General features: G+C 67.3%; 123 protein-coding genes, 5 tRNA genes and 1 pseudogene (1 of these 129 running past the window's edge). 66 read left to right on the top strand and 63 right to left on the bottom strand.

Annotated features, from left to right (window positions below; genetic code table 11):
* Window positions 1-329, top strand: the final stretch of a protein-coding gene (locus DQW50_RS00625) for a hypothetical protein (RefSeq protein ID WP_112077396.1). 352 nt of this gene lie to the left of the window's left edge; only the last 329 of its 681 coding nucleotides appear in the window; its start codon lies beyond the left edge, outside the window; the stop codon is at window positions 327-329.
* A 47-nt stretch (window positions 330-376) separates the two neighbouring features.
* Here the strand turns inward: DQW50_RS00625 and DQW50_RS00620 are convergent, their stop codons facing one another.
* Window positions 377-2,221, bottom strand: coding sequence for an SLC13 family permease (locus DQW50_RS00620; RefSeq protein ID WP_112077395.1), 1,845 nt, complete (start codon window positions 2,219-2,221; stop codon window positions 377-379).
* Between the two features lie 887 nt (window positions 2,222-3,108).
* Entirely contained in the window at window positions 3,109-3,393 is a 285-nt protein-coding gene (eif1A, locus tag DQW50_RS00615) for a translation initiation factor eIF-1A (protein ID WP_066417331.1), read from the bottom strand.
* A 366-nt stretch (window positions 3,394-3,759) separates the two neighbouring features.
* On the opposite strand from eif1A, the gene DQW50_RS18580 reads away from it, so the two are divergent.
* Window positions 3,760-3,885 carry a hypothetical protein gene (locus DQW50_RS18580; protein ID WP_255417604.1) on the top strand — a complete coding sequence of 42 codons (126 nt, stop codon included), beginning with the start codon at window positions 3,760-3,762 and terminating at the stop codon, window positions 3,883-3,885.
* A gap of 97 nt (window positions 3,886-3,982) precedes the next feature.
* Window positions 3,983-4,468 (top strand): Lrp/AsnC family transcriptional regulator, encoded by a 486-nt coding sequence (locus DQW50_RS00610; protein ID WP_112077394.1) that lies wholly within the window; start codon window positions 3,983-3,985, stop codon window positions 4,466-4,468.
* On the opposite strand, the gene DQW50_RS00605 is transcribed toward DQW50_RS00610, so the two are convergent.
* Entirely contained in the window at window positions 4,447-5,481 is a 1,035-nt protein-coding gene (locus DQW50_RS00605; RefSeq protein WP_112077393.1) for an amidohydrolase family protein, read from the bottom strand. The genes DQW50_RS00610 and DQW50_RS00605 overlap by 22 nt on opposite strands.
* A gap of 319 nt (window positions 5,482-5,800) precedes the next feature.
* On the opposite strand from DQW50_RS00605, the gene DQW50_RS00600 reads away from it, so the two are divergent.
* The 3 genes from DQW50_RS00600 (at window position 5,801) to DQW50_RS00590 (ending at window position 11,149) form a co-directional block, all read left to right on the top strand.
* Complete coding sequence (locus DQW50_RS00600) at window positions 5,801-7,285, top strand: proton-conducting transporter membrane subunit (RefSeq protein WP_112077392.1); 1,485 nt, start codon at window positions 5,801-5,803, stop codon at window positions 7,283-7,285.
* Entirely contained in the window at window positions 7,275-9,776 is a 2,502-nt protein-coding gene (locus tag DQW50_RS00595; RefSeq protein WP_112077391.1) for a DUF2309 domain-containing protein, read from the top strand. The genes DQW50_RS00600 and DQW50_RS00595 overlap by 11 nt, the downstream gene beginning before the upstream one ends.
* A 110-nt stretch (window positions 9,777-9,886) precedes the next feature.
* Window positions 9,887-11,149, top strand: a complete 1,263-nt coding sequence (locus DQW50_RS00590) for a PQQ-binding-like beta-propeller repeat protein (RefSeq protein WP_112077603.1) — start codon at window positions 9,887-9,889, stop codon at window positions 11,147-11,149.
* A gap of 354 nt (window positions 11,150-11,503) precedes the next feature.
* Here the strand turns inward: DQW50_RS00590 and ndk are convergent, their stop codons facing one another.
* From ndk to DQW50_RS17755, 10 genes are all read right to left on the bottom strand, one after another.
* Window positions 11,504-11,983 (bottom strand): nucleoside-diphosphate kinase, encoded by a 480-nt coding sequence (gene ndk, locus DQW50_RS00585; RefSeq protein WP_112077390.1) that lies wholly within the window; start codon window positions 11,981-11,983, stop codon window positions 11,504-11,506.
* Entirely contained in the window at window positions 11,984-12,172 is a 189-nt protein-coding gene (locus DQW50_RS00580; protein WP_112077389.1) for a 50S ribosomal protein L24e, read from the bottom strand.
* 3 nt (window positions 12,173-12,175) lie between these two features.
* The gene (locus DQW50_RS00575; protein ID WP_112077388.1) at window positions 12,176-12,400 is read right to left on the bottom strand and encodes a 30S ribosomal protein S28e; all 225 of its coding nucleotides are present in this window, start codon (window positions 12,398-12,400) and stop codon (window positions 12,176-12,178) included.
* Window positions 12,401-12,406: 6 nt separating this feature from the next.
* Entirely contained in the window at window positions 12,407-12,769 is a 363-nt protein-coding gene (gene rpl7ae / locus DQW50_RS00570; protein ID WP_112077387.1) for a 50S ribosomal protein L7Ae, read from the bottom strand.
* 230 nt (window positions 12,770-12,999) lie between these two features.
* Entirely contained in the window at window positions 13,000-13,734 is a 735-nt protein-coding gene (locus tag DQW50_RS18310; RefSeq protein WP_241964288.1) for an ABC transporter ATP-binding protein, read from the bottom strand.
* A complete protein-coding gene (locus DQW50_RS18305) occupies window positions 13,731-14,477 on the bottom strand; it encodes an ABC transporter ATP-binding protein (RefSeq protein ID WP_241964287.1) in 747 nt (248 codons plus the stop codon). The genes DQW50_RS18310 and DQW50_RS18305 overlap by 4 nt, the downstream gene beginning before the upstream one ends.
* On the bottom strand, window positions 14,474-15,505 hold the full coding sequence (locus DQW50_RS00560) for a branched-chain amino acid ABC transporter permease (protein WP_112077602.1): 1,032 nt from the start codon (window positions 15,503-15,505) through the stop codon (window positions 14,474-14,476). The genes DQW50_RS18305 and DQW50_RS00560 overlap by 4 nt, the downstream gene beginning before the upstream one ends.
* A complete protein-coding gene (locus DQW50_RS00555) occupies window positions 15,502-16,395 on the bottom strand; it encodes a branched-chain amino acid ABC transporter permease (protein ID WP_112077386.1) in 894 nt (297 codons plus the stop codon). The genes DQW50_RS00560 and DQW50_RS00555 overlap by 4 nt, the downstream gene beginning before the upstream one ends.
* Before the next feature lie 10 nt (window positions 16,396-16,405).
* Window positions 16,406-17,551: an amino acid ABC transporter substrate-binding protein gene (locus DQW50_RS00550; RefSeq protein ID WP_157964827.1), complete on the bottom strand. Its 1,146-nt coding sequence runs from the start codon at window positions 17,549-17,551 to the stop codon at window positions 16,406-16,408.
* The gene (locus DQW50_RS17755) at window positions 17,548-17,679 is read right to left on the bottom strand and encodes a twin-arginine translocation signal domain-containing protein (RefSeq protein ID WP_157964826.1); all 132 of its coding nucleotides are present in this window, start codon (window positions 17,677-17,679) and stop codon (window positions 17,548-17,550) included. Before DQW50_RS17755 ends, DQW50_RS00550 begins: the two co-directional genes overlap by 4 nt.
* Before the next feature lie 154 nt (window positions 17,680-17,833).
* On the opposite strand from DQW50_RS17755, the gene DQW50_RS00545 reads away from it, so the two are divergent.
* Window positions 17,834-19,225: a bifunctional UDP-sugar hydrolase/5'-nucleotidase gene (locus DQW50_RS00545; RefSeq protein ID WP_112077384.1), complete on the top strand. Its 1,392-nt coding sequence runs from the start codon at window positions 17,834-17,836 to the stop codon at window positions 19,223-19,225.
* 27 nt (window positions 19,226-19,252) lie between these two features.
* On the opposite strand, the gene DQW50_RS00540 is transcribed toward DQW50_RS00545, so the two are convergent.
* The 3 genes from DQW50_RS00540 to DQW50_RS00530 all read right to left on the bottom strand — a co-directional run bounded on the left by DQW50_RS00540 (window position 19,253) and on the right by DQW50_RS00530 (window position 21,783).
* Window positions 19,253-20,146 carry a bifunctional methylenetetrahydrofolate dehydrogenase/methenyltetrahydrofolate cyclohydrolase gene (locus DQW50_RS00540; protein WP_112077383.1) on the bottom strand — a complete coding sequence of 298 codons (894 nt, stop codon included), beginning with the start codon at window positions 20,144-20,146 and terminating at the stop codon, window positions 19,253-19,255.
* A gap of 143 nt (window positions 20,147-20,289) precedes the next feature.
* A complete protein-coding gene (locus DQW50_RS00535) occupies window positions 20,290-21,069 on the bottom strand; it encodes an aldo/keto reductase (RefSeq protein ID WP_112077382.1) in 780 nt (259 codons plus the stop codon).
* 39 nt (window positions 21,070-21,108) lie between these two features.
* Window positions 21,109-21,783, bottom strand: coding sequence for an HAD family hydrolase (locus tag DQW50_RS00530; RefSeq protein WP_112077601.1), 675 nt, complete (start codon window positions 21,781-21,783; stop codon window positions 21,109-21,111).
* Between the two features lie 136 nt (window positions 21,784-21,919).
* Here DQW50_RS00530 and DQW50_RS00525 point away from each other — a divergent pair, with 136 nt between their 5' ends.
* Window positions 21,920-23,059 (top strand): CBS domain-containing protein, encoded by a 1,140-nt coding sequence (locus DQW50_RS00525; RefSeq protein WP_112077381.1) that lies wholly within the window; start codon window positions 21,920-21,922, stop codon window positions 23,057-23,059.
* 89 nt (window positions 23,060-23,148) lie between these two features.
* Here the strand turns inward: DQW50_RS00525 and radB are convergent, their stop codons facing one another.
* Both radB and DQW50_RS00515 read right to left on the bottom strand, forming a co-directional pair.
* A complete protein-coding gene (gene radB / locus DQW50_RS00520; protein ID WP_255417602.1) occupies window positions 23,149-23,955 on the bottom strand; it encodes a DNA repair and recombination protein RadB in 807 nt (268 codons plus the stop codon).
* Between the two features lie 41 nt (window positions 23,956-23,996).
* Window positions 23,997-25,352, bottom strand: coding sequence for a sodium-dependent transporter (locus DQW50_RS00515; protein WP_112077379.1), 1,356 nt, complete (start codon window positions 25,350-25,352; stop codon window positions 23,997-23,999).
* 273 nt (window positions 25,353-25,625) lie between these two features.
* On the opposite strand from DQW50_RS00515, the gene DQW50_RS00510 reads away from it, so the two are divergent.
* Window positions 25,626-27,011 carry an NAD(P)/FAD-dependent oxidoreductase gene (locus DQW50_RS00510; protein ID WP_112077378.1) on the top strand — a complete coding sequence of 462 codons (1,386 nt, stop codon included), beginning with the start codon at window positions 25,626-25,628 and terminating at the stop codon, window positions 27,009-27,011.
* 41 nt (window positions 27,012-27,052) lie between these two features.
* On the opposite strand, the gene DQW50_RS00505 is transcribed toward DQW50_RS00510, so the two are convergent.
* Entirely contained in the window at window positions 27,053-28,099 is a 1,047-nt protein-coding gene (locus DQW50_RS00505) for an AI-2E family transporter (protein WP_112077600.1), read from the bottom strand.
* Window positions 28,100-28,314: 215 nt separating this feature from the next.
* On the bottom strand, window positions 28,315-28,695 hold the full coding sequence (locus DQW50_RS00500; protein ID WP_112077377.1) for a RidA family protein: 381 nt from the start codon (window positions 28,693-28,695) through the stop codon (window positions 28,315-28,317).
* Window positions 28,696-29,278: 583 nt separating this feature from the next.
* Between DQW50_RS00500 and DQW50_RS00495 the strand changes: the two genes are divergently transcribed.
* Window positions 29,279-29,761: a type IV pilin gene (locus DQW50_RS00495; protein WP_112077376.1), complete on the top strand. Its 483-nt coding sequence runs from the start codon at window positions 29,279-29,281 to the stop codon at window positions 29,759-29,761.
* Between the two features lie 13 nt (window positions 29,762-29,774).
* On the opposite strand, the gene DQW50_RS00490 is transcribed toward DQW50_RS00495, so the two are convergent.
* From DQW50_RS00490 to DQW50_RS00475, 5 genes and pseudogenes are all read right to left on the bottom strand, one after another.
* Complete coding sequence (locus DQW50_RS00490) at window positions 29,775-29,936, bottom strand: hypothetical protein (protein ID WP_241964286.1); 162 nt, start codon at window positions 29,934-29,936, stop codon at window positions 29,775-29,777.
* A gap of 348 nt (window positions 29,937-30,284) precedes the next feature.
* Window positions 30,285-30,434: a hypothetical protein gene (locus DQW50_RS17750; protein ID WP_157964825.1), complete on the bottom strand. Its 150-nt coding sequence runs from the start codon at window positions 30,432-30,434 to the stop codon at window positions 30,285-30,287.
* 521 nt (window positions 30,435-30,955) lie between these two features.
* Window positions 30,956-31,219, bottom strand: a pseudogene (locus DQW50_RS18755) (hypothetical protein).
* A 137-nt stretch (window positions 31,220-31,356) separates the two neighbouring features.
* Complete coding sequence (locus DQW50_RS00480) at window positions 31,357-32,418, bottom strand: site-specific integrase (RefSeq protein WP_112077374.1); 1,062 nt, start codon at window positions 32,416-32,418, stop codon at window positions 31,357-31,359.
* A gap of 102 nt (window positions 32,419-32,520) precedes the next feature.
* The gene (locus DQW50_RS00475) at window positions 32,521-32,778 is read right to left on the bottom strand and encodes a hypothetical protein (RefSeq protein WP_112077373.1); all 258 of its coding nucleotides are present in this window, start codon (window positions 32,776-32,778) and stop codon (window positions 32,521-32,523) included.
* A 381-nt stretch (window positions 32,779-33,159) separates the two neighbouring features.
* Between DQW50_RS00475 and DQW50_RS00470 the strand changes: the two genes are divergently transcribed.
* Window positions 33,160-33,411, top strand: a complete 252-nt coding sequence (locus DQW50_RS00470; protein ID WP_112077372.1) for a MarR family transcriptional regulator — start codon at window positions 33,160-33,162, stop codon at window positions 33,409-33,411.
* A gap of 14 nt (window positions 33,412-33,425) precedes the next feature.
* Here DQW50_RS00470 and DQW50_RS00465 read toward each other — a convergent pair whose 3' ends face one another.
* Window positions 33,426-34,211, bottom strand: coding sequence for a hypothetical protein (locus DQW50_RS00465; RefSeq protein ID WP_112077371.1), 786 nt, complete (start codon window positions 34,209-34,211; stop codon window positions 33,426-33,428).
* Between the two features lie 161 nt (window positions 34,212-34,372).
* Here DQW50_RS00465 and DQW50_RS00460 point away from each other — a divergent pair, with 161 nt between their 5' ends.
* Window positions 34,373-34,837 (top strand): type IV pilin, encoded by a 465-nt coding sequence (locus tag DQW50_RS00460; RefSeq protein WP_112077370.1) that lies wholly within the window; start codon window positions 34,373-34,375, stop codon window positions 34,835-34,837.
* Window positions 34,838-34,864: 27 nt separating this feature from the next.
* On the opposite strand, the gene DQW50_RS00455 is transcribed toward DQW50_RS00460, so the two are convergent.
* Together DQW50_RS00455 and DQW50_RS00450 are read right to left on the bottom strand one after the other, a co-directional pair.
* Window positions 34,865-35,122: a hypothetical protein gene (locus DQW50_RS00455; RefSeq protein WP_112077369.1), complete on the bottom strand. Its 258-nt coding sequence runs from the start codon at window positions 35,120-35,122 to the stop codon at window positions 34,865-34,867.
* Between the two features lie 239 nt (window positions 35,123-35,361).
* Complete coding sequence (locus DQW50_RS00450) at window positions 35,362-35,571, bottom strand: hypothetical protein (protein WP_112077368.1); 210 nt, start codon at window positions 35,569-35,571, stop codon at window positions 35,362-35,364.
* A 113-nt stretch (window positions 35,572-35,684) separates the two neighbouring features.
* Here DQW50_RS00450 and DQW50_RS00445 point away from each other — a divergent pair, with 113 nt between their 5' ends.
* From DQW50_RS00445 to DQW50_RS00405, 9 genes are all read left to right on the top strand, one after another.
* Window positions 35,685-36,092 carry a hypothetical protein gene (locus DQW50_RS00445; protein WP_112077367.1) on the top strand — a complete coding sequence of 136 codons (408 nt, stop codon included), beginning with the start codon at window positions 35,685-35,687 and terminating at the stop codon, window positions 36,090-36,092.
* Window positions 36,089-36,346, top strand: a complete 258-nt coding sequence (locus DQW50_RS00440; protein ID WP_112077366.1) for a DUF378 domain-containing protein — start codon at window positions 36,089-36,091, stop codon at window positions 36,344-36,346. The genes DQW50_RS00445 and DQW50_RS00440 overlap by 4 nt, the downstream gene beginning before the upstream one ends.
* Window positions 36,346-36,891, top strand: a complete 546-nt coding sequence (locus DQW50_RS00435; RefSeq protein WP_112077365.1) for a hypothetical protein — start codon at window positions 36,346-36,348, stop codon at window positions 36,889-36,891. Before DQW50_RS00440 ends, DQW50_RS00435 begins: the two co-directional genes overlap by 1 nt.
* A gap of 51 nt (window positions 36,892-36,942) precedes the next feature.
* Complete coding sequence (locus tag DQW50_RS00430) at window positions 36,943-38,493, top strand: hypothetical protein (protein ID WP_112077364.1); 1,551 nt, start codon at window positions 36,943-36,945, stop codon at window positions 38,491-38,493.
* Window positions 38,494-38,673 carry a hypothetical protein gene (locus DQW50_RS00425; protein WP_112077363.1) on the top strand — a complete coding sequence of 60 codons (180 nt, stop codon included), beginning with the start codon at window positions 38,494-38,496 and terminating at the stop codon, window positions 38,671-38,673.
* Window positions 38,673-39,239, top strand: coding sequence for a hypothetical protein (locus DQW50_RS00420; RefSeq protein WP_112077362.1), 567 nt, complete (start codon window positions 38,673-38,675; stop codon window positions 39,237-39,239). Before DQW50_RS00425 ends, DQW50_RS00420 begins: the two co-directional genes overlap by 1 nt.
* Entirely contained in the window at window positions 39,236-40,015 is a 780-nt protein-coding gene (locus DQW50_RS00415; RefSeq protein ID WP_241964285.1) for a hypothetical protein, read from the top strand. Before DQW50_RS00420 ends, DQW50_RS00415 begins: the two co-directional genes overlap by 4 nt.
* The gene (locus DQW50_RS00410; protein WP_112077361.1) at window positions 40,015-41,124 is read left to right on the top strand and encodes a hypothetical protein; all 1,110 of its coding nucleotides are present in this window, start codon (window positions 40,015-40,017) and stop codon (window positions 41,122-41,124) included. Before DQW50_RS00415 ends, DQW50_RS00410 begins: the two co-directional genes overlap by 1 nt.
* 162 nt (window positions 41,125-41,286) lie before the next feature.
* Window positions 41,287-41,724 (top strand): hypothetical protein, encoded by a 438-nt coding sequence (locus DQW50_RS00405; protein ID WP_112077360.1) that lies wholly within the window; start codon window positions 41,287-41,289, stop codon window positions 41,722-41,724.
* Between the two features lie 66 nt (window positions 41,725-41,790).
* Here the strand turns inward: DQW50_RS00405 and DQW50_RS00400 are convergent, their stop codons facing one another.
* The 8 genes from DQW50_RS00400 to cmk form a co-directional block, all read right to left on the bottom strand.
* Complete coding sequence (locus tag DQW50_RS00400; protein ID WP_112077359.1) at window positions 41,791-44,724, bottom strand: class I SAM-dependent DNA methyltransferase; 2,934 nt, start codon at window positions 44,722-44,724, stop codon at window positions 41,791-41,793.
* Between the two features lie 292 nt (window positions 44,725-45,016).
* Window positions 45,017-46,633 carry a hypothetical protein gene (locus DQW50_RS00395; protein ID WP_112077358.1) on the bottom strand — a complete coding sequence of 539 codons (1,617 nt, stop codon included), beginning with the start codon at window positions 46,631-46,633 and terminating at the stop codon, window positions 45,017-45,019.
* 106 nt (window positions 46,634-46,739) lie between these two features.
* Window positions 46,740-47,045, bottom strand: a complete 306-nt coding sequence (locus tag DQW50_RS00390) for a hypothetical protein (RefSeq protein ID WP_112077598.1) — start codon at window positions 47,043-47,045, stop codon at window positions 46,740-46,742.
* 112 nt (window positions 47,046-47,157) lie between these two features.
* Entirely contained in the window at window positions 47,158-47,400 is a 243-nt protein-coding gene (locus DQW50_RS00385) for a hypothetical protein (RefSeq protein ID WP_241964284.1), read from the bottom strand.
* A 103-nt stretch (window positions 47,401-47,503) separates the two neighbouring features.
* A tRNA-Pro gene (locus DQW50_RS00380) sits at window positions 47,504-47,574 on the bottom strand.
* A gap of 46 nt (window positions 47,575-47,620) precedes the next feature.
* Window positions 47,621-48,760, bottom strand: a complete 1,140-nt coding sequence (locus DQW50_RS00375) for a succinylglutamate desuccinylase/aspartoacylase family protein (RefSeq protein ID WP_112077357.1) — start codon at window positions 48,758-48,760, stop codon at window positions 47,621-47,623.
* A gap of 22 nt (window positions 48,761-48,782) precedes the next feature.
* Window positions 48,783-49,886, bottom strand: coding sequence for an RNA-guided pseudouridylation complex pseudouridine synthase subunit Cbf5 (locus tag DQW50_RS00370; protein WP_112077356.1), 1,104 nt, complete (start codon window positions 49,884-49,886; stop codon window positions 48,783-48,785).
* Between the two features lie 36 nt (window positions 49,887-49,922).
* A complete protein-coding gene (cmk, locus tag DQW50_RS00365) occupies window positions 49,923-50,501 on the bottom strand; it encodes a (d)CMP kinase (protein WP_112077355.1) in 579 nt (192 codons plus the stop codon).
* A gap of 341 nt (window positions 50,502-50,842) precedes the next feature.
* Between cmk and DQW50_RS00360 the strand changes: the two genes are divergently transcribed.
* Window positions 50,843-52,189: an RNA-guided endonuclease TnpB family protein gene (locus tag DQW50_RS00360; protein WP_112077354.1), complete on the top strand. Its 1,347-nt coding sequence runs from the start codon at window positions 50,843-50,845 to the stop codon at window positions 52,187-52,189.
* Between the two features lie 47 nt (window positions 52,190-52,236).
* Here the strand turns inward: DQW50_RS00360 and DQW50_RS00355 are convergent, their stop codons facing one another.
* Window positions 52,237-52,647, bottom strand: a complete 411-nt coding sequence (locus DQW50_RS00355; RefSeq protein ID WP_112077353.1) for a hypothetical protein — start codon at window positions 52,645-52,647, stop codon at window positions 52,237-52,239.
* Window positions 52,637-53,677: a zinc-binding dehydrogenase gene (locus DQW50_RS00350; RefSeq protein ID WP_112077352.1), complete on the bottom strand. Its 1,041-nt coding sequence runs from the start codon at window positions 53,675-53,677 to the stop codon at window positions 52,637-52,639. The genes DQW50_RS00355 and DQW50_RS00350 overlap by 11 nt, the downstream gene beginning before the upstream one ends.
* Before the next feature lie 310 nt (window positions 53,678-53,987).
* On the opposite strand from DQW50_RS00350, the gene DQW50_RS00345 reads away from it, so the two are divergent.
* The 13 genes from DQW50_RS00345 (at window position 53,988) to rpsB (ending at window position 60,261) form a co-directional block, all read left to right on the top strand.
* Window positions 53,988-54,073: transfer RNA gene (locus DQW50_RS00345), tRNA-Ser, on the top strand.
* Window positions 54,074-54,129: 56 nt separating this feature from the next.
* On the top strand, window positions 54,130-54,651 hold the full coding sequence (locus DQW50_RS00340; RefSeq protein WP_112077351.1) for a 30S ribosomal protein S13: 522 nt from the start codon (window positions 54,130-54,132) through the stop codon (window positions 54,649-54,651).
* Window positions 54,648-55,175, top strand: a complete 528-nt coding sequence (locus DQW50_RS00335) for a 30S ribosomal protein S4 (RefSeq protein WP_112077350.1) — start codon at window positions 54,648-54,650, stop codon at window positions 55,173-55,175. Before DQW50_RS00340 ends, DQW50_RS00335 begins: the two co-directional genes overlap by 4 nt.
* 6 nt (window positions 55,176-55,181) lie before the next feature.
* Complete coding sequence (locus DQW50_RS00330; protein WP_066417396.1) at window positions 55,182-55,571, top strand: 30S ribosomal protein S11; 390 nt, start codon at window positions 55,182-55,184, stop codon at window positions 55,569-55,571.
* 1 nt (window position 55,572) lies between these two features.
* Window positions 55,573-56,325: a DNA-directed RNA polymerase subunit D gene (locus tag DQW50_RS00325; RefSeq protein WP_112077349.1), complete on the top strand. Its 753-nt coding sequence runs from the start codon at window positions 55,573-55,575 to the stop codon at window positions 56,323-56,325.
* A gap of 154 nt (window positions 56,326-56,479) precedes the next feature.
* A tRNA-Leu gene (locus DQW50_RS00320) sits at window positions 56,480-56,564 on the top strand.
* A gap of 38 nt (window positions 56,565-56,602) precedes the next feature.
* Complete coding sequence (locus tag DQW50_RS00315) at window positions 56,603-56,956, top strand: 50S ribosomal protein L18e (RefSeq protein WP_112077348.1); 354 nt, start codon at window positions 56,603-56,605, stop codon at window positions 56,954-56,956.
* On the top strand, window positions 56,953-57,402 hold the full coding sequence (locus DQW50_RS00310; protein WP_112077347.1) for a 50S ribosomal protein L13: 450 nt from the start codon (window positions 56,953-56,955) through the stop codon (window positions 57,400-57,402). Before DQW50_RS00315 ends, DQW50_RS00310 begins: the two co-directional genes overlap by 4 nt.
* On the top strand, window positions 57,396-57,794 hold the full coding sequence (locus DQW50_RS00305; RefSeq protein ID WP_112077346.1) for a 30S ribosomal protein S9: 399 nt from the start codon (window positions 57,396-57,398) through the stop codon (window positions 57,792-57,794). The genes DQW50_RS00310 and DQW50_RS00305 overlap by 7 nt, the downstream gene beginning before the upstream one ends.
* 12 nt (window positions 57,795-57,806) lie before the next feature.
* Window positions 57,807-58,001 (top strand): DNA-directed RNA polymerase subunit N, encoded by a 195-nt coding sequence (locus tag DQW50_RS00300; RefSeq protein WP_112077345.1) that lies wholly within the window; start codon window positions 57,807-57,809, stop codon window positions 57,999-58,001.
* A gap of 2 nt (window positions 58,002-58,003) precedes the next feature.
* The gene (locus DQW50_RS00295; RefSeq protein ID WP_112077344.1) at window positions 58,004-58,186 is read left to right on the top strand and encodes a DNA-directed RNA polymerase subunit K; all 183 of its coding nucleotides are present in this window, start codon (window positions 58,004-58,006) and stop codon (window positions 58,184-58,186) included.
* Window positions 58,183-59,385, top strand: coding sequence for a phosphopyruvate hydratase (gene eno / locus DQW50_RS00290; RefSeq protein WP_112077343.1), 1,203 nt, complete (start codon window positions 58,183-58,185; stop codon window positions 59,383-59,385). The genes DQW50_RS00295 and eno overlap by 4 nt, the downstream gene beginning before the upstream one ends.
* A gap of 15 nt (window positions 59,386-59,400) precedes the next feature.
* Window positions 59,401-60,261, top strand: a complete 861-nt coding sequence (gene rpsB / locus DQW50_RS00285; protein WP_112077342.1) for a 30S ribosomal protein S2 — start codon at window positions 59,401-59,403, stop codon at window positions 60,259-60,261.
* A 69-nt stretch (window positions 60,262-60,330) separates the two neighbouring features.
* Here the strand turns inward: rpsB and DQW50_RS00280 are convergent, their stop codons facing one another.
* Entirely contained in the window at window positions 60,331-60,894 is a 564-nt protein-coding gene (locus DQW50_RS00280) for a mechanosensitive ion channel domain-containing protein (protein WP_112077341.1), read from the bottom strand.
* Window positions 60,895-60,975: 81 nt separating this feature from the next.
* Between DQW50_RS00280 and mvk the strand changes: the two genes are divergently transcribed.
* The 4 genes from mvk (at window position 60,976) to DQW50_RS00260 (ending at window position 64,211) form a co-directional block, all read left to right on the top strand.
* On the top strand, window positions 60,976-61,992 hold the full coding sequence (gene mvk / locus DQW50_RS00275) for a mevalonate kinase (protein WP_112077340.1): 1,017 nt from the start codon (window positions 60,976-60,978) through the stop codon (window positions 61,990-61,992).
* Window positions 61,989-62,756 (top strand): isopentenyl phosphate kinase, encoded by a 768-nt coding sequence (locus tag DQW50_RS00270; protein WP_112077339.1) that lies wholly within the window; start codon window positions 61,989-61,991, stop codon window positions 62,754-62,756. Before mvk ends, DQW50_RS00270 begins: the two co-directional genes overlap by 4 nt.
* Window positions 62,757-62,823: 67 nt before the next feature.
* Complete coding sequence (locus DQW50_RS00265) at window positions 62,824-63,861, top strand: Mrp/NBP35 family ATP-binding protein (RefSeq protein WP_112077338.1); 1,038 nt, start codon at window positions 62,824-62,826, stop codon at window positions 63,859-63,861.
* On the top strand, window positions 63,858-64,211 hold the full coding sequence (locus DQW50_RS00260; RefSeq protein ID WP_112077337.1) for a hypothetical protein: 354 nt from the start codon (window positions 63,858-63,860) through the stop codon (window positions 64,209-64,211). The genes DQW50_RS00265 and DQW50_RS00260 overlap by 4 nt, the downstream gene beginning before the upstream one ends.
* A gap of 22 nt (window positions 64,212-64,233) precedes the next feature.
* On the opposite strand, the gene DQW50_RS00255 is transcribed toward DQW50_RS00260, so the two are convergent.
* The 3 genes from DQW50_RS00255 to DQW50_RS00245 form a co-directional block, all read right to left on the bottom strand.
* Window positions 64,234-64,307, bottom strand: a tRNA-Thr gene (locus DQW50_RS00255).
* A gap of 69 nt (window positions 64,308-64,376) precedes the next feature.
* Window positions 64,377-64,982 (bottom strand): N-acetyltransferase, encoded by a 606-nt coding sequence (locus DQW50_RS00250; protein ID WP_112077336.1) that lies wholly within the window; start codon window positions 64,980-64,982, stop codon window positions 64,377-64,379.
* A 125-nt stretch (window positions 64,983-65,107) separates the two neighbouring features.
* A complete protein-coding gene (locus DQW50_RS00245) occupies window positions 65,108-65,725 on the bottom strand; it encodes a CBS domain-containing protein (RefSeq protein ID WP_112077335.1) in 618 nt (205 codons plus the stop codon).
* Between the two features lie 139 nt (window positions 65,726-65,864).
* Between DQW50_RS00245 and udk the strand changes: the two genes are divergently transcribed.
* A complete protein-coding gene (gene udk / locus DQW50_RS00240) occupies window positions 65,865-66,563 on the top strand; it encodes a uridine kinase (RefSeq protein ID WP_112077334.1) in 699 nt (232 codons plus the stop codon).
* A 53-nt stretch (window positions 66,564-66,616) separates the two neighbouring features.
* Here the strand turns inward: udk and DQW50_RS00235 are convergent, their stop codons facing one another.
* The gene (locus DQW50_RS00235) at window positions 66,617-67,030 is read right to left on the bottom strand and encodes an Lrp/AsnC family transcriptional regulator (RefSeq protein WP_112077333.1); all 414 of its coding nucleotides are present in this window, start codon (window positions 67,028-67,030) and stop codon (window positions 66,617-66,619) included.
* A gap of 265 nt (window positions 67,031-67,295) precedes the next feature.
* Here DQW50_RS00235 and carA point away from each other — a divergent pair, with 265 nt between their 5' ends.
* The gene (carA, locus tag DQW50_RS00230) at window positions 67,296-68,357 is read left to right on the top strand and encodes a glutamine-hydrolyzing carbamoyl-phosphate synthase small subunit (RefSeq protein WP_112077332.1); all 1,062 of its coding nucleotides are present in this window, start codon (window positions 67,296-67,298) and stop codon (window positions 68,355-68,357) included.
* A 241-nt stretch (window positions 68,358-68,598) separates the two neighbouring features.
* On the top strand, window positions 68,599-69,492 hold the full coding sequence (gene surE / locus DQW50_RS00225) for a 5'/3'-nucleotidase SurE (protein ID WP_112077331.1): 894 nt from the start codon (window positions 68,599-68,601) through the stop codon (window positions 69,490-69,492).
* A 15-nt stretch (window positions 69,493-69,507) separates the two neighbouring features.
* Here surE and DQW50_RS00220 read toward each other — a convergent pair whose 3' ends face one another.
* Window positions 69,508-69,738, bottom strand: coding sequence for a hypothetical protein (locus DQW50_RS00220; protein WP_198664557.1), 231 nt, complete (start codon window positions 69,736-69,738; stop codon window positions 69,508-69,510).
* Between the two features lie 395 nt (window positions 69,739-70,133).
* Between DQW50_RS00220 and DQW50_RS00215 the strand changes: the two genes are divergently transcribed.
* From DQW50_RS00215 to DQW50_RS00200, 4 genes are all read left to right on the top strand, one after another.
* A complete protein-coding gene (locus tag DQW50_RS00215; protein ID WP_112077329.1) occupies window positions 70,134-71,906 on the top strand; it encodes a glutamate--tRNA ligase in 1,773 nt (590 codons plus the stop codon).
* Window positions 71,907-71,975: 69 nt separating this feature from the next.
* Complete coding sequence (locus DQW50_RS00210) at window positions 71,976-72,305, top strand: ferredoxin family protein (RefSeq protein WP_112077328.1); 330 nt, start codon at window positions 71,976-71,978, stop codon at window positions 72,303-72,305.
* Window positions 72,306-72,407: 102 nt separating this feature from the next.
* The gene (gene glmU / locus DQW50_RS00205) at window positions 72,408-73,592 is read left to right on the top strand and encodes a bifunctional sugar-1-phosphate nucleotidylyltransferase/acetyltransferase (protein ID WP_112077327.1); all 1,185 of its coding nucleotides are present in this window, start codon (window positions 72,408-72,410) and stop codon (window positions 73,590-73,592) included.
* 25 nt (window positions 73,593-73,617) lie between these two features.
* Window positions 73,618-74,112 (top strand): metal-dependent hydrolase, encoded by a 495-nt coding sequence (locus DQW50_RS00200; RefSeq protein WP_112077326.1) that lies wholly within the window; start codon window positions 73,618-73,620, stop codon window positions 74,110-74,112.
* A 97-nt stretch (window positions 74,113-74,209) separates the two neighbouring features.
* Here DQW50_RS00200 and DQW50_RS00195 read toward each other — a convergent pair.
* Window positions 74,210-74,284: transfer RNA gene (locus tag DQW50_RS00195), tRNA-Val, on the bottom strand.
* Window positions 74,285-74,445: 161 nt separating this feature from the next.
* On the opposite strand from DQW50_RS00195, the gene DQW50_RS00190 reads away from it, so the two are divergent.
* Window positions 74,446-75,567, top strand: coding sequence for a Xaa-Pro peptidase family protein (locus DQW50_RS00190; RefSeq protein WP_112077325.1), 1,122 nt, complete (start codon window positions 74,446-74,448; stop codon window positions 75,565-75,567).
* Window positions 75,568-75,686: 119 nt separating this feature from the next.
* Complete coding sequence (locus DQW50_RS00185; RefSeq protein WP_112077324.1) at window positions 75,687-76,565, top strand: hypothetical protein; 879 nt, start codon at window positions 75,687-75,689, stop codon at window positions 76,563-76,565.
* 91 nt (window positions 76,566-76,656) lie between these two features.
* Here the strand turns inward: DQW50_RS00185 and DQW50_RS00180 are convergent, their stop codons facing one another.
* Together DQW50_RS00180 and DQW50_RS00175 are read right to left on the bottom strand one after the other, a co-directional pair.
* Window positions 76,657-76,860, bottom strand: a complete 204-nt coding sequence (locus DQW50_RS00180; protein ID WP_112077323.1) for a hypothetical protein — start codon at window positions 76,858-76,860, stop codon at window positions 76,657-76,659.
* Between the two features lie 91 nt (window positions 76,861-76,951).
* Window positions 76,952-77,395 carry an ABC transporter permease gene (locus DQW50_RS00175; protein ID WP_241964283.1) on the bottom strand — a complete coding sequence of 148 codons (444 nt, stop codon included), beginning with the start codon at window positions 77,393-77,395 and terminating at the stop codon, window positions 76,952-76,954.
* An 83-nt stretch (window positions 77,396-77,478) separates the two neighbouring features.
* On the opposite strand from DQW50_RS00175, the gene DQW50_RS00170 reads away from it, so the two are divergent.
* The 3 genes from DQW50_RS00170 (at window position 77,479) to DQW50_RS00160 (ending at window position 80,978) form a co-directional block, all read left to right on the top strand.
* Window positions 77,479-78,648, top strand: coding sequence for a pyridoxal phosphate-dependent aminotransferase (locus DQW50_RS00170; RefSeq protein WP_112077322.1), 1,170 nt, complete (start codon window positions 77,479-77,481; stop codon window positions 78,646-78,648).
* 239 nt (window positions 78,649-78,887) lie between these two features.
* Window positions 78,888-79,337: an SRPBCC family protein gene (locus DQW50_RS00165; RefSeq protein WP_112077321.1), complete on the top strand. Its 450-nt coding sequence runs from the start codon at window positions 78,888-78,890 to the stop codon at window positions 79,335-79,337.
* Between the two features lie 264 nt (window positions 79,338-79,601).
* A complete protein-coding gene (locus DQW50_RS00160; protein ID WP_112077320.1) occupies window positions 79,602-80,978 on the top strand; it encodes an FAD-binding oxidoreductase in 1,377 nt (458 codons plus the stop codon).
* Window positions 80,979-81,022: 44 nt separating this feature from the next.
* Here the strand turns inward: DQW50_RS00160 and DQW50_RS00155 are convergent, their stop codons facing one another.
* The 5 genes from DQW50_RS00155 to DQW50_RS00135 all read right to left on the bottom strand — a co-directional run bounded on the left by DQW50_RS00155 (window position 81,023) and on the right by DQW50_RS00135 (window position 84,034).
* Window positions 81,023-81,742: a DUF4382 domain-containing protein gene (locus DQW50_RS00155; protein ID WP_112077319.1), complete on the bottom strand. Its 720-nt coding sequence runs from the start codon at window positions 81,740-81,742 to the stop codon at window positions 81,023-81,025.
* Window position 81,743: 1 nt separating this feature from the next.
* Entirely contained in the window at window positions 81,744-82,037 is a 294-nt protein-coding gene (locus tag DQW50_RS00150; RefSeq protein WP_112077318.1) for a hypothetical protein, read from the bottom strand.
* 182 nt (window positions 82,038-82,219) lie between these two features.
* Window positions 82,220-82,951 carry a hypothetical protein gene (locus tag DQW50_RS00145; RefSeq protein WP_241964282.1) on the bottom strand — a complete coding sequence of 244 codons (732 nt, stop codon included), beginning with the start codon at window positions 82,949-82,951 and terminating at the stop codon, window positions 82,220-82,222.
* A 162-nt stretch (window positions 82,952-83,113) separates the two neighbouring features.
* Entirely contained in the window at window positions 83,114-83,602 is a 489-nt protein-coding gene (locus DQW50_RS00140; RefSeq protein WP_112077317.1) for a hypothetical protein, read from the bottom strand.
* Window positions 83,603-83,683: 81 nt separating this feature from the next.
* Window positions 83,684-84,034 (bottom strand): 4a-hydroxytetrahydrobiopterin dehydratase, encoded by a 351-nt coding sequence (locus tag DQW50_RS00135; RefSeq protein ID WP_112077316.1) that lies wholly within the window; start codon window positions 84,032-84,034, stop codon window positions 83,684-83,686.
* Window positions 84,035-84,156: 122 nt separating this feature from the next.
* On the opposite strand from DQW50_RS00135, the gene DQW50_RS00130 reads away from it, so the two are divergent.
* Window positions 84,157-84,984 (top strand): BtpA/SgcQ family protein, encoded by an 828-nt coding sequence (locus DQW50_RS00130; RefSeq protein ID WP_112077315.1) that lies wholly within the window; start codon window positions 84,157-84,159, stop codon window positions 84,982-84,984.
* Between the two features lie 611 nt (window positions 84,985-85,595).
* On the opposite strand, the gene DQW50_RS00125 is transcribed toward DQW50_RS00130, so the two are convergent.
* The 5 genes from DQW50_RS00125 to DQW50_RS00105 are packed head-to-tail and all read right to left on the bottom strand — an operon-like array spanning window position 85,596 to window position 88,378.
* On the bottom strand, window positions 85,596-86,627 hold the full coding sequence (locus tag DQW50_RS00125) for a carbohydrate kinase family protein (protein WP_112077314.1): 1,032 nt from the start codon (window positions 86,625-86,627) through the stop codon (window positions 85,596-85,598).
* Window positions 86,624-87,079, bottom strand: a complete 456-nt coding sequence (locus DQW50_RS00120) for a nucleoside deaminase (protein WP_112077313.1) — start codon at window positions 87,077-87,079, stop codon at window positions 86,624-86,626. The genes DQW50_RS00125 and DQW50_RS00120 overlap by 4 nt, the downstream gene beginning before the upstream one ends.
* A gap of 24 nt (window positions 87,080-87,103) precedes the next feature.
* Window positions 87,104-87,427 (bottom strand): hypothetical protein, encoded by a 324-nt coding sequence (locus DQW50_RS00115; protein ID WP_112077312.1) that lies wholly within the window; start codon window positions 87,425-87,427, stop codon window positions 87,104-87,106.
* 3 nt (window positions 87,428-87,430) lie between these two features.
* Window positions 87,431-88,189, bottom strand: coding sequence for a hypothetical protein (locus DQW50_RS00110; protein ID WP_112077311.1), 759 nt, complete (start codon window positions 88,187-88,189; stop codon window positions 87,431-87,433).
* 3 nt (window positions 88,190-88,192) lie between these two features.
* Window positions 88,193-88,378 carry a zf-TFIIB domain-containing protein gene (locus DQW50_RS00105; protein ID WP_112077595.1) on the bottom strand — a complete coding sequence of 62 codons (186 nt, stop codon included), beginning with the start codon at window positions 88,376-88,378 and terminating at the stop codon, window positions 88,193-88,195.
* Between the two features lie 126 nt (window positions 88,379-88,504).
* On the opposite strand from DQW50_RS00105, the gene DQW50_RS00100 reads away from it, so the two are divergent.
* From DQW50_RS00100 to DQW50_RS00090, 3 genes are all read left to right on the top strand, one after another.
* Window positions 88,505-88,741, top strand: coding sequence for a hypothetical protein (locus DQW50_RS00100; RefSeq protein WP_112077310.1), 237 nt, complete (start codon window positions 88,505-88,507; stop codon window positions 88,739-88,741).
* Window positions 88,742-88,859: 118 nt separating this feature from the next.
* Entirely contained in the window at window positions 88,860-89,810 is a 951-nt protein-coding gene (locus DQW50_RS00095) for a permease (RefSeq protein WP_112077309.1), read from the top strand.
* 434 nt (window positions 89,811-90,244) lie between these two features.
* Complete coding sequence (locus tag DQW50_RS00090; protein WP_112077308.1) at window positions 90,245-91,186, top strand: carbohydrate kinase family protein; 942 nt, start codon at window positions 90,245-90,247, stop codon at window positions 91,184-91,186.
* Window positions 91,187-91,288: 102 nt separating this feature from the next.
* On the opposite strand, the gene DQW50_RS00085 is transcribed toward DQW50_RS00090, so the two are convergent.
* Window positions 91,289-91,666, bottom strand: a complete 378-nt coding sequence (locus tag DQW50_RS00085; RefSeq protein ID WP_112077307.1) for a YccF domain-containing protein — start codon at window positions 91,664-91,666, stop codon at window positions 91,289-91,291.
* Between the two features lie 533 nt (window positions 91,667-92,199).
* On the opposite strand from DQW50_RS00085, the gene DQW50_RS00080 reads away from it, so the two are divergent.
* From DQW50_RS00080 to DQW50_RS00070, 3 genes are read left to right on the top strand one after another with little or no spacing between them, the layout of a single operon-like run.
* Entirely contained in the window at window positions 92,200-93,060 is an 861-nt protein-coding gene (locus DQW50_RS00080; RefSeq protein WP_112077306.1) for a PHP domain-containing protein, read from the top strand.
* A gap of 48 nt (window positions 93,061-93,108) precedes the next feature.
* Window positions 93,109-94,395 (top strand): gephyrin-like molybdotransferase Glp, encoded by a 1,287-nt coding sequence (gene glp / locus DQW50_RS00075; RefSeq protein WP_112077305.1) that lies wholly within the window; start codon window positions 93,109-93,111, stop codon window positions 94,393-94,395.
* Window positions 94,392-96,344 carry a molybdopterin biosynthesis protein gene (locus DQW50_RS00070; protein ID WP_112077304.1) on the top strand — a complete coding sequence of 651 codons (1,953 nt, stop codon included), beginning with the start codon at window positions 94,392-94,394 and terminating at the stop codon, window positions 96,342-96,344. The genes glp and DQW50_RS00070 overlap by 4 nt, the downstream gene beginning before the upstream one ends.
* Window positions 96,345-96,439: 95 nt before the next feature.
* On the opposite strand, the gene DQW50_RS00065 is transcribed toward DQW50_RS00070, so the two are convergent.
* Together DQW50_RS00065 and idi are read right to left on the bottom strand one after the other, a co-directional pair.
* Entirely contained in the window at window positions 96,440-97,195 is a 756-nt protein-coding gene (locus DQW50_RS00065) for a DUF2064 domain-containing protein (protein WP_112077303.1), read from the bottom strand.
* A gap of 29 nt (window positions 97,196-97,224) precedes the next feature.
* A complete protein-coding gene (idi, locus tag DQW50_RS00060; RefSeq protein ID WP_112077302.1) occupies window positions 97,225-97,821 on the bottom strand; it encodes an isopentenyl-diphosphate Delta-isomerase in 597 nt (198 codons plus the stop codon).
* A 107-nt stretch (window positions 97,822-97,928) separates the two neighbouring features.
* On the opposite strand from idi, the gene DQW50_RS00055 reads away from it, so the two are divergent.
* Window positions 97,929-99,347 carry an ATP-binding protein gene (locus tag DQW50_RS00055; RefSeq protein WP_112077301.1) on the top strand — a complete coding sequence of 473 codons (1,419 nt, stop codon included), beginning with the start codon at window positions 97,929-97,931 and terminating at the stop codon, window positions 99,345-99,347.
* Window positions 99,348-99,362: 15 nt separating this feature from the next.
* Here DQW50_RS00055 and DQW50_RS00050 read toward each other — a convergent pair whose 3' ends face one another.
* Window positions 99,363-99,977, bottom strand: coding sequence for a class I SAM-dependent methyltransferase (locus DQW50_RS00050; RefSeq protein ID WP_112077300.1), 615 nt, complete (start codon window positions 99,975-99,977; stop codon window positions 99,363-99,365).
* A gap of 108 nt (window positions 99,978-100,085) precedes the next feature.
* Here DQW50_RS00050 and DQW50_RS00045 point away from each other — a divergent pair, with 108 nt between their 5' ends.
* Both DQW50_RS00045 and DQW50_RS00040 read left to right on the top strand, forming a co-directional pair.
* Window positions 100,086-100,793: a GNAT family N-acetyltransferase gene (locus tag DQW50_RS00045; protein ID WP_112077299.1), complete on the top strand. Its 708-nt coding sequence runs from the start codon at window positions 100,086-100,088 to the stop codon at window positions 100,791-100,793.
* A 5-nt stretch (window positions 100,794-100,798) separates the two neighbouring features.
* A complete protein-coding gene (locus DQW50_RS00040; RefSeq protein ID WP_112077298.1) occupies window positions 100,799-102,322 on the top strand; it encodes an FAD-dependent oxidoreductase in 1,524 nt (507 codons plus the stop codon).
* 33 nt (window positions 102,323-102,355) lie between these two features.
* Here the strand turns inward: DQW50_RS00040 and DQW50_RS00035 are convergent, their stop codons facing one another.
* A complete protein-coding gene (locus tag DQW50_RS00035; RefSeq protein ID WP_112077297.1) occupies window positions 102,356-102,952 on the bottom strand; it encodes a DUF6149 family protein in 597 nt (198 codons plus the stop codon).
* Window positions 102,953-103,115: 163 nt separating this feature from the next.
* Here DQW50_RS00035 and DQW50_RS00030 point away from each other — a divergent pair, with 163 nt between their 5' ends.
* From DQW50_RS00030 to DQW50_RS00010, 5 genes are all read left to right on the top strand, one after another.
* On the top strand, window positions 103,116-104,354 hold the full coding sequence (locus DQW50_RS00030) for an NAD(P)/FAD-dependent oxidoreductase (RefSeq protein ID WP_112077296.1): 1,239 nt from the start codon (window positions 103,116-103,118) through the stop codon (window positions 104,352-104,354).
* A gap of 144 nt (window positions 104,355-104,498) precedes the next feature.
* Window positions 104,499-106,679, top strand: coding sequence for a PAS domain S-box protein (locus DQW50_RS00025; RefSeq protein ID WP_112077295.1), 2,181 nt, complete (start codon window positions 104,499-104,501; stop codon window positions 106,677-106,679).
* A 140-nt stretch (window positions 106,680-106,819) separates the two neighbouring features.
* The gene (locus DQW50_RS00020; RefSeq protein WP_112077594.1) at window positions 106,820-107,008 is read left to right on the top strand and encodes a hypothetical protein; all 189 of its coding nucleotides are present in this window, start codon (window positions 106,820-106,822) and stop codon (window positions 107,006-107,008) included.
* Window positions 107,009-107,116: 108 nt separating this feature from the next.
* A complete protein-coding gene (locus DQW50_RS00015) occupies window positions 107,117-107,530 on the top strand; it encodes a hypothetical protein (RefSeq protein ID WP_112077294.1) in 414 nt (137 codons plus the stop codon).
* A gap of 52 nt (window positions 107,531-107,582) precedes the next feature.
* Window positions 107,583-108,251, top strand: a complete 669-nt coding sequence (locus DQW50_RS00010) for a molybdenum cofactor biosynthesis protein B (RefSeq protein WP_112077293.1) — start codon at window positions 107,583-107,585, stop codon at window positions 108,249-108,251.
* A 97-nt stretch (window positions 108,252-108,348) separates the two neighbouring features.
* On the opposite strand, the gene DQW50_RS00005 is transcribed toward DQW50_RS00010, so the two are convergent.
* Window positions 108,349-108,666, bottom strand: a complete 318-nt coding sequence (locus tag DQW50_RS00005) for a BolA family protein (protein ID WP_112077292.1) — start codon at window positions 108,664-108,666, stop codon at window positions 108,349-108,351.
* Window positions 108,667-108,956 lie beyond the last annotated feature (290 nt).

Here is a 108,956-nt window from a genome sequence, read left to right as displayed (position 1 = left end):
CGGGCGTCTCCCCGCTCGACCTCGACGACCTCGTGGGTGCGCGCGTGCCCGCGGCGTTCGATCCCGAGACGGGATGGCGGATAGCGAGGAGGGCCGATCGGCCCGGGGCGGGTGGCGCCCCCGGAGGTGGCGTGGACCTCGACGACGAGGTCGGTGCAGACCTCGGCGTCGGGGGTTCCGACACCGGTCCGTCCGGTCGGCGTCCCGTCCGATCGACGTGGGTGGCGACGGTAGAGTGGCTCCGCGAGTACGGTGCCTGGGTGATCGCGGTCCTGCTGGTCGGCGGGGAGCTACTCTTCATCGCGCTGATCGTCGTCCTGTTCGCGTGAGCCGGAGTCGGCGGTCGCGTCGAGGCGATTTCTCGAGGTGTCGCCGCTCAAAGCCCCCAGATCGCGACGATCCCGACGGTGGTCACGACCGAGAGCAGGAGCTGGAGCGGCCCGCCGACGCGCAGGAAGTCGGTGAACTCGTAGCCGCCGGGGCCGTACACCATCAGGTTGGTCTGATAGCCGACCGGCGTCATGAAGGAGGTCGCGGACGCGAAGGTCACGGCGAGCAGGAACGTGAACCCGCCAGCGTCGAGTCTCGCCGCCGCGTCGACCGCGATCGGGATCATCAACACGATCGTGGCCACCGGCGTGATCACGTTCGCGAGTAGCCCCGTGACGACGTAGAACAACAGCAACACGCCCACGAGCGGGAGGACGGTGCCGGTCGCGACGAGCCCCTCGGCGATGAGGGCGGCCCCGCCGGTCGCCTCCATCGCGAGCCCGAGCGGGATCACGCCGGCCAAGAGGAAGACGACGTTCCAGGAGACCGCGTCGTAGGCGTCCGCCGAGGAGAGGCACCCGGTGACGACCATCGCGAACACTCCGCCGAGCGCGGCGATCACGATCGGGAGGACGTCGAGGGCGGCCAGCCCGACCACGGCGGCCATGATCCCGACCGCGACCGGCGTCTTCGGCGAGAGCGGGGCGATCTCCTCCGCGTCCGCCTCGTCGAGCCGATCGAGCGCGTCCTCGTGGATCACGAGGAGGTCGTCGCCGTCGGCGAAGTAGTCGACCGACTCCGGCGTGGTCTGGACCAAGAGGAGGTCGCCCGCTTCCAGCGGCACCGACGAGAGGTCGGTTCGGATCAGCTCGCCCCCCCGGCGGATAGCGAGCACCGTCATGCCGTGAAACGCCTTGAGTCTGGACTCCGAAAGGGTCTCCCCGAGGAACCGGGACGTCTCGGGAACGACGGCCTTCCCGAGCCGGTCGGACGAGTCCGCGTCGGCGAACGTCTCCTCCGTGACGCCGCCGCGGTCGACTCGGTCGAGTCCCAGCCGTTGTCGAAAACGGTTCACCGTCGTCCGCGAGCCGTTGACGACCACCACGTCGCCCGGCTGGAGCCGCTGGTCGCTTCCGGCGGCGAGGAACGCCTCGCCGTTCCGCCGGATCTGGAGCGGCGTCACCGCGCCGTCGGTCCGCTCGTCGACCGCCGCGACCGGGAGCCCGATCGCGTTCGAATCGGGCCCGACGCGGAGTTCCGCGAGGAAGTCCGCGAGTTCGAACTCCTCGACGAGGTCGGCGTCGACCGGGATCCGAGCCGGGGTGAGCCACCGGCCGACGGTCATCAGGTACGCAAGCCCGACGACCAGGACCACCACACCGAGCGCGGTGAACTCGAACATCCCGATCGGCCCCCGATCGAGCAGCGTCGCGGCGAACTCGCTGGCCAGCAGGTTCGTCGAGGTGCCGATGAGCGTCAGCGTGCCGCCGAGGATCGCGGCGTACGAGAGCGGCATGAGGAGCTTCGAGGGAGAGACGCCGGTCTCGTTCGCCAGGTCTGTGATCATCGGGATGAACACCGCGACGACCGGGGTGTTGTTGATGACGCCCGCTATGGGGCCGGTGGTCCCGATCGTCGCAGCCAGCGCGCGCGTCTCGTCGCCGCGCGTGAAGCGGGCGAGGTAGATCCCGAGCCGCTGGACCAGTCCCGTCCGCTGGATCCCGGCGCTCAGCATGTACATCGCGACGATGGTGACCGTCGCGGTGTTCGCGAACCCGGAGATGGCTCCGCGTGCGCCTACCCCGGTCCACGGCTCCAAGGCCGCGAGCGCGACGACGATCCCGATCGCGGTGATGTCGGTAGGGATGATCTCGGAGACGAAGAGCACCAGTGCGACCCCGATCAACGCGAAGACGACGACCGCGGCCGTCGGAACGCCGGCGATGACCATGACTACCGCATTCGGAGCGACCGTATATCGTTTCGGGGATCCGTCGAGATCAGTGGAAAACGACGGCCTCGCTCCCTCGGTGGTCAGTACAGATGAGTACGCTATCGATTCGCGGTGGCGTCGCCGGCGCTTCGCGCCGGCTTCAAGCGAGAGCTTCGCTCTCGCCCTGCGCCGGTGAGCGCCTGGAGGGCGCGAACCGCCCGCGAGGTCGTCGGCGCGAAGCGCCGACTGCTCGGAAATCTCTGATTTCCGGTGGAGTCGACCGGCCGGAGCAACGCGGAGGCCGGTCGACGAGGCTGGGGAGGCGTGAGGTGCGGTTGCGGGGCTGTGCGGGGCGGGACTCAAAGGGGCAGTCGCGAGGAGCGCGTAGACGTTCACGAGAGCAGAGCTCTCGTGAGCCAATCAGAACGCAGTGCGTTCTGATGACGACGTAAGTACCGGAGGGAGCGAACGGAGTGAGCGACCGAGGAACGCAACGAGTGTACGCGCTCCTCGCGACTGGGGCTTTGGAGGTGTTCTCCGAAACCGCGCTCGTTGCTCTGTAGTACCGAGCGACTGGGGCTTTGGAGGTGTGCCCCGACGTCGCGCTCGCTACTCTGTAGAACCGAGCGACTGGGGCTTTGGAGGTGTGCTCCGACGTCGCGCTCGCTGCTCTGTAGAACCGAGCGACTGAGGCTTTGGACGTGTTCACCCCGCCAGCAACGATCCCGTTCTACTCACCCCGATACCTATCGAAACAACCGTACGACTAGCAATTCACGTCGACCGGCTGTTTCATTCGATATTGCGTCCGTTGAATCGGGTTCCGACGGAGCCGATATCGGTCACGCGAAGGGAGCCATCGCTCGAACGCCGACGGCGTGACTCGGAGAAGCGGGCGCGTCGTATTATTCGATGTGGCCTTCACGGCGGAGCTGGTCGGCCTGGTCGTCGGTGTAGCGCCACTCGACGTTGGCCTTCTCGTCCTGCCAGCTCCACGGCTCGGCGAGGACGACGTCGCCCTCGTTGATCCACGTGCGATACTTCATTCGGCCGGGGATCCGTCCCAGCCGCTCTTTCCCGTCCACACACCGGAGACGAACGTGGTTGCCGCCGAGGTGTTCCGTTACGACGGCGAACACTTCGTCGTCTGAGGGCATTCGGAGGTTCCGACGCCCGGATTCTTCGCTCACGCCGTCAGGTAGGGGGCACGCCGGTATAAGTGGTGGGAGATACGAGCCCGCGTGAGCCACGAGCATAGGTAACACGGAACGAGTGGTTGTGGGGGCCGTACTCGAAGCCGGCGTCGGCCCGTTCGACTGCTCGGCGACGGTCGTCTTCCCGGCGTTCGGCAGCCCACAACGCAGTGAGTCCGCCGAGACGCACATCTGCTCTCCTCCCGGTTGTCGTGGCGCATCCACGACCGATCCAGCGAGCGTCTCCGACCGCTTGAGCCAAGCGTCCACAGTCGATCGGGCCAAGCGTCCACAGTCGATCGGGCCAAGCGTCCACGGTCGATCGAGCGAAGCCTTCAAACCGCGTCCGGGCGACCGCTCCCCATGGACGCACTCACCTTCGAACAGGAGCCCGAGCACCTCTCGCCGGTCGTCGTCGTTGCGACGGTCGCGTTGATCGCCGTCTTCGTCGTCGGCCTGTTGTATCAGGCGATCGCGTTCGTGATCTGAGGGGGCGCGACACGCCGGTCGGACCGAGGCGCGCGGCCGACCCCCCCTAGCCGGGAAACGTCACACAGTAAAGTACCTCTCCTGCGGACACGTCCGTATGAGTAACAGGGAGGTCGACGAGGTGGACAAAGCGATCCTGTACGCGCTCCAGGAGGACGCCCGAAACGTCTCCTCCGCCGACATCGCGGAGCGAACCGGTACCTCGGACAGCACCGTCCGGAAGCGCATCCAACGTCTCGAGTCCGACGGCGTGATCAAGGGATACGGCGCCCACGTCGATTACCAACAGTCGGGGTATCCGCTCCGTATGTTGCTTTATTGTACCGCTTCGATCCCCGAACGCGGCGGTCTCATCCCCGGTATCCTGGACATCGACGGCGTCGTGTCGGTCCAGGAGCTGGTCACCGGCGAACAGAACCTCCTCGTGACTGCCGTGGGCGAGACGGACGACGACATCACCTCCGTCGCGCAGGAACTCCTCGATATGGGGCTCACGGTCGCCGACGAAGTCCTCGTTCGGACCCACGAGACGACGCCGTTCGGCGAGTTCGACCGTCTCGCTCACGCGACCGACGACGGCTGACCGACCACGCGCTCGACGTCCAGTGCCGTCGCGCGACGAACGACCGCCCGCACCGGATCGGCGGTGCCCGAAAGGTTGTCCGAGTCCCCGTCGAGGACGACGAGCTCAGCTCTCCGGCCCGGAGCGACGACTCCACAGTCGAGCCCGGCGATCTCGGCGCCGGCAACGGTGGCCATCCGCAACACCTCCCGGGAGGTCACGTCGAACCGTTTCGCCGCGTACGCCATCTCGCGGAACATCGACGGCGGGTTCAACATCACGTTGTCGGTCCCGAGCGCGACCGTCGTGTGGTCGAGTAGCTCCCGTACCGGCGGGGTGCCGACGTCGAGCACCGTGTTCGCGCGCGGGCAGACCGCGACCGGAACCGAACGGTCAGCGACCCGATCGAGGTGCTCGGGCTCGGCGTGGACCATGTGGACGAGCAGGTCCGGGTCCAGGTCGAGCGCCGGGTGGATGTCGGTCGCGTCCGGTTCGCCGGCGTGGATCGCGAAGGGGAGTCCCCGGTCCTCGCAGGCGGCGCGCTCCGCGGCGAAGTCGTCGTCGTTCGCGCCGGAGGCCCCGTACCCGTCGGCGACGTCGAGGACGGCGGGGTCCCCGCTTCCGAAAACGAACGGCTCGAAGAGGACCGGCTCCGCCGCCTCGCGAAGCGCGCGTGCGCCGTCGATCCCGAACTCGCGGAAGTCCAGACACGAGACCGTGCCGGTTCGGCGCATGAACCGGAGCGTGCGGCGCATCGCCGACACGAGGTCGGACCGGTCGACAGCCGCCAGCCGCCGGTGTTTCAGGCTGTCCGGCGGTGCCACCGCCTCGTCGAGAGACAGGCCGACGGCCGCCTCCTTCGCGACGGAGTCCCCCAGGTGCGTGTGCGCGTTGACGAACGCCGGCAGGATGATATCGGTCGAGTCCGTGCTCGTCTCCTCGACGGCCGTGATCCGTCCGTCCTCGACGACGACGCGTCCACGAACGGGGTCGAACGACGGTCCGGCGAGGACCGTCCCTTCGAGTTCGTCCATGCCGACGCTCGGGACTCGATCACGATACGGTTTTCTGAACGGGCACGTCTCACGATCCGTGAATCCAGATCCGGTTCTCGTTGCGATCCGTCACGAGGGACGAAATCCCGGTCCGGAGCCGACGCGGCCGCTCCGTCCACGTCCTCGTGGTGCTCCCCGACCTTCGATAAACATAACGTTCTATAATGTCCTATTTTCGAACGAACTGTGACTATAGATGGATTTAATACCTGTTCTGTTCTCTATGACCGATAAGACGACCGAAATCGGATCGCGAGCGGGCCTCGTCGATCGGAACGGTCGCACGACGGACTGATCGATGTCAGAACGCACCTCGAAACCGACGGTCGGAGCACTTCCGGACGCCACGGCTGGATCGCCGTTCGCGTCCCTCGCACTGACGTGGCTCGTGTGGTCGCTTTTCGCCGCGAGCGTCGCCGCACTCGTCGCTCACGTTCGACTCGGCGGCGCCTGGGAGATCCCCGGCGTGGTCGGTGTCGACGGCCTGACCGTCCTCCTGTGGGTCGTCGTTAGCTTCTTCAGCGGCATCGTACACAGCTACTCGCGCCGCTACATGGCCGGGAGTCGCCACGAGACCGGCTTCTTCCTCGCCGTCTTCGGGTTCACGGTCGTCGTCATGGGGCTCGCCGCTGCCGACCACCTCGCCTTGTTCGCCGTCCTGTGGCTGGCGATGGGACTGGTGATGGCGGAGCTGATCGGCACCATCGACGGCTGGAGACAGGCACGAGCCGCGGCGCGTGTCGCCCGCACGTACTTCCTCGCCAGCAGCGCGCTCCTCGCCACCGCGTTGACGACCCTGTGGTGGACGACCGGCGAGACGACGGTCTCCGGGATCGCCGCGGCCGCCGACGGCCTCGGCGGGACGGCGTGGCTCGTCGCCGCGGTCGCGCTCGTCCTCGCGGCGATGATCCAGTCCGCGCTCGTCCCGTTCCACGGCTGGTTGCTCTCCTCGATGACCGCGCCGACGCCGGCGTCGGCGCTGATGCACGCCGGCTTCGTCAACGCGGGCGGCATCCTGTTGGTCCGGTTCGCGCCGGTCGTGACCGTGGACGCGACCCTCATGCTCGGGATCGTCGCCGTCGGCGCGACGAGCGCCCTGCTGGGTAAACTGCTCAAGGCCGTCCAGTCGAACGTCAAGGGCGAACTGGGCTGTTCGACGGTCGGGCAGATGGGGTTCATGATCATGCAGGCCGGTCTCGGTTTCTTCGGGGCCGCCATCACCCACCTCGTCCTCCACGGGTTTTACAAGGCGTACCACTTCCTTAGCGCGGGCGAGCGGATCGAACACACGAGTCCGACACATAACGCGCCCCGCGGAACGGGCGTCGTCAGCGTCGGCGTCGTCCTCCTGACCGGACTGGCCGGCGGCGCGCTGTTCGCAGTCCTCACCGGGAAGGGGACGAGCGTCGACAGCGGGCTGTTGCTCACGCTGTTCGTCGTGCTCACAACGCTCCACGCGGCCCACAGCGTCGTCGAACGTGCCTCGCTTTCGACACCGGCCCGCTACGCCGCGGTCCCGCTCGTGTTCCTCCCGGCTATCTCCGTCTACGCGCTCGTTTACGAGGCGATCTCGGCCGTGCTCTCCGGTATCCCGGTCGTTTCGGCCCCGGCCGAACTGAGCCCGCTCCACGCGCTCGTCGCCGTCGTCTTCGTTACCGTATACGTCGCGATAGAGCTCGGCCTCCACGAGCGTAGCCGGCGCCTCTACGTCGTGCTGGTGAACGCGAGCCAGCCCGCGTCGAGCACCCTGTTGACCGCCACGGAGGAATACGATGCGTACTGAACACGCCATCGAGGAACGTATCGAGGAGGCGGCGACGACCGTCGGATCGCTCTGGCCGATCCACTCGTTCGTGACGGCCAATCCGCTCGCGGGCTTCGAGCACCTGCCCTTCGACGAGGCCGTCGGGCAGGCTGTGGACCTCCTTGGCGGTCGCGGCTACCCGAGCCCGGAAACGTTCCGGACCGCCCTCGACCGCGGGCGGATCGACCCCGAGATACTCGAAGCCGAACTGGCCGAACGCGGCTACGAGGCAGCCCCGGAGACCCTGTTGGAGCGCATGGACGCCGACACCGGACGTCCACGCCCCGACGCGGAGGGGACGGACCCCGCCGTACGGCGTGTCGACCGGGTGCTGACGAAGTGGCTCGCTGCGTTCCTCGACGAGGGGCACGCACGGTGGTCGATGCCGAACCGCGAGGAGGGGTTCTACGGCGCCGTCCGGTCCGTGTCAGCGTACGACGGCCGGATACCCGACGAGGGGATCGTCGCCGACCTGCCGGCCTCGCCGATCGACGTCGTCGAAGCCGTGCTGGAGCCGTACCCGGAGAGCCAGTGGACGCCCGTCCTCGAGGAGCAGTTCGCGGCGCTCCCCGGGTGGACCCGATTCGTCAACCGCCGCGTCGCCGACGACGGCGCGTGGCAGTCGGCATACCCCATCACGCGCGAGGGATACCTGGCGGTGCGGCTCGCGTTGCTGGACGGCTTCGGCGTCGACCTCGCACCGGCGACCGACCGCGACGGGGCGACGGTCGGACCGGCCGACGAACTCGCCGACGCGTTTCTGACGGCGTGGGAGGCGAGCTACCGACGTGAGATCGTCGCTCACGTCGCCGCCGAGAGCGAGGCGCTCGACGGTGCGCCGGCTGAGGATGAACCCGCCGACCGCCCGGACGCACAGCTGGTCTTCTGTATCGACACGCGGTCGGAGGTCGTTCGCCGGCACATCGAGGCGGTCGGCGGCTACGAGACCCACGGCTACGCCGGCTTCTTCGGGATCCCGATGGAATATCGGGGCTACGGTTCCGGGGTGTCGGTCGACGCCTGTCCGCCGATCCTCGACCCGAAACACCACCTCACGGAGGTCCCCGTGGACGAGGACGGGCGGGCGAGCCACGACCGCTGGTCGGGCCTCCGCGAGGCCGCGGGCGAGGCCGTCGAGACGCTGAAGACCAACCCCGCGACTGCGTTCGGCTTCGTCGAGAGCGCCGGCAGCGGATACGGGCTGGCGCTCGCGGCCCGTACCCTCCTCCCCGGACGCGTTCGCGACCTGCTCGATAGCGCCGGCGACGCGGTCCCCGACGACCACGAGTTCTGTGACCAGGTCGTCGATCACCGGGAGGATCACGCCGACGGCCTCCCGGTCGGGTTGACCCGCGAGGAGCGGGTCGAGTACGCCGCGACCGCCTTCGAGCTGATGGGATGGGAGACGTTCGGGCGGCTCGTCGTCTTCGCCGGTCACGCCGGCGAGACGGCCAACAACCCCCACGCCTCGAGCCTGGACTGCGGGGCGTGTGCCGGTAACCCCGGCGGTCCGAACGCGCGCCTCCTCGCGACCGTCTGTAACGACGAGGCGGTCAGGGCCGGCCTCCGTGACCGCGGGTTCGACGTCCCCGAGGACACCGTCTTCCTCGCTGCCCAGCACAACACCACGACCGACGAGATAGAGCTGTACGACGGCCACGTCCCCGAGAGCCACGCGACGGACCTCGACCGGCTGCGTTCGGACCTCGACGTGGCTCGCGAGCGCGCGACCGCCGAGCGTCTCGGGTCGACGAACGCCGACGTGCCGACGGACGCTGACGTGCCGACGGACGCTGACGTGTCGACGGACGCTGACGTGGACGGCACTGACGACGCGTCGAGCGTCAGGGAGGCGGAGCGTCGCGCCGCCGACTGGGCCGAGACGCGCCCGGAGTGGGGGCTGGCCGGCAACGCCGGGTTCGTCGTCGGTCCCCGTGACCTGACGAGCGGCCTCGATCTCGACGGACGCGCGTTCCTCCACTCGTACGACTGGTCGACCGACCCCGACGGCGACGCGCTCGAGGCGATCCTCGCGGGACCGATGGTCGTCACCCAGTGGATAAACGCGCAGTACTACTTCTCGACGGTCGACAACGCCGTCTACGGGGGAGGATCGAAGGTGACGCACAACCCGGTCGGCAACGTCGGCGTGTACCAGGGCAACGGCGGCGACCTGATGAGCGGTCTCCCGCTCCAGTCGCTGATGGCCACGGACGACGAACCGTACCACCAGCCGCTCCGGCTCTCGACGGTCGTCCACGCGCCGGTCGACCGCGTCAGCGAGGTGCTTGCCGACCACGAAGAACTGACCGGACTCCTCGACAACGACTGGCTCTCCCTGACGGTCGTCGACCCGACCTGGGACCACCGCGCGTTCCACTACGAGGACGGTCTGGAATGGACGTCGGCGTCCGAGCGTCCCCCCGCTCGTCGGGCGGTACCGACCGCGCCCACGGTCGCGGACGACTGACGGCGACCCGCGGGATCGCGTTCGGCGGATCGGGGTCCGAGGGACCCCCGGATCCGCCGTCCCGAGTCGCATCCGACAGCCGTATGTCTCCGCCGACCGAACCGCCGGTAATGGACCGTCGAGTCCTGTTCGCGATCCTGATCCTCTTCGCCGGCGGCGCGACCGGCGTCGGCGTCGCCATGTTCGCGTTCGTCGGCCTCGACGACACGAACACCGAAGCCACGGTCGTCTGGGAGTCCGAGCCCGCTCCGGGGGACGACGGTACCGGGACTGCGACCGTCGACGTCGACGGCGAGACGCTGGTCGTCCAGCCGACCGTCGAGGACGGCGACCGGGCCGTCCGTGCGGTGGTTCCGGGCGACGGCCGGGCGTGGACGACCCGGATACCGGGAGCGACTGGCGAGACCGACGACGCCGGGAGCGACGCCGAGACCGACGACGGCGGCGACCCGGTCGGCGTGAGCCGGCTCGCGACCGGCACGCTCGCTGGCGATCCGGTGGTCGCGCTGACGACCGCGCCGGGGAGGCTCGTCGTATTGAACGCCGACGACGGCGAGGAGCGGTTCGCCGTCGACCTCGAGGGGTCGGGCGGGACCGCCCCGGCGATCGGCGACCCGACCGGCGACGGCGAGAGCCTCGTGGCCACGGCAGGCACGGACGGGACCGTGCTCGCGGTCGACGGCGAGGGGGAGCCGGTCTTCGAAGCGTCGGTCGACGGGCGGATAGAGCGCCCGCCGTTGGTCGTCACGCCCGATCCCGACCCCGACGGGCGTGACGAGCCGGTCCCCGGCGGCGTCGCGATATTGACGGCGGGAAGGGACCCCGGAACCGTCCACCTCTTCGACGAGTCGGGCGAAACGCGGTGGACGGCGACTCCGGAGGTGACGGCGGTCGGCTGGACCGTCGCGGAGACGCGGCGTGGCCCGGTTCTCGCGCTCGGCGGGTCCAACGGGAACCTCGAGGCGCTGGAGGGTGCGGACGGCTCCTCGCGCTACGAGGTCGGGCTCCAGGATCGACCCGTCGCCGTGGGGGACGTCGACGGCGGACAGGTCCTCGTCGGCGGTGGCGGAAGCGTCTGGGCCGTCAACCTGCTCGACGGCGAGGTCGTCTGGAAACAGCAGTTCGGCGGGCAAACGCGCGTGAACCCGCCGGGGATCGGAGAGCTGACCGGCGACGACACGCCGGAGTCGGCGGCGGTGAACCGCGAGGGCGAGGTGCTCGGGCTGACCCGCAACGGCGAGGTCGTCGTCCGCGGGAGCGTCCCGGAGACGGTCGTGTACGCGGGGCCCCGGTTCGCCGACGCGGACGACGACGGAACCGACGAGGTTCTCGTCGTGGACGGGGACGGCGTGATCCGGGCGCTCTCGACGTAGCAGACACTCCCGACGTAGCAGACACTCCCGACGTAGCAGACGCTCTCGACGTAGCAGACACTCCCGACGTAGCAGACGCTCCCAACGTGGCAGACGCTCTCGACGTAGCAGACGCTCCGGTGAGCGCTCGCGGCTCGGGGGAGAGCGTGCGCTCGTGCCCCTTCGTATCGGCGGGAAAACGAGGAATCGCTCGACAGGAGCCGGAATACGGACCGATTTCACCGGAAACGAGGTGTGTCAACGAGGCGGCCGCTAGCCGGTCGTCGTCGGGTCGATCCGACGTGAGAACCGGGCGAGACCGGCCGTCACAGGTACGCCGAAGTCCGAGGTCGTCGGCCCGGGTGGTCGTCGCCCTCAGTGGTCCTCGTCCTCGTACACCCACGCGGCGGCGTCGAGGTCGTAGTCGACGAGTTCGTCCTCGTCGAAGAACAGGTCGATCTCGCGGTCGTTCGCGCCCTCGTCCTCGTGGTCCGACGCGTGGATCACGTTCTGGCCGAGGTCGAGCCCGAAGTCGCCACGGATCGTGCCCGGGGCGGACTCGGCGGGGTCGGTCTCGCCGACCATCGCGCGGACCTGACGGGTCGCGTCCGCACCCTCCCAGACCATCGCGAAGACGGGCCCAGAGGTGATGAACTCGACGAGCCCGTCGAAGAAGGGCTTGTCCGCGTGCTCGCCGTAGTGCTCGTGGGCGAGCTCCTCGTCGATCCGCATGAACTTGCCGCCGACGAGCTTCAGGCCGCGCTCCTCGAAGCGGGAGACGATCTCGCCGATCAGGCCGCGCTGGACGCCGTCGGGTTTGACCATCACGAAGGTGCGCTCGTCGTGGTGGCTCATCTACTCGCCTCTCTCCCTGCGTCCTTCCTCGGTCCACTCGAGGTCGCGCGCCTCGCGGCCAAGGAAGTAGTTCTTCTCCGCCTTCGAGTCGACGAAGTGGAGTACCTGTCCGTTCGTCTTCACGTACATCGTGCCCGTGCCGGGCTCGATCTCCTCGCCGGTGTAATCACAGGTGCGTGTCTCGACCATGGGTTATCGTCCTCCGATGGCGTCGGCGTCACGCTGGGTCTCTCGCAACTGGAGCACGTCGCCCAGCCGGACGGGACCCAGGACGTTTCGCGTGATGATCCGTCCCTGGTTCGATCCCTCCTGGATGCGGCACTTGACCTGCATGGCCTCGCCGTGCATCCCGGTCTTGCCGACGACCTCGATCACCTCGGCGGTGGTCGAGTCGCCGGGTCCCTCTTCTGCGCTCATGGGTGGTTATCGGAGCTCCGCGACCTTCTCGCCGATGTCCTCGATGTCGTCGGCGGCGTCGCCGGCCTCGACAACCGCGGCGGCGGCGGAGCCGACCTCGAGGCCCGCGGCGTGGCCGACCTCGTCTTGCGTGTCGACGAAGACGACCGGGATCCCCTTCTCCTCGGCGAGTTCGGGGAGGTGCATCACGATCTCCTCGGGCGAGACGTCCTCGGCGACGAGGACGAGCTTCGCGTTGCCGCGCTCGACGGATTTGGTCGTCTCGTTCGTTCCCTTCTTTACCGTACCGGTGTCTCGGGCGACCTCGAACGCCTCGAGCGCTCGCTCGGCGAGGTCGGCCGGGGTGTCGTAGTCTACGTAAACTGGCATGTGTTGTTCACCTATGTCCTCCGTGTGGGCTCGCGTGTCCGTCCCGTAGTCGATCCCTGTCGGAACGGCACATCATCGACCCCACAGAGGGTGTACACCCGGATACTCTTGGACAGCATAAAAGCGCTTTCAAAGCGCTCGAGGCGTGTGCGAGGGTGTGACGAACGATACGTGTGTGGAGGTACCGTGTGTGTGGAGGTACCGTGGTCGATCGAGTCGACGGGACCGACCTACAGCCCCAGGTACAGCTCCATCAGCTCGTCCTCCTCGGAGAGGTCCTCCGGCGGCCCGTTGAACTGTACCTCCCCCTCCGCGAGGATGTACACGTAGTCCGCCAGGCGGAGCGCCGCCCGGACGTTCTGTTCGATCAGCACGACCTGTGCGCCGCGGTCGACGAGCCGCTCTATCAGCCCGAACGCGTCGTCGACGAGCCGGGGCGCGAGCCCGGCCGACGGCTCGTCGAGCAGGAACGTGTCCGCCCCGGTCATCATCGCCCGACCGAGGCTCACCATCATCTGTTGACCTCCGGAGAGGTCCCGTGCTTTCTGGCCGAGCTTGTCCTCGAGCGCCGGGAACACCTCGAGTACCTCCGCCTTGCGGTCCCCGATCGCGGCGGCATCGTCGACGGTGAACGCTCCGACCTCCAGGTTCTCTTCAACGGAGAGGCTCCCGAATATCCCGCCACCCTGTGGAAGCGTCGCGATCCCGTGGGTGACGATCTCCTCGGGTTTCGCTCCGGTGAGGTCGACGTCGCCGTACGTGACGGTGCCGTCCCACACCGGGACGATCCCGTTCAACGTCTTCAGGAACGTCGACTTCCCGGAGCCGTTCGGGCCGAAGATACACGTCACACCGTCGCGGCTCTCGAAGGTGATGCCGTGGAGGACCTGGTGGCGGTCGTATCCCGCCTCGATCCCGGTGGCCGAGAGCGTCGGGACGTCCTTGGATCCGTTTCCGCCGCTCATATCGGCACCTCGTCGTCCTCCGCGGTCGTTCCACCGAGGTACGCCTCCCGGACGGCGTCGTCTTGGGAGACTTCCTCGAAGTCGCCCTGTGCGATGTGGCTCCCGGAGTCGAAGACGGAGACCGAGTCCGCGAGCGTCTTCATCACGTGCATGTCGTGTTCGATGACGACGAACGTCCTCCCCTCGTCGTTCAGCTCGTGGATGTGATCCATGATCCGCGACTCGAGCGCCGGGTTGACGCCCGCCGCGGGCTCGTCGAGCATCACGACCTCCGGATCGAGCATCAACACCCGGCCGAGCTCCAACAGCTTCTGTTGGCCCCCGGACATGCCGCGTGCCTCGTTGTCGGCGATGTGGTCGATCTCGAGGAACTCCATGATCTCCCCGGCACGGTCGCGTTTCTCCTCGCGCGAGCGGTCGTCGTCGGTCTGGACCGCGAGCATGTTCTGTCGCACGGTCATGTTCTTGAACGGGGAGACGATCTGGAAGGTTCGTCCGAGCCCGCGGCGTGCGAGTCGGTGGGGCTCCCAGCCGGTGACTTCCTCTCCGTCGAAGTGGACGCTCCCGCTGTCCGGTTGATAGAACCCGGTAACGGTGTTGAAGAACGTGGTCTTCCCCGAGCCGTTCGGCCCGATGATCCCACGGATCTCTCCTCGCTCGACGGAGAGTGAGATCCCGTCGTTGGCGGTCAGCGCGCCGAAGCGCTTCGTCAGGTCGGTCGTTCGGAGTATGTCGTCGGTCATAGTAGGTCGAACTTCTCCCCGAGTTCCTTCACGTTCTTCCGCACGTCGTCGCGATCGACCTCCCCGCGGAGGATCCCGATGATGCCGCTCGGCGCGAACAGGACGGTGACCATGATCAGGACGCCGATCAGCGGCAGGTAGAACGTGGTCGATCCGAGGAACACCGACGAGAGCCGCTCCAACAGGAACACGAGCAGTCCGCCGGCAACCGGGCCGGTGAGCGTCCCGAGCCCGCCCAGAAGCGCCATAATAACCATCCGGTCGGTGATGATCGGCGCGAGCACGTCGTTCGGGTGGATGTAGACGATGTACCACGCGTGTACCGACCCGAAGACGGCCGCGACGACACACGAGAGTACGTACACCTGTCGTTTCACCCGAGTCGTGTCGATCCCGAGCGACTCGGCGGCGTCCTGGTCGTCGCGGAGCGCCTTCACCCGGTACCCGAACTCGTGGCGTTCGAACAGGTAGTAGGTGAGCGCCATCGTCGCCAGGCACAACACGAGCATCGCGTAGTAGAAGAACGTCTCCGAGATCGCGAACGGAACCGGGACCCCGACGAACGTGTCCGGCGAGCGCGGCAGGCTCAACCCGAAGGTCCCGCCGGTGATCCCGGTCACGAGCGCCGTCTGCTTGATCGACTCGGCGAACGCCCACGTCGCGATCGCGAAGTACGCGCCGGTGAGCCGCAGGGTCGGTACGGCGACGAGGTAGGAGACGATCGACGAGACGACGATCGCCAGTCCGAAGCCGACAAGGAACGGGTAGCCGAACTGTGCCATCGCGATCCCCGCCGCGAAGGCACCGATCCCGAAATACGCGCCGTGGCCGAAGTCGAGGTAGCCGGCGTAGCCGCCGATCATGTTCCACGACTGGGCGAGGCCGATCCACATCAGCGCGCCCAGCCCGATCCGCGCCCAGAAGGCGCCGAACAGGAGCGGCCAGGCGACCAACAGGACGGCGAGCCCGGCGTACCAGTAGCGTGGGTCCCCCGGAAGTCGATCGAGGGAAGGAACGGGTCCGCTCATGTCGCCCACTCCCCCTTACCGAGGATCCCCGCCGGCGACACCAGCAGGACGACGTAGATGATCGCGAACAACACGAGCAACACGAGGTTCCCGCTGATGTACACCGCGGTGAACGACTGGGTGAGTCCGAGGACGATCCCGGCTAGGATGACGCCGGGGAGGTAGCCCATCCCGGCGAGCACGACCATGAAGAACGCGAACGCGGTGTACTGGAGCCCCATGCCGGGGTTCGCCGTGAATATCATCCCGATGAAGACGCCCGCGCTGCCGGTCAGCGCGGCGTACGCGCCGTAGGCGATCGACTGGTACCGGTTGATGTTGATCCCCATCAATCGGGCGTTCGTGCGGTCCTCGGCGATCGCGCGGATCGCCATCCCCCCACGGGTCCGGTACAGGTAGTACATGAACACGAGCAGTCCGGTGACGCCGAAGACCGCGGTCACGGTTCTCACGACCGGGAAGGTCCCGACCCCCGGAACCGTCACTCCCCCCGTCAGAAGCGAGGAAGGGACGTCCTGGTTGTTCGGGCCGAAGATCGTGAGCACCGAGCCGCGGAGGAACGTCGCGAGCCCGAACGTGAAGACGAGCCCCATCAACAACGGATGGGGTCTGTCCCCGGTCGTCACGTGGTGGATCAGCGGTTGGATGAGCGACCCGGCGAGGAAGAACACCACGAGGACGATCGGGATGACGAAGATCCCCTCGGCACCGAACACCGGGGCGAGGACCGCCCCCATGAACGCGCCGACCATCACGTACTCGCCGACCGCGAAGTCGACGACCTCGAGGACGCCGAACGCGAGCGAGAACCCGACGCCGATCGTGATGTAGATCCCCCCGAGCAGGAGGCCGTTGATCACGATCTGTGTGAACAGTCCGATATCGACCATCTACGGGGAGTTACCGCTCGTCCCACGCGGGGACTGGATAGTTGGCCTCGTCGGTCGCGGCGTCCTCCGGACCGACGATCGCTGGCGACCCGTCCTCGCCGAGCTGGATGAGGAGCGTCTGGGTGTTGATGTTGTTGTGGTAGTACTCGCCCTCCGTCTCGAAGGCGACGTCGCCGTAGAAGGTGTTCACATCGATCTCCTCGAGGATCCCGATCAGTTCGTCCTTGTCGTCCTGGCTCAACGGTGGTGCCGACCCGAGCTCCTTGAACGCTTCCTGGAAGACGATCCCGGCGGCCGTCGATCCGGCCTGCGTGTAGTCGGGCGCGGTGTCGTACTCGGACTCGGATGCGTCCGCGTACGCCTGCGGGGAGTCGAAGAGGACCCCTCCGGACCGGTCGACGCTCGGGATCCAGACCGTCGCCCCGAAGGTGTACGGTGCCTGATCGTCCGCCCCGTCTTTGTATGACCCGGTGTTGACACCGTAGTGCATCAGGAACCCGTCCGGGTTGTATCCGAGTTGCTCGGATGCGCTGATGAGGTCGACGTGACTTCCGATGTGACCGCCGTGTAGGTGGAGGTCCGGGTCCACGTCCTGGGCCGCGCTCACGACGTTCGTGTAGTCGGCGTCGCGTGGGAACTCCTCGTAGTTTTCGACGGTGACCCCTGCCTCCTCGGCGGCGTCCCGCATCGACTCGCCGGTCGCGACGGAGAAAGGCTCGTTGACGGCCGTGACGTACACCGAGTCGGGCTGTGGTTCGAGGTTCAACAACGCGGACGTCGCCTCGTTGCCGATGATGCTCACCGTCGGGATGGTCCCGAAGCTGTACTCGAACCCCTCCTGCCAGATCTGCGGCGATTCGGCGCTTCCGGTAATGTGCGGCATGGAGTTCTGCTCCATAATCGGACAGACCGCGAGGGTGACGTTGCTCGAGTACGGACCGAGGATGGCATCCGCGCCGTCCTCGATCATCTCCGAGGCCGCGTCTGCCCCCGTCGAGGGACTCGACTGCGCGTCGGCGTACTCCACTTCCACCTCGTAGGTCTCCCCACCGACCTCGATGCCGCCCTTCTCGTCGTTGACCGTGTCCGCCCACAGGTCGTACCCACGCTGAGTTACCTCGCCGCCGAAACGGAGGTCACCTGAGAGCGACGTCACCGCTCCAAGCTTGAAGTAGTCGCGTTCGGATCCCCCCCGAGCCCGGAACAGCCGGCCAACCCGACCGCGGTCGCTGCACCACCGATGCCCTTCAGGAACGTCCGCCGATCGCCATATTTCCGTGACATAACGACACACAATGTTCTCGGAGTACGTGTAATAAATGTTTATGTGGATGTCAATATGTGTGTTCGTTCGAGAGCGATCCGATGGATCGGCGCGACGCTTCCGCCTCGCTTGCGATCGTTTTTGTCCGCCCGGATCCCAGGGATCCACACTCACATGGCGCGTCTCCTCCACTACTCCGACATCGAGAACGTCTTCGACGTCCCCGAGCGCGCGGCCAAGCTCGCCGGGCGGCTCCGCGAACTCGACGGCCCGGACGCCGCGGTCGTCGCCACCGGCGACACCACCGCGCCGGGCGTCCTCTCGCTGGTCGCGAAGGGACGCCAGACGATCGACTTCTACACTGCGACCGACACGCTGTTCGACACGTTCGGCAACCACGAGTTCGACTACGGTCCCGACGCGCTCCGCGGGCTCGTCGCCGACGCGCCGGTCGAGTTCGTCTCCGCGAACGTCCGCGACGAGGACGGCGAACCCTTCGGCCGCCGGGAGGGCGTCGTCCCGTGGACGACCCGCGCGGTCGACGGCGCGACCGTGGGGTTCGTCGGCGTCACCGACCCGGCGACCGACTCGCTGAACCCGATGGCCGCCCCGCTCACGTTCGACGACCCGGTCGCAACCGTCCGCGAGGCACTCGACGAGCTCGCGAGTGAGGGGCCGACCGTCGACCACCGGGTCGTCCTCTCGCACCTCGGCGGTGGCGACGACGACATCGCCCGGGAGTTCGACGTCGACGCGGTCCTCGGCGGGCACGTCCACAGCCGGCGGAACGAGCGCATCGACGGGACGCTCCTCGTCCGCCCCGGCGTGAACGGCGAGGCCGTCGCCGAGGTCGACCTCGGCGACCCGAACGACGCGAACGACCACCCGACCGCGACGCTCCACGAACCCGACGGCGTCGTTCCCCACGGGGAGCTCGAGCGGTCGCTCGCCCGGCGGATGGCCGCCGCCGACCTCGGCGAGGTCGTCGACCGGGTCGAGGAGCCGATCGAGCGGGCCGGCGAGGTCGTCCACGGCGGGGAGTGTCGCGTCGGCAACTTCGTCGCCGACGCGTTTCGATGGGCACACGACGCCGACGTCGGGCTCTCGAACGCGGGCGGACTCAGACAGGGCGACCCCTGGCAGGGCGACGTGACCAAGGCGGACCTCATCAGCCTCATCCCCTTCGAGGAGCCGGTCGTCCTGACGTCGGTCACCGGCGCGGAGCTACGGGGCGTCCTCCGGGAGATGGCCGCGCCCGACGTCGACTTCGGCGAGGACGACTGGTGGCACGGCCACGTCTCGAACGCCCGGGTCGTCTGGGACGCCGACGCGGAGGAACTCCTCGAGGCGACCGTCGCCGGGGCACCGATCGACCCGGACGCTCGGTACACGGTCGCCACCTCGGAGTACCTACTCCACTCCGACCACGAGTACCCGACGCTCTCGGAGCGCCACCGGATCGGCGAGGCCGACATCCAGTACGAGGTGCTCGCCGACTTCGCCCGCGAGCGCGGGATCGATCCCGAGATCGAGGGACGGATCGAGATCCGGAACCGGGAGGAGTGACGTACCGAAACGAAACGCCGGGTCGCCTCAGGGAAGGTCCACGTCGACGTCGTGTTGTCGACCCGCCGCCTTCACCGTGTTGTACAGGAGCATCGCGCGGGTCATCGGCCCGACGCCGCCGGGGACGGGCGTGATCGCGCCGGCAACCTCCCTCGCGGAGTCGTAGTCCACGTCGCCGACGAGTTCGTACCCCTTCTCGGTGTCGGCGTCCACGCGGTTGATACCCACGTCGATCACGGTCGCGCCGGGCTTCAGGCTCGAGCCGTCGACGAACTCCGGGATCCCCACAGCGGCGATCACGATATCGGCGTCGGCGAGTTTCCCCTCCAGGTCCTCCGTTCGGGAGTGACAGACGGTCACGGTGGCGTTCCCCTGCGGGGCCTTCTGGATCAGGAGGTTCGCCATCGGCTTGCCGACGATGTCCGAGCGCCCGACGACGACCGCGTCGGCCCCCTCGGTCTCGACGTCGTAGGCGGCGAGCAGCTTCTGGACGCCGTGGGGCGTACAGGGCTTGTAGCGGGCGTCGCCCGCCACGAGCCGGCCGACGTTCTCGGGGTGGAAGCCGTCGACGTCCTTCTCGGGGTCGATCCGCCGGAGCACCTCGCGACCCTCGACGTGGTCGGGGACCGGCAGCTGGACCAAGATTCCGTGGACGTCCTCGCGGGCGTTGAGGTCGTCGATGGTCGCGAACAGCTCCCCCGCGGGGGCGTCGGCATCGACGTCGACGTGGATCCCCTCGATGCCGACCTCCTCGCAGTCGCGCTGTTTCATCGAGACGTACGTCTCGCTTGCGGGGTCGTCGCTCATCAGCACGGTCGCCAGTCCGGGCTTCACGCCCGCGTCCGCGAGCGTCTCCACGCAGTCGGCGACGCCCGACCGGACGTCCGCCGCCACCGCCTCGCCGTCGATGACCTCCGTCATACTCGTATGGGGCGGCGGGAGCGGTAAAAGCTACCCGGGATCGTGTCGATCTGTGCAGTGCGCGTCGATGAAGTATCCACGAAGGTGGATCTTCCTCGGCGGCATTCGCCGGATCCGCGCACCGTTCGTTCCGGGTACACCGATCACTCCGGGTACAGCTCCTCCTCCCGCTCGATCGCGTCGATCGCGGCGACCTCGTCGGGGCCGAGCGCGAGGTCGGCGGCTGCGAGGTTCGCCCGGAGGTGCCGCTCGCTCGACGCCTTCGGGATCGTCACGACCGGGTCCTTCGCGACCGCCCACGCGATCGCGACCGCCTCGGGCGTCGTCCCGTGTCGCTCCGCGATCTCGACCACCTCCTCGACCGCTCTCACCTTCCCGCCCGCGAGCGGCGAGTACGCGACGACGGGATAGCCGTGCTCGCGGGCGTGCTCGAGGAGTTCGGGACGGTGATAGAGCGGGTGAAGCTCGGTCTGGTGGGCAGTGATCGGGGCGTCGAGGACCTCACGGGCGCGCTCGAGGTCGTCGATCTCGAAGTTCGAGACGCCGACCGCGCCGACGACCCCCGCGTCGACGAGGGAATCCAGCGCGGGCAGTGTCGTCGCCGGGTCGTACGCGCCGCGAGGGCGGTGGACGTACAGCAGGTCGATCCGGTCGACGCCGAGGCGTTCGGCGCTCTCGCGGGCGGTCGGTCCAACGTCGTCGCCCGCGAGCGCGTCGATCCAGAGCTTCGTCGCGACCGTGACGTCCGCGCGCTCGACGTCGCTTGCGGCGAGCCCCTCGCCGACGACGCCCTCGTTGCCGTAGATACGGGCGGTGTCGAGGTGGCGGTAACCGACCTCGAGCGCGGTCGCGATCGGTTCGGGCTCCTCGATGCCCATCGTTCCCAGACCGACCGGCGGGAGCGGGGCGGGCGAGCGGTCCATGTCTCGAGGTACAGCCGGCCAGGCATAAACTTCCGCAGGTCACGGCGAGTCGATCGGCGAGCGCCCACAGAGGCTCACGAGGTCGTGGAGGTCGTCGATCTCGTAGGTCGGCTGGGTGGAGAGCTCGAACGACCGGCGGTGGGGTCGACGGATGAACGCGGAGTCGATCCCGGCGTTGTCGGCTGCGAGGACGTCCGACTCGTTGTCGCCGACGAACAGCGCGGTGGACGCGTCGAGGTCCGCGAGCGCCCGCTCGAGGTAGTAGGGGGAGGGTTTCTTCCGCGAGAGGCTGGCGATCGAGGGTTCGCGGCCGTAGACGACGTCGAAGCGGTCGGCGAGGCCGAAGTGCGCGAGGAGGTCGTCGACGGTGGCCTGCTGGTTCGAGGAGACGACCCCGAGCGTGGCGTCGAGGTGCGCCAGCGCGCCGACGTCCTCGTAGGGCGTCTTGCGACCGGCACGCGAGTCGGCCACCTGTGCGTCCGACGCGGTCCGATCGCGGACGCGCCAGAACTCCGCCGGGTCGACCCCGTAGCGCTCACAGATGTCGGAGAGCGTCGCCGGGTCGACGCCGACCGCGACGTCGTCGACGTCCGCGAGGTCCGGGTCGGTCACGCCCAGCTGTTCGAAGGCCTCCCAGGCGGCCTCACGGAGGGTGTCGAAGGGCGTGCGACCGACGATCACTCCGTCGTGATCGAGAACGACGGCGTCGTACACGTCGTCCACTCGGTCGCAAACCGGCAAAAAGGTTTCAGTGCGTGTACCGTCGTGCGTTCGATGTCCGCGGAATTTCGAGGCGCGCGAGAACCCCTGTACTTTCAATACCCGGCGCGTCCAACGTTCCGCTTGGACCATGAACATCGCTGATATCGCAGTGCCGGAGTACGTCGAGGTCGACGCCGACGAGCGGCTCGCCAAGGTCCGATCCATCTTCGAGCGCGAGAACCCGAAGGGAATCGTCGTCATCGACGACGGCGAGTACGTGGGAGTCGTCGGCGAGAAACAGTTGCTACGGTCGCGGATGGAGGACGACACGAAGGTCTCCGCCGTCGTCAAGCCCGCCCCCTCCGTGAAGCGGACCGAGGACGTTCGCGAAACCGCCCGCCTCCTCGTCGAGGGGGACGTGAAGATCGCGCCCGTCTACGAGGGCGAGAAGCTCTACGGTATCGTGACGGTCGACCAGATCCTCGAGGCGGTCCTCGAGAGCCTCGACGCGATCACGGTCGATCAGATACTCACGACGGACGTGATCGGTATCAACGAGAAGGACAGCGTCGGCCGGGCGATAAACCGACTCCGTGAGAACGGGATCTCCAGGCTCCCGGTGCTCGACGACGACGGCACCCTCGCCGGCGTCGTCACCACGAACGACATCGTGGAGTTCGTCGTTCGCGACCAAGTTCGGCAGGGGAGCGGCGACCGTGCCGGCGACATCGACCGGATGCTCGATCTCCCCGTCTACGACATCATGTCGAGTCCGGTCGTGACGGCGACCGCCGACGAGACCGCGAAGGCGGCCGTCTCCCGGATGTTCGAAAACGACGTCTCCGGCCTCGTCGTCACCCCCGAGGACGCCGAGACGGTCGCGGGGATGATCACCAAAACCGACGTGTTGCGCGCACTCACGTTCACCGAGGAGGACTCGCTCGACGTCCAGATCACGAACGTCGACCTCCTCGATCGCACCTCGCGTGAACACATCGTCGGGTCGATAGAGAACGTCGTGGACAAGTACGCCCAGATGCAGGTGATGCACGCACACGTCCGGCTCCACCAGCACAAAGAGAAGCTCCGCGGCACGCCGCTCATCCAGTGTCAGATCCGCCTCCGAACCGATCAGGGACAGGTCGGCGGGTCGGGCGAGGGGTACGGCGCGGAACACGCCTTCCACGTGGCGCTCGACAAGCTGGAACGGAACGTCCTCGAGATCAAAGGCGTCAACGCCGACGAGGAGTACCGCGGCCAGCTGCTCCGCAAACTCGGCGATCTCTAGGCGTTTCCGACCCGACGTCGACCCGGCTCCGGCCCGCTCCGTGCGTTCCTTTTCGATCACTCGGTTTCGACGGCTCGGTCGCCTCCCGGCTAGTCGCCGCTCGTGCCGGCGACGAGCCCGTCCTCGACGATCCTGAACGTCGCGGAGTCGCCGGCGGGTCTCGACCGGTGTTTCTCCAGGGTCGCCCGGCGGTTCCCGCCGCGGAAGCGGTCGACGCGCAGGATCGCGCCGGTCCAGTGGTTGAGGGTGTTGCCGCCGAGCGCGCGGTCACGGTCGCTCTCGGGGTCGGTGAACACCTGGTTGGTGATCACCACCGCGAGGTCGTGTCGTCGCGCCAGCGAGAGGAGGTGTGTCACCTGTTTCGCGACCTTCCGGAGCGACTGGCCGCCCTCGGTGTCGTCGGCTCGCTCGAGCCGATAGAAGCCGGTGGCGGAGTCCAACACGACGAGCTCCACCTCCCCCGCGAGTTCCTCGGCGTCGCGGACGGCCTCGCGCTGGCCCTCGAAGTCGTACGCCTCGGTGATCACCAGCCGCGAGGCCAACTCCTCGACGCTCTCGTCGACGTCCGGACGGTCGATCCGGGCGCCGGCCATCTGTTCGAACCGGTCGATCGAGAGCCCCTCGGTGTCGATGAACAGCGACCGGTCGCCGGCCGCCGCGACCTCGATGGCTGTGGCGAGCGCGAGGTTGGTCTTACCCGCGGCGGGCGGGCCGTACACCTGGGTGACGACCCCGCGTTCGAACCCCCCGCCGAGCAGGTCGTCGACCGGCGCACAGCCGGTCGGGATCGGATCGCTCACTGGCTGACGTTCAGGCCCGTTCGTCTTTAAGCGGTCGGTACCGCGGGACGGTTCGATCGGTGGGGCGACGGAAACGTCCTTCCGCGTCGCCGGCATCCAGGGGCGTCCTTCCGCGTCGCCGGCCATCCGGATCCTTCCTACCGCGCAGCCAGCCACTCGGCGAGGTCGCCGGTCAGGAAGTCGGCGTAGTCGACGATCCCCAGGTACAGCGAGACGAGAACGACGACGACGATCGGGACCCGAACGATCCAGATCCAGGCGGTCCCGAGAGAGCCGAGGTCGCCGATCCCCTTTCCGAGCTCCGCACGCGCGGCGTCGGGGACGACCCAGCCGACGAACAGCGCGAGCAGTAGCGAGCCCAACACCAGGAGGATCCCGTCCGCCAGTTTGTCGAAGAGGTCGAGAAAGATCAGATCGACCGTGACCGGCACGCCGAGGAGGAAGACCGCGACGCCGAGCGCCACGGACGCGGGGAGGCGGTCGACGCCGACCTCGTCGATCAGGTACGAGACGAGCACCTCAAGGATACTGATCGCGGAGGAGAGCGCCGCGATCCCGACCATCCCGAAGAACACGACCCCCAGGACGCGTCCAGCGGGGATGTCGCCGAACGCCGTGGTGAGGCTCACGAATATCCCGCCGGGGCCGCCCGCGCCGGGTTCGATGCCGGCCGCGAAGAGGAACGGGAACACGACGAACCCGACGAGCACGGCCACGAGGGTGTCGAGCCCGGCGATAACGCCCGCGTCGGCCGCGAGGTTCCGGTCCTCGCCGAGGTAGGATGCGTAGGTGATCATCACGCCCATCCCGAGCGAGAGGGTGAAGAAGGCCTGTCCGGCGGCGGCCGGCAGGATGCTCTGCCAGTCCGTAGCGATGGTGCCGAAGTCGGGCGAGAGGTAGTAGCCGTACGCCGCCGTCGAGGCGTCGAGGGTGAACCCGTAGACGGCCATCGCACCCAGCAGGACGACGATCGCCGGCACCATCACCTTCACGCCGAGTTCGATGCCGCCCCGTACCCCCGCAGCGATGATCCCGATGACGAGCGCCATGAACACGGCGTGAAAGAGGAGCGAGTCGAGCCCGGTGGCGACCGAGCCGAAGAGCGCGCCCGCCTCGTCGGCGCCCGAGAGCGCGTAGCCGTCCGTGACCCCAATGAGGGTGTACCGGAGGAACCAGCCGGCGACGACGCTGTAGTACGAGAGGATGACGAAGCCGGTGACGACGAACAGCCAGCCGAGGTGGTTCCACACCCCGCTCCCGAGTTCGCGTATCGCGCCCACCGGGTTCAGGTGCGTGTACCGGCCGATCACGAACTCGACGAGGATCGCCGGGAAACCGATCAGTGCGACGAAAAGCAGGTAGACGAGCAGGAACGCCCCGCCGCCCTCCTGTCCGGTGATGAAGGGGAACCGCCAGATGTTCCCGAGCCCCACCGCGCTCCCGACCGCCGCCAGGATGAACCCCGTCCGTGTCGCCCACGTCTCGCGTGCCATCGTTGTCTGAGGGACCCGGCTGGTAAGTATAAGAGTGTCTTTTCACGGCCGACGATCGCCGATAAAAATGGATGAACGATCGTTTTCGACCGGTCCACTGCCGGTCACGCACGACCGGTCGGGCGCGAGCCCGGATCGGACTCGCCGTCGTCGGGGTCGTCCGGGCCGACGTCGTTCTCGTCCGAGCCGACGTCGTCCGGGGCGGGAGACGGCCGGTCCGCCGGGGCCGCTGGCGACCGTGAATTTAATGCCGTGAGGTCGACCTCACAGGGTATGGAACGCGTAGACGTCGCGATCGTTGGCGGGGGACCTGCCGGTTCGTCTACAGCGCACGCGGCCGCGAGCGGCGACGCGGACACCCTCGTGTTGGAGAAGGGGGTACCGCGGGCCGACCGCGACGGGCTCGGCCCCGACTCCACCGACGCCGCCGGGATCTTGAACTACTGGGTCGACATCATGGGGATCCATCCCGACGAGTTCCCCGACGACGTCGTCCAACGGGAGCTGAACCGGGCGGAGTTCCGGGGACCCACCGAGGCGGCGACGCTGTACGACACGGGCATCGAGTCCTCCTACGACGCGTTCGGGTACACCTTCCAGCGCGCGCGCTTCGACGACTGGCTCCGGGAGCGCGCCGAGGAGGCCGGTGCCGAGTACCGCGTCGGCGTCTCGGTCCGCGGCGTCGACACCGACCTCGATGCGAGCGACGAGGACGCCCCCCGACACACCCTCCGTCTCGCCGACGGCGAGGCGGTCGGGGCCGACTTCGTCGTGCTCGCGGACGGGCCACAGCGGACGGTGACGAACCGGGTGCTCGACGAGTACCTCCCGGCGGGACGGGGCGGGTCCGACCGGCTCGCGCCACCGGAGGCGAACCACATCGCCTATCAGGAGTACCGCCGCGTCCCCGAGGCGGTGTACGAGGCGGTGGAGGACGCGATCGTCTTCTGGTGGGGCGTGATGCCCGGGGAGACCGCGTACCCGTGGATCTTCCCGAACCGGGACCGTGTCTGTCGGGTCGGGCTCACGATGCCGATCGGGATGGATATCGACGACTTCGACGTCGACGCCTACGAGTTGCTCTCGGCGGACGACGAGTCGATCCCGGGCGGCGCGGAGTACGTCCGCCGGCTGTTGGAGTGGCAGTACGGGGACGAGTACGACGTCGAGGAGGACTTCCCGCTCGTCGAGGACGCCGGTAAACGCGGCGGGACCGAGACGTACCCGATCTCCTCGACGCGGCCGATCGACTCGCCGACCGACGCGGGAGTCGCCGTCGTCGGCGGCGCGATGGGGACCACCTCGGCGTTCCACGAGGGCGGCGACCACGTCGCCGTCCGCACCGGGGCGATCGCGGGCGAACTCGCCGCTGGCGGCGACCTGGCCTCGTACAACCGACGCTGGAAGGAGGCGATCGGCGACGAGGTCGTCCGCAACGTGACGATGGCGGACATGGTCGCCGACTACGAGCCGGCCGACTGGGACCGGGTTATCGGCGCGGCGGACGCGATGCTCGCAATGGAGGCGGACGACGGACTGCTCGCACAGCCGTACCGGTCGGGATGGGAGTCGCTGAAGTTGATCCTCGGCTACAAGTGGAACAAACGGAAGACGAAACGCGACTACGTGACGATCGCCGAGGACGAGTACGTGTACTGACCCGCGGTCGGGCGACTCACTCGGCCCTGCGGTCGGGCGACTCACTCGGCCCCGCGGTCGACCGCCGTCGCCGTCGGCCCCCGTTCGCGTGCGTACAGGTCGAGGACCACCTTCGCCCCGCCGAGCGCGACCGGGCCGACGAAGAGGCCCACTCCACCGAAGAGGACGATCCCGCCGAAGATCCCCACGACGATGATCGCCACGTTGATCGCGCTCGCTCGGTTGATCACGGCGGGCCGGAGGTACACGTCCGAGAGGCTGACGAGGATGCCGAAGACGAAGAGGACGACCGCCGCGGTGGAGCGGCCGCGAACGAGGAGGAACATCGATATCGGGACCCAGACGCCGAACGACCCGACGAGCGGGAGTAGCGTGAGGACGAACGCGGCCACGGTGAGGAACGTGACGCCCGGGACGTCGAGCAGGAACAGCCCGACGCCGAGAAGCAGTGCCTGGATCCCCGCGACGATCACGTTGCCGACGACCGACGCCCACATCAGGTCGTCGAGCTCCGCCATCAGGTCGCGTTGAACGTGGTCGGCGATCGGGGCGACGGCGAGCGCCCACTCGACCAGTCGGTCGCCGTCACGCAACAGCGCGAAGAGGACGAAAAGCGTCACCGACAGTCCCACCGTCAGGTCCGGCAGCCCGCGAAGTAGTCCGAGACTCCAACTCACGAGGCGCTGTACCACAGCGTTGATCGGCTCCTGGTAGGTCACGTAGAGCACGTCGACGTCGATGACGAACCCGAAGACCTCGATCTCCTCGACCACGAAATCGCGCAACTCGCCGCGGCGGATCGCGGAGAGGAGCGCGATCCCCTGCCGGATCGCGACGGTGAGGATGTACGCGATCGGGACGAACACCACGAGGAACGACCCCGCGATCACCGAGGCCGCGGCCACGTCCGACCGCACGTGCGCTTCGGCCCGGCGCTGGAGTGGCGCGAGCACGTACGCGAGGACCCCGGCGAGGAGCACGTACTGGAGGTACGTGACGATGAGGGCGATCGCGAGCAGCGCGCTGGCGGCCGCCAGGATCGTGAGCCCGGAGGCGGTCGGTACCCGCTGTGCCGACCCGTCGCTCATCTCGGCGTGGGGCGTCGACGGCTTCGTTCGGACATCGGACGTATCCGTGAGGGACGTGTGACTGTATAAATCCGTGCGGTGTGTCGGCACGCCCGGACGGTGCCGGAACTGTGTAAATCCACCGTAATATCGGGTGTAACGACACGAATGTCCGAGTATTCAGCGAGAGTTCCCGGTTACGGACGGGATATCTCACTCGATGGTGGCGATCGATTTCAGTCGATGGCGGCGATCATCTCGATCTCGACGGTGATGTCGATCGCGAGCGCGGCGACCTCGACGGTGCTCCGTCCCGGATACGGCGCGGGCATCCGGTCGCGATACACCCGGTTGAACGCCTCGATGTCGTCCATGTCGGTCAGGAACGCCGTGACCTTGACGACGTTCTCCAGGGAGGTCCCCGCCGCCTCGAGGACGGCCTCGATGTTGTCGAACGTCTGATGTGTCTGTTCCGCTATCGTCTCGCCGACCACCTCCCGGGTTTCGGGGTCCTTCGGGATCTGGCCGGCCGTGTAGACGGTGTCCCCGTGGATCACCCCCTGTGAGAACGGGAAGTCGCTGTCGTACCCCGCGTCCGTCGAGATGTGACGTACCATGACGGTCACTCTCGGGTACGGGAGAAACGTTTTGGGGTCCGACATCCCGTTTTGAGGGTCCCCATCCCGGGTTCGAGGGAAGCGGGTACGGGCCCCGACGCGCAAGCCTACGGCCGGGTCGGGCGGTGCTCCGGACGACACTTCTCGTATCAGGCGTGGTCGACCGCCGTGTTGATCTCCCGGACCGGGTCGGGAACGCCGTCGTCGGGCCACCCGCGTATCCGGCTTGCAGGGGGATCCGCGCGCCCGGTCGATGCGGACCCGTCCGGCCTTCGGGAGGTCGGCGACGTACTCCAGACCGCGACGGTAACCAGGGCTTTCTCCCACGGATCGGCAGGCACTCGATCACGGATCGGCGGACACCTGATCGGTGTACGTCCGCACGGGGGATCGAGGGCGTGAGCTCCGTTACGAACACCTTAACCGCTGGACTTTTTCACTCTGTTGAACTAATTTTCAACGGTGATATTCGTGCCAACAAATACTTATATAAGGTGAACTTAACGTCTACCAACCAGCAACCGGTCGAGGGGTCGAAAGATCACGCTCGTCCGCTCGAATCGGTGAACAGCTGGGTTCAACCATGAAAGCAAACAACCTGTTCGATGCGGACGACCGCGCTGTGAGTCCCGTTATCGGCGTCATATTGATGGTCGCGATCACCGTCATCCTGGCCGCCGTCATCGGGACGTTCGTGCTCGGACTCGGCGACTCGCTCGGGGACAGTCAGCCGAGTGCGCAAATCGATGTTAGCATTGATGATTCAGATCCTGCCGCTCCCGATTTAGAGATCGAACACGCCGGTGGGGATAGTATTGACTCGGACGCTCTCCGGGTAGTTGTCGACGATCAGAGCTCATCTAATACCTCTGAAAACACTTCGGTGTTCCCAAGCAGATTTGGCGTTGGTGACACAGAAACTGCAGACCTTTCCACGACGGGTTCGGAAGAGCTCCGTGATGTGCGCGTTCGGATCATTCACAAGTCCAGTGATTCGGTGTTAGTGGATCGGACGCTTGAGGTGGATATTGAAGATCTTGACGGTAGCGATCTCACGTTCGACTAATCGTAAGTAGCGATTACCGCCACCGACTTTTTGTTCGCGCCCGATACTGGAATCCGAGAACGAACGTGTTACACAGTTCCTGAATGGTCACAGGATCGAACTCGTCGCGTTCCTCCCGTATATTCTCTTCACTCTCCACCAGGTGCGCGAGTACCGCGTCGATCACGACGCTCATCGGCGGATCGTCATCAGGACCACTCGCCATGAACTCATTCTGTTGGTAGCCAGTTAGTGAACAGAAACTACCACGGTCACCTCACGACCGAGAAATTAAAACGAGACATCTTCGGGAGGCTTTGCGCCGTGTCGATGAAGCTCCGTGTCAAAGGTCACGAGTGTGCCACCGATATGATCTGCCGCCGCGAGCATGATCGCGTCCATCGCCGTCGTATACGTCCCTTCTTGAATCTCATCCGCCTTCTGAATCAGTACGGAACTGTGAGAGACTGGGTCGGTATAGGTTCGGATCGATCCGTGTCGCCGGTGACGATCGCGATGAACACGTTCGAATCGACGAAGAGCTTCATACGTCTTCGCGCGACTCACGAACGGCGTCGACGGGATCGATGTCCGGAGCGTCTTCGACCGCGAGTTCCGCGAGTGCGTCACCGAAGTCCACGTTTTCGTTCGGACCGTCTTCGTCATCGGTTGACCGCCACTCCGTACCCGACATATCGTAACCGATTGGACCGGGACCAATAAACCCCACTACGAGACTAAAAGTGAACTGAGTAGGTCGGCCTGCTCGCCCAGAAGGGGCCTATCGCCACCGGTTGTCTGAAACACCTGGTCGTTGAAGAATGCTAATAGTACGGTTGTTTCGATGGGGATCAGGGTGAGCAGAAGAGGATCGTTACTGGGTGGGTGAATGCGACTGCGAAGAACACCTCCAAAGCCCCAGTCGCTCGGCGATACGTAGTTGCCGACACGGTAAACACCTCCAAAGCCCCAGTCGCGAGGACTCGCGCGGCTCGTTGCGCTCCTCGCTCAGTCGCTCCCGCTCCTTCGCTGCGGTGCTTACATCGCCGTGCTTCGTCCTCGCGACTGCCCCTTTGAGTCCCGCCCCGCACAGCTCCGCAACCGCACCTCACACCTCCCCAGCCTCGCGGCTCGCTTCGCTCGCCGCGTCCCTCGCGGGCGGTTCGCGGGTGCTATCGCACCCGCTCACCGGCGCGCCACCGCTCGGGCGAGCAGTCATCGGTTCACCTGTATTGATCGTGAGTAGAGCCAGATTCTGGAATGCCTGGTCCAGTCGACGTTCACACGGTGAGTAGGCTCAACGACGGTTGGCCACACAGCGGCACTCCCGCGGCTGATCCGGGGGAAGCAGTCGCAACCGAGACACCGGTGTGCGATATCGTCCTGGTCACCGAAAACTGACTAAAAGCGATCTGATACGTGACCGCCACAGTGCTGGCAGGTGCCGGGATCGTCGGAACCGCCGATCTGGCGGTTCATAGCGCATCCCCCGAATGCCGTTTTCGGGCGTTAGAGGGTACTGAAGTCCTCGATAATGGAGACAGTAAAATTTTTGATGGGACCGCTGAGTCGGTGGGAAGTTTCCGATTCATCTGATTTGTGTAACTGGATTTGGTTCATAGATTGATCTCCTCGAAAACGTCGCGACGGTGCTCCATCCGGTTCCGCTCGTCGCTGAAATCGTAGTGTAGTTTCAGGGTCTCCGGCGTCGCGTCGACGCGCTCGCCGACCGCACGGATCGGCGCGCCTTCGTCGCGCATATGCGTCACCGCCCCTGTTCGGATCCGGTGGGGGCTCCTCGCGGACGGACACTTCGACTCGTGACCGTGATCGCGGGCCTCACACGAGCGTTTCTCCCGATCGTGCGGACACGGGCCGTAGTTACACGGATGCGTGATCTGGTAGGTCAACACGCGGACGTAGCTCTTCGAGATCCGTCCCTGATTCGTCGAGAACAACGGTTCCCGACCGCTCTCGTCGACCGCGTGTTCTCGGTTCAAGCGGATGTACGTCTTCAGCACCTCACACACGTCCTCCGAGAGGCTGTTGTGACGGTTCCCGGCCGCTCGATTCTTGAGCGGCGTCCCGCTCGACGGCCGATGTTCGAACTCCAGACTCTGATTCTCCGCGTCGAAATCGTCCACGTCAAGGGCTCGAGCGCCGCTCGTGCGGCATCCAGTAGCCCAAAGCACGGTGAAAAGCGCGTGGTTCCGACTTCCGAACTCATACCGCTCCATGTCGTCGAGGATCTCCCGTGCGCGCTCCGACGAGAGCTTCTCCGTGTTGACTTCCTCGCCCTTCGCCAGGCTCGGCTTCAGCTCCTGAGCGATCTCCGGGAGCCACGGCTCGACTGACCCAACCGCAACCCCGAACTCGAGGAGTTTCTTGATCGTCCCGAACTCGTTTTTCAGCGCCGACGCGCCGAGATCGTCCTCGCGCGAGTACCAGTACTCTTCGAGGTGGCTCCCCCGAAGATCGTTCAGGTTCATCAACGTGGCTTCGGACTCACACCACCGGACGAAGTGGCCGAGCCGGTAGGCGTACGTCGAGATCGTCTCACTCGACGAGTCCTTCTCCCGGTGCCGGAGAAATCGATTCATCCCCTCGCGAGGAGTCAGGGGCCGGCGGTCCGAACGGTCGTTCCACCGGGTGGATTTGTCGATGAGCCCGTCACTCACCGGAATCACCGCCGTCGTCGTCTTCGTCGTCCCCGTCGTCCCCGTCGTCGACCATCGCGATCTGCTCCGCGATCCGTCTCGCGTGTCCGCGTTCGTCGTCGGTCACTGTGATCGCTCCCCGTCGAGATCGCGATCGTAGGGGCCTGCCTGGGTCACGAGCCGGACCCGGTCACGCGCGAGGAGCGCACCCGTCTTCCGGTCGCTAAGCTCCTCGAAAACGCCGTCAACGTCGTCGCTGGCCGCGCACTGCTGACACCAGAAATGGTGATTCGTCGGTTCCCACGAGCGATGCCCGCGGGGGCACACGTACCGCCACCTGTCCTGCCGGTCTTCGATCCGCACGACTTCTTTCGAAACCATCGTCTCGAGCCGACGGACGGGGGTTAAAAAGAGGGAATCCTGACGCGCGGAGTGAAACTGAAAGTGGTCGACTCCGGCGGTTGTGTTGCGGTTCCTCGATCGATCGGGGGCTTCAAACCCCGGCGCGTAGTGTCCGAACATGGCTTTCGTGGCCTAGACACGGAAGCCCACGCGGACCCGCTGTCCTACCAGCGGGGTCCGCTTTTGCGAACGACCGGACCCATCGAGGAGCGACGGGTCCGCGAGAGTGCTTCCGTGATTCTCTCCAAGAAGACCGCCGACTTAACTGTAACCCATCGAATCGTGTAGTAACAAACACGGTAGGCTACTTGAACCGAAGCAAACCGGTATCTGTTATATGGACCCGTATAACGCGGACGTATGCGTCCCCGGGTGGAGTGGATGAATCAGACGGACGATCGGGTCCTCGAACTCCTCGCCGAGTCCGATCTCATCCTCACACCCGCAGTGATAGCGAAAAACCTCGAATACACGCGAAACTGGGTCTCCCGTCGGATCGGGAAACTCGAAGCCGCGGATCTCGTCGAACCGGTCGACGCCGGATACTACCGGATCACCGATCGCGGTCGCGCCTACCTCGCGGGCGAACTCGACTCCGACGATCTCGAATGATCGTCAGACCGGCGTTATTCCGTTTGCTGTGAGACCTGAAGCTCCCTCGCAGCGTCGGCCGAGATCGTGAGTCCGCCAGGGCCGACGGATACCTCGTCGGTCACACACTCCGTGATGAGCCGGTGGAGGTCCTCGAGGTACGACTCGGGACGTTCCTCTTGGATCCGCGTCGTGGCCTTCCCTTCGAGGTGCGCCCCACGGTGGGCGACGTATATCTCGACGAACCGGCGGCGCGTCACGTCCGGGCTGTCCCACACGACGGCGGGCACGGCGGAGAGTCCGGTCTTCGAGCCCTTCGGCGCGCCCATCGCGACGAGACACCGCCCGAGGACCGACGCGTCCGTGGCCGGATAGAGTTCGGTCGCCCGGGAATCGCTGTCGACGTGGCGCGTCTGTGCGTCGACGCCGACCGCTTCGAACGCTTCGGAGATCATAGCGGGACCGATCCGCCGACCGGACGACACGGCCGGAACGAACACGTCGCTGACGCTCCCGCCCGCGAGGACGTGCGCGAGCAGTTCGACGAGCGCAGTTGCCATGTCTCCGTCCGGATCGGGATCGAGCCACCCGTGATCGATCGCGGTCTGGATGCCGCGGACCGGGTCGGGCATCCCGTCGTCGAGCCAACCCCGAACGCGGCTCGGTGGGAGATCGAGGGCGTTCCCGACGCGAGTTCGACCGTGTTTCGGGTGTTCCGCGGCGTACTCCTGTACACGTCGATAGTCGAGGACCTTCTCCCACGGGTCCGGATACTCTCGATCGCTATAGGTCCGGGCGAGAGCTTGTGCCGTGGGTTGCATAGGCATCACTTACACGTCAACTGATTTTAAATTGTTCATCTAATTTTTACTATTGATATTCATGCCAATAACTACATAAGTAAGGCCTACATAGCGGTTAATAACCAGCTAACCGATCGGAACGGAGCGACCGTTCATCGGTGGACCGCTGGGTTCAAACCATGAAACCAAGCAACCTGTTCAACTCCGACGACCGCGCCGTGAGTCCCGTTATTGGGGTCATACTCATGGTCGCGATTACCGTGATTCTGGCCGCCGTCATCGGGACGTTCGTGCTCGGACTCGGCGATTCGCTCGGCGACAGCCAGCCGAGTGCGCAGTTGAGTGTAGACGCGAGTACTAGTGGCGAGGTCGTTCTTGAGCATAACGGTGGAGATCAGATCGATCTATCCGAATTCACAATCGTTGCCGGTGATAATAGCGAAGTGATTTCGAACATCGAAGATGATTCTGATTCGACAATAGATAGCGGCCCTCTTTCCGTTGGAGAATCAGTCATCATGACGTATAGTGATGGTTCGGGGGATTCCGTAGACGAAATTGAAATAATCCATGACCCATCGAACTCGATCATCCTCTCTGAGAACGTTGATATCGAAAATCATGATGGGTGGACCACACCATAGGATAATTAATTAATAAACATACCGTATTTAGCGCCATCGACTTTCTACTCGCGTCCTGTACCGCAACCCAAGCACGTCGGTGTTAAACTGCTGGATCGTCGCTGGATCGAGTTTATCCCGGGCGTCGCGGATGTTCTCCTCGCTCTCGATGAGATGCGCGAGTGCCGCGTCGATCACGACGCTCATCGGCGGGTCGTCTTCGGGGCCGTTCGCCACGATCTCGCTCGCCTTTTCGAGCTGGTGCTCCCGTTCGTCGGAGAGTTTCAAGCTGGTTCGACGGCTCATTCATATACCTCCGTATGTACGGGGGTCGCGATCCCGCCGATCTTGGGTGACTGAACCCGTCCACGTTGAAGTGGTACCGACCGATCGACCGCTATCGCGACGACGCCCACCCGCAACCCAATCGATTTCTATGTACTTCGACAGTCCTCGAGGACCATCGAAGTACATAGATCGCGGTTCGTGAATACATCCACGTCGAACCCCACGGGGTCGGCTCGAGAACCCCCTTCCGGCGGGTTTCACGCTCGCCCCACGAGTTCGATCAACGACGGGACTTCCCCGTCCTCCGGGAACCGCACGAGGTACGCGCGCCTGCCGACGCGCTGGGTGTGCGCGTCAGCTTCCTTGATCGATCCGTCCTCGGCGACTAATCCGTCTAGCTGGAGGTGCTGTTTGTCGATCGTTACGGTTCCGCTACCGTCGCGGTCGACGAGACTTTTGAAGCCCATCGACCCGTCCGGGCACGGTGGTTCACTTAAAGATACCTCAAAGTGACACCTGACGGTGACACACCGTACTGATTGCGCGATTATATGGGGGTCACCGTGACCGTCCCGTCCGCATGGCAAAAATGGAAATGGACGCTATCGACGCATCACTACTCGTCGCCGGTCTCGCGAGCGCCTTCATGCTCGTCGGGGTCGCGACGTTCCAACTGTTCGATGTCTCGTTCTCCGAGACCCTCTTTGAGCCGGCCGGATTCGGGCTCTCGACGGCGTGGGTCATCGGCTACGCGAGCATCGTCGGAACGATCATCACCAACGACAACACCGAGTTTTCGACCCTCTCGGACGACATTCAGGGGTTACAGGGGTACTACATGGCGGCCGCGATCGGGACGCTCGCGCTTCCCGTCGCGTTCGTCGTGTCGCCGGCCGTGTCGGACTTCTTCACGTCGGCGGACCTGTGGGGGCTCGTCTACGTCGTGAGCGTTACGAGCGGGCAGTTCGCCCTGGGGTGGATGCTATGAGTTCCATCTGGGACGGGGAAGACACGATCGCGGGCATCATCTGGATCGCTACCTCCATCGGCGCCGTGAATTGGGGGCTCCTCGAGTTCGCCGACTACAACGCGGTGGCGGAGGTCGGGACGGCGCTCGGCTCGCCGACCGTCGAGACCGCGATCTACGCGACGGTCGCGGTCGCCGGCGCGATCACGCTCGCCGACCACCTCGGCGTGTACGACGTGACGGATGTGGTCGACTCGGTTCGTGGGGACAGCTAATGAACCGCAACACAAGCAAAATCGGCGGTATCCTGCTGGCGGCGTTCGTCCTGATCTCCGGGATCGGGCTCGGCGTCGGCGGGGTGGCGGCACAGGAGGCCGACGATCCGATGGTCTTCGTCGACGACTCGACGACGATCTCCAACTCCACCGAGTCGGTGTACGTCGACGTGACCGGCGCGGACGACATGAGCGGGAACGGCCCGATCGACGTGGACGTGACCGTGGAAGGGCTCGAGGAAGGTCAAGACGCCGGGAACGGGACCGAACTAGACACGGCGACCCTCTCGGTTGCGGCCGGCGCGACGGAATCGTACAGCTACGACGTGACGGACACGGACGTGTCTGACTACGACTCGGTTCACGTCACGGCGGAAGTGACGACCGACGGCGACGAGGAACACATCGCGTCGACGGATTGGGGGCTCCTCGAGCGCACCTCGGGCGGGGGCGGCGGGCTCCTTGACGACTCGAGCGGGAACCTCCCGATCGTCGGCGTCCTCGTCGTGGCGGGGGCGGTGTTGCTCCTGACTCGTGAGGACTAGCGTATGACCGCAACACAACCTACGAAACGCCGATACTCGCGCCGGGGGGTAATGAGAAAGACCGCGCTCGGGATCGGCGCGTTCGCCGGCGCGGGCGCGATCGGGTCGTCGACGGCGGTAGCACAGTCGGAAGAAGATGTTTTGAAGACGGGGGCGATCTATGCGTTAGGCGGACCGGCCGCGGCCGCGGTCGCGGCGTACGGCTACATCGTCGACGGCCCTGACGATTCCGAAGTGGCCGACTCGCTGGAGTGGCAAGTTCACGTCGACGAGTTCACTCGCGCTCGCGAGGACGAGCTGATGCTCGATCAAACGCTGGCGTCCCTCAGACGGGACGTTCAACTAGTCGAGAACAAAGCCCGAGAAGAGGCCATCTTCCGAATCTACGAGCAGGCCGTAGATTCTGGTGACGAAGCTGACGCAACAGCAGCAGCGGAGGAGGCGATAAATGAATCCTTCTCAACCGTCCAAAAGGGGATCCTCGACTCATGGAGTATTCGTTACCTCCGAGCCTCGACTGTCTGGACAACCTTCGATAGTTCCGACCAGTGGGATCTCGACGATATGTATAGTAATGTCATCAATATCTGGAACACCAGAGACGATGACAAAGGGGGAAATTCTGTGGGTATGAATGGCCTCAAAGGAGGCACACAGTCTACCAGCTTATACGATGGTACCTCGTTCGAATACAACGGTGTAATCGAACAAGACGGGGACTACTACCATATCATGGACCCTGTCGATTATCAAAGCGCGTACGATAGTGCTGGTTCGGCAGGAAAACGGGTAGACACTTTTCGAATCAAGAAACCCGATACTGCCGATTACGACTCTGTTGATGAAGATGATGCCCTCGACATTGATGATTCAAATGTCGACCTCATCAACTGCTGGCAGTGGGCCGAGATCTACCAAGATCTCGATGACGAACACACCGCTGTGATGGATGAAGTATCGAGCATGGTCGATACCTACTTCCAAGACGCCCAAGACGGAGAGATCGATTTGGCCGAGATGGTCGGCCCGAAGCACCTCTCTGACACCGCGTCGACTGCGAAGGACTTCCAAGAGTCGACGATGGCCCTGCGGTCGATGGGGTTCAAGATCGCCGAGCAGTCGTCTGTTCTATCCGTCGACGTCGATGGAGAGAAATCAGAATACGACGGACGGCTTGCTCGGACGAGTGACGAGCCGGATCCGCTCCCTGTCGGACAAGAGATCGATCCAGAGCTAGTGCCCGGATCGATATACGCCGCGATCAACGTCGAGGACTCGGACGGGAACCTCACGGGCGAGATCGCCGAGATCACAAACACGTTCGAGATCGTCGAGGCGGAAGGCGGGGCTTCGGAAGTCTCCTTCGAGAGCCGGCAACTCGCCGAATCCGACACGTCGAGCGAGGATATAGAACAAATTTTCAAAGAAAACTTTGGGGCAAACGAGGACGCGAAAAACAACGTCTACGACACCGCCACCGGCGGTGGAGGAGCCGGGGGAGCCGGCGGGTTCCTAGACGGCGATCAGGACTGGGGAACGATCGCGCTCGGAGCCGGTGCGGCCGCGATCGGTTGGGGCTACCTCACCGGGGGGGACGACTAGATGGCCGTGACCCCCATCGGGATCGCGATCGACGCGATCACCCGGACGATCGGACCGATCGGACAGATCGCTTTCGTCGCGATCGCCGCGTTCGCACTCGCCGCGTTCCTCGGATACGATCCGGTCGCGATCGCGGAGTCGTGGATCCAGACACAGATCCGCGGTATCGTGGGGGTCTGATGGTCCGCATCCTGATTTTTTGTGTTGCGGTTTCGATACTGGCTTGTGTTGCGGTCGGGGGTGCGGCGGCGACCGGGACGGGTCCGGGGATCGAAGTGAACACGACGGCGGACGCGCCGGAGCCGGAGACGTACGCCCAGGAGATCGACGCGGATACACAGCTCGTCGAGTGGAGTTACAACGACGAGCGGGAAGGCTTCGAGTTGCGCTTTGAAACGAACTCGTCGACGCGGATCACTCTCACCGAGGCGGTCCAGTTCTCCGAGGGAGCCGGGTCCGGACGGATCTATCAGCAACGACTCCCGAAGGGAACGAGCGACGTCTTCGTGAAGGTCCCGCGCCGAGGCGGGCAGTCAGCCGTGACCATGACCACGCCGGCGTCGATCGAGGAGAACAGATACAGCTACGTGTCGACCGGGCAGACGACGCCGGACCGCCCGCCGATCACCTACGGCCGGGTTCAGCTCATCGTCCTCCTGACGGCGATGGGATCGGCCGGGATGGCGTTCGGGATCGTCAAGCGTCGACGCGAGGACGAACAGCGGGATTGGAGGCGGGTCCTGTGATCGCCGGTCTCGTCGAGTGGGTCCGTGAGAACACGCGGATCGTCGTGGGGGTCGGACTCTTGTACGTCGGCGCGGCGCACACGGGACGGATCACCCCTGTGTGGGAGATCCCCGGCTTCGGGATCGTCGTGATGGCGGGCGTCGTCGTGGCGATCGCGGGATACATCGCCGGCGGAGCGATCGACGGGCTACTCCCGGAGGACGAGGGGATCTACGTCGTCGCGTTCGAGTCGAGTGAAGAGACCGGCGGCGAGATCTACGAGCTGTCCGAGGACCAGTTCAACGCGATGGACGTCCACGCCGGGACGCTCTTCGAGTGGCCGACCGCGAAGCGCGTCTACGAGGTGAAGGAGTACCGCCCCGAGGAGAACGTGGCCGTAGCGAACTGGCGGGAGTCGGTCGCCGGGAGCCAGCTCGCCGGCGACGCCCTGGTGGTCGACGCGATGGACCAGATCGCCGAACTCCGAGACGAGTTCGAGCCCGAGGCAAGGAAGTCCCGCCGGCTCCAGCGTCGGATCCGGTCGATCGTCCGGCGGCTCGACCGCCGCCGCATGATGGACCAGCAGGAGATCCTCGATCCGACCACGACGCCGTCGTTCGGCGACGACGATGCCACCGTGTCCGCGGTCGTCGAGGAGGAACTGCCGGAGGACCTCAAGCCGGAGTCGATGAAGGCCGGCGACGGTCCCGCCGCGGAGACGAACGGACACGGCGAGACGATCGGCTTCGAGCTGTTGGACGAAGCCGAGGCGCTATCGATGGAGGACGCCAACTGATGGGAAACGACAAGACGGGAGCGTACGCGGCGGCCGAACTGGGATCGAAGCTCCGGGGCGAGGATCCGGGCGAGAATGTTCGATCGTTCGCCGGACTCGTCGACGACCGGCAGACGCTCGCGCTTCTCAACTATTACGACGGGCTGATAGACGACTCGATCGAGGAGACGGAGATCGGTCGTCTCATCGTCCAGAACGCGGCGACCCGGACGATCGACGAGGCGGTTCGACACGGCTCGGTGTCGCAGATGAAATCCGCGACCGGGCTCACGGGTCAGGAACGCGACGGCGGCGACCTGTACGCCGACGCGGCGGGCGAACTCACGCACGAGGGCGCGATCGGGCTTGTGTTTGGGTCCCCCGGCTCCGGGAAGACCGCGACCACGCTCGACGTGGCGCAGGCGTGGAAGGTTCGAACCGGCGGGTCGCTCATCGGAAACACGTCGTGGGACGGCTACGACCGCGTCGTGCGCTCCGACCGGGAGATGCTCGAAGCGATGGCGAACATCGAGGGGCCGGTGCTCGCGGTCCTCGACGAGATCGCGCAGGAACTCTCCGGGTTCGGGAGCGGGAACAAGGCCGCCGAGCAGTTCTCGGACTCCCTGCTTTTCATCCGGAAAAAGGAGGCGGAGCACGGCCCGCACCCGAAGCGCGGATCGGTCCTTCTCGTCGGGCACACCCGGACGAAGACGGCGAAGTCGATCCGCCGGGTCGCGTCGTTCGCGATCAACAAGCCGAGCCGGAGCGATCCCGGGCTCGCCCGGCTGCTCGAAAGCGAGGGCGGGAAAGACGAGTTCACCGAGGCGGGCGACTACAAGGGCCTGACGGACACCGCCGAGAACTACCCGGAACACGAGGCATCCGAGTTCAGCATCGAGATGGATGACGACGAGGACGGCGAGAGCGGCGGTCAGACGCCCGAGGAGCTACGGAAGGACGAACACATCAAGACCGCCATCAAAGCCGCCGAACGCGGGATGAAGTACGACGACGCCGCCGGGCTGGTTCCGTACGGCGAGGACTGGGTCGGCAAAGTGTTTCGAGATTGGAGAGACAATAATCGGTACACGGAGTTGGTGCCAAAGCAAACGTCTCCGGCTGATGACTAATCCGATGACGGACACCCACCCGGCGCATACCTTATTTTATACGCGGGCGATCTGCGGGGGGCCCGGCCGCGATCGCGGCGGGGGGATCGCCGGGATCGATCGATCGACTCGCGAGCGAGATCGGCCGGGGGTTCGGCGACACAAACCCAAACGGATCCGGCCATGAGCTACGATCCGGCGATCGTCGGTCGGTACGGGAAGCTCGTCGAGCTGTGGGCGACGGATCGATACCCTCTCACGCTTGACTACCCGGTCGTGGACGGGCTCAAGTTCGACGCGACAGACGAGAAGGGCCGTCCGTGGGACGTGAAGGGTTCCATGGTCAACGGGGTGCGACCGACGTTCAAGTTCTGGGAGGACCAGCACGCGACGCTGGCGGACGCTGACGGCGGCTACGCGCTCGTGTGGTACCGAGCCGAGGGTCGAGAGATAACCGTAGTGTCGTCGCGCACGGTCCGCGCTCGGGACTTAGAGATCACGAACTGGACGAATCCAGGAGAGACGCATTATCGGAGTCACTCACGAGAGGCACAGATTTCTTCGAGTCGGCTACATCGGATAGATGTCTCCAGATACGGGTCTAACAGACAGTCAATATAAAAATGACAAAGTAAAATATCAGAGATGTTCTGAATATAGAAGTATAACACAGATCTGTGGGTACTTCTAGTCCATCATAAGCTTGAGGCTGACAATTTCATATAAGAGACCTCGATATAATTCGTTTAGAAGTTCATCTTGCTGTTCAACACCACCAGCATCAAGAATCGCTTTATCCAACTCTCGTCGAGATTGGAATCCACCCCCGAGAATCTCCGTTAGACCATCATAAGCTTCCTCAATGTCGTTTAATTGTTCCTCGCTCAACTCAGACGGATCCGTATTGAGGGCCAACTGTTGATATATTGATGGTGCCTCGGCGTTCTTCACGTCATCAAATGTACTGGTGATTCGCTCACGGTCTTCCTCATTTAGTGAGCTTAAGCGTGGCACTCGATATTCTTTAACAATGTACCTGTACCACGTCAGCCAAGCTCCTCGCGTTTCGACGCGATATAAGAACGACTGTAACCAGCCGAAAGTTGAGTTAAACCATGCGGCTAAGATCTTTCCTTCTTGCCGGGTTGCGTTTGGAAGCACCCACAATAGCTCGTTGAATAAACGATTTTCTTCGGAATAGTAGGCAAGGTGATGCGTACCTGGTGCCGTTAAATCTACACGACGGACGAGAGCAACGTGACCTCTTCGCTTATGAACCCGATCCGACCATTTGTAGTGTATGCTGTCTTCATCTGTCAACTCCAGGTATCTCTCTGCTCCGTCCCAATTATCATTTAGCACTACATATTCAAGACTGTCTGACAGGTCCATCTCTTTCTGACCTGCGTACCGACGGAGATTGGGTGCAACATCTTCACGGGGAATTGTAAACGTCTCATCAGTATGCCGATGTCGAGCGACAACGTGATCTGACGACTTCTCTTCTAGAACAAATAGATCCCGTTCACCAAATGTGTGAGCGGCCGGGTCGTTTAGAGAACATTCTGGATGAACATGCATTATGCCGTCCGCGTTGCTTCCGATTCCGCGGATCAAGCCGACATCGAGTGATTCAAGATTGGTTAGTTCAAATCCGTTTGCTAGCTTCTCCCAACACGTGTTTAACTCACGGTTTGTCAGCAGGAATGGCGCAAACAGATTATTCACGTTCAGGCTCTCCAACGAGATCTTCTGGAGGGTGAAGTTATTCCCATTGTAGGAATTTCCGGTCTCAGTTGTCTCCGCTAGAGTTTGAATTTCGTCGATGTCGATATCGAGACCATCGTGAGAGACGAATGCTGTACCGGAGTCGCTATCGTGAGTATTGTCTTTGCGGGCAATAATGAGTACTTCGCGAAGGTCTGTGTCCTCACTATAATTCGGTTCATCTTCCCTAGCAAAGACGTACTCTACATCGTACTCGTTGACGAGCATTTGTCGCACTCCATTGTCGCTTTTTTTATTGAGGACTGTAGCTGGAACTACCGCTGCGATGCGGCCTCCTTCTTCCAAGAACTTGTCCGCAAGGAAAAAGAAATAACTACAATACGACATTTTTCCATGTAAATGTCCTTTCTGATCTCGCCGGTCAAACCTCGTTTTTAGTTTGTTTTTATAGTCTGGACTGAACCGAGCTACTGACTCTCCTCTAGTGAACGGCGGATTCATAATTACGAGGTCTTTAGTTGTGAGCTCCATCGTTGACCCCAGTTCAGCATCAAGCGTTGTACTCCCCGCTTCGATCTTTTCCTCAGAAATGTCGGGTGATTGGCCTGAAGAATAGTCGCCAAGCCCACGTTGTTCACTACTTTCTGGCAGAACAAATGACAAAGGATTAACACTCAGTCCAGGTCGAAGTTCTGTGCTATCGGCGATACCAATATTCACTTCGTCTGTTTCGTAGATAGGTGCCTGTAAAGCAAGGTGAATACATGACAGATGGGCGGCAAAGGGCATCACATCGATACCCGTCAAGTCATTTGTTATAAATTGATCATGGACTTCAGCGTTGAATTCGGTAGATAACAATTCCTTCTTTCTCAAGTAGGATGAAGCGAGAAGTGTCCCGCTACCGCACGCAGGATCGATAACACGACTGTCAGCACTGTCAATGGCGAGATGGGTAAGGATATCAGCTGCTTCGTTTTTCGTATAGTATGCGGCAACCTTTTTTCTAGCTTCTTTTGGAATAAGTTCGTGGAAGACCTTCCCAAGGACATCGTGATTGATTCGTTCAGGGCTGACACCGTTGATACTCTTGATGGTATCTCTAAGAACGTCAAGTGAGGACTGAGGAAGGTCATCATGAATCTCGAATTGGAAGACAGGAGTGTAGTCCTTTTCTAGAACCCTCTCAAAGTAATCAGAAAGATCACGCGGGGAGTCCAATTCATCTGCGTCTAATTCGGGAAATTGTTCGAAATTCGAACTCAGAACACGATAGAACGTGATCTGGTTGATAAGCAGGAATCCTGCCGTTTCCCGTGCAGCCTCGGCTTCTTCCTCATCCGTAGTAGATGCTCCGAGAACATTACGAAACAGGTTCTCTTCAGGAGCAGACTGAAGTTCTTCATTAAGACGTCGAGCCATCTGCCGGAGTACATCTACGACTTGATCTGTGTCCGCTTCAGCTTCCCTGCGTTCCTCAGTATTTTCTTTTATCCACTGTGGAATCTCTTCCAACGTGAGTGTCGCCATGTCGGTGGTTTCGTCTCGCCGGAGAAACGCACAATTATACTTGTAGTCAGCAAGCGAAGACTCGGTTATATCGCCGGTTAACCCACGTTGGATGCCTTCCTGTTTCAGTTTATCAGGGTAGGATATGAGAAACGATCCAGATGCGCCTGGAAGCTGGCCGTAGTCTCGAGCTTCGCCGAATCCTTGCCACTTACTGGATTCCCACTTCGCTTCACCCCAGAACACACCTCCACTCTTGATCTCCCAATCAGGCTGGCTTCGACCGCTGGGATACGTGTCAGAGATTTGGGTGAGGGCTCGGATACCCTCATCGCGGAGGTATCCCGCTAGAAGGTCCGTGATTGTATCCTCGGTGACAGACATCGTTATAATCAGTTTGTGACACCAACCAATATAAACGCTTGTCACCAGCAAAATTCAACTCGGAGTTGCGGAGACGGTGTGGTACCTTAGCTTGTGTGGCCTTAGCCACACCCCTAACACGCGACCGACCCCCCGGAGTCGGTTCGAGCCCGGCGGTCGACGTCTCCGGACGAGATCGTGCTTGTGTTGCGGTCGCGATCGACACCGCTCGAGGAGTCGATCCCGGTCGAACCCGGCGAAAAGTGTCGCGAAAAGAGGGTCAGGGTAGTGTTGCCACTCACGAGGGGCTGGCTCAGCCGAGTTTCCGACCCACCCCCCACGCCCCGCGTGCCGTCCGGATCTTCGGTCCCGCGTCGTCGCGGTAGTGCGTCTCCGCTTCCTTCAGGCGCTCCGGGTCACGCCCGGCGTCGACCCAGTACCGCTTCAGCCGCGTGACCAGCTCCGACCAGGACTCGCCGCCGAGGTAGCCCATCTTCACCCGGAGCCGGGCGTCACGCTCCTGGACGTGGATACCGTTCGCCTGGCAGAACGCGATCAGCTCGTCCGTCCGGTCGTCGAGCGACTTCCGCTCGGCGTTCTGGACCGCGTTCGCCGCCGCACCCATCGCGTTCCGCACGCCGACGCGGGCGGACTCGAGCGCTTCGACCACCTGCTCGGCGACGTGATGGGACCGCAACGCCACGGATCCCTGCTCGCGGACCACCATGTCCTCGATCCGTCGAAGCCCCCGTCGGACGCTGTCGGGGTGCCAGTCGTGTTCCTCCGCGATCTCCGCCGGCGACACGTCTCCGCCGTCGGCGACGAGTGTTTTCAGCGAGTCCCACTCGACGGGAGAGAGCCCGTCGGCGAGCTGGCGAACGACCACGTTCCGCTGGTCGCTCTCGACGCGCTCGAGGTTCAACGGGAGCACCCGCGAGCGGTCGACCGTCTCCGCGTCGAAGTACGCATCGGGGACGAACGTCCGCCCGCCGCCGGGACCGTCGTCGTCGATCCGCTGGGTGGGAAGCCCCGCCTCGTTCAGCGTCGCGAGCACCGCCTCCTCCAGCTCGTCGGCGAGGAGATCGTGGTCGGTCGGCCGGAGCGTCTCGTCCCACCGACTCGACTGATAGGACGCTTCGACCTTCGGATGTGCGAGCGGGTGGTCGTCCGGCATCGATTCGGCGTTCCTCGCGTAGTAGTGTTTCATCTCCTTCGGCACCCGGTGGTCCGGGAAACACTCGCGGACCCGCTTCGGCCCGAGCGTCACCGTGTGGTAGTAGCCCGCCCGCTCGGTATCGTCCTGGACGACCTTCCGGTACCCCGAGCGATCGCTCTCGAGGAGGTGGCCCATCCGCGCGAGCGGCCCCTCGCGGGCGTGGACCGGCCCGGACACGTCGCGATCGAGCCGGACGTACCGCGCTGTGTCGATCACGACGCTGTACTCGTCGTTGCGGTCGTCGAAGTACATCGGATCGAGTGTCACCGCGCCGGCCGCCCGCTGGATGACCGTCTCCACGACGTCGAACTCGACGTTCGACGCGTTCACCCGGACGTTCACCGCGTCGCCGAGGTCCCACATCGGCCGGGCGACTGAACCCCCTTCCTTCGATTGGAGTCCGTGCCACCGCGGCTGGATCAGGGCCTTCACCTTCCGCTCGCCCACCTCGTCGTCGACGACCGCGTTCAGCCGGAACTCCCGAAGCGTGTCGAACTCGACGCGCGTCCCGTCCGGCGTCTCGCCGCCCTCGGGCGGGGCGAGTCCCGACTCTTGGTACGACAGGGTGACGTGCCACTTCTCGCCCTCGAGCCGGAAGCTCCCGCGCCGGCTCCCCGTCGCGTCGACGAGTCGGGCGGCACCGAACCACGCCCGGAGTTCCGGGTAGACGTAGTTCGCCATGTACTCGTGCGGGGCGGTCGCGACCGCCTTCATCGCGAGCGCACCTCGCGGTCGAGATAGCAACCGGCACACTCGACGCGGTCGCCGAGACGAACCCGAACCGACGGGCGAGCGCGGCCGCACGTCTCACAGGTTCGGCTCACGCGACCACCACCACCAGGTTCACCACAGCGACGATCGCGCCGACCGTCGCGATCGCGAACCCGATCCATCCGGGGGCGTCGACGGCGTCGGCGGCGGTCGGCCACGCGGCGGCCGCGACCGCAACACAAGCACAGATACCGACGATCGTCGCGAGCTCGCCCATCGCGAGCAACTCGCGAACGACCGGGTTCGCCTCCGCGTTCGGGCCGACCGCTCGAGCCGCGAGGACCGTCGTCACCGCGTCGAGAACCCCGTGGCTCGTGAAGATCGCGGCCGCCTCTCCGCTCCGATCGCGAGTCACGCCGACCGCCTCCGTTCGGCGTCGCGTTCCCACCGAAGCCGGGCGGCGTCACGAACGCCGTCACGCGGACCGTGAACCGGGTCGTACAGCCGGCTCGCGCGGACGAACGGCGTCATCCCGAGAGCCCCCCGTTCCACGGCTCGCCCGCGTTTCGGGAGGGGCTGGTCTGTGGGTCCGGCGTCGACACGTCCTTTCCGGCCGAGCTTCCCTCACAGATCCGGATCCACGAGTCACACTCGGGGCACCGGTGAGCCAGATCGTCCTCGTCGCCGTGGACCCGTCGGAAGTCGGCCGGAACGTACTCCTCGCAGAACCGACATCGGTTACGTCGCAGATCCCGATCGAGGGGGATCACGTAGGAACACCCCCCGTTTGACGGACGGTCTCCGCAGTATTTCGAACGAGCCCCCGTGTACCGATAGCAGGGGCTCTTCGGACGAGAAACAGTTTATTTCGTATGGGACCGCTGAGAGTCGAACTCAGGTCCTACGGACCCCATCCGCAGAGGATACCACTACCCCACGGTCCCGGGTCGCACTCGGAGGGACGACCGTCGCGTAATTAAGGACTTCGTTTCACTCGTCGCGGGGCACGACGAGGTCGCCGTCCTCGCGCACCGCCAGGCTCGCGACCGGGTCGCCCTCGTAGACGGCCAGCCCTTCGCACCGCGAGACGACGTACCCGTCGTGGTCGGCCTCGACGGTCCCCCTCGGTTCGCCCGTCGCCGAGACGACGTCCGCGAGGACGTCCCCCTCGGAGAACACCTCGCCCGCGTCGACACGGTGACGAACGAGCCCCGAGACGTCCGTCGTCGGGCCGCGATAGCGCCGAACGGGGTACTCGACCGGCGCGTCGTCGACGTAGGTTCCGGGCTCGTCGACGTCCGCCGGGACGTCGTCGGGGGCGAGCAGGCCGCGCTCGACGGCGACCGCGAACGCGCCGGCGACGCCGCCGGCGACGAGGCGGTCGTCGACGACGCCGTGTGCGCCGAGTTCGGCGGTGAACGCCGGGATCCCGGCCTCGTTGAGGACGGCCCCCGCGAGCGAGCGCTGGAGGTCCTCCTCGACGTACTCCACAGCCGGGTACTCCGTCAGCGTCGGGAAACCGAAGGCGTCGACGACGGACTCGAGGTCGGTTGCCAGCGTCTCCGCTGTCGACTCGCTTCGACGGTCGCCGTACAGGACCCGGTCACGGATCGCGAACGGCTCGCTGCCGACGCCCGCGGTGTGACAGTCGATCAGGGCGTCCGCAGCGACGGGCCCCGACCCCACTTCGCCCTCGCCGACGATCGCTCGGTAGAGCTGTGTGTCGATCCGTTCTTGAAGCTTCGGCGGACGCGCCGACTCCGCGTCGGCGTCGGGGAAGTGCCGGTTCGGGTCCTCGTCGTCGTAGTAGGTGTGTCTGGCGTTCCGGCGGAGGCCGGCGGGCGAGACGACCGGGACCGCGACGACCGCCCCCGCGAGCGAGCGCAGGGTCGCCGGGTCCGCGACGAGCGCGTCCATCGTCTCCAACACCACGGCGATCCCGGTCGCCTCGTCGCCGTGGACGCCCCCAGTCAGCCACAGCGTCGGGCCCGGGTCGGCCCCGTTGGCGACGACCACGGGGAGCCGTTCGGGGGTTCCCGTCGGGAGGTCGGCGACCTCGAGCCACCCGCGGTCGACGGTTCCGGGGTCCGCACTCGCGCTTCCGAGTTCGAGTCGGCGGTCGGCTTCCATGGGCGGACCGCTCCCGCCGGACTCATAAAAGAACGCGTTCGAGCGCGACGACCGTTCCCGAATCGGCGTCCGGGTCGCCGACGAGCCGGCCGAGACAGACCGCGGTCCCGTTCGGGGTGAAACAGGCGACGAGCGGGGCGTCCGCGTCGGCGTCCCGCTCCGATTCCGGGACTGCGTCCGACGCGTCCGGGTCGCGATACGCGTCCGGGTCGCGATACGCGTCCGGGTCGCTGTCGATCACACCGGGCGCGTAGACGGGGGCCCCGGTGGCGACGTTGCGCGCTGCGGAGGGCGCGATCGTCACGGACGGGAGGTGGGCCAACGCGTCCTCGGCGGGGCGGACGACCTCCCGGAGGAACCCGTCGTCACCCGCCTCGGCCCACGCGAGCGCGTCCACGAGGTCCTGGAGCGTGTGGAGGTCCCGGTCGTCGAAGGGGTCCGTGGCGGTCCGACGGAGGTGGCCCATGTGTGCGCCGACGCCGACGGCGAGCCCGAGGTCGTGACAGAGTTTGCGGACGTACGTCCCCGACTCACAGCCGATCCGGAGCAGGGCGCGTCGCTCCGCGAGTTCGAGCACGTCGAGGTCGTGGACCGTCCGGGTCCGGAGCCGGCGGGTGACCGCGCTCTTCCGGGGCGGTTTCTGGTAGATCTCGGCTTCGAACTCCGCGACGACGTCCCGGAAGTCCGCCGGCGCGGGACCGTGGAGCTCCAGCACCGAGACGTACTCCTTCGACCCCTCGAGGAAGACCTGGGCCATCCGGGTCGCGGTGCCGGTGAGCGTCGGGAGACAGCCGGTCACCTTGGGGTCGAGCGTGCCCGCGTGGGCGACGCCGTCGATCCGCGGACCGTCGGGGTCGAGCGTCGCCAGCGCGTCGTTTATCGCGTCGCGCACCCACGCGGAGAGCTGGTGTGAAGAGGGTCCCGCGGGCTTGTCGACGTTGACGACGCCGAACCGCAACAGCTCCGGGACCGACCGCTCCCCCGGCGGGGCTCGGAGCGGGTCGTCGGGTCCGGAGTCGGCGGGTCCGGGGTCGGCGTCGGCGGTCGTGGAGCCGGAGTCGGCGGGTCCGGGGTCGGCGTCGGCGGTCGTGGAGCCGGCCGTGGTGTCGTCGGTGTCGTCGGTCATCTGGGTGTCAGTCCGTGGTTCCGGGGTCGTCGGCGTTCAGAAGTCGTAGGAGACCCCCTCGATCGGGACCTTCCCCTCGTCGACGTCGGCGTCGTACGCCTCGACCGTGGCGACGAGCGCGTCGAGGAACGGGTCGGGTCCCCAGCGGGCGGTGTTGTAGGCAGCGTCGTAGATGGAGAGGTCGTCGATGTCGATGTCGTAGTACTCGAGGTACCGCTTCCGTTCGGAGGCCTCGCGGCGGAGCGTCTCCTCGCGGGCCTGCGAGACGGGTTTGTCCTCCCGGTCGGCGATCCGCTCGGCGCGGACGTCGACCGGGGCGTCGAACCAGAAGCGCAGGTCGGCGTGCTCGCCGGCGAGCCAGCCGGCCAGCCGCGACTCGAGCACGACCGCCTCGCTGGTCGTCGCGATCTCGCGGAGCCGGCGGTCGAGGTCGCGGTCGATGTCGCCGTCGTCCTCGGCGTGTTCGTTGAACTCGACGGGGGTCATGCCGCGGTCGGCGGCCATCTCCCGGAAGATGTCGCCGCCGGAGACGTGGTCGAGCCCGAGCGCCTCGGCGAGCCCCGCGGCGTTCGTGCTCTTCCCGCTCCCCGGCGGACCGGAGACGGTGATCAACATATCCACCCTCCGGCAGGGCCGTTCAAAACGGTTGCCGTTCGCGTCCGGGACCGCCGGCCGCGTGGACGGTCCTCGCGTGCTACCTTTCAACAGCGAGAGAGTTCCGCCGTTCACGGCGGGCGTGAATCGCGTAAGCTCCGCTGGGAACCCGTCCGCTACTGCTGGTCCTGAGTCTCCAACGCTTCCAGACCTGCTTCTAAAACCTCAGTATAGGCTTCCGAAAGGTCCAAATCGTTCGCTTCCGCGTAGTCTTTGACTCGGCCACCGAGCGTGTGTGAAATATCGATGTTGGGTCGCATGACGAAAAGACTTTAAGACTAAAAGTATAATAATCTGTTGTCGTGAAGCGCACCAACACGTTCGCCGTGCGCCCGCTCTCCAACAAGGGAGAGCAACTGCTACGGGAGTTGTTGGACGCTTCTGCCGCTCTCTGGAACGAGGCTAACTACGAACGCCTCATGCGGTACAACGACGAAGAAGGCTACGAAGACGAGGACGTGTGGGACGCTGATACTGGCCGACTCGAAGGCACGTACAAAGGCGTGCTTGGTGCGTCCACCGCCCAACAAGTGATACGGAAGAACTCCGAAGCATGGCGTGGGTTCTTCGATACGAAAAACAAGTATCACGACGAGTCGAATACGTCAGTCACTGAACACCCGGAACCACCGGGGTTCTGGGGCAACAAAGACGACGGACGAAAACTGCATACAGTCATCCGGAACACGTCGTACACCATCGAATGGGGAGACTGCTCCCGGCTCGAAATACTGGTCGGGAACGAATTGAAAGACCGATACGGCCACACCGGACGTCTCCGGCTGGAAATCGCTGGCAACCCGAATTGGCCCGAGTACGAGAAACAGGGCCGGTTAGACTTGTGGTACGACGAGACAGACAGCACCTTCCGAGCTTCGCAACCCGTGACTGTTTCTGACGGTGTACGGGCAATTCCACTGGCTGACGAGACGGCCGCTCTGGATATTGGTGCAAACAATCTCGTCGCCTGTACCACAACGGCCGGCGAGCAATACCTGTATGAGGGCCGTGAGTTGTTCCAGCGGTTCCGCGAGACGACACGAGAAATCGCCCGGTTGCAGTCGAAACTCGAAGAAGGCCAGTACAGTAGCAAGCGTATCCGGCGGCTGTACCGTAAGCGAACCCGCCGCCGCGACCACGCCGAAGAGGCACTGTGTCGTGACCTGCTGGAACGTCTGTACAAGGACGGTGTGGACACGGTGTATATCGGTGGCTTGACTGACGTGCTGGACACGCACTGGTCGGTCGAGACCAACGCCAAGACGCACAACTTCTGGGCGTTCGAGAAATTTACCAAACGGCTGGCGTGTACCGCCGAAGAATACGGTCTCACGGTCGAAGTGCGGTCGGAAGCGTGGACCAGCCAAGAGTGCCCGCAGTGCGGCAGCACAGACCGCACCACACGGCATCAGGACACGCTCACCTGCCCGTGCGGGTTCGAGGGCCACGCCGACCTCACCGCGTCGGAAACGTTCCTGAGACGGCACGCTGAGCAGGCAGTCAGGCCGATGGCACGGCCCGTGCGGTTCGAGTGGGATGACCATGATTGGTCGGGGATACCATACCCTCACGAACGTCCCAAAGAACAGCGCACAGACCCGAGTACCGTCCACCGTGACGGGAATGTTGCCTCCGGGGAATCGGCATAGCCGAGACTCCCACGGAGGAAACCCCGGCGTTCACGCCGGGGAGGATGTCATTCGGTCGCGGCCGTCATCGACCAGACCGCGACGAGGCCGAGGAGGACCGCTGGGACGAGCGGGAGCGCGAGGTACGTCGCGAAGAACGTGAGCCCGAACGCCCCGGCCGCGTACGGGTACGCGTAGATGATCCCGGGGATGACGAGGACGCAGACGAACAACACGGCGGTCAGCGCCCACCCCTTTCGCCCGAAGCCGTCGGCGGTCGGCTCCGCGTCGCCGGCGGTCGGCTCCGCATCGCCGGCGGTCCCTCCCGCGATCTCGGCGGTCGGGTCCCGATCGTCGTCGGTCGCGGTCGCGGTCCCGGTTGCGGATCCCTCCGCTTTTGCGCCGGGGTCCGCGGATCCGGCGTCGCCGTCGCTCGGGGTGTGGACGTATCCGGCGTCCGTGTCGGTCTCAGAGCTCACTGTCGGGTATCAGGACCACTTTGCCAAAGCCCTCACGGTTCTCGATCATCCCGTGTGCGCGGGCAGTCTCGCTCATCGGGAGCGTCTCGCGGACCCGCGGTTCGAAGGTGCCGTCCCAGACGAGTTCGAGGACGTCGTCGACCTCGCCCGGCGTCGCCATCGTCGAGCCGATCACGGAGAGCTGGTTCCAGAAGATCCGGTTGAGCCCCGCGTCCGGGTTCGGGCCGGTCGTCGCCCCGCAGGTGACGAGCCGGCCGCCCTTCGCCAGCGACCTCAGCGAGTCGGGGTACGTCGCCGCGCCGACGTGGTCGACGACGACGTCGACCCCGCGGTTCCCGGTCAGTTCGGCGACCTCCTCGGCGAAGTCGACAGCCTCGTAGTCGATGGCGTGGTCCGCGCCGCAGTCCTCGGCGTGCGAGAGCTTCTCCTCGGTGGAGGCGGTCGCGAACACCTCACAGCCCGCGTGGTCGGCGATCTGGACCGCAGCGTGACCGACGCCGCCGGACGCGCCGAGCACCAGGACTCTCTCTCCCGCTTCGACGTCCGCGCGTGTATGGAGCATGCGCCACGCGGTCTGGAAGACGAGCGAGGCGGAGCCGGCCACCTCCCAGTCGACCCCGTCGGGGACGGGGACGAGGTTGTCGGCGGGCACCGCGGCCGTCTCGGCGTGGACGCCGCGGACGTGCTCGCCGATGATGTGGAAGGAGGCGCACAGCGACTCCTCGCCGTCCCGGCAGAACTCGCAGTCGCCACAGCCGACGCCGGCGCTCACCGCGACGCGGTCGCCGGGCTCGAACCGCGTCACGCCCTCGCCGACCGCCTCGACGACACCGGCGGCGTCGCTGCCGGGGACGTGCGGCATCTCCAGGTCGACGCCGGGGAGCCCGCGGCGGGTCCAGATATCGAGGTGGTTCAACGCCCCGGCCTTGACGTCGACGAGCACCTCCCCCCGGTCCGGCTCGGGGTCGGGGAACTCGCCGTACTCGATCACGTCGCGGTCGCCGTGGGCGTCGAACTGGACGGCCTTCATGGGGACAGTCACCGCGGCGGACCACTAAACAGTACGCCATGCGTCGGAAGGGTACTCGGTGCGTCGTCTTCGTGGGGCTCGGTGCGTCGTCTTCGTGGGGCTCGGTGCGTCGTCGCGGGGGTCGGCGCGTCGTCGTCGCGGGGGTCGGCATCGTCGTCTTCGTGGGGCTCGGTGCCTGGATTACCCGTGGGACCGAGAACCACTCGTCCGGGGCTTTCGTGACGTTTAAGTACCGAAGCGGAGTTGATCCGGACGCACGAACTGCAGGGGTGCCGGGCCCCGAGTCCGAGAGGGCGACGATACGACGCGAGTTGCGGTAGCCAAGCCTGGCCCAAGGCGCAGGGTTGCTAACTCTGTGGCGTCACTGCCTCCGGGGTTCGAATCCCCGCCGCAACGCTCGAAACGACCGAGCACCGCCGGATCGCGCCGGTAGGGCTCACTGCGATCAACACATGAGCACGGAAGAATCACAGGACGACTCGCCGGAGGAGGCCGAAGACCTCCAGTACTTCGTTCGGATCGGGGGCGCGGACCTCGACGGGACGAAGACGGTCGAGCGAAGCCTATCTGAACTCAACGGTATCGGCACGCGCATGGCGCGGCTGGTCGCCGAGGAGGCCGGCGTGGACCGAACGTCCACGTTCGGGCTCCTCGACGAGGAGGAGATCGAGGCGGTGGTCGACGTCGCCGAGAACCTCGAGGACCACGTCCCGTCATGGATGACCAACCGACAGAACGACTTCTTCACCGGGGAGACGACCCACCTCGTCGGCACCGACGTCAACGAGAAGCGGCGTCACGACATCAACCGGATGAAGCAGATCGAATCGTACAAAGGCGTCCGACACAAGCGCGGCCAGAAGGTCCGCGGCCAGCGGACGAAGTCCACGGGCCGGACCGAGGGGACCATCGGCGTCAACGTCGAGGAGATCCGGGAGGAGATGGCCGAAGAAGAGGCGGGTGACGAGGAATGAGCACCGGCAAGAACACCAAGGGCTACGAGACGCCGAACCACCCGTACCAGGGCGAGCGGATCGCCGAGGAGTCCGACCTCCTCTCGCGGTACGGCCTGAAGAACAAAGAGGAGCTCTGGCGGGCGCAGTCGGAACTGCGTCGCATGCGCCGGGAGGCGCGACGCCTCCTCGGCGAGGCCCAGGGTGACGTCGAGGCCGCACAGGACGCCGGCGCGGCGTTCGTCGCGCGACTGCGCAGGATCGGCGTGCTCGGCGACAACGACGACATCTCGGCGGTCCTGTCGCTCGACGTGACGGACCTGCTCGAACGCCGCCTCCAGACGGTGGCGTACCGACAGGGATTCGCCTCCTCGACACAGCAGGCCCGCCAGTTCATCGTTCACGGACACGTCACCGTCGACGGCGCGCGCGTAACGCGCCCCTCGGTGAAGGTCGACGTGAGCGACGAGGGCGCCATCGCCTTCGACGAGAACAGCCCGCTCGCGGACGATCTCCACCCCGAGCGCGCGGAGTCACAGGAGTAACCAATTATGAGTGGATCCGAGGACGGAAAGTGGGGCATCGCCCACGTGTACGCGTCGTTCAACAACACGCTCATCACGGTCACCGACGAGACGGGCGCCGAGACGATCGCCAAGTCGTCCGGCGGCACCGTGGTGAAGCAGAACCGAGACGAGGCGTCGCCGTACGCCGCCATGCAGATGGCCGAGGTCGTCGCCGAGCGGGTCAAGGAGGCTGGCTTGGAGGGCGTCCACGTCCGCGTTCGTGGCCCCGGCGGCAACCTCAACAAGTCGACCGGTCCCGGCGCGCAGGCGACGATCCGCGCGCTGTCGCGTGCCGGCGTCGAGATCGGTCGCATCGAGGACGTCACGCCCATCCCGCACGACGGGACGAAGGCGCCGAAGAACAAGCGAGTCTGACATGACGGAAGCCGACTTCGACGTGGAGTACGTCGAACGGGACGATCGCAGCGCGCGGGTACTGATCCGCGGGCTCACCCCGGCGTTCGCCAACGGCATCCGCCGGGCGATGATCGCCGACGTCCCGACGTTCTCGATCGACACGGTGCGGTTCGTCGAGAACTCCTCCGTGATGTTCGACGAGATGATCGGGCTGCGGTTAGGGCTCGTTCCGCTGACGACGCCGCTCGACGAGTTCGAGACCGGCGACACCGTCACGCTCGCGCTCGACGTCGAGGGGCCGGCGACCGCCTACTCCGGGGACATCGAGTCCGCGGAGCCGATGGTCGTGCCCGCCGACGAGAAGATCCCGATCGTCGAACTGAAGGAGGGACAGCGGCTGGAGTTCGAGGCCGACGCGGTCCTCGACGCCGGCAAGGAGCACGCCAAACACCAGGGCGGCGTCTCGGTCGGCTACAGACACCTCCAGCGCGTCTCGATCACGGGCGACCGTGGCGAGTTCGACGAGGAGGAGCCGCGAATCCTCCGTGGCGTCATCGAGACGCCGGAGGGCGAGGTCGTCGCCACCGACGAGTTCGGTAACGACCTCTCGGAGCGGTATCCCGGGAAGGAAGTGCGCGTCGAGGACGTCCCCGGCGCGTTCGTCTTCCACATCGAGACGGACGGCTCGTTCACGGTCGAGGAACTGCTGCTCCGCGCGATCGACTCCCTCGAGGAGCGCGCGGACGAACTTCGAACGAAGGTCGCGGTCTAAGGTATGCCGGCGCTTCAAACCACCCACCCGGCGCTCGCCCCGTTCGCGAGCGTCGGCGTCGTCCCGTCGGGCGGGGCGGTCCCGGACGTCGGGATCGCCGCGAGCGGCGGGACCGAAAGTGGTTTGAAGGGAGCCGGAGTACCCAGGAGTGCACGCAGGGATAGCCAAGTCAGGCCAACGGCGCAGCGTTCAGGGCGCTGTCCTGTAGAGGTCCGCAGGTTCAAATCCTGCTCCCTGCACTCCGCTTTTCAGGAACCCCCCACAGGGAGGGACAGCTATGAGTAGCAAGACGAATCCGAACTTACAGAACCTCATCGCCGATCTCAAGTCGGTCTCGCGTGACTCCGGTGCCAACGTATGGCAGGACGTCGCCGACCGACTGGAGAAGCCACGGCGTACCCACGCCGAGGTCAATCTGAGTCGCATCGAACGGTACGCAAACGAAGACGAGACGGTCGTCGTTCCCGGCAAGGTGCTGGGCAGCGGCGTCTTGGAGAAGAACGTCACCGTCGCCGCCGTCGACTTCTCGGGCACCGCCCGCACGAAGATCGACCAGGCCGGCGAGGCGGTGTCGCTCGCACGGTTCGTCGACCGAAACCCCGAGGGCGGGAACGTCCGGGTGATCCGATGAGCCTCGCGAAGGTCGACGCCGACGTCGTCGTCGACGCCCGGGACTGTATCCTGGGTCGGGTCTCCTCGAAGGTCGCCCAGCGCGCCCTCGACGGGGAGACGGTCGCGGTGGTCAACGCGGAGCACGCGGTGATCACCGGCAACGAGGAGGCGACGATGGACACCTACCACACCCGCGCGAACCTCGGCTCGGACAGCGGGCCGTACTACCCGAAACGTCCGGACCGCATCTTCAAGCGGGCCATCCGCGGGATGCTGCCGTACAAGAGCGAGGACGGCCGCGAGGCGCTCTCGAACGTCCGCGTCTACGTGGGCAACCCCTACGAGCGCGACGAGGACGCCGAGGCGGTCGTCCTCGAGGACACGTCGCTGGACCGACTCTCGAACATCAAGTTCACCACGCTCGGGGACGTCTCCGAGTCCCTGGGAGCTAACGTCACATGGTAACTAACACCTCGGGCAAGAAGAAGACGGCCGTCGCCCGCGCAACGGTGCGCGACGGCGAGGGTCGCGTTCGAATCAACTCCCAGCCGATCGAGCTGGTCGAACCGGAGCAGGCGCGCCTCAAGATGCTGGAGCCGTTCCGCATCGCCGGCGAGGCGCTCCGCGACGACGTCGACATCGACGTCGACGTGGCGGGCGGCGGGTTCAGCGGCCAGGCGGACGCGACGCGGACCGCCATCGCCCGCGGGCTCGTCCAGCACCTCGGCGACGCCGAGTTGCGCGACGCGTACATGAGCTTCGACCGCACCCTGCTGGTCAACGACGTGCGCCAGTCCGAACCCAAGAAGTGGGGCGGACCCGGCGCGCGTGCCCGCTACCAGAAGTCCTACCGCTGAGGTGATCCAGTCATGATGATCCCCGTCCGGTGTTTCACGTGCGGCAACGTCGTGGGCGAACACTGGGAGGAGTTCAAAGCGCGCGCTCGCGAGGGGGACGAGGACCCCGGCGAGGTGCTCGACGACCTCGGCGTGAACCGACACTGCTGTCGGCGGATGCTGGTGAGCCACCGGGATCTCGTCGACGTCGTCTCGCCGTACCAGTAACAATGTCAGCACAGAGATACAATCGGTACGAGAAAGCGCGGATCCTCGGGGCACGCGCCCTACAGGTGTCCTACGGGGCCCCCGTGCTGATCGAGACGAACCAGACGGAGCCGATCCTCGTCGCTGCGGAGGAGTACGACGCGGGTGCGCTCCCCTTCACCGTCCGGAGGGAAGCCGACGCATGACCCGTATCACCAGCGTCTCGTTGCGCCGGATCCTCGACTCCCGGGGCAACCCGACGGTCGAGGCGGACGTGCTCACCGAGTCCGGCGGCTTCGGTCGGGCAGCCGCCCCGAGCGGCGCGTCGACCGGCGAGTTCGAGGCGATCGAACTGCCCGCCGAGGAGTCCATCGCGAAGGCGCGGGAGCGCGCGGTTCCCCGTCTCGAAGGGCTGTTCGCCGGCGACCAGCGGTCCATCGACGGCGCGCTGCGCGCTGCCGACGGCACCGACGACTTCTCCGCGATCGGCGCGAACAGCGCGGTCGCGATCTCGATGGCGGCGGCGAAGGCCGGCGCCGACGTACTCGGCGCGCCGCTGTACCAGCACCTCGGCGGCGCGTTCCGCGGCGACAACTTCCCCGTCCCGCTGGGTAACGTCGTCGGCGGCGGGGAGCACGCCAAGGAGGCGACGCACATCCAGGAGTTCCTCGCTGTGCCGGTCGGCGCGCCGAGCGTCTCGGAGGCCGTCTTCGCGAACGCCGCGGTCCACTCGGCGGTCGCCGACGTGCTCGACGAGCGCGGCGTCCCGGCAGCGAAGGGCGACGAGGGGGCGTGGGCCCCGCCGATATCGGACGCGGAGGCGTTCGAGGTAGTCGAGGAGGCCGTCGACCGCGTCGAAGCGGATGTCGGCTTCGAGGTCCGTTTCGGGCTCGACGTGGCGGCCTCCGAGTTGTACGACGACGAGGCGGACGCGTACGTCTACGGCGAGGAGACGCGCTCGACCGACGAACAGGTCGCGTACATGGCCGACCTCGTCGAGGAGTACGACCTCGCGTACGTCGAGGACCCGCTCGACGAGAACGACTACGAGGCGTTCGCGGAGCTCACCGACCGGGTGGGCGACCGGACGCTGGTCTGCGGTGACGACCTGTTCGTCACCAACGTCGAACGGCTCCGCGAGGGGATCGACGTGGGCGCGGCCAACAGCATCCTGATCAAGCCGAACCAGATCGGGACGCTCTCGGACGCGTTCGACGCGGTCGAGCTCGCGACCCGGAACGGCATGGAGAGCGTCATCTCCCACCGCTCGGGCGAGACCGAGGACACGACCATCGCACACCTCGCCGTGGCGACCGACGCCGCCTACATCAAGACGGGCACGGTCGGCGGCGAGCGCACCGCCAAGCTGAACGAACTGATCCGCATCGCGGACGACGCGGTATGACGGACTACACGACGCATGAGTGAAGACAACGACGCGGTCGAACTCGACGAGGACGCCGAGACCGAGGCGGTCGACGCGGACGTCGAGGAGGAGGCCGACACGACCGAGGAATCGACCGCCGACGCGGGTGCCGAGGGGGCCTCCGCCGACGCCGAGACCGAGACCGAAACCGCGGACGACGCGGTCGAGACGGACGCCGAGGCCGAGGGGGCGGACGCCGAGGCCGACGGGACGGACGCCGAGGCCGACGAGGAGGCGGCCTCCCCGTTCGACGACGACGTCATGCCGGACGACGACGTCGACCTGCTCATCCCCGTCGAGGACTACCTCTCCGCTGGTGTCCACATCGGGACCCAACAGAAGACGAAGGACATGGAGCGGTTCATCCACCGCGTCCGCGACGACGGGCTCTACGTGCTCGACGTGAGCGAGACTGACGGTCGGATCCGCACGGCCGCCGACTTCCTCGCGAACTACGACCCCGAGCAGATCCTGGTCACGTCCTCGCGCCAGTACGGCCGGTTCCCGGCCCAGAAGTTCGCCGACGCGGTCGGCGCCCGCGCGCGGACCGGCCGGTTCATCCCCGGCACGCTCACGAACCCCGACTACGCCGGCTACATCGAGCCGGACGTGGTCGTGGTGACGGACCCCATCGGCGACGCCCAGGCCGTCAAGGAGGCGATCACGGTCGGCATCCCCGTGATCGCGATGTGTGACTCGAACAACCAGCTGTCGAACGTCGACCTCGTCATCCCGACGAACAACAAGGGTCGACGCGCGCTGTCGGTCGTCTACTGGCTCCTGGCCAACGAGACGCTCGACCGCCGCGGCGCGGACACCGTCTTCGCCCTCGAGGACTTCGAGGACGAGCTGTAAGCCGGCGCCTTCGAGTTCGACTCGCGTTTTTACCGCCGATCGATCCCCGCCGAGCGACGGGGCCGTCGATTATCCGTCGTCGGAACCGGCTCCGGCGTCCGGCACGTCGTGGGTCCACCGCGACTCGATCTCCCTGTTGGCGAGCACGACCCGGTCGCCGTCGTCGGTGTCGATCCGGGTCTTGCGGAGTTCGATCGATGCGACCGTGCCGGTCACCCCCTTCGCCTCGACGCGGTAGCCGACGTTGAAGTCGGGATCGCGGAGGAGGTAGACGCCCGCGACGGTGTCCTCGATCATCTCGGAGAGCGCGTAGGAGATGCCGAGCGCGATGAAGCCGACCGCGGTGCCGAGGCTCGCCGCGATCTCGCCCATGCCGACGACCTTCAGGAAGGTGAGCGCGACGCCGAACCAGAGGAAGACGGCCAGGAGCGTGACGAGGAGGTCGCCGACCAGTTCGCGGTCGCCGACGTACACCCGCTCGACCGACGACCGGACGACCGCGAGGACGACCCGCACCGTCACGTACGCCAGCACGAGGAAGACGATCCCCGAGAGGAGTCGGGGGACCACGGCGACGACGTCGTCGAGGAAGTCGGTGAACGACCCGACGATCAGCGATCCGATCGAGGTCATGGGGGCACGACGGGGGCCGGGGGTGAAAAGGTACGGTCCGCCAAGCGCAACGCCTGTAAGCCCTCGGGGTGAGTGGGGGACATGACCGTCTGTGAAGCGCCGGGGAAGGTGTACCTCTTCGGCGAACACGCCGTCGTCTACGGCGAGCCCGCGGTGCCGGCGGCGATAGAGCGCCGGGCGCGAGTGACCGCCGAACCACGCGAGGACGACCACGTCCGCGTCACCGCCGAGGACCTCTCTCTCGACGGGTTCACCGTCGAGTACACCGGCAGTACGGGGGAGCGTCCCGACCTCGACGCGCCCGCGCCGCTCGTCGAGGCCGCGATGGGGTACGTCGACGCCGCGGTTCGGCAGGCCCGCTCGGCGGCCGACGCACCCGGCGCCGGCTTCGACATCACGGTCGAAAGCGAGATCCCGCTGGGTGCGGGCCTCGGCTCGTCCGCCGCCGTCGTCGTCGCGGGGATCGACGCGGCGACCCGCGCGCTCGGCGAGCCGCTCGACCGGCGGGAGCTGGCCGACCGCGCCTACCGCGCCGAGTTCGAGGTCCAGGAGGGGCAGGCCTCGCGGGCGGACACGTTCTGCTCGACGATGGGCGGAGCCGTCCGCGTCGAGGGCGACGACTGCGAGCCGATCGACGCGCCGAACCTCCCGTTCGTGATCGGCTTCGACGGCGGCGCGGGCGACACCGGCCAGCTCGTCGCCGGGGTCCGCGAGCTCCGCGAGGAGTACCGGTTCGCGGCCGACACCGTCCGGGCGATCGGCGACATCGTCCGCGACGGCGAGGAGCTGTTGGCCGACGCCGTTCCCGAGGCGGACCCCTCCCGCGAGCTACTCGAGGAACTGGGCGATCTGATGGACTTCAACCACGGCCTTCTGTCCGCGCTCGGGGTCTCGGCGCGCTCGCTCGACGCGATGGTCTGGGCGGCCCGGGACGCGGGGGCACACGGCGCGAAGCTCACCGGGGCCGGCGGCGGCGGCTGTATCGTCGCGCTCGATCCGACCGAGGAGACGCCGACCGCACTCTCGTTCACGCAGGGCTGTGAGGAGGCGTTCCGCGCCGAGTTGGCGACCGAGGGCGTCCGGGTGGCGGAACGGTGACCGCCGACGATCCGCCCCTCGTGCTCAAGCTCGGCGGGAGCGTGATCACGGAGAAGGACCGCCCCGAGACGGTGGACGAGCCGGCGCTCGCGGCCGCCGCCGACGCGATCGCCGACGCGCTCGATAGCGGCGCGGTCGGCCGGCTCGTCGTGGTCCACGGCGGCGGGAGCTTCGGCCACCACCACGCCAGCGAACACGGGGTCTCGACGACGACGGGAACCCGCGATCCCGGCGCGGTGTCGGACGTTCACGGCGCGATGGCGACGCTCAACCGGGCCGTCCTCGCTGCGCTTCACGACCGCGACGTGCCCGCCGTCCCCGTCCACCCGCTCTCGCTCGCGGCGCGACCCGGGGGGACCGACGGCGACCTCGACCTCCCGCTCTCCTCGACGGCGACGTTGCTCGGGGAGGGGTTCGTTCCCGTCCTCCACGGCGACGGGGTCGCGACCGCCGGCGAGGGGGTGACGGTCGTCTCCGGCGACGAACTCGTCGTCGAACTCGCCGTGGGGCTCGGAGCCGACCGTGTGGGCGTCTGTTCGACGGTTCCCGGCGTCCTCGACGACGACGGGTCGGTGATCCCGACGATCGACGACTTCGAGTCGGTGGCCGACGCGCTCGGCGCGAGCGACACGACGGACGTCTCCGGCGGTATGACAGCGAAGGTCCGGGCACTGCTCGCGCTCGACGCGCCGGCGTCCGTCTTCGGCCCGGACGGGCTCGAGGCGTTCCTTCGCGGGGGGACGCCGGGGACGCGGATCGATTGACTCGTCGTCCGATCCGGTTCGATCGGCGTACCGAACCCTTATTCGAGTCACCGCCCTCCTCTCGGGCATGAACGAAGCGGACGTCAGAGAGCGGTTGCGGGCGGTGGCCGATCCCGACCTCGGGGACGACGTGGTCTCGTTGGGGCTGGTGAACGGGATCGATCTCGACGGGGGGACGGTCCACGTCTCGCTGGCGCTCGGCGCGCCGTTCTCGCCGCACGAGTCGACGATCGCCGACGACGTACGGGCGGCGCTCGCGGACACCGACCTCGACGTGGAGCTGTCGGCGTCGGTCCCGAACGATCTCTCGGCGGGCGAGCAGGTCCTTCCGGGGGTCGAGAACGTGATCGCGGTCGCCTCCGGGAAGGGCGGCGTGGGGAAGTCGACGGTGGCGGTGAACCTCGCGGCCGGGCTGTCCGAGCTCGGCGCGCGGGTCGGGCTCTTCGACGCCGACGTGTACGGCCCGAACGTCCCGCGGATGGTCGCCGCCGAGGAGCGCCCGCAGACCGACGGTGAGACGATCGTCCCGCCAGAGCGGTACGGAGTGAAACTCATGAGCATGGACTTCCTCACCGGCGAGGACGACCCCGTCATCTGGCGCGGCCCGATGGTCCACAAGATCATCACCCAGCTCGTCGAGGACGTCGAGTGGGGCGAGTTGGACTACCTCGTGATGGACCTGCCGCCGGGGACGGGCGACACCCAGCTCACGATCCTCCAGACGCTACCGCTGACGGGCGCGGTGATCGTCACCACGCCACAGGACGTGGCGCTCGACGACGCCGTGAAGGGCCTCCGGATGTTCGGCAAACACGACACGAACGTGCTCGGGATCGCCGAGAACATGGCCGGGTTCCGGTGTCCGGACTGCGGCGGCTTCCACGAGATATTCGGCTCCGGTGGCGGGAAGGCGCTCGCGGCCGACCACGACCTGCCGTTCCTCGGCGGGATCCCGCTCGACCCGGCCGTCCGGACCGGCGGTGACGACGGCGCGCCGGTCGTGTTAGGGGAGGGCGACACCGCCGACGCGTTCCGGGTGCTCGTCGAGAACGTCGCGAACAACGCCGGCGTCGTGCGCCGCCGCGAGGTGACCGAGGGTCGATGACCGGGGACGAGGAGGCGGGCAGGGAGGCGCGACCGGATCCCGACGCCGCGCCCGCTGACTCGTCGGATCCCGCGGACCCGCTCGAGGCCGCCGGCGTTGACCCCGTGGTCCCAGAGTCGGCGTCGGAGGCGGCTGTCGCGGAGTTCCCCGCGGACGCAGCGGTCCGCGAGTTCCTCCGGGAGGTCGCAGCCGACGTGCGCGGCGACAGCTCGGAGAGCAAACAGCTCTCGGCGGTGCTGTATCGCGTGTCGGACCTGTACGACCCCGCGGAGTCGACCTCGCCGGAGGAGATCTACCTCAACGTCCGCCACATCATGCGGATCAAAGAACAGGGCGGGATCGAGCGGTAGTCGAGGTCGTGGACGGCGCGGAAGCCAGGGCAGGGATTCGAACCCCGGAAGTCTCGATTACAAGTCGAGTGCATGAACCACCCATGCTCCCCTGGCACAGGCGGGCGTTCTCGGCGCTCGTATGAGTGCGTGTCGCTTTCGGCGAACCTCCCGGGGCGGTCCGGCTCACTCCCCGTCGGCGATCTCCTTTCGGAGTTCGACCCGGTGGAGGTCGTAGCCGCGGTCCGCGTAAAACGATCGCGCCCGCTCGTTGTCCGCGAGCGCCTCCAACGCGACCGCGTCCGCGCCCGCCTCGACGAGTTCACGCTCGGCCGCCGCGAGCAGCGCCGACCCGATCTCCTCACTGCGGCGCGACGGCGACACGAAGAGGTTGCTCACGACGCCGCGCGTGCGGTCGCGCTCGTACCCCTCGCGCTCGATCGAGAACGCAACGAACCCGACGATCGGTCCCGAGTCGACCGCCTCGTCGCCCTCTTCGTCGTCCTTCCCGCCGTCCCCTTCGTCGCCCGTTCCGTCAGTCTCCTCGTCGCCCGTTCCGTCAGTCTCCTCGTCGCCCCCTTCACCGTCCCCCTCCCCGCCCCGCGCCACGAGCAGTTCGCCGGTGACGACGCTCCGGGCGACCCACTCCCTGACCGCGGACCGGTTCTCCGACGCGAGCAACGTCGACCCGTGCCGACGCTGGTCGCGGGCGAGTTCGACCCACCGGTCAGTGATCGTCTCGACGTCGTCGATCGTCGGGGCGACGATCCGCGGTCCCTCTGGGTTCGACACGGTCCGTGATAGCGCCGCGTGACGTTTTTACCTGCCGCTCGTTCGGTTCGGGTCCGGGAGGAGTTGCGAGTTCTCGGACGGGCTGGCGGGGCGTCGCTTCGGCGGGTCGGCCGTCCCCGGGGACGTCACACCTCCCGACAGTTCGGGCAGATAGCCTGTCCGTTCGCGTCCGCGAGCTCCGGCGCGAGCGTGCCACACACCTCACAGACCCCCTGCGTGGGGGACCCGGCGGCGTCCGTCGAGGACGCGGTCCGTGCCCGGTCGGACCCCGGTGCCGCGTCCGCGGTCCCCGCCCGGGTCGTTTCGAGACGCGCGCCGTTCCGCGCGTCGGCGTCGACCGCCGGCTCCTCGGCGGGGTCATCCTCCCGCACAGCGCCCACAGCGAGCGAGTCGCGCGCGGTGACGACCCCGACCGCCTCGCCGTCGACCACGACGACGACGCGGTCGACCCCCTCGGCGACCAGCCGTTCCTCGACGGCCCGAACCCCGTCGTCGGGCGCGACGGTGGGGAGCGGCGGCCGCATCACCGATCCCACGGTCGCGTCGTCGACGTCGTCCTCGAGGACGGCCGCGAGCGCGTCGCGGGCAGCGAGCCGACCGACGGCCTCCCCGCCGCGGAGGACGACCAGGCAGTCGGTTCCCTCCTCGACCAGTAACGCGGCCGCGTCCGCGAGCGGATCCGACTCGCTGACCCCGAGGAACTCCCGATGCATCACGTCACGAACCGTGGTATCTATGCGCATACTCGCGGATCGGCGGCGAACGGCTAAAAACTGCCCCCGGTACCGTTATCACGCCCCCGGTCGTACGATGTGGTTCGGCAAAAGGGCGGGACGCGGGGCGAAAGGGAGCCTTGAAACGCCCCGGCGTCGGAACGTGGACATGGCCATACCCTCGTTCGTGATCGGCATCGCGGGGGGGACCGGCGCGGGCAAGACGACGGTCTCCCGGCTCGTCACGCAGAACCTCGGCGACGCCGTCACGCGGATCCCCCTCGACAACTACTACGAGGACCGTTCGGAGCTCTCCGTCGAGGAACGCAGGGCGGTCAACTACGACCATCCCTCCGCCTTCGAGTGGGAGCTCCTCCGCGAGCACCTCGAGACGCTGTTGGAGGGCCGGCCCGTCGAGATGCCGCAGTACGACTTCGAGGTACACAACCGGAAGGAGGAACGCGTGACCGTCGAGCCGACCGACGTCATCGTGCTCGAGGGGATCCTCGCGCTCCACGACGAGGAGATAAACCGGATGATGGACCTCCGGCTGTACGTCGAGACGGACGCGGACGTGCGGATCCTCCGGCGGATCCGCCGCGACGTGCTCGAGCGCGGCCGCGACCTGGAGGGGGTGATAGACCAGTACCTCTCGACGGTGAAACCGATGCACGAGCGGTTCATCGAGCCGACGAAAGGCCACGCGGACCTGATCATCCCGGAGGGGGCGAACAGCGTGGCGGTCAACCTCATCGAGGAGAAACTCCACGCCGAGATCGAGGGGAACGCCGTGCGAAACTGGGAACGCGGGAGTCTGGAGCGCGAACTCGCGGAGAAGCGCTCGCCCGATCTCGACGCCGAGAAGTGAGCCGTGGCCGTCCGAACCGCTCCGTCACGATCACCCCGACCGCTCCGTCACGATCACCCGAGCCGCTCGTCCAGGATCAGTCGGGTCTTCGTGGATTTGACGTCGTCCAACTCGCGCGCCTGCGTGATGAGCTCGTTGACGGCGCGGGTGTCGACCGCGTCGACGACGAGGACGATGTCGTCCTCGCCGGAGACCTGCCAGACGAAGTCGACCTCCTCCCACTCCACCATGCGCTCGCCGACCGCCGCGGTGTCGACGTTCATCTCGACTGAGATCTCGATCATCGCCTTCACGTTGCCGGTCCGGGTGGTCACCGTGAAGCGCTCGATGACCCCCTCCTCGGTCATTCGGTCGACGCGGTTGCGTACCGTCCCCTCGGAGGTGCCGACGCGGTCCGCGATCTCGGTGTAGGGGGTTCGCGCGTCCCGTCGCAGGATCGAGAGGATCCGGCGGTCGAGGTCGTCCATACGGCGCGAAGGGACGGCGACGACTTACGGCTTACGAACATCGTAACAGCCCTTCGAACTCCACAGACAAACGTCGATACGAGTGCGATGTTCGTAGCCAGTTTCGGCGCGACCGCCCCGACGTGAACGGACGGGCCGTCGGGAGTTCCGTGGGCAACGAAGGACTCGCCCGAGCGGCCGCCGCCCTGACTACGAAAGCGTTACGAATTTCGTAACTCGCCTTCGAACGACGCATTTAATACGGCTCCTCCGTACGTATCTCGTAATGTCGGACGCCTACATCGCGCTGGCCGACGGACGCGTGCTCGAAGCGCGCACCCGTGCGCCGGGGCGGACACGTGGTGAACTCGTGTTCACGACCGCGTACACCGGCTACGAGGAATCGCTGACCGACCCCTCCTACGCCGAGCAAGTGTTGACCTTCTCGTACCCCCTGATCGGGAACTACGGCGTCCGAGCGGAACGGTTCGAGTCCGACTCCGTCCAACCCCGCGCGGCTATCGCCCGCGAGATGACCGACGACGTCGCCGAGTGGCTCAAAAACGAGGGCGTCCCGGCGATAGACCACCTCGACACCCGCGAGATCGTCACCACCGTCCGCGAGGAGGGCGCTATGGCCTGCGGCATCGCCGCCGGCGAGGACGCGACTCCCGAGGACGCGATCGAAGAGATGGAGGCCTGCGAGCCGATGAGCGCACACGTCGACATCGGCGCGGGCGTCTCGGTTTCGGAACCGACCGTCCACGAGGGTGACGGCGAGGCGACCGTCGCACTGCTCGACTGCGGCGCGAAGGGATCGATCATCTCCTCGCTCACCGAGCGCGGCGCGGACGTCCACGTCCTCCCGTACGACGCGACCCCCGAGGACGTGACGGCGGTCGAACCCGACGTGCTGTTCGTCTCGAACGGCCCGGGGGACCCGGAGAACTTCGTCGCTGCCCACGACGTCGTCGACGCCTTCGCCGGCGACCTGCCGATGGCCGGGATCTGTCTCGGGCAGCAGGTGATCACCAGCGCGCTCGGCGGCTCGACCGCGAAGATGTCGTTCGGCCACCGCGGCGTCAACCAGCCGGTCAAGGACCTCCGGACCGATCGGGTGGTGATGACCACACAGAACCACGGCTACACCGTCGACGACACCGGCCCGCTCGAGGTGACGCAGGTGAACGTCAACGACGACACCGTCGAGGGGCTCGACAGCGCGGAACTCGACGTCATCACCCGCCAGTACCACCCCGAGGCGAACCCCGGCCCACACGACTCGCTCGGCTTCTTCGACGAGGTCCTCGAGTTGGCGGAGTCGCGTCAGCCGGTCGCGGCCGACTGAGGACGCGCCGGCGTCGCCTCCGACGCCGACCCCGTTCCGACCCCGTTTTCCACACCCGGATCGCCCACCGACCGTTCCTGCTCCCGACTGACCGTTCCCGCTCCCGACTGACCGTTCCCGCTCCCGACTGACCGTCCGGAGTACCGATCCTCCACCGACACTCCACTACCGTAGGGTCCCGTCCCGTTCCTCGCCGGCCGCTTCCGGCGACGTTTTGGTCCGTGCGTTCCGAGGGTTCCCCATGACACGGGAGGTCCTCCTCACCAACGACGACGGGATCGACGCGGCCGGGCTCCGAGCGCTCTCGGGGGCGCTCTCCGCCGAGTACGACGTGACCGTCGTCGCGCCGGCGACGGACCAGTCGGGCGTGGGCGGCAACCGGTCGTGGTGGGAGACCACCGTCGAGTACACCGAGCGCGACCTCGGCTACGCGGTCGAGGGGACCCCCGCGGACTGCGTCGCCGTCGCGACGGTCGCGCTCGGGTTGGACCCCGACGTCGTCGTCTCCGGCTGTAACCACGGGCCGAACATCGGCGCGCACGTCCTCGGCCAGTCGGGGACCGTCGGCGCGGCGATGGAAGCGGCGTTCCTCGGCACGCCCGCGATCGCGGTGTCGCTGTACGACCGCGGGAACCTCCCGCTCCCGCCGACGGTGAGTCACGACGACTTCGCGCTCGCGGGGCGAGTGGCGGCCGACCTCGTCGATCGCGTCGACGCGGAGGGGCGACTCCCCTTCGGCGCGGACGTGCTCAACGTCAACGTCCCCGCAACCGACGACGAGGCCGCTGTCGACCCGACGTACCGGGTGACGGAACCCGCCCGCGGCTTCGACGTGATCGAGTTCCACCCCGGGACCGACACAGCAGGCGAGGACGGCGACGACGCCTCGGGGCTCGGAGCGCGTCGCGGCGAGATGGGGATGGAGCTCCGCGACCGCTTCTGGCGGGAGTTCCTCCGGGGTGACGTCGCCGACGACCCGGGATCGGACCGACGCGCGACGGTCGAGGGCGAGGTGAGCGTCTCGCCGTTGTCCTCGTCGCGGTCGGTCGCCGGCGACCGGCTCGGCGAGACGTTCGACGTCGCCGGCAGGACGTTGGACCTCTCCAGCGAGACGTTCGACCCCGTCGGCGAGTAGTCCTCCGAGTCCCGTCTACCGGAGCCGACGGGAGCCGGCAGTGAACTCCGAGGCGAGCCTGCCCAGGTACCAGACGAGGAGCAGTCCGAGGAAGAACCCGCCGGCGGTCGCGATGGCCAACTGGACGGGCGTCGGGTCGCCGAGGAGGGTGATGAGTGGCGGGGAGACGGTGACGAGAAGCACGAACCCGATTTTCACCTTCCGGTTGCCTGCGTCGCGCTCCTCTCGCGTCATCGGCTCTACCATCCCGCACCTCCGGGTCGCGGGGACCCCGATCCGGACGGTCGCGTCTCCATGTCCGGTCCACGGCCCGGGCGGCTATCAACCCAATGGACCGAGTCCCGCCGATCGGCTCGTGTCGAGCGCGGCCTCATCCACGCCGTAGGACGCCGTCCCGGTATAAACCTCGCGACCGTTCACGCGGTATGCCGTCGTTACCGGCGTGAACGGTCTCGACGGTTTATGGCCGCGTGTCCCCGATGGTCGGGTGCCCCTACCCGCGACCCCGACGGCGGGACGGGAGCGGAGGGTTGCCGACGGGGCTCGACGTCGCGTCGACGCCCCATCACCGCGACCCGTGTCTCCCGCCGTGACGCCGCGGTTCCGCGGTGTTTTTGAATCGACCCCGACAACCCGGCGGTATGGACGACGAACTCCGCGAGCGGGTCGAGGCGGCCGGCGAGACGGCCGCGCTCTTCAACGCGCTCAAACACGACAGCGACCCCGATGTGGGCGCTATCATGGGTCCGCTGATGGGCGAGAACCCCGATTTCCGTCCGCACGGCGACGAGATCCCCGGCGTGCTCGCCCCGATCGTGGCCGAGGTCGGCCGGATGGACGAGACCGAGCGACGCGACCGTCTCGAGGAGCTCGCGCCGGAACGGCTCGCGGAGCTGGACGCGGACGACGAGGGGGACGAGCACGTCCTCCCGGACCTCCCGAACGCGGAGACGGGCGCGGTCGTGATGCGCGCCGCGCCGAACCCCAACGGCCCCTGGCACATCGGCCACGCTCGCATGCCCGCGGTGATCGGGACGTACAAGGAGCGCTACGACGGCGAGTTCATCTGCCGGTTCGACGACACCGACCCCGAGACGAAACGCCCCGACCTCGAGGCGTACGATGCCATCCTCTCCGACATCGAGTACCTCGGTTTCGAGGCCGACCGCGTCCTGCGGGCCTCGGACCGGCTCGAGACCTACTACGAGCACGCCCGCGAGCTGATCGGTCGCGGCGGCGCGTACACCTGCTCGTGTTCGGGTGAGGCGTTCTCGGAGCTGAAGAACGACGGCGAGCCGTGTCCGCACCGCGAGAAGGACGAGGAAACCGTCCGCGAGGAGTTCGAGGCGATGGTCGACGGCGAGTACGACGCCGGCGAGATGGTCCTCCGGGTGCGGACCGACATCGGCCACAAGAACCCGGCGCTGCGCGACTGGGTCGCCTTCCGCCTGATCGACACGCCGCACCCCCGCGAGACGGCCGCCGACTACCGCTGTTGGCCCATGCTCGACTTCCAGTCGGGCGTCGACGACCACCTCACGGGGGTCACCCACATCATCCGCGGCATCGACCTCCAGGACTCCGCGAAGCGCCAGCGGTTCGTCTACGACTACTTCGGCTGGGAGTACCCCGAGGTGCTCCACTGGGGCCACGTCCAGGTCGACGAGTACGACGTGAGCCTCTCGACGTCGACGATCAAGGAGCTGATCGAGACGGGCGAGCTGACGGGGTGGGACGACCCGCGCGCGCCGACGATCCGGTCGGTCCGCAGACGCGGCATCCGGGGCGAAGCGCTCGTCGAGTCGATGACCGACCTCGGGATGTCGACCTCCGACGTGGACCTCGCGATGTCGTCGGTGTACGCGAACAACCGCGACCTCGTCGACGACGGGGCCGACCGGTTCTTCCTCGTGCGCGACCGCGAGGACGACCCCGCGGTCGAACTCCCGGTCGTCGACGGCGACGCGCCCGCCCCGGCAGTCGGTCGCCCCGCACGACACCCCGACCACCCCGACCGCGGCGACCGGACGATCCCCGCTGGACGGGTCCGCCTCGAGTCGTCGGACCTCCCGCCCGCCGGGGAGCGCGTCTGGCTGAAGGGGTACGGGTGCGTGCGCCACGCGGACGACGCGCTCGTCTACGTCGACGCCGACATCGAGGTGGTCCGGGACGGCGACGTCGACGTGGTCCACTGGGTCCCCGCGGTCGAGTCGCTCGAGACGCTCTTACGAACGGTCGAGGGAGACGTGCGCGGGTACGCCGAACCGTCGATCGCCGACGCCGGGACCGACACGGTCGTCCAGTTCGAGCGGGTCGGCTTCGCTCGGCTGGACGCCTTCGACCCAGAGGGAACCGACGACCCCGACGGGCCGACCGGCGAGGAGGACCTGGTCGCGTACTACGCGCACCCCTGAACGGCCGGCGACTCGTCGCCCGGACGTCGTCGCGGAGTTTAACTACCGACGGGCGAAAGTTCCTACGAGATGGGCATCGACCCGAACTTCGAACGGAACCTGGAGCGGACCGGCGAGGAGCACGACGTGGACGTGTGGGGGCCGGTCGAACAGCCCGAGAAGCTCGGGATCCGCGGCACCCACGTCGCCGTCGACTTCGACATCTGTCTGGCCGACGGGGCGTGTCTGGAGGACTGCCCCGTCGACGTCTTCGACTGGGTCGACACCCCCGGCCACCCGGAATCCGACCGGAAGGCGAACCCGACCGACGAGGACCAGTGTATCGACTGTATGCTGTGTGTCGACGTCTGTCCGGTCGACGCTATCGACGTGGATCCCGGCCGCGAGAACCGGATCTGACGCCGGCGTTTCGGACACGTCCCTTCGACCGACCCCACGGTGCGTTTCGCGGGACCGGGCGACGGCGCAATACCTTTCCCGGAGTCGGGCGACGTAGGACACATGCAGACCGTCGTACTCGCGGCCGGCGAGGGAACGCGGATGCGCCCGCTGACGGCGAACACCCCGAAACCGATGCTACCGGTCGCGGGGAAGCCGCTCGTCGTCCGGTGTCTCGAGGACGCGATCGCCGCGGGCGCGAGCCGCGTCGTCGTCGTCGTGGGCTACGAGGCGGACGTGGTCCGGACTGCCCTCGACGAGCACGACTGGCCGGTACCCGTCGAAACCGTCGAACAGGTCGAGCAGCGTGGGACCGCGGACGCCGTCCGGGCCGCCCGAAGCGAACTCGACGAGGGGCCGTTCGTCGTGTTGAACGGGGACGCGCTCTACGACCGTGGGTCGCTGACGACGCTGTACGACGCGGACGCCGCCGTCGGCTCCTACAGGGTGGAGAATCCCTCGTCGTACGGCGTGTTGCGCGTCGCGGACGGGCGGGTCGCGGGCGTGGTCGAGAAGCCCGCGGACCCTCCCTCGAACCTGGTGAACACGGGCGCGTACGTCTTCCCGGCCGAGGCGCTCGCGTGGCTCGACGTCGACGAGAGCGAGCGCGGCGAGCTGGAGCTCACCGACGTGCTCCAGCGGGCCTGTGAGACGGCCGACGTGCGATCGATTTCCTTCGACCGGTGGCTCGACGTCGGCCGGCCGTGGGAACTCCTCGCGGCGAACGAGTGGAAGCTCGCCGAGCTCGATCGCGAGCTCGTGGGCGACGTCAGCGACGACGCGGAACTCCGGGGTGCGGTCGTCGTCGAGGAGGGCGCGACCGTCGAGCCCGGCGTCGTGATCGAGGGCCCGGCGTACGTCTCCGCGGACTCCCACGTCGGTCCGAACGCGTACGTCCGCGGCGCGACGTATCTGGGTCCGGAAGTGCGGGTCGGCCACGGCGTCGAGGTAAAAAACAGCGTCGTGATGGCCGACTCGGCGGTGCCGCACCTCACGTACCTCGGCGACAGCGTGCTCGGCGAGGACGTCAACCTCGGCGCGGGCACGACCGTCGCCAACCTCAGACACGACGGGGAGCCGGTCGACCTCACGGTGAAGGGCGACCGCGTGAGCACGGGTCGTCGGAAGTTCGGGATCGTCTGTGGCGACGGCGTCCGCACCGGAATCAACTGTACGATCAACGTCGGGATCGTCCTCTCTTCGGGCGCGACGGTCGCGCCGGGCGAGACGGTCCTGCGGGACCGGTGAACGGACGGGGGAGGGTCGCGCCGTCATGTACCGAAACGGTCACGTCGGGGTCGCACTCGCCGTGTACTCGCCGGTCGGGTTCACGCTCGCTGTCCTCTCCGGGCTCGAACCCGCTGCGGCCGGCGCTGTCGTCGTCGCCTCGACGGCGATGGTCCCCGACGTCGACGCCCGCGTCCCGTTCGTGGAACACCGCGGGATCACCCACACCGTCTGGTTCGCGGTCGCCGTCGGGCTCCTCTTCGGCCTCGTCGGCGGCGCGGTCGGAACCGAAGGCGGCCCCGTCACGACGGTCACGTTCGCCGTGCTCGGGTTCGTCCTCGGCGCGGGAACCGTCGTCTCACACCTCCTCGCCGACGTCATCACGCCGATGGGGATCCGGCCGTACGCACCCGTCAGGAACGACCACTACACCCTCGACGTCGTGCGAGCGGCGAACCCGATCGCGAACTACGTCCTGCTCGCGCTCGGGGTGGCGGTTGCCGGGATCGCGGTACTCGCCGGGGCGGTCGTTGGCGGATAACGTGACTGTTCGTCCCGACACCGCTCCCCTCACTCACCGCGTTACTAAAAGACGCCCACGAGAGTTGTCGCTACCGACAGAAATCGACGTAAGTGAATGGGTTGGGGCGGATTTGAACCGCCGGCCTCCTCCATGTCAAGGAGGTGTCATAACCGGGCTAGACTACCAACCCGCCGGGGCTTACTGACGCATCTCGTGGTTCCCGGGGGACGTAATTGAACCTTTCGTTTCGGGGGGACGCGGGGCGATCACGGACGTGGATCGACGACGCCGTGTCGGCGTGCCGTCGACGGTTTTCGACCGGTTTTACTGTCTCGGCGCGAGCCGTCCAGTATGGTCGACCTCTCCGCTCGTGCGGACCGACTGGACGAGTACCTCGACGCCCGCGGACTCGAGGCCGTGTGGTTCGCCGAGCCCAACGGGTTCGCGTGGCTCACCGGCGGCGACAACGTCGTCGACGCGGACGCGCCGATCGGGGTCGCCGCCGCCGGCTACGACGGCGAGTTCCGCGTGGTCACCGACGACATCGAGGCCCGTCGGCTCGCCGACGAGCAACTGCCGGACGCCTTCGCGGTCGAGTCGTTCCCCTGGTATGCCGGCTCGCTCGCGGAGGCTGTCGCGGACCGGTCGCCGTTGCCCGCAGCCGCCGACTTCGCCGTCTCCGGCTTCGAATCCGTCGATACTGCTCGCCTCCGCCAGCCGCTCACTGCCGACGACGTCGCGCGCTACCGCGAACTGGGGCGCGAAGCGGCGGCCGCCCTCGAGACGGTCTGTCGAAACCTCAAGCCGACGGACCCCGAGTACGAGGTGGCCGCCGGGATCGACATCTCGCTCTCGTCACGGGACGTGAACACGCCGGTGGTCCTCGTCGGCAGTGCGGAACGCGCACGGTCGTACCGCCACTTCGTCCCCACCGACGCGACCCTGGGAGACTACGCGCTCGTCTCGATCACGGCGGAGCGCGGCGGGCTGTACGCCTCGCTCACGCGGACGGTCGCGTTCGACGCGCCGGACTGGCTGGAGCGACACCATCGTGCGGCTGGGCGCGTCGAGGCCACGGCGCTCGCCGCCACCCGGGCGGCCGCCGCCGGCGACCTCGGCACGGGCGAGGGTCCAGGGACCGCGGGCGACGTCTTCGATGCGATCCGCGAGGCGTACGACGCGGTGGGGTTCGCCGACGAGTGGAAACACCACCACCAGGGCGGAGCCGCGGGCTACGCGGGCCGGGAGTGGATCGCGAGACCCGACGGTGACGACCCCGTGATCGAGCCGATGGGGTACGCCTGGAACCCGACGGTGTCGGGCGCGAAGAGCGAGGACACGTACCTCGTCGACGGCGACCGACTCGAACTGCTCACGAAGACCGGCCAGTGGCCCACACACGAGGTCGAATCCGTCGCCGTCGACGGCGTCCCGACGGAGACGTTCGAGCTGAACGCCCCGACGGTTCGGTGAGATCCCGGGATCGACGGTCGGTCCAGCCGTCGTCGCCTTCCCGACGTCCCCGTCCGCGAGCGGTTCGTCCGATCCGCCCGAGGGGAAGTTTCATGCCGGTGGAACCCGACGCGTCTCTCATGTCGGACGACCCGTATCGCGGTCCTCGGTCGGCACTCGAGGCTGCGGCCGAAAGGCGGGGTATCGACGAGCCGAACCCGGACACGGGGCCGCGGATCGCGCGAGTCCCGGAGTCGCACGTCCACGACACCTTCGAGGTGGGCGGGCTCGAGACGAAACGCGAGGAGTCGCTGGTACAGGCGGTCCTCGCGGACCGGGACGGGGTCAGCGCCGCCTCGGCGACCCAGCGGAACGGGACGGTCGGTGTCCACCACGATCCGTCCCTCTCGCGGGCGGACATCAGGGAGGCACTGGAGTCGTACGACCTCGCGGTCGCACCGGGCGACGAGGCGTTCGCGAGTCGCCGGGCGTCGCAGTTCGCGTCCGCCCGCGTCGCCGTCGCGGTGCTGTTCGGGCTCATGGTCGCGACGCCGTACGTCGCGGTGTTGTACCCCACCCGTCTCGAGTGGCTCTTTTACGACCCGGTCACCGTCGAGTACCTCCGGTCGATCCTCGATTCACGGGTGGCGACGCACTTCTTCGTCAACCTCGCAACCCTGTCGGGCGTCGCGTTCCTCGTCGCCTGCGGACCGACGATCCGCCGGGCGGTCGACGCGGCGATCGAGGGACGGATCACTCGGGAGGTCGGGTTTGTCGCCACCGTTTGTGCCGTCTTCGGCTACAGCACACTCGCCGCGTTCACCGGCTTCGACGGCGCGGTCCACTACGACCTCGTCGCCTACGCGGTCGCGGGTGTCACCGTCTGGAACCACTTCGCGACCGAGGAGGCGTCCGTCGATCGGCGGGCGACCGAGCCGGACACCGCCGTGAGCGGGGCGGAGGGGGTCGCCGACCACGGTGGCGACGACCACGTCGCGCTGACCGACGGCGGGCGATAGGCTGACTCGGTTCGGTTCCATCCGGGTCCGATCGCTCGTTCGAGTTCTCTCCGGTTCGAGTCCACTCCCGTTCGGATCGTTTCTCGACCGGTCAACCGATGTACGCGTGCCCGACGACGGCGACGGCCAGCGCGGCGACGACGATCCAGGCGAACGGCTCCGCTGCGAGCAACGCGAACGGACGGAGAACGGACTCGTCGAATCCGAAGAGCAGGCCGGCGACCACTACCGCCGCGACCACGGTCGCCGCCACGACCGCGGAGACGCCGAAAAGCGCCGCGTCCTGAGGGTCCATACCGGTCCTGTGGCGGCGAGGAGCAAAAACGTCCCGTCGCCAACCCGCGGCGCTCGCGTCCGTGCCGGCGTCACCGTCGTGTGAGCGCCCGTCAGCGCTGTGCGATCAGCTCGACTCGCGTGACCGACACCGCCGCGAGCACCGTCGACACCGCCACCGCGAGGAAGACCACGCTGATGACGTTCACCTCCGGCGTCACGTTGTACCGGATCTGGTTCCAGATGAACACCGGAAGGGTCGGATCGCCCGAACCCTTCACGAAGTAGGTGTAGACGAACTCGTTGAACGAGAGGGTGAACGCGAGCAGACCACCCGCCACGACGCCCGGGAAGACGTTCGGTAGCGTGACCTGTCTGAACGTCTCGAACTCGTCGGCACCGAGGTCCTTCGAGGCCTCTTCGAGTCCCCTATCGAACGACAGGAACGTCGGGAGGATCACGAGCGTCGCGAACGGGATAGTCCGGATCACGTGGGCGATCACCACTGCGACGTAGTCGGGGAGCCCGAGGAGCCCGAACGGGCGACCGGCGGCCACGAGGTCCGACGATCCGCATCATCGATCACGGGGATCCGCGTCGAAACCGGTCCCGTTTTGCCGGTCGCTCGGGTACCGGTGGTATGACCTTCGAGAACGCGTTCGATCGGTCCGTAGGGAGCCGCCGCGTCGGCGGGATGAACGAGTCGGTCATCAGGGAGATGACACGGGAGGCCCACCGCCACGAGGCGATCAACCTCTCACAGGGGATCCCGGACGAGGACGAGACGCCGCCGTCGGTCAAACGCACTGCCAAGGCGGCGGTCGACACGGACAGCCAGTACACGATCACGTGGGGGTTGCCGGCGCTCAGGGAGGCGGTCTCGGAACGTTACGCCGACTGGAAGGGGATCGAGTACGACCCCGAGACGGAGGTCACGATCACGAGCGGCACAAGCGAGGGGATCATGTCCTCGCTTCTGGCGCTGTGTGACCCCGGGGACGGCGTCGTCTACTTCGAGCCGACCTACGAGAGCTACATCCCCGGCGTCCAGTTCGCCGAGGGGACGCCGATCCCGATCGACATCACCGACGGGCTGGCCGTCGAGGCGGACGCGCTCCGGGAGGCCGCCGCGGACGCGTCGATCCTGATCTTGAACCATCCGCACAACCCCACCGGGAAGGTGTTCACCCCCGAGGAACTCGAGTTGATCGCCGAGGTCGCCGTCGCGGAGGACCTGATCGTGATCACGGACGAGATCTACGAGCACATCGTCTACGCGGACCACTACCGGAGCCCGGTGACGGTCGACGGCCTCGCCGAGCGAACCGTCGTCTGTACGGGGATGTCGAAGACGTACTCGGTCACGGGCTGGCGCGTCGGGTTCGTGCTCGCACCGGAGCCGCTCTCGGCGGAGCTACGAAAGTTCCACGACTACACGAGCATCTGCGCGCCGACCCCGTTCCAGCACGCCGGCGTCGAGGCGCTCTCGCTACCCGAGGGCTACTACGACGAGCTGTCCGATTCCTACGAGCGTCGCCGCGAACAGCTGTACGACGGCCTCCGGTCGGTCGGGCTCGACCCCGTGAAACCGGACGGGGCCTACTACATGCTGACGCGGTACCCGACCGACGAGGACGACACCGAGTTCTGTTTCCGGCTCATCCGCGAGGCGGGCGTCGCCGCGGTCCCCGGGAGCAGCTTCTACACGGACGGCGGCGAGGAGTGGGTCCGGTTCACCTTCTCGCGGAACGAGGAGACGATCGACCGCGCCATCGACCGCCTCGATCGGAACCGGTTCTGGGAGGAGTAACTCGCTCGCCATCCTAGCCGTTCACGGCTGAGCCGTTCGTTCCGTGAGGACGGAACCTCCGTTTCCGCGGCGCGCCCTAGAACACGTTCGACGACGACGGGTATCACCGTTCACGCGCCGCCGGAGACGCTCGGAACGCAACCGCTCTCGGCTGCCCGCCAGAGTACGTGTCCGGCGACGAACGGAACGTCGGATGGAGCATAGTGAGATTGACGTGGCCTGACCGCGTGGTTTCGGTGATGGTCTACGTCAGTGAATCGATCGTGATCGATTCTCCGGTCGAGACGGTCTTCGAGTACCTCGACGATCCGTACAACCACGCCGAGGTGACGCCCAGCGTGACGAACGTCCGGAACGTCGACCGGCTCGATAACGGTGGCAAGCGGTTGGACTGTACCTACACGATGGCGGGGGTGGGTCTCGAGACGGAACTCGAACAGACGGTCCACGAACCGAACCGGCGGATGGTCTTCGATATGCGTAGCGGTATCGACGGTGAACTGGAGCTCCGGTTTACCGAAGCGAACGGCGGCACCGAGGTGACGTACGCCGCCGAGTACGAGATCCCCGGCCGCGTTATCGGCAGGGTCGTCGAACCGTTCGCCGTCAAGTACAATCAACGGGAGCTCCGCACCGCCCTGGAGAACCTGAAACAGCGGGTAGAGCTCGAAAGCGGGAGCGAAGGGTAACCGAGGCCGACGGTGTGGCTCACGGCGTGACCCACCGCAACCGACGCTGTGACCCACCGCAACCGACGCTGTGACCCACCGCGACCGACGCTGTGACCCACCGCGACCGACGCTGTGACCTACCGAGACCAACGGTAGGAGGAATTTATCGGCGTTTCCAGCGAGGCTCGACCGTCGCCCGGGTGTCTCTATCGGTGGCCGTACGTGGTCCGACTACGCCCGAGCCGTCGCTACCTTTTTGCCCGTCACCCGCCAGGCTCTCGCATGACCGACACGGCGTTTCTCGGGTCGATCCTCTCGCCGGATCAGGTGTCGACGACGGATGCCGACCGCGACCACCACGGTACGGACTGGGGCACCTCGCTCGAGAGAGCCTCCCCACCGGACGTCGTCGTCTGGCCCGAGTCGACCGCGGAGGTGTCGGCGGTCCTCGCGGCCGCGACCGAGCGGGGGATCCCGGTCACGCCCTTCGCGGCCGGGACGGGGATCGAGGGCAACGCGGTCCCCGCCCACGGCGGGATCAGCCTCGATCTGACCCGGATGGACGCGGTCCTGGACGTTCGGCCCGACGACCGACAGGTCGACGTCGAGCCCGGCGTCATCGGTGCCGACGTCGACGAGGCGGTGGCCGGTCACGGCCTCTTCTTCCCGCCGCTGCCGACCTCCGGCGACATGGCGACGATCGGCGGGATGATCGCGACGAACGCCAGCGGGAAACGGACCGTGAAGTACGGGAAGGTGGGCGACTGGGTGCGCGAGATCGAGGTCGTCCTCGCCGACGGCTCCGTGTTCACGGCAGGAACGCGCGCCGAGAAGACCTCCTCGGGGTACGACATCCGGGACCTGATCGTCGGTAGCGAGGGCACCCTCGGCGTAGTGACGCGAGCGACGCTCTCGCTCGCCGGGCGACCCGAGCGGACGCGGGTCGGGCGGGCGACGTTCGGGACGCTCGACGACGCGACCGCCGCCGTGGCGGACCTCGTCGGCTCCGGCGTCGACGTCAGCGCCGCCGAACTCGTCGACGGGCTGAGCGCCCGGATGGTCAACGACTACATGGGCTCGGAGCTCCCCGAGGGGCCGACGCTCTTCTTGGAGTTCCAGGCCGACCACGGCCTGGAGGAGGAAGTCGAGTTCTGCCGGACGATACTCGCTGCCCACGACCCGGTCGAGGTCCTCCTCGACGGCGAAACGGACCCCGAGGCGGTCTGGAAGCCGCGACACGAGCTGGCGGACGCGGTCCGGGCGTACTACCCCGAACGCGAGTCGTTTCACGCCGGCGACATCGCGGTGCCGATCGGCTCCTTCTCCAGCATCGTCGCGTACGTCCACGAGGTGGCCGACGACCACGACGTGCCGATCCCGACGTTCGGCCACGCCGGCGACGGCAACGTCCACTTCGACGTGATCGTCGACCCCGAGGTGGAGGGCGCGGTCGCCGAGGCCCACGAGATCTACGAGTCGATCGTCACGGAGGCGATCGATCTCGGCGGGACCGCCACCGGCGAACACGGGATCGGTCAGGGGAAACGCGAGTTCCTCCCGGTGGAACACGGCGAGACCGGCGTCGATGCGATGCGCGCGATCAAGGACGCGCTCGACCCCCACGGGACGCTCAATCCGGGGAAGGTCTTTCCGGAGTGAGACACCGAGCGAGCCGAGACCGCTCGGGTCCGCGTCGGTTCGCGCTACTCGCTCTCCTCGTCGTAGCTGACCTCGATGCCGCGCGGAACCGGCCGGAGGAGGTACGTCCCGTCGCCGCGTTTCACCGGCGCGAAGTCGGCGGTGAAGCTCGTGACCGAGTCCTCCCTGATCTCGAACTCCTGGTTGAAGGTCAGCGGTGCGTTCCCGGGTAGCTCGACGGTGGCTTCGCCGCCGTCAGCGAGGGTCGCGTCGGTCCCGGAGACGTCGAGCTGGAGGTACGGGTAGGTCCCGGTCTCCAGCTCGCGTTCGTCGATCAGTTGCGTCTCGTCGCCCTGTAGCTGGACGAGGTCGGCCTCCTGCGGCTCGTCGAACTCGTGGTACTCGCGCCCGTCCTCCTCGTCCTCGCCGTCCCCTTCCTCGTCGGTTTCGGTGCCGTTTTCCGCGTCGCTTCCGCCGTCATCGATCTCGGTGCCGTTTTCCGCGTCGCCGTCTTCGACGTCTCCGTCGCCGCCCTCGTCGTCTCCGTCGCCGCCCTCGTCGTCTCCGTCGCCGCCCTCCGGACCTATCCAGACGCCGTCTATCGTGACGAGGAGCGACTCGAAGTCGCCGATGTCGGCCGGCTGGTCGGTGACCGACGTCGCGAGCGTGCCGGTCGCACGACCGACGCAACCGGCGATCCCGGCGGTCCCGAGCGCAACGACGCCGGTGGCACGGAGGTAGTCACGGCGACCCATCGTCCCGAGGCCATCGAGCCGGTCGCCCATATCAGACACCCCCGGCGTTGCCGGTGACGGTACCCGCGAGGTCGCTCACCGCGTCGCCGAGGTCCCCGATCTCGCCCGAGAGGAAGCCGTCGACGGTGGACAGGATCTCGCCCACGAACTCGGGGACGGCCCCCGGAAGGTCGCTCGGCGGGCCGGCGTCGCCGGCGGCCGCGTTCGGGCCGGCGTCGGCGGGTGCGTTCGGTCCGACGGCTGTGACCCCGCCGACAGCGACGCCGGTTCCGATCAGTACGACCGCGGCGAGCGCTCCGAGGAGCGCGGTTCGAATGGCGTTCATTGCGACTGCTCCTCGGACGTCGACCGACTTCAATGGGCCAATCGCTCCGTCCGGTTTGGGCCGAATTAACCCGGATCAACGCGACTCGTGCGCGTCCGGACGTCGGATCCGGACCGAACCGCCGTGGGAGGGGATCGACGACCGGCCGAGTTGGAGTTTCGCGCTCGCACGCGGCAGAGGGCTCACCCTGCGGCGCCGAACACGGGATCGTCGTCGCCGTGACGGAGGTACTGGATCGCGGTCCCGGCGAGGAGGAACGCGAGGAACGCCGGGCTCGATGGGGCGGCCTGCTGGGTGATCGCGAGCGCCTCGCCGGCGAGGACGGCCCGCCACACCGGGTACGTCGTCGCGAGGATGCCAGCGCCGAGCCCGGTCAGCGCCAGCGAGATGATCGGGTCGTAGTACCGCATGGCCAGGACCCCGGCGACGACGCCGACGACGAGCGAGGCGACGAGGAACCGCTGGAACTCCGGGCGCGCGAACAGGCCGGACCCGGAGAGCGCCGCGGGATCGACCGCCTCGACGACCGGCGCCCCGGCGCTCTCCGGGTCGTACACCTCCTCGAGCACCGACTCGCCGACCGTCGACACGAGGGTCGCGAGCGTCGAGAAGAGGAACGCCGATATCGCCACGGTGAACCGGGCGACGAGCGGGAGGAGCCCTCGACCGAGGAACGCGCCGATCAGCACGAGCGTCGCGGCGAACCCGATCCGGCCGCCGGTCGAGACCGTCCCCGAGGCGACCCGCGGGACGACGACCCAGCCGATCACGCCGCCGCCGGCCGCGCCGGCGATCCATCCCGTCCAACCCAGGACCACGTCCTTGAGGTCGTATGCCGCCGTGACCAATACGGCCCCGACGAGGGTGTTGACGGAGAGCAACGCGAACACGGCCGGCGTTTCCGCGAGCGACATGTGTCTCGATCACCGGTCGAGATCGGATAATTCTACTGACGACACGAGCCGTCACCGTCGAGAGGGACGACGGCGGCCGGCGACGATTCGGCGGCGGCTCGCGACGATTCGGCGGCGGCGGGCGATGGGTCGCCCTCGACTGGCGACAGGTCGGCGGTCGACCTACGCTTCGGCGTTCCGCTCCGTGTAGACGTCGAGGGCGGTCTCGATCGTGGACAACTCGCGGGTGACGCGGCTGTCGGCGACGCGCATGAGTCCCGGCGTGTACGACGCCGAGTAGTCGAAGATACGGTTGACGCCGCGTTTGGGGACCGAGACGGGAGTGAACGACTCGACCGTGTACACCCGCATGGTCGGGAACGCGGTCCAGAACGTGCCGCTGACCCAGCGGTCCTCGTCGGTGAACGTCTCGCCCACCCGGCCGGTGGCGACGTACTCGTCGTCGTGGTAGAACAGGAGGAGGTCGCCGGATTCCATGCGGTCGAACGTCGACCCGTTCCCGCTGTCGTCGCCGACGGCCCACAGGCGCGCCTCCTCGAGGTCCGCGAGCGGCTCCGGCCGGTCGTCGTACTCGGCGAGGTCGACCGTGGACCGGACCGTTCGACCGAAGTTCTCCGGATCGACCGGGACGAGGAAGACGTTGTCGCTCATTGCCCTCCGTTTCGCCGGGAGGGATTTAAAAGCGTTCGTTGACCGCCTGCGCTCCGCTCCGTCGATCCCAGCGATCGACGCTCACTCCTCGTCGTACTCGTCGTAGATCCGGTCCATCCGGGCGGCCATCACGAAGTCGGACCGGTGGAGCCCGTCGATGTCGTGGCTCCACATCTCGATGCCGACTTCGCCCCACGAGAGGTGGATGTCGGGGTGGTGCCACTCGGCCTCCGCGAGTTCGCCCACGTCGTTCGTGAACGCGAGCGCGCTCGCGAAGTCCTCGAAGGAGTACGTCGCCTCCAGGTGGTGTTCCTCGACGACCTCCCAGGCGTCGCCGAGCTCGGCGAGGTGGTCGGCGTACTCTCCCGGCGTCAGCGGTTCGTCGTCCTCCGTCGACGGCTCGACCGGCTCGTCCGCGAGCGAGGATGTCATGAGCTACCGTTGGGCTCGGAGGGGTTTGTAGCTTCCGTGCGAAGACTGCCACGGATCGCGTGAGTCGCCGCCAGCCCGCGCGCAACGCGGCGGTTAAACCGCCCCCGGTCCTCGAAGCGGTCATGGACCTCGACGCCACCTTCGGCACGGAGGCCCCGGTGATCGGCATGATACACCTGCCCGCACTCCCGGGCGCGCCGACCGCGCCCGACGACGGCACGGCCGCGATAGACGCGGCCGTCGAGCGCGCCGTGAGCGACGCACGGAAACTCGAAGCGGGCGGCGTCGACGGCCTGATGATCGAGAACTTCGGCGACGCGCCCTTCTACCCGGACGACGTGCCGAAACACACGGTCGCGGCGACGACCCGCGCCGCGACCGAGGTGGCCTCGGCGGTCGCGTTACCGATCGGGGTCAACGTCCTCCGGAACGACGCCGAGGCGGCCGTCTCCGTCGCTGTCGCGGTCGGGGCGCGGTTCGTCCGCGTGAACGTTCACACGGGCGCGCGGGTCACGGACCAGGGGATCGTCGAGGGGCGCGCCCACCGGACGGTCCGGCTCCGCGAACGGCTCGGCGTCGACGTCGGGATCTTCGCCGACACCGACGTGAAACACTCGGCACCGCTCACCCCGACGGGGTACTCCGCGGAGTCGTTCGCCGACACCACGGAGCGCGGCCTCGCGGACGCCGTGATCGCCTCCGGCTCGGGGACCGGCCACGCGGTCGACGACGGCGCGCTGGAAGCGGTCGTCGCCGAGCGCGAGCGACACGGGCTCGACACGCCGGTGTTCGTCGGCAGCGGCGTCCGGGCCGATACGGTCGGCGACCTCCTCGCCGTCGCCGACGGCGTCATCGTCGGGACCGCGCTGAAGGAGGAAGCCGAGACGACCGCGCCGGTCGACCCCGACCGGGTCGCGGAGCTCGTCGAGCGGGCGGACGAGGTCCGGTGACTCCTCCTTCGATGGGGATCGGGGTGAGTAGAACGGGATCGTTGCTGGCGGGGTGAACACCGCCAAAGCCCCAGTCGCTCGGCGATACGCAGTTGCCGACACGGTAAACTCCTCCAAAGCCCCAGTCGCTCGGCGATACGCAGTTGCCGACACGGTAAACTCCTCCAAAGCCCCAGTCGCTCGGCGATACGCAGTTGCCGACACGGTAAACTCCTCCAAAGCCCCAGTCGCTCGGCGATACGCAGTTGCCGACACGGTAAACTCCTCCAAAGCCCCAGTCGCGAGGACTCGCGCGGCTCGTTGCGCTCCTCGCTCAGTCGCTCCCGCTCCTTCGCTGCGGTGCTTACATCGCCGTGCTTCGTCCTCGCGACTGCCCCTTTGAGTCCCGCCCCGCACAGCTCCGCAACCGCACCTCACACCTCCCCAGCCTCGCGGCTCGCTTCGCTCGCCGCGTCCCTCGCGGGCTCCTCGTGCCCCTTTGGGGCACTCGGAGGCGCGCCACCACGACATCTGATCACTCATCGCTTCACCTGTACTGACCGGAGCCGGTCGAAGCGTGTCCTCTGCCGAGGATCTCGACGGGATCCATCACCGAGGGTTCGGCTCGCTCGTCACCGCAGGTCCGCGCCACGCTCGGCGAGGAACGCCCGAACGTCCTCGCGAGTCGGGAGCCCGGGCTGTGTGAACCGCGCTGTACAGTTGATGGCGGCGACCGCGGCCGCAAAGCGGACCGCGTCGATCAGGTCCTCCCGGCTTCGTTCGTCCGTCGACCCGCGTTCCGTCAGGACCCACCGGTCGATCAGGCCGGCGAGGAACGCGTCCCCCGCGCCGGTCGTGTCGACGACGTCGACCTCGAACGCGTCGACCCGGGTCGCCTCGCCGTCCGCGATCACCGTCATCCCGTCCGCGCCGTGGGTGAGGACCGCGGGGCCGACCGACGGGGTGCGGACCCCGGCGAGCCGGTCGACGGCCGCCTCGCGTCCACCGAAGTAGGCGGGCGCGGCGACGCCGCCCGCGACGAAGAGGTCGGCGTGGTGGAGATAACCGTGGACCGTCTCCGGCTCGGTCCCACGGCCGGCGAGTTCGGTGACCGGGCCCGAGAGGTCGAAGACGAGCGCCGGCCGTTCGGCCTCGGGAACCTCGAGAACCCGGTCGAGCACCGCCCGCGCGACCCGGTCGGGCGCGTACGCCGTGAGGAAGACGACCTCGCTGTGGACGAGCGACTCGAGGGTCGACGGGTCGAGCCGGAGCTCGCGGAAGCTCTCGCCGGCGGTGACGATGGCGCGCTCGCCGTCCGGCGCGCTGAGGATCACGGACCGCGTCGACGGGTCGTCGCCGACCGCGACCTGCGACCCGTCGACGCCGGTCTCGGCCAACCACGAGCGCGCGAGCCGTCCGTACTCGTCGTCGCCGACCCGACTGACGAGCCCGACGTCGCGACCGAGCCGATCGAGGCCGACCGCGACGTTCGCGCCGACGCCGCCCGGGGCGGTCTCGACCTCGCTCGCGTACGCGCCGCCGTCCGGCTCCGGGAGGTTCGAGACGGCGTACCACTCGTCGACCGCGGCCGCGCCGATGGCGGTGACTCGTGGCGGGTCGTCGAGGGGCTCGGAACCGTCGACGGTCTCCGACGGCACCGTCACTCCCCGAAGTAGGACGCGTGGACGGCCATCGCGTCCTCGGTCGCGATCGGTCCCTCGACGACGGCGTCGCCGTCGGCCCGCCGGATCACCTCCGTCGAGGGGATGGGGATCCCCCCGCCGGTGAGGTCGTGGAGCGTCTCGCCCGCGACTCCGAAGACGACGCGGTCGATCCCGGCGTAGTGGATCGCAGCCGTACACATCGGACACGGCTCGGTGCTCGCGTACATCGTACAGTCGGCCAACTCGTCGGCCGAGAGCTCCCGGGCGGCCCACCGAGCCAGCTTGAGCTCCGGGTGTGCGGAGACGTCGTCGTCGGTCAGCGTCGTGTTCTTCGACTCCCTTCGGATCTCGCCGTCGACGACCAACAGCGCGCCGAACGGGGTGTTCCCGTCGTCGATCGCCTCCTCGGCGAGTTCGATGGTCCGTGCGACGTGTTCCTGATCCGTTCGCATACCGGTCCCTTCGGCCGACGCGACCTAACGCTTCCCGTCGTCGGCGCCGGACTCGGTCGAGTCGGTTCCGTCGTCGGCGCCGGACCCGACCGGATCCGTTTCGTCGTCCGACTCCGCTCCCGGTGCGGTCTGCTGTATCTCCCGGAGCTTGTCGACCGCGTCGTCGTTCGCGGTCGACCTCGTCTCGGTGACGGCGCCCGGATCGAGCCGGTCATCGTCCGGTCCCGTCGGTTTCGTCGACTCCGATCCTGCCGTCCCCTCGTCGGCCTCGTCGGCCTCGTCGTCCGCCTCCGCCGAACCGCCGAGCAGGCCGCCGACCCACTCGCGAAGCGTCGTGAGGAGTCCCATGGGTCAGTAGTTTCGGAACAGGATCGCCCGCACGTCGTCCTTCGTGCGGGCCGTTTCGACGTCCCCGTCGGGCAGCTCCACCTCGTACCGCACGTCGCCGTCACCCTCCCACCACTTGTCGTCGTGGGTGTCGAGCAGGCTCATCATCGCGTTCAGCTGGCCGGCGCCGCCGTCGTCCGCGACATCCCCGTCGTCTCCGGCGCTTTCGGCGTCGTCCGCGTCGTCTCCGGCGCTTTCGGCGTCGTCCGCGTCGTCTTCGTCCACGCTCTCGGGCACCGTCACGTCGACGTGGGCGAAGGGGTCGACCGCAAGCGCCACGGCCGCGTCGAGGATCGCCTCAATGAGTTCGTCTTTAGCCATGTCGCTACGGCCGGCGACGTCGAACACAGCGGCGATCGAGTACAGGTCCGATCGCTCCGCTTCCTCCGGGTCGCCGTGCTTCAGGTTGCGTTCGCGAAGCGCCTCTCGGGCCCTCTCCCGGTCGAAGGGGGCCGAGCGTCCGTCGGCGTCGGAGCCTTCGTCGTCAGAGCTCTCGTCGTCGGAGCCCTCGGTATCGGCTCCGGAGCCGGCCCCCCCGGTTGCCAGCCGGTCGGGGTCGGCTGAGCGGTCCGGGTCCTCGACGACCTCGGCGAGGTCGAGCAGGTACGAGAGGACCTCCTCGGTCCCGACCGTCGCGTACGGGCCGGCGTGTCTGTCGGCCAACTCCGCGCGCAGGGCCTCGATGCGTTCTCGGTGGTCGTCGGTGATATCGAGCGATGGCATTCGTCACTCCTCCCCGCTCCCCCTACCGAACCGTTCGAGCGCCTCCTCCCAGCTCTCGACGACGCGGGGCTCGCCGGAGTGGTCGACCTCGACGCCGGCGTAGCCGCAGGCGTCACAGCCGACGGCCTCGGCCCCGCCGAGCGTGAACGTCGTCAGCGCGGATCCACAGCGCGGGCACTCGATCGACACGGTCTCTCGGACGAACACTGGACGCCGGCCGTGAAAAACACAGGGGTCGAGCGGGATCCTTTCACGGCGGTTTCACCTGTAGCAACCGATATAAATATATTAACTCGTTCTGTAGTATATTTTGTAATGGGAACGAACGAGGTCGACACGAACCTTCTCGGCGTGCTGGAAAGCGACACGGACACGATCACGGACGCGGTTGCCTGCGGGCGGATCGACCTCGACGACCTGGATCGGTTCGTGGAACGCGTCGAACGGGGAGACCTCGAGGCGGGCCGCGGCGTCGACGCGGTCGTCTGGATCGTCGGGTCGCTGCTTCGTGGGGACGCCGTCGGCTGGGAAGAGATGGAGCCGGCGAGCTGAGCCCACGGGACGGGAGTGGTTCGGCCACGGGACGGGAGTGGTTCGGCCACGGGACGGGAGGTGGGTCGACTCGCGGACGCGGGGCAACAATCATTAGACTCGGCGGAAACGTCGAGACATGAGCGATCCGAGCGAGACGAACCCGCTTTTCGGCTACTACCGGCGGTACATCGGCGATCCAGACCGGGCCGTCGACGTGTACGCCGGGTTCGGGCTCTTCTTCGTGGGGCTCGGCCTGGGCGTCGTCGGGGTAGCCGTGTTCCTCTACAGCGCGACGTTGCCGGCGAACACCCTCTCGACGTACTCGGTCCGACAGGTGGCCGCGGTCGCCGCCGCGCTCGGGCTCCCGGGGCTCCTCCTCGGCGTCGTGGTCCTCCTCCCGGTCGACCGCCGAATGCTGTATCTCGGGAGCGCCGGCACGGCGGTCTGTCTCGTTGCCGTCGGGTGGTTCGTCCGCGTGTACCCCCACGACTGGAACGTCCCCGAGCCGCCGGACTACAGCGCGCAGGTCGTCGCGCTCTACAGCGTCGGGCTCGTCGCCGTCATCGGCGCGACCGGGGCGGCGCTCGTCGCCCACCGTGTCGAGCGGGCGTCGGCGGCGGGAGCGGCCGGCGCGGCCGGCGCGACCGGATCCGCGGCGGCCGTCGGCGCGAGCGGTGACGCCGACGCGGACGGCGACGGGAGCACGGGAGGCGAGACGGTCACCGACGAGCAGGTCCGCGCCGACATCGAACGCGAGCTGGACGACGCCGAGCTCACCTGGGGCGGCGTCGAACGCTCGAAGGGCCGCCGGCTGGAGCTGAACACGACCGCGGTCGACGACGCCGACATCGATAGCGAGGTGCTTTCGGGATCGGCGACCGAGACGCGAACGACCTCCGGGACGGTCAACGACGCAGTCTCACAGCTCAAGGGGCTCCAGGGCGGCGAGACGAAGACGGCGAGCGGCGAGGGCACCGACGACCAGGCCGCCGCACTGCGCGAGCTCCGCGAACAGCAGCAGGCCGAGGAGCTGGCGGAGGCCGATGAGTCGTCGGTCGTCGACCGCATCCGCGGCCTGTTCGACTAGGTTACACGGCGCGGCTAGATTACGGAGAATCGAGAAGAAAGCCTCGCGCTTCAGCGCGGGGAGGATGTCAAACGGCGGATACGACGGCTCGCGGTCCGCCGACCGATACCTCCGTTGGTTGATCAGGTCAACCGACACTTCGATCCCTTCCGCCGAGCCGTACCGTGGCGACCATCGCTTTGGAGGTGTTCACCGTCCAGCAACGATCCTCCTCTGTTCACACCGATATCAATCGAAACAACCGCCGCATAAGCAGGCACGTTCTATTGACTACCACCTGGGGTAAATAAAACGGGATAAACAAGACGGATGTGATAGGGACGCAGTACATAGTGAAGCACACATGCCTAGTTTAGACCGGTTGGAGTGGGTGGATATCGTAGCCGGTGACGTTCATCTCGCGTACGATTTCGGTAAGCGATCGGATCGAGACGATGAGTGAGGATCACCTGAGTGTGTTGGTTGTCGGTGATACGACGATCGATCTCTATCCCGCGGACGGGAGATCGATCGCACCCGGAAGCAAGTTCGAATGGCACATCGGTGGGACGGCGACGAACGTCGCACGATGGGTCGCCTCGCTCGGCAGTGAGACCAGCCTTGTAACGAACATTGGGACCGATACCGTTGGCGAGATAGCCGCTCAACACCTCGCTGACGGGCCAGTCGATACAACACACGTGACACGGGTTGATGCGACATCACCGCTCACGCTGTACGTCGCAACGGGAGACGACGAGGATTGGAACGCCTGGGTCGCTGGGAGTTGTTACGGCTTTACCCCACCCGCTGATCCGGCGGCGCTCGTGGGGCCCTATGAGTGGGTCCACTTGGAGGGGGTCACGTTGCCGACGGCGGTGAACCAGCGTGGCGTGCGAGGGCTTGCGGAGGCGGCCACGGCGAACGGTACCGGCGTCTCCTTTGATTTGAACGGACGCACGAACCAGTGGGCCACACCCGACGCCTATCGGCAGGCACTACCGGACGTGCTACAGCACTGTGACCTGATCTTCGCCGGAACGGATGACCTCGCGGTGGCCAGCATCGATCGCACACCGGCGGGACTGCTCGAACTACTTCCGTCGGACCACTCGGCGATGGTGTTCATCACGGATGGACCGGCAGAGACGACCGCGATGACCGTGGATGACGGAGAGATCATTGAACAGGTGACTGCGACTCCACCAGCAGCCACGGTCGCCACCACGGCCGGTGCCGGTGACGCGTTCGCTGGTGCGGTCCTCGCCGCACGCCACGCCGGCATCTCGGATCTCGAGGAGTTAGCGACGATCGGGAATGCGGCCGGCGCGGCCGCGGTTTCAACGACCGGACCGTTTGACACGGATGGCTTGGATGCGATGGACGGTCCGTTTTGATTGCGGACGTGTGTATGGGTCGATTGACGCTACGACGGCTCTGTTAACATTTAACGAGGAGCGCGTTCGGTACTGATGTGATCGGTACAGTAGACGGCTGGGTCACCCGTGAAACCGGTACAGCGACGTGACGTATGGCAGCCGGTTGAGCATCCAGATTGCGACCGGGAGCCCCACGACCGTGATCGCGAGGAACGACGCCACGTTCGCCCAAAATAGGCTCAACCACCAGCCGATGAGGACGAAGTAGATCCCCCGGACGACGAGTGAGCGTTGCCCCTGCGCCGACTCGGGCTCCGAAAGTGACCGTGGCTCCGCGAGCGTGAGCACCGTCGGCACGAGGTTGATCAGCTTGATGCCGATCGGGAGTAGGATGACCGTGACATTGAGCAGCCACGCAGTGTTGACGACGATCGGCGTTACCCACCAGCCGACGAACACGAACCACAGCGCGCGAACGAGGAAGGAACGTTGTGTCATTGCGCGAATTAGATCCCCAGACAGTGAATCAGTATCGTTGACCACGGTAGCCCCCGAATCGCTCGGACGTAGACGAGCGTGAACCCGGGATCTCGCGCTCGTGAGTACGAAGAAGACGAGAATTTCACTGCGGCGAGGAGGCTGTCCCGCCGCGGCCGTTCATCGCATCATCGCCCGTACCGCCGCGCCGACCGAGGTGAGCCTCATGCTGACGGTATCGATCAGGACACACCCTCTGAAGCCTGCGATCGAACAGTCCGTGGGAGAGATGTCTGGACTATCTGTCGTGACCGGCCATCGACCGTCTTCACGCCGATGAGGAGGTGGACCGCGCTGGGGCGGGTCGCCATATGTGGCGACGGCTCCTGTCGGCCTCACGGTGCTCTCCGGCCGACACTCCCACCGTCCCCTCCGTGTCCGAACGGTACCGAAGACCCCGTATCGGACGAAGACCCCACATCGGACGAAGACCCCACATCGGACGAAGACCCCACATCGGACCTTTATATAACGTCGACCGACTACCGGGGAACGTGTCCAGCGTCACCCTCCGGATCGACCCGCACGTTCACTCCGAGGGCAGCTACGACGGCCACGAGCCGGTCGACCTGATCTTGGAACACGCCGCGGACATCGGCCTCGACGCGGTCGTGATCACCGACCACGACGCGATGGGCGAGTCCAGGCGGGCGGCCGAGCTCGCCCCCGAATACGGCCTGGTCGGGATCCCCGGGGTCGAGGTGTCGACCGCCGACGGCCACCTGCTCGCGGTCGGCGTCGACCGGATGCCGCCGCGCCGTGAGTCCTATGCGGAGACGGTGACGTGGATCCACGACCGCGGCGGGATCGCGATCGTTCCCCACCCCTTCCAGCGGTCGCGCCACGGGGTCCGCAGGCGACACGTGCCGGTCCCCGAGCCGGACGCCGACGCCGCCGACGGCCGCGACCCCGTCGACGAGATCGACGCCGTCGAAGTGTTCAACGCCTGGCTGTTCACCGGCTATCGCAACCGACGTGCCAGGCGGTTCGCCGCGCTCCACGGCTACCCCGGCGTCGCCGCCAGTGACGCCCACCACCTGAACTACGTCGGCCGGGCGTTCACCGAGCTGACGGTCCAGGGGCGGGCGTCGGTCGACGACGTGACCGCCGAGGACGTCCTCTCGGCGGTCCGGGAGGGGACGACGACCGTGAGCGGGAAACGCGCACCCGTCCCGATGGCGGCGAGACACTACCTGATCGCCGCCGGCCGGAAGTCGGGGTACTACGCCCGGACGGGCGTCGGCCGCGGAACGGCCGCCGCGGTGCGCGGGGCGGCGGAGGCCGCCTCCATGACGCGGGTCGGCCTCTCACAGGGCGTCCACCGGTTCGGGCGGGCGCTGTCGTGGTTCCGGTGAATCGCCGCGGAGGCGGGGTTTTTGCCCGCGGAGGTGAAACGAACGACCATGAGCCACGACAGACACGAGGCCGGGTTCAAGCGTCGGACCCGCGTCGCCGAGGCACGGGCGACGCTACTCGACGCGACCGAGCCCCACGACCGGACCGAGACGGTCCCCCTCGCCGACGCCGACGGGCGGGTCCTCGCCGAGCCGATCGACGCGCCCGCGCCGGTCCCGGGGTACGACCGGGCGGCGATGGACGGGTACGCGGTCCGCGCCGAGGACACCTTCGGCGCGTCCGACCGGTCGCCGGCCGTCCTGCGGGAGCGGGACCGCGAGGACGGATCGATCGCCCCCGGCGAGGCCGTCCGGGTTCACACGGGGAGCGCGCTCCCCGACGGCTCGGACGCGGTCGTGATGATCGAACACGTCGAGTCCGTCGGCGACGAGGTCGAGACGTTCGACGCCGTCGCTGTGGGCGAGAACGTCGGCGAGGCGGGCGAGGACGTCGCGGACGGCCAGCGGCTCTACGAGGCGGGCGAGACGCTTCGCCCGTCGGACCTGGGGCTGTGTAAATCGGTCGGCCTCGAGGCGGCCGTCGTTTCCGAGCGCCCCACCGTCGCCGTGATCCCGACCGGCGAGGAGCTCGTCCAGTCGGACCCCGAGCCCGGCGAGGTGATAGAGACGAACGGGCTCACCGTCTCCCTGCTCGTCGAGCGGTGGGGCGGCGAGGCCCGCTACCGCGAGGTGGTCACCGACGACGAGGACGCCCTCACTGCCGCCATCGAACGTGACCTCGACGCCGACGTGGTCGTCACCACCGGCGGCTCCTCCGTCGGCGAGCGCGACCTCCTCCCGGAGGTCGTCGACGAGCTCGGCGAGGTCCTGGTCCACGGCGTGGCGCTCAAACCCGGCCACCCGGTGTGTCTCGGGCGGGTGGACGGAACGCCCGTCGTCTCGCTGCCCGGGTATCCCGTTGCCTGTATCGTCAACGCGGTCCAGTTCCTCCGTCCCGTCCAGAAACGCGTCGCCGGGACGACCGCCGACCCGCTCCCGACCCGGCGCGCGCGGCTCACCCGCAAGGTGGCGAGCGAACCCGGCACCCGGACGTTCGCCCGCGTGAAGCTGTCGCGGGACGACGGCGACGGGGAGGGGAGCGACGGCGACGGGGAGGGGAGCGGCGACGACGGCGCGGACAACCCGCCTCTCGTCGCGACCCCCACCCGGGCGAGCGGGTCGGGCGTCCTCTCGAGCGTCGCGCTCGCGGACGGGTGGGTCGTCGTGCCGGAGCCGAGAGAGGGGCTCGACGCGGGCGACGTCGTCGACGTCGAGCTCTGGGAGGTGACGGAATGACGGAGCGCAAGGAGTTCCGCGACCTCGCCGAGCCCGACGCCGCCCGCGACGCCATCGCGTCGCTGGAGCTTACCCCCACAGCCGAGTCGGTCCCGCTCGCGGAGGCCCGCGGGCGCGTGCTCGCCGAGCGGGTCGACGCCGGCATCGACGTGCCGGGGTTCGACCGCGCGTCGATGGACGGCTACGCGGTCCGGGCCCGCGACACGTTCGGGGCCGACGAGGCGGACCCGGTCGAGCTCGACCTCGTCGGCGCGGTCCACGCGGGGGCGACCCCCGAGGTGACCGTCGACCCCGGCACCTGCGCGGAGGTGTCGACCGGGGCGGTGATGCCGGACGGCGCGGACGCGGTGGTGATGGTCGAGCGCACGGACGAGGTGCCGTCGGAGGGGGATCCCGCGCGTATCGCGTTCCGCACGTCGGTCGCGCCGGGCGACCACGTGATGGCCGCGGGCGCGGACATCGCCGCGGGGGCTCGCGCGCTCGGGCCGGGGACCCGCCTCACCCCCCGCGAGGTCGGGTTGCTCTCGGCGCTCGGCGTCGACGAGGTTCCCGTTCGCGGCCGGCCGCGGGTCGGGATCGTCTCCACCGGCGACGAGCTGGTCCGCCCCGGCGACGACCTCGACCCCTCGCGCGGGGAGATCTACGACGTCAACTCGACGACGATCGCCGTGGGGGTCGAGGAGGCCGGCGGCGAACCGGTCCTCTACCCGCACGCCGGCGACGACTACGCGGAGATGGAGCGCCTGCTCCGGGAGGCCGCCGACGAGTGCGACCTGGTGCTCTCGTCGGGGTCGACCTCCGCGAGCGCGGTCGACGTGATCTACCGCGTGATCGAGGAGCGCGGCGACCTCCTGTTACACGGCGTCGCCGTCAAGCCGGGCAAGCCGATGCTGATCGGGCGGCTCGACCGCGCCGACGGCGGGGAGTCCGCCTACGTCGGGCTCCCCGGCTACCCCGTCTCCGCGCTGACGATCTTCCGGACGTTCGTCGCGCCGGCGGTCCGCGAGGCTGTCGGGCTGCCGGAACCGCGGACCGCGACCGTCGAGGGGCGGATGGCGGTCCGCGAGCGCTACGTCGAGGGGCGGCTCCGGCTGATGCCGGTCGGACTGCTCGACTTGGGCGACGGCTCGGTGGCCGACGGGCCGGCGGGCGACCGGGAGAAACCGATCGTCTACCCCGTCGACAAGGGCTCCGGGGCGACGACGAGCCTCGTCGAGGCCGACGGCGTCGTCGCCGTCGACCCGGACACGGAGTACCTCGACGCCGGCGAACACGTCACGGTCCAACTGTTCTCGCCGGACGTTCGCCCGCCGACCCTGCTCGCCGTCGGCGAGGACGACCCCGCGGTCAACCGCCTGCTCGACCGCCTCGAGAACCCGCGGTACCTCCCGGTCGGCTCCCGGGAGGGATACCGGCGGCTCCGCGACGGCGTCCCGGACGTCGCCGTCACCGCCGGCCCGACCGACCGCGACGTCGACGACGTCGTGCTCGGCGGGTGGGACCGCGAGTGGGGGCTCGTCGTCCCCGCGGGGAACCCCGAGAACGTCGAGGGACTCGCGGACCTCGTCGACCGCGACCTCCGGTTCGTCAACCGGCCGACCGGGACGGGACTCCGCCGGAGCCTCGACGACGCGCTCGAGGACCTCGCAGGCGAGCGGTCGGCTTCGCGGGCCGAGGTGACCGACCGGATCGACGGCTACGCGTTGACGCTACGGGCGTTCGAGAGCCCGGTCCGGCGGGTGCTCGCGGGCGACGCGGACGTCGGCCTCGGCCTGCGCGAGACGGCCGACCGGCTGGGCAGTGGGTTCGTGCCCCTCGGCGAGCAGCCGGTCGTCGTCCGCGCGGCTGTCGACCGGGCCGACCGCGAGGCGGTGGCGTCGCTCTCCGCCGAACTCGACGCCGACGGGATCGATCGGCTGCTCGCGGGGCTCGCGGGCTGTTCGGCGTAGGCGACGTTACTCGGCGTAGGCGACGTTACTCGGCGTAGGCGACGTTACTCGGCGTAGGCGAACCACGTCGCCGGCGCGGAACGGACGTCCGAGCATCAGTCCCGAACGATCCGTTCCTCGCCGTCCTCGACGACCACGTCGAGGCCGTGTTCGTGGACGAACGCCGCGGTGTAGTCGGGGACGATCCGTGCTACCGAAAACCGTGCCCGGAGAAGCGGGAGCGTGTCGAGGAGGTCGGCGCGCGTCTCGAGGGACGGGAGCGACCCGACGAACTCCACGTCGTGGCCGGCGTCACTGCCGCGGGCGGCGATCGTCGGCAGCGCGGGCGAATCGAACGCCCCCTCGAAGTCGATCGGCTCGGTGAAGCCCGCGTAGTAGGCCCGCCCCCGGGTCGAGGGCCCGATCACGACCTCGTTCGTCCGGAGCTTCATCGCGGCCGAGTCGATGAGCGTCCGCGAGAGCAGCGGCGCGGTGGGGCGCACGACCGCGACCGAGTCCGCCCCCTCCTCGCGGAGCAGGTGGGTGACGGTGTTGCCGGCGCGGGCGCCGAACGTCGATCCGACCTGTCGCTCGAACCGGACGTCCCCGGTGCCGCCGAGCGTGTCGGCCACCAGCGTGCGGAGTTCGGCCTCCGGCGGGGTGTCGGTCCGGTGGGGTTCCGGGATCGACTCCTCGTCGGGATAGTTGACGAGCAGGTCGCCGCCGGAGCGGTCGACCGCGAGCACGGCGTCGCGGAAGGCGGCCTCGTACAGGTCGGCGGCCTCGGCAGTCGAGAGCGGCGTCGACTCCGCCAGCCCGGTCGCGACGAGCCCCTCGCGGGGCGGGTTCGCAAACACGACGACGACGGTCATACCGGAGGGAGTCGCGGCTCCACCTTCAACTAAGCGAAGTCGCGCCGCATCGCGATCTCGAACCAGGGACAGAGGCGAAGCTGGCGGTACAGTGCGGGGTTCTCGTGAAGGTGCTCGTAGTCGACCCACATCCGTCCACCGATCTCGGCGGGGTCGGGGTCGAGGTCGGTGTCCTCGAGCGTGACTTTCAGGACCGCACACACCTCCCACTCGACGCCCTCGTTCGGGTAGTAGCGTTTGTACTCGAACCGGTCCGTGACCCGGAGGTCGTCGTACTGGTCTGGCGTGATCCCGAGCTCCTCCTCGAGGCGCGTCGCGGTCGCGTCCTCCTGGGACTGTCCCTCGACGGGGTGGGAGGCGACGGTGCCGTCCCAGTGGCCGTCCCACAGCCGCTTGGTCGGCGCGCGCTGGGCCAGCAGGATCCGCCCGTCGGTATCGAAGACGAGGCAGGTGAACGCCCGGTGGCGGATCCCGTCGCCGGTGTGGGCGTCGAGCCGGTTGACGGTGCCCTGGGGGGCGTCGTCGGGGTCGACGGCGACGACGTCCTGGGCGGCGTTCTCGTGGTCGATATCGGCGTCGGACCCCCCGCCGTCGGGATCGGGGGCTGTGGCGTCCTCGGAACTCATACCGTCCCGTCTCACACCGAGGCTAATAAGGGTTCGATACGGCGCGGAAACCGAACCCCGCCCGCGGTTCGACGCGCTTAAACGCCTGCCACGGCTACCCAACGGGGATGAGTGACCCGGCGCTCGACGTTGTCGAGTTCGTTCTGACCACGCACTTCTACACCGAGAACCGCGACCTCGACGAGAACGACCTCCCGCCCCGGTTCCGGCGGGTGTTCTGGTCGGACGACGCCGTCGAGGACGCTCCGGGCGGCGTCGAGCGCCCGCTGAAGGCGACCGACGCCAGCACCCGAACGGCGACCGGCGTCGAACGACCCTGGGACGCGGTCTCCGACCTCCTCTTTACCCAACACACCGAGTTCTCGGGCGAGATATCCCTCACCCAACCGGAGATGGGCCTGGAGTGGTACCGCGACCACGCCGACGCCGACCGGATCGCCTCGAACCCGACGCTCGTCGCGGCGCTCACAGCCGTGGACGGCCTCGAGGCACCCATCTCCCACGAGGAGGCGCGGGACAACGTCCGGCCGATCCAGGCGGACCGCGTCTGGATCGACGCGCTCCTCGAGGAGTACTTCGACGAGGACGAGGACGGCGAGATGCTCGATCTCGTCAACGTCCGCGCGCCAGAGGAGATCGAGACCACGCTCGCCGACCTCGTGTTGACCGGCGATCAGGAGGAGGAGATCCAGAAGATCGTCAAGGCGATCGAACACCGCGAGTACCTCGCGAGCATCGGGCTCCGCGAGATCGGGAAGCTGCTCTTCGTCGGGCCGCCGGGAACCGGGAAGACCACGGTCTCGCGGGCGCTCGCCCACCAGCTCGGGATCCCGCTTGTCGAGGTGAAGATGTCGATGATCACGAGCCAGTACCTCGGCGAAACGGCGAAGAACGTCGAGAAAACCTTCGAGGTCGCGAAGCGGCTCTCGCCGTGTATCCTCTTCATCGACGAGTTCGACTCGGTCGCGAAGACGCGCCGCTCCGACGAACACGCCGCGTTAAAACGCGCGGTCAACACCCTGCTCAAGTCGATCGACGAGGTGTCGCTCGTGCGCGACGAGGTGCTCCTGATCGGCGCGACGAACCACCCGGACCAGCTCGACGCGGCCGCCTGGCGGCGCTTCGACGAGATCGTCAACTTCCCCAAGCCGGACCGGGACATGCGCGCGGACATCCTCCGGGTGGTGACCCGCGAGATGCAGATCGCCGACTTCGACCCCGAGGAGGTCGCGGACCGGACCACGGGGCTCACGGGGTCGGACCTCCGGATGGTGCTCCGGGAGGCCGTGTTGGGCGCGTTGACGGAAGACCGCATGACGATCACCCAGAAGGACGTCATGGAGGCGGTCGCGGACTTCGAGGAGCGGGACAACCTCAAAAATATGGATATGATCGACGGCGAAGGCGCGGAGGTCCTCGGCCAGACCGACGACAGCGGTCACGATCACGGCGAGGGCCACGACCACGGCGAGGGCCACGACCACGGCGAGGGCCACGACCACGCGCACGGCCACCCGCAGGATTAGCCGGACGGGGTAAGGCTAGTCGGACGAGTCGCCGGGGGACACACCGGCTTCCCGGCTGCCGCGTACCCCCGCGACGGTGTAACCGAAGCCGCGATCGACGACCGCCGGGTCGAACCCGACCGTTTCCATGTCGTCCGCGAGCGCGTCGGGCGTCGAGAACCGAGACCCCATGCCGATGGCGTGCTCGACGGCGACGAGGAGCCGCCCGAGCGGGTGTGAGGGGTCGAACTCGCGAACGACGAGGACGCCGCCGGGCGCGATCACGCGCCCAGCCTCCCGGAGCGCGGCCTTCCGGTCCGGCAGGTGGTGGAACGCGTCGACCACGAGGACGGCGTCGACGCTCCCGTCGCGGAACGGGAGTCGCCCCGCGTCGCCGGCGACGGCGGACAGGCCGCGTGTGGTCCGGGCCCGACGGAGCATCCCGGACGAGACGTCGACGACGGTCGTCTCGGGCCCCGTCAGCGCGGCCGACGCCCGCCCGGAGCCGCCGCCGACGTCGAGCATTCGGTCGATCGGCCGCTCCGCGCGCTCGAACCCCGTTGCGAGCACCGCGCCGTTCGCGGGCGGCATGACGAGGTCGTACAGCGGCGCGATCCGGTCGAAGAAGCGAACGTCGCCGAGGCCGTACATGGCGTTCGTTGCGGTCGAGGCGGGTTATACTCCCGGTCGCGACGGCCCCGGTCGATCCCCACCCGTCCCACCGGGACCGTTTACCGCCCCGCGTCCGTATCGCCACGCATGGAGTTCACGGTGGCCGGCGAACCGGGCGAGGGGGCGACGTGTCGGCTCGACTACCGGGCATTCGCGTACGCCGGGAAGTTCGTCGTCGGCGGGACCGGAAAGGCGCTCTTCCGGACCGGGGACGGCTCTGACGCCGTTCCCGACTGGACGCCAGCGGAGTCGCTTCCCGAAACCGTCGATCCGACCGCGTTCGAGGACGACGTCCTCGCTGGCGTCTCGTTCTCGCCTGACCGCACCGACCCCGCGTGCTGTCGGCTCCGGTACGTCACCGTCCACGTCGCACGCCGCGGCGAGGGGATCGGCCCCGAACTGCTCCGGCGGACCGTCTCGTGGCTCGCGGATGCGGGCTACGAGCGCGTCCGGATCGCCGTCAACAACCCGTTCGCCTACGAGGCGCTCTACAAGTGTGGGTTCGCCTACACCGGCGAACGGACCGGACTCGCCGAACTCGAGCTGGAGCGACCCGCCGACGCGCCCGCACCGGTTCGCGACGACCCAGAGCGGTACCGTGCCGGCCTGGCCGTCTTCCGCGACCGCGACGACGCCGAGCCGGTTCGCCGGTTCCTCGCCGACCGGCTCGACGACGAGGGGGGCGGCCCCGCCGGCCCGCCAGAGCTCGCGGGTTCCGCCGACCCCGTCGGGTCGTCCGAGTCCGCAGAGTCCGCCGACCCCCGCAACACACTTACCGACGACGGCCCGTCCTAGACGACATGTACGTCGTCGTCGGTGGCGGGCTCGCCGGGCTCTCGGCGGCCGCCCGGCTCCGCATGGCGGGCCACGAGGTCCGGGTGTTCGAGGCGGACGACGCGGTCGGCGGCCGTGCGCGCACGGTCGACACCGCCGGCGACCCGGTGGAGCGGTTCCCGAACTACTGCTCCCCGTCGGCCGACGCCCTCCTCCCGCTCGACGACGCCCTCCCCTCGCTCGGCGACGACCTTTCCCCGCTCGACGACGCCCTCCCCTCGCTCGACGACGCCCTCCCCCCGCTCGGCGACCGGACCGTCCGGTACCGCGGCTGTACCGCCCGCTACCGCGACGGGGTCGTCCACCCGTTCGACGCCCCCTGGGAACGGCTGGCGTACCCGGGAACCGGGATCTCCGACGCGGTTCGGCTCGCGCGGCTCGAACGTCGGGTTCGGCGTCTCGTCGGGTCAGGCGACGCTGTGAGCGCTGTCGGAGACGACGGGGGCGCTCCCCGCGCCGACCTCGACGCGACGACCGCCGAGGCGTTCGTCGTCGATCGGGCGTCGCGGGCGACCTACGAGGGGTACGTCGAACCGGAGCTTCGGGCGGAGTTCGGCGACCGCGCCGGCGACGTCTCCGCAGTCTGGCTCGCGGGGTGGCTCCGCTCGCGGGCGGAACACGACCGGCACGGGGCGGCGGTCGGCTACGTCGACGGATCGATGGACCGCCTCGTGGACGCGCTCCTCGGGTCGATCGGCGTGGAGGCGGTCGAGACGGGAGTCCACGTCGTCGGGGTTGACGCCGAGGACGGCGGTTCGGGTTCCGACGGCGGGGTCAGGGTGACCGTCGAGACGGCGGCGGGCGACCGCGTCGTCGGGTGTGCGGGCGTGGTCGTCGCCGGCGATCCGTCGACCCTCGAGGGCGTGACGGGGGTCGACTCCGGCGTCGAGTCGGTCGGCGAGACGTGCGCGCTCGTCACGACGGACCGGCCGATCGTCGACTCGTGGCGGGTGATAGTCGAGCCGGGGGCGCTCTCCGTCGGCGGGGACGCCCCGTTCGGAACGCTGTTCGCGCACACGAACCTGGTCTCCCCCGAACGGTACGGCGGCGATCACCTGACGTATCTGGTCGGTCGCGGAGGGGGACCCGTCGGCGGGGCCGACGCTCTCCAGGATCGATGGCTCTCGGCGCTCGAAGACCTCTTCGCGTCGTTCTCGCGGGAGGGAGTCCGGTCGGTCCGTGTCGCCCGCGACCCCACTGCGGCCGTGGCGGCTCCGCCGGGCGAGCGCGTGCCGGTCGACCTCGCCGAGGCGGGGGTCCCGGGCGTCGCCTACGCCGGTCCGGGGACCCACGTCGACCCGTTCGGCGGGTCGCCGTCAGTGCGGGTCGCTGCGGGAGTCACGGCCGCCGAGGCGGTTATGCGCTCCGAGCAGGGGCCGGATCCGGGGCCGGATCCGGAACCGACGAGGCGTTCCGAGGCGGAGACGGACGCCGGGACGACGGCGTATCCGGTTCCCGAGCGGGACGGGTCGGGCTTCGAGTGGGGCTGAGAGGAGCCGTCGATCCGTCTCGAGACGCCGCGCTCACGCGCTCGCTTCGTCCTCGTCGAGTCCGGGCGCGATGGCGGGGTCGACGTCGTCGGGCTCCTCGGTGTCGCCGCCCACGACCGTCTCGCCGTCGTCGACCTCCACGTACACGTCGTCGGCGAAGCCGGCGAGCGCGTTCTCGTACTCCGCCGTCTCGAGGCGCTCCGGGGTCTCGGGCGCGTCCGCGATCCCGTCGGCCGGGCGGAACTCCCCGAGCGGGTCGTCGATCGTGATCCCGTGTGCCGAGAAGAACGACTCGTACCGGCGGTAGTGCTCCTCCAGTTCGTCGCCGGGGATCTCCATCATCTCCGTCCAGCCGTGGTTGAAGAAGTCGAAGTTGGCCTGAACGTGGGTGATCTCGCGAGCCTCCGCCTCCGGGAAGCCGGCCTCGAGGGCGGCGACGTACGCGTCCATCGTCGCGTCGAAGAAATCGTCGAGGTGGGCCCTGCGCTCCTCCCTGCGCTCCTCGTCCGCCTTGTTGAGGAAGATGCTCGTGTGGAGGTCGACGAGCTTTTCGTTGGCAACGTCGCCGACGACAGGGGTGGTAAGCGCCTTCTTGGCGGCCCAGTGGCGGATGTTCTGCCGGATCTTCATACGCGCTCGTTCGGGCGGGACGACCTTGAATCTGTGGCGGCGTCGCCGGCTCCACGACGTGGCTTTCCGACGGAGAGCGCATCGTGGCGTACCGAGCGAAGGACTATCACGGTTCTCAACGCGGATGACAATCCACATTAACCCCCAATCCGAAACGCCGGCCATGAGCGATTCGTACGTGATCGTCGGGGACGGGATCTCGGGGGCCTCCGCGGCCGAGACCCTCCGCGAGGAAGCGCCTGACGCCGAGATCACGGTCATCACCGAGGAGGGGGAGTCCCTCTACAACCGGATCCTGATAAAGGAGTTCGCGAAGGGGAAACTCCCCGAAGCGCCGATATCGATCCACGACGAGTCCTGGTACGACGACCACGACGTCGACCTCCGGTTGAACACGCTCGTCGTCGACATCGACGTGGAGAACGACGCGGTTCGGACCCACGAGGACGAGGTCATCGAGTACGACTCGCTCCTCTTGGCGATCGGCGGAACTCCCCAACAGCTCCCGGTCGAGAACGCCGACGCCGACGGTATCCACCACTTCTGGACGTTCCAGGACGCCCGGAGCATAAAAGAGAGCGTCGAGGACGCCGACCGGGGGGTCATCGTCGGCGCGGGGCTACTCGGCATCGACTTCGCGGCCATCTGCGGCGCACAGGGCGTGGAGGCGAAGTACCTGATGCGCGGCGACTCCTGGTGGCGGTACGCCCTCTCGAACGAGGGAGCGGAGATCATGCACGAGGCGATGCGCGAGCGCGGCGTCGAGCCGGTGTTCGACTCCGGCGTGGACCGCTTCGAGGTCGACGACGACGGGCGCGTCGAGGCGGCCGTCGACCCCGACGGCGAGCGCTACGAGTGCGACTTCGCGGGCGTGGCGATCGGGTTGAACATGAACACGGAGATCGTCGAGGGGACGCCGATCGAGACCGACAACGGGGTCGTCGTCGACGAGTACATGCGAACGAACGTCGACAACGTGTTCGCGGCCGGCGACATCACGACCTTCGAGGACCTCGTCCTCGGCGAGCAGGCCAAGAACGGGTCGTGGGGGTCGGCCAAAGAGCAGGGGACGATCGCCGCATACAACATGGTCGAGTACGGTAGCGAGGAGTTCGAGTGGGTCTCCTCGTACTCCATCACCCACTTCGATTTCCCCTTCCTCTCGTTCGGGCACCCGACGCTCGGCGACGACTCGGTGGAGGCCACGACCGACGAGGGCGAGTGGCGTCGCGTCGCGCTGAAGGACGGCCGGATCGTCGGCGGCGTGCTCATCGGCGACCTCTCGCCGCAGTCGGCGTTCAAACAGTTGATGCGCGAGAAACGCGACGTCACCGGACAGACGGAGCTCTTGATGGAGCCCGGCTTCTCGGTCGACGATCTGGCCGCATCGACGGAGCACTGACCGGTCATCGGCTCCCGGGTCGGCCTCGGCCGGCCTCCCACCATCGACTCCCGGAACGGCCCCGGACCGGTCTCCCGTCGCCGGCTTCTCACCTTCCCGGAGGAAGCAGTACTTTTTCACGTCGAGACGGTCTCCGGACCGGTAATGTCACGTCACGCCTCCGACGGCCGGCCGGACCCGCCCGCGGACGGTTTCCTCGCGTCGTTCGTCGAGGGGAGTTCCGATCCGGTGATCTCCCTCGACGACGAGGGAAGGGTCGTCTACGCGAATCCAGCCGTCGAACCCGTGCTCGGGTACGCTCCCGGCGACCTCCTCGGTCGGCGGCTCGCGTCGGTGGTTCCCGACGAACCCGCCGAGAGACGCGGGTGTTCGCTCCACGCGCGTCTCGAGGCTCCCGAACGGCTCGTCGGCGAGGGTGACGTCACGGTCCCGCTCGCGTCCGCCGACGGGGACGTCCACACCTTCTCGGTTCGCTTCCACGACCACGAGGTCGACGGGGAGCGCGTGTACACCGGTTCCTTCCGGGAGCGAACCGGGGGCGAGAGGCGACGAACGTTCCGGACGTTTCGAAACCTGATCGAGCAGGCGGGCCACGCGATCTACGTCACCGACACCGACGGAACGATCGAGTACGTCAACCCGGCGTTCACCGAGCACACCGGCTACGAGCCCGACGAGGCCATCGGCGAGACGCCGGCGATACTCAACTCCGGCGAGATGCCCGACGACTACTTCGCGTCGCTGTGGGAGACCCTCCTCGCGGGCGAGGTGTGGGAAGAGGAGATCGTCGACCGGCGAAAGGACGGGGAGTTGTACTACGCCCACCAGACTATCGCGCCGGTTCTCGACGACGCGGGGACCGTCTCGCAGTTCGTCGCCATCCAGACGGACATCACCGAGCGGAAGACGGCCGTGGGACAGCTGAAACGGTACCGTGAGATCGTCGAGCGACTCGACGACCCCATCCTGTTACAGAACCTCGATGGGGAGTTCGAACTGCTCAACGAGGCCGTGAGCGAGTTCGCGGGCGTCCCCCGTGAGGAGCTGTACGGGAACGACGAGTCGGCGTTCATGGACTCGGAGACGGCGGCGACGATCCACGAACGCCGGAGGTCGGTGCTCGAGACGGAGACGGTCGCCGAGTACGAAGTCTCCCCGACGTTCGAGCGGAGCGGTCGCACTGCGACCTTCAGCACGCGGCGGTACCCGTACTACGACGGCGACGGCGAACTGGCGGGAACGTTCGCGATCTGTCGGGACGTGACGGACATCAAAGCCCGCGAACGGGAGCTGGAGCAGTTCGAGCACGCCATCGACGGCGCGACGGACCTGATCGCCGCCGTCGACCACGACGGTCGATTCCTCTTCGCCAACCGACAATACCGGACGTACCACGACATCGAGAAGGCGGACGTGAGCGGGCTCACGGTCGGCGACGTCGTCGACTGTGACCAGTACCCGGACGTGAGACGCCACGTCGACCGCGCGCTCCGGGGGCACTCGATCGAGTACCGGACGACGCGAACCCATCCGGACCGGGGGACACGCACGTTCGACGTGCGCTACTATCCGCTCGGTGCTCCCGGTGAGGACGACGAAGCGGCCGGGGTCGTCGGCGTCCTCCGGGACGTCACCGACAGCGAGAACCGGGCCCGCCAGCTCCGGGTCGTCGATCGGGTGCTCCAACACAACCTCCGGAACGCGATAACCGTGATCCGCGGCCAAGCGGAACAGGTCCTCGAACGGAACGCAGGGACGGTCACCGGGTCGGCAGCGTCGGACATCGCCTCGCGTGCCGACCAACTCCTGACGACGAGCGAGAAGGCCCACCACATCACCGAGGTGCTGAGCGACCCGCCGAACACGGAGCTGGTCGACGTCGGTCGGACGGTCGATCAGCTCGCCACGGCGACGGCCACCGAGTTCCCGACGGCGACCGTCTCGGCGTCGACGCCGACGGACGGCGAGGCGATCGCGTCCGCGACCGGGTGGATAGACCGAGCGATAGAGGAACTGGTTCACAACGCGATCGTCCATCACGACCGTGAGCGCCCGTCCGTCGAGGTCGCCGTGGAGACGACGGCGGAGACGGTGGTGTTGACGGTCACGGACGACGGTCCCGGATTGAACGGAATGAACCGGGACGTGTTGGAAACCGGTCGGGCGATCGACGCGCTGTATCACGGCAGCGGATTGGGGCTGTGGCTCGTGTACTGGGTGCTCCAACAGTCCGGCGGGTCGGCGACGGTCGCGGACGCCGAGCCCCGCGGCACCGTCGTGACGGTCACGCTGCCGCGCCGCGAGGCCCACACCGCCGAACCGTGACTCCCGGACGGTTCGGCTCGCGAGCGGACTACGGCGGACGTCCATCGACCCCGTCGTGCTCCGGAGTCGACCTGCTCGAAAGAGTTAACATATATCATGGTGTATGATGACACATGGCATTTCGAGAGGAGGGGCGGCGGATGCGCCTGCGTCGCACCGGGAGGGTGCCCCCCGACGCGCGGGTCCGCCACTACGACGAGCTCGACGACGCGACACAGGCGACAGTCGCCGAACTGGCGGGACGACCGCGGACCGCCCCGGAATCGGCGGACCTCGAGGACGGGGACGTGGTGAAGTTCACCGACTACTACCGGATCCGCGCCCGCTGACTCGACGACGACCACGTCGGGTTTCGAGCCCGTCCCCCCTTCGAACCCGGCGACTACGACTCGCACGAGAAGCGAAGTCGTTTTCGCCCGCGGCGTGAAACGTGAGCCATGGACAGCGGCGGATCAAGCGACATGACGCTGGCGTTCGAACTCGAGGCGCTGAAGACGCTCGCCGACCCGAACGCGGTGTTCAGCGGCGCTCGACAGTGGACGGAGTACGTCGGGGTCGTGAGCGAGAAGCCGACGTACGTCGTCACGAACTTCACCCGGAAACACCGCGTGCGCCAGGACTTCTTCTCCGGCCCGCGCGGCGTCGAGGAGAGCTTAGAGAACATCAAGAGTCAGTTCGACACCGACCGACACGTCTTCGTCGGCACCGACGAGGACGACGTGGCGGTCGCCGAGGCGACCGGCTGGGAGTTCCTCGACGTCAAGGACGCCGCTGAGGCCGCGGGGTGGACCCTCGCGACGCCGAACGAGGACGAGGAACCCGAGACGACCTCCCGCGACGACTGGCCCTGAAGGACCTCCCGCGACGCGTGACGTTTTCACGCCCGCGGACGAACGACAGGGCATGAGCGACGACGGCCACGACGCCGACCACGACCAGCACGGCGGTCACGACCACCACGCGGACCACGACCACGACCAGCACGGCGGTCACGACCACCACGCGGACCACGACCACGACCACCACGCACACGACGCGGAGGCGGTCGCGGTCGCGGTCGTCACCGTCTCCTCCTCGCGGTCGCTCTCGGAGGACGCCTCCGGCGACCGGATCGTGGAGACGTTCGAGGACGCGGGTCACGAGGTCGTGGTCCGCGAGCTCGTCGACGACGACTTCGACGGGGTTCAAGGGACCGTCGACCGGCTCGCGCGACGCGGGGACACCGACGCCATCGTGACCACCGGCGGCACCGGCGTGACCCCCGACGACGTCACGCCCGACGCGGTCGACCCGCTCTTCGAGAAGGAGCTCCCGGGGTTCGGCGAGCTGTTCCGCCGGCTCTCCGCCGAAGAGATAGGCACCCGGACGGTCGGCTCGCGCGCGACAGCGGGGGTCGTCGACGGGACCGTCGTCTGCTGTCTCCCGGGCTCGGAGAACGCGGTCCGGCTCGGCGTCGAGGAGATACTCCTCCCGGAGATCGGCCATCTCGCCGGATTGGCCGGTCGGGGTACGGGAGCGTCCGACGGCGACGACACCGAAGTTGACGGCGACGACGACGCCGATACGGCGTAGGGGGCGTCGACGACCGCTGAGCCGCTCGGGCGTGCCGGACGAGGGGCGGACGCGAGCCGTGACGACAGCGGGGACGGAAGCTTTCCGGGCCGTCCGGCTACTCGACCGGGAGCAGTCCGGCCGTTCGGAGGTCGTCGTCGAGACGACCGTCGCCGTGTTCGGCGTACGCCTCGGGGGTGTACGTCTTGATCTCCAGCGCGTGGACCGACCGGGTCATGTGGTCGCCGACGGCGTCGTACACCCGCTGGTGTTGGTCGACGAGCGACTCCCCGTCGAAGGCGGGCGAGACCACGACCGCCGCGAAGTGGGCGTCCTCGTCCTCGTCGTTGTGGACCCGCGGCGTGCTCACCCGCGCGACCGACTCCGGGATCCCCGACTCTATCAGCTCCTCGATCGTCTCCGTGTCGATGGTCATAACGTTCCCTCCGACGTGGACGGGCAAAAACGGACCGGGACCGGGCGGGACCGACTCGAAACGGACGGCGGAGGACACTTCAGGAGCGCTCGGCGGACGCATCCACTGTCCGATCGACGAACGAACGGACTAAATCCCTTGCCGAGAGAGTGCCCCCCATGACCCCGCGTAGTTCGAAGCGAGTCGTGTCGATCGTCGACGACGACGTCACGACGGAGGGGCGCTCGTGAGCGGGGACGAGGAGCTGGCGAAGGACCTGGGGCTGGTCTCGGCGATGACGATCGGGATCG

It is taken from the genome of Halorubrum sp. 48-1-W, from assembly GCF_003287355.1.
Taxonomy (GTDB): domain Archaea; phylum Halobacteriota; class Halobacteria; order Halobacteriales; family Haloferacaceae; genus Halorubrum.
Note: the sequence above shows the minus strand (reverse complement) of the source record. Positions and strands in the feature narration are given on the sequence as shown.

Excerpts from the sequence above, each read along its gene's own strand:
- DQW50_RS00350 (WP_112077352.1), bottom strand. The coding sequence starts at position 53,677 with ATGAAGGCCGTCCAGTTCGACGCCCACGGCGACCGCGACGTGATCGAG.
- DQW50_RS00450 (WP_112077368.1), bottom strand. The coding sequence starts at position 35,571 with ATGGGCTTCAAAAGTCTCGTCGACCGCGACGGTAGCGGAACCGTAACG.
- DQW50_RS00045 (WP_112077299.1), top strand. The coding sequence starts at position 100,086 with ATGGAGTTCACGGTGGCCGGCGAACCGGGCGAGGGGGCGACGTGTCGG.
- DQW50_RS17755 (WP_157964826.1), bottom strand. The coding sequence starts at position 17,679 with ATGTCACGGAAATATGGCGATCGGCGGACGTTCCTGAAGGGCATCGGT.
- surE (WP_112077331.1), top strand. The coding sequence starts at position 68,599 with ATGACACGGGAGGTCCTCCTCACCAACGACGACGGGATCGACGCGGCC.
- DQW50_RS17750 (WP_157964825.1), bottom strand. The coding sequence starts at position 30,434 with ATGTCGGGTACGGAGTGGCGGTCAACCGATGACGAAGACGGTCCGAAC.
- DQW50_RS00420 (WP_112077362.1), top strand. The coding sequence starts at position 38,673 with ATGGTCCGCATCCTGATTTTTTGTGTTGCGGTTTCGATACTGGCTTGT.
- DQW50_RS18310 (WP_241964288.1), bottom strand. The coding sequence starts at position 13,734 with ATGAGCGGCGGAAACGGATCCAAGGACGTCCCGACGCTCTCGGCCACC.
- DQW50_RS00555 (WP_112077386.1), bottom strand. The coding sequence starts at position 16,395 with ATGGTCGATATCGGACTGTTCACACAGATCGTGATCAACGGCCTCCTG.
- udk (WP_112077334.1), top strand. The coding sequence starts at position 65,865 with ATGGCCATACCCTCGTTCGTGATCGGCATCGCGGGGGGGACCGGCGCG.
- DQW50_RS00610 (WP_112077394.1), top strand. The coding sequence starts at position 3,983 with ATGAGTAACAGGGAGGTCGACGAGGTGGACAAAGCGATCCTGTACGCG.
- DQW50_RS00580 (WP_112077389.1), bottom strand. The coding sequence starts at position 12,172 with ATGGTCGAGACACGCACCTGTGATTACACCGGCGAGGAGATCGAGCCC.
- DQW50_RS00315 (WP_112077348.1), top strand. The coding sequence starts at position 56,603 with ATGAGTAGCAAGACGAATCCGAACTTACAGAACCTCATCGCCGATCTC.
- DQW50_RS00535 (WP_112077382.1), bottom strand. The coding sequence starts at position 21,069 with ATGGACCGCTCGCCCGCCCCGCTCCCGCCGGTCGGTCTGGGAACGATG.
- DQW50_RS00220 (WP_198664557.1), bottom strand. The coding sequence starts at position 69,738 with ATGGTAGAGCCGATGACGCGAGAGGAGCGCGACGCAGGCAACCGGAAG.
- DQW50_RS00210 (WP_112077328.1), top strand. The coding sequence starts at position 71,976 with ATGGGCATCGACCCGAACTTCGAACGGAACCTGGAGCGGACCGGCGAG.
- DQW50_RS00460 (WP_112077370.1), top strand. The coding sequence starts at position 34,373 with ATGAAACCAAGCAACCTGTTCAACTCCGACGACCGCGCCGTGAGTCCC.
- DQW50_RS00515 (WP_112077379.1), bottom strand. The coding sequence starts at position 25,352 with ATGGCACGCGAGACGTGGGCGACACGGACGGGGTTCATCCTGGCGGCG.
- DQW50_RS00015 (WP_112077294.1), top strand. The coding sequence starts at position 107,117 with ATGGACAGCGGCGGATCAAGCGACATGACGCTGGCGTTCGAACTCGAG.
- DQW50_RS00050 (WP_112077300.1), bottom strand. The coding sequence starts at position 99,977 with ATGTACGGCCTCGGCGACGTTCGCTTCTTCGACCGGATCGCGCCGCTG.
- DQW50_RS00160 (WP_112077320.1), top strand. The coding sequence starts at position 79,602 with ATGACCGACACGGCGTTTCTCGGGTCGATCCTCTCGCCGGATCAGGTG.
- rpl7ae (WP_112077387.1), bottom strand. The coding sequence starts at position 12,769 with ATGCCAGTTTACGTAGACTACGACACCCCGGCCGACCTCGCCGAGCGA.
- DQW50_RS00170 (WP_112077322.1), top strand. The coding sequence starts at position 77,479 with ATGACCTTCGAGAACGCGTTCGATCGGTCCGTAGGGAGCCGCCGCGTC.
- glmU (WP_112077327.1), top strand. The coding sequence starts at position 72,408 with ATGCAGACCGTCGTACTCGCGGCCGGCGAGGGAACGCGGATGCGCCCG.
- DQW50_RS00410 (WP_112077361.1), top strand. The coding sequence starts at position 40,015 with ATGGGAAACGACAAGACGGGAGCGTACGCGGCGGCCGAACTGGGATCG.
- DQW50_RS00110 (WP_112077311.1), bottom strand. The coding sequence starts at position 88,189 with ATGCCATCGCTCGATATCACCGACGACCACCGAGAACGCATCGAGGCC.
- ndk (WP_112077390.1), bottom strand. The coding sequence starts at position 11,983 with ATGAGCCACCACGACGAGCGCACCTTCGTGATGGTCAAACCCGACGGC.
- DQW50_RS00280 (WP_112077341.1), bottom strand. The coding sequence starts at position 60,894 with ATGACCTCGATCGGATCGCTGATCGTCGGGTCGTTCACCGACTTCCTC.
- DQW50_RS00140 (WP_112077317.1), bottom strand. The coding sequence starts at position 83,602 with ATGAGCGACAACGTCTTCCTCGTCCCGGTCGATCCGGAGAACTTCGGT.
- carA (WP_112077332.1), top strand. The coding sequence starts at position 67,296 with ATGTCGGACGCCTACATCGCGCTGGCCGACGGACGCGTGCTCGAAGCG.
- DQW50_RS00145 (WP_241964282.1), bottom strand. The coding sequence starts at position 82,951 with ATGTCGCTCGCGGAAACGCCGGCCGTGTTCGCGTTGCTCTCCGTCAAC.
- DQW50_RS00020 (WP_112077594.1), top strand. The coding sequence starts at position 106,820 with ATGCGCCTGCGTCGCACCGGGAGGGTGCCCCCCGACGCGCGGGTCCGC.
- DQW50_RS00265 (WP_112077338.1), top strand. The coding sequence starts at position 62,824 with ATGAACGAAGCGGACGTCAGAGAGCGGTTGCGGGCGGTGGCCGATCCC.
- DQW50_RS00300 (WP_112077345.1), top strand. The coding sequence starts at position 57,807 with ATGATGATCCCCGTCCGGTGTTTCACGTGCGGCAACGTCGTGGGCGAA.
- DQW50_RS00400 (WP_112077359.1), bottom strand. The coding sequence starts at position 44,724 with ATGTCTGTCACCGAGGATACAATCACGGACCTTCTAGCGGGATACCTC.
- DQW50_RS00130 (WP_112077315.1), top strand. The coding sequence starts at position 84,157 with ATGGACCTCGACGCCACCTTCGGCACGGAGGCCCCGGTGATCGGCATG.
- idi (WP_112077302.1), bottom strand. The coding sequence starts at position 97,821 with ATGAGTTCCGAGGACGCCACAGCCCCCGATCCCGACGGCGGGGGGTCC.
- DQW50_RS00150 (WP_112077318.1), bottom strand. The coding sequence starts at position 82,037 with ATGAACGCCATTCGAACCGCGCTCCTCGGAGCGCTCGCCGCGGTCGTA.
- DQW50_RS00010 (WP_112077293.1), top strand. The coding sequence starts at position 107,583 with ATGAGCGACGACGGCCACGACGCCGACCACGACCAGCACGGCGGTCAC.
- DQW50_RS00065 (WP_112077303.1), bottom strand. The coding sequence starts at position 97,195 with ATGACCGTCGTCGTCGTGTTTGCGAACCCGCCCCGCGAGGGGCTCGTC.
- DQW50_RS00440 (WP_112077366.1), top strand. The coding sequence starts at position 36,089 with ATGAGTTCCATCTGGGACGGGGAAGACACGATCGCGGGCATCATCTGG.
- DQW50_RS00405 (WP_112077360.1), top strand. The coding sequence starts at position 41,287 with ATGAGCTACGATCCGGCGATCGTCGGTCGGTACGGGAAGCTCGTCGAG.
- DQW50_RS00445 (WP_112077367.1), top strand. The coding sequence starts at position 35,685 with ATGGCAAAAATGGAAATGGACGCTATCGACGCATCACTACTCGTCGCC.
- DQW50_RS00560 (WP_112077602.1), bottom strand. The coding sequence starts at position 15,505 with ATGAGCGGACCCGTTCCTTCCCTCGATCGACTTCCGGGGGACCCACGC.
- DQW50_RS00245 (WP_112077335.1), bottom strand. The coding sequence starts at position 65,725 with ATGCGCATAGATACCACGGTTCGTGACGTGATGCATCGGGAGTTCCTC.
- eno (WP_112077343.1), top strand. The coding sequence starts at position 58,183 with ATGACCCGTATCACCAGCGTCTCGTTGCGCCGGATCCTCGACTCCCGG.
- DQW50_RS00395 (WP_112077358.1), bottom strand. The coding sequence starts at position 46,633 with ATGAAGGCGGTCGCGACCGCCCCGCACGAGTACATGGCGAACTACGTC.
- DQW50_RS00115 (WP_112077312.1), bottom strand. The coding sequence starts at position 87,427 with ATGGGACTCCTCACGACGCTTCGCGAGTGGGTCGGCGGCCTGCTCGGC.
- DQW50_RS00590 (WP_112077603.1), top strand. The coding sequence starts at position 9,887 with ATGGACCGTCGAGTCCTGTTCGCGATCCTGATCCTCTTCGCCGGCGGC.
- DQW50_RS00325 (WP_112077349.1), top strand. The coding sequence starts at position 55,573 with ATGACGGAAGCCGACTTCGACGTGGAGTACGTCGAACGGGACGATCGC.
- DQW50_RS00500 (WP_112077377.1), bottom strand. The coding sequence starts at position 28,695 with ATGGTACGTCACATCTCGACGGACGCGGGGTACGACAGCGACTTCCCG.
- DQW50_RS00310 (WP_112077347.1), top strand. The coding sequence starts at position 56,953 with ATGAGCCTCGCGAAGGTCGACGCCGACGTCGTCGTCGACGCCCGGGAC.
- rpsB (WP_112077342.1), top strand. The coding sequence starts at position 59,401 with ATGAGTGAAGACAACGACGCGGTCGAACTCGACGAGGACGCCGAGACC.
- DQW50_RS00260 (WP_112077337.1), top strand. The coding sequence starts at position 63,858 with ATGACCGGGGACGAGGAGGCGGGCAGGGAGGCGCGACCGGATCCCGAC.
- DQW50_RS00335 (WP_112077350.1), top strand. The coding sequence starts at position 54,648 with ATGAGCACCGGCAAGAACACCAAGGGCTACGAGACGCCGAACCACCCG.
- DQW50_RS00005 (WP_112077292.1), bottom strand. The coding sequence starts at position 108,666 with ATGACCATCGACACGGAGACGATCGAGGAGCTGATAGAGTCGGGGATC.
- DQW50_RS00155 (WP_112077319.1), bottom strand. The coding sequence starts at position 81,742 with ATGGGCGACCGGCTCGATGGCCTCGGGACGATGGGTCGCCGTGACTAC.
- DQW50_RS00495 (WP_112077376.1), top strand. The coding sequence starts at position 29,279 with ATGAAAGCAAACAACCTGTTCGATGCGGACGACCGCGCTGTGAGTCCC.
- DQW50_RS00340 (WP_112077351.1), top strand. The coding sequence starts at position 54,130 with ATGAGCACGGAAGAATCACAGGACGACTCGCCGGAGGAGGCCGAAGAC.
- DQW50_RS18580 (WP_255417604.1), top strand. The coding sequence starts at position 3,760 with ATGGACGCACTCACCTTCGAACAGGAGCCCGAGCACCTCTCGCCGGTC.
- DQW50_RS00595 (WP_112077391.1), top strand. The coding sequence starts at position 7,275 with ATGCGTACTGAACACGCCATCGAGGAACGTATCGAGGAGGCGGCGACG.
- DQW50_RS00540 (WP_112077383.1), bottom strand. The coding sequence starts at position 20,146 with ATGACGGAGGTCATCGACGGCGAGGCGGTGGCGGCGGACGTCCGGTCG.
- DQW50_RS00295 (WP_112077344.1), top strand. The coding sequence starts at position 58,004 with ATGTCAGCACAGAGATACAATCGGTACGAGAAAGCGCGGATCCTCGGG.
- DQW50_RS00135 (WP_112077316.1), bottom strand. The coding sequence starts at position 84,034 with ATGACATCCTCGCTCGCGGACGAGCCGGTCGAGCCGTCGACGGAGGAC.
- DQW50_RS00180 (WP_112077323.1), bottom strand. The coding sequence starts at position 76,860 with ATGGACCCTCAGGACGCGGCGCTTTTCGGCGTCTCCGCGGTCGTGGCG.
- radB (WP_255417602.1), bottom strand. The coding sequence starts at position 23,955 with ATGCCGGCGACGCGGAAGGACGTTTCCGTCGCCCCACCGATCGAACCG.
- DQW50_RS00455 (WP_112077369.1), bottom strand. The coding sequence starts at position 35,122 with ATGAGCCGTCGAACCAGCTTGAAACTCTCCGACGAACGGGAGCACCAG.
- DQW50_RS00435 (WP_112077365.1), top strand. The coding sequence starts at position 36,346 with ATGAACCGCAACACAAGCAAAATCGGCGGTATCCTGCTGGCGGCGTTC.
- DQW50_RS00215 (WP_112077329.1), top strand. The coding sequence starts at position 70,134 with ATGGACGACGAACTCCGCGAGCGGGTCGAGGCGGCCGGCGAGACGGCC.
- DQW50_RS00370 (WP_112077356.1), bottom strand. The coding sequence starts at position 49,886 with ATGACCGACGACACCGACGACACCACGGCCGGCTCCACGACCGCCGAC.
- DQW50_RS00470 (WP_112077372.1), top strand. The coding sequence starts at position 33,160 with ATGCGTCCCCGGGTGGAGTGGATGAATCAGACGGACGATCGGGTCCTC.
- DQW50_RS00030 (WP_112077296.1), top strand. The coding sequence starts at position 103,116 with ATGAGCGATTCGTACGTGATCGTCGGGGACGGGATCTCGGGGGCCTCC.
- glp (WP_112077305.1), top strand. The coding sequence starts at position 93,109 with ATGAGCCACGACAGACACGAGGCCGGGTTCAAGCGTCGGACCCGCGTC.
- DQW50_RS00025 (WP_112077295.1), top strand. The coding sequence starts at position 104,499 with ATGTCACGTCACGCCTCCGACGGCCGGCCGGACCCGCCCGCGGACGGT.
- DQW50_RS00425 (WP_112077363.1), top strand. The coding sequence starts at position 38,494 with ATGGCCGTGACCCCCATCGGGATCGCGATCGACGCGATCACCCGGACG.
- DQW50_RS00185 (WP_112077324.1), top strand. The coding sequence starts at position 75,687 with ATGTCGGACGACCCGTATCGCGGTCCTCGGTCGGCACTCGAGGCTGCG.
- DQW50_RS18305 (WP_241964287.1), bottom strand. The coding sequence starts at position 14,477 with ATGACCGACGACATACTCCGAACGACCGACCTGACGAAGCGCTTCGGC.
- DQW50_RS00235 (WP_112077333.1), bottom strand. The coding sequence starts at position 67,030 with ATGGACGACCTCGACCGCCGGATCCTCTCGATCCTGCGACGGGACGCG.
- DQW50_RS00525 (WP_112077381.1), top strand. The coding sequence starts at position 21,920 with ATGAACATCGCTGATATCGCAGTGCCGGAGTACGTCGAGGTCGACGCC.
- DQW50_RS00430 (WP_112077364.1), top strand. The coding sequence starts at position 36,943 with ATGAGAAAGACCGCGCTCGGGATCGGCGCGTTCGCCGGCGCGGGCGCG.
- DQW50_RS00095 (WP_112077309.1), top strand. The coding sequence starts at position 88,860 with ATGAGCGATCCGAGCGAGACGAACCCGCTTTTCGGCTACTACCGGCGG.
- DQW50_RS00055 (WP_112077301.1), top strand. The coding sequence starts at position 97,929 with ATGAGTGACCCGGCGCTCGACGTTGTCGAGTTCGTTCTGACCACGCAC.
- DQW50_RS00490 (WP_241964286.1), bottom strand. The coding sequence starts at position 29,936 with ATGAGCGTCGTGATCGACGCGGTACTCGCGCACCTGGTGGAGAGTGAA.
- DQW50_RS00510 (WP_112077378.1), top strand. The coding sequence starts at position 25,626 with ATGGAACGCGTAGACGTCGCGATCGTTGGCGGGGGACCTGCCGGTTCG.
- DQW50_RS00600 (WP_112077392.1), top strand. The coding sequence starts at position 5,801 with ATGTCAGAACGCACCTCGAAACCGACGGTCGGAGCACTTCCGGACGCC.
- DQW50_RS00605 (WP_112077393.1), bottom strand. The coding sequence starts at position 5,481 with ATGGACGAACTCGAAGGGACGGTCCTCGCCGGACCGTCGTTCGACCCC.
- DQW50_RS00035 (WP_112077297.1), bottom strand. The coding sequence starts at position 102,952 with ATGAAGATCCGGCAGAACATCCGCCACTGGGCCGCCAAGAAGGCGCTT.
- DQW50_RS00085 (WP_112077307.1), bottom strand. The coding sequence starts at position 91,666 with ATGACACAACGTTCCTTCCTCGTTCGCGCGCTGTGGTTCGTGTTCGTC.
- DQW50_RS00475 (WP_112077373.1), bottom strand. The coding sequence starts at position 32,778 with ATGGTTTCGAAAGAAGTCGTGCGGATCGAAGACCGGCAGGACAGGTGG.
- DQW50_RS00200 (WP_112077326.1), top strand. The coding sequence starts at position 73,618 with ATGTACCGAAACGGTCACGTCGGGGTCGCACTCGCCGTGTACTCGCCG.
- mvk (WP_112077340.1), top strand. The coding sequence starts at position 60,976 with ATGACCGTCTGTGAAGCGCCGGGGAAGGTGTACCTCTTCGGCGAACAC.
- DQW50_RS00120 (WP_112077313.1), bottom strand. The coding sequence starts at position 87,079 with ATGCGAACGGATCAGGAACACGTCGCACGGACCATCGAACTCGCCGAG.
- DQW50_RS00505 (WP_112077600.1), bottom strand. The coding sequence starts at position 28,099 with ATGAGCGACGGGTCGGCACAGCGGGTACCGACCGCCTCCGGGCTCACG.
- DQW50_RS00165 (WP_112077321.1), top strand. The coding sequence starts at position 78,888 with ATGGTCTACGTCAGTGAATCGATCGTGATCGATTCTCCGGTCGAGACG.
- DQW50_RS00040 (WP_112077298.1), top strand. The coding sequence starts at position 100,799 with ATGTACGTCGTCGTCGGTGGCGGGCTCGCCGGGCTCTCGGCGGCCGCC.
- DQW50_RS00375 (WP_112077357.1), bottom strand. The coding sequence starts at position 48,760 with ATGGAAGCCGACCGCCGACTCGAACTCGGAAGCGCGAGTGCGGACCCC.
- DQW50_RS00070 (WP_112077304.1), top strand. The coding sequence starts at position 94,392 with ATGACGGAGCGCAAGGAGTTCCGCGACCTCGCCGAGCCCGACGCCGCC.
- DQW50_RS00545 (WP_112077384.1), top strand. The coding sequence starts at position 17,834 with ATGGCGCGTCTCCTCCACTACTCCGACATCGAGAACGTCTTCGACGTC.
- DQW50_RS00190 (WP_112077325.1), top strand. The coding sequence starts at position 74,446 with ATGGTCGACCTCTCCGCTCGTGCGGACCGACTGGACGAGTACCTCGAC.
- DQW50_RS00465 (WP_112077371.1), bottom strand. The coding sequence starts at position 34,211 with ATGCAACCCACGGCACAAGCTCTCGCCCGGACCTATAGCGATCGAGAG.
- cmk (WP_112077355.1), bottom strand. The coding sequence starts at position 50,501 with ATGTTGATCACCGTCTCCGGTCCGCCGGGGAGCGGGAAGAGCACGAAC.
- DQW50_RS00330 (WP_066417396.1), top strand. The coding sequence starts at position 55,182 with ATGAGTGGATCCGAGGACGGAAAGTGGGGCATCGCCCACGTGTACGCG.
- DQW50_RS00620 (WP_112077395.1), bottom strand. The coding sequence starts at position 2,221 with ATGGTCATCGCCGGCGTTCCGACGGCCGCGGTCGTCGTCTTCGCGTTG.
- DQW50_RS00090 (WP_112077308.1), top strand. The coding sequence starts at position 90,245 with ATGAGTGAGGATCACCTGAGTGTGTTGGTTGTCGGTGATACGACGATC.
- DQW50_RS00100 (WP_112077310.1), top strand. The coding sequence starts at position 88,505 with ATGGGAACGAACGAGGTCGACACGAACCTTCTCGGCGTGCTGGAAAGC.
- DQW50_RS00305 (WP_112077346.1), top strand. The coding sequence starts at position 57,396 with ATGGTAACTAACACCTCGGGCAAGAAGAAGACGGCCGTCGCCCGCGCA.
- DQW50_RS00575 (WP_112077388.1), bottom strand. The coding sequence starts at position 12,400 with ATGAGCGCAGAAGAGGGACCCGGCGACTCGACCACCGCCGAGGTGATC.